Origin of the sequence: Streptomyces sp. NPDC050856 (genome assembly GCF_040653855.1) — a bacterium.
GTDB lineage: Bacteria > Actinomycetota > Actinomycetes > Streptomycetales > Streptomycetaceae > Streptomyces.
In genome coordinates this window covers 60,964-173,765 of record NZ_JBFAGV010000002.1, presented here as the reverse complement: position 1 = coordinate 173,765, position 112,802 = coordinate 60,964, and the positions used below count along the sequence as shown (strand labels likewise).

The following is a 112,802-nucleotide window of genomic DNA, read 5'->3' as shown; positions in this document are numbered from 1 at the left end:
CGCGGACCTGGCCCGGTCCGTGCTGGCCGCGGTGCAGCAGCCGTTCGACCTGGCCGGGCAGCGGCTCTCGGTGTCGGCCTCGATCGGCGTGGTGGAACGGGCCGCGGCCTCCACCACGGTGACCGGCCTGATGCAGGCCGCCGACACCACGCTGTACTGGGCCAAGGCCGACGGCAAGGCCCGCTGGACGCTGTTCGACCCCGAGCGCAACGCCCACCGGATGACCCGGCAGTCGCTGTCCTCGACGCTGCGCCCGGCGGTGGAACGCGGTGAGTTCGCGCTGGAGTACCAGCCGCTGGTGGGGATGGCGGACGGGGCGGTGCGCGGGGTGGAGGCGCTGGTGCGCTGGCACCACCCGCAGTTCGGCACCCTGGCGCCGAATCGGTTCATCGGGATCGCCGAGGAGGACGGTTCGATCGTCCAGCTCGGCCGGTGGGTGCTGCGCACCGCCTGCCGGCAGGCGGTGCGGTGGCAGCGGGACCACCCGGGCGGGCCGCCGCTGTTCGTCAGCGTCAATGTCGCCGTACGCCAGGTGTGGGACTCCGACCTGGTCACGGACGTGGCGGCGATCCTGGCCGAGACCGGGCTGGCGCCGCACCTGCTCCAGTTGGAGCTGACCGAGTCCGCGGTGATGGGCTCGGCGGGGCGTCCGCTCCAGGCCCTCCAGTCGCTCAGTGACATGGGCGTGCGGATCGCCATCGACGACTTCGGGACGGGTTACTCGAACCTGGCCTACCTGAGCCGGCTGCCCGTGTCCGTACTGAAGCTGGACGGTTCCTTCGTGCGCGGGTTCCAGGACGAGGAGCACCCCAACCCGGCCGACGAGGTGATCGTCGAGGCCCTGGTGCAGCTCGCGCACCGGCTGGGGCTGACCGTGACGGCGGAGTGCGTGGAGACCTCGGGGCAGGCGGCGCGGCTGCGGCGGATCGGCTGCGACACCGGGCAGGGCTGGCTGTACTCGCGGGCCGTCGCCCCGGACCGGATCACGGAACTGATCGGAACCGGTCCGCGGGCGGTGTGACGCCCGGCCGTCACCCGGCTCCGGGCAGGTCGTAGGCGTCCGCGATCAGTTCGTAGCTGCGCAGCCGGGCCTCGCCGCCGTGGGCGTTCGCGGTGATCATCAGCTCGTCCGCGCCGGTGCGCCCGCGCAGGCCGTCCAGGCCCGCGCGGACCGCCTCCGGGGTGCCGTACACGATGTTGGCCAGCCAGCTCTCGACGAACTCGCGCTCGGCGGGGGTGAAGGGATACGCCTCCGCCTCCTCCGGTGTGGGGATCAGGCCGGGCCGGCCGGTGCGCAGCCGGAGCATCGACAGGGCCCCGGTCAGCACCTGGCGGCGGGCCTCCTTCTCGTCGTCGGCGGCGAGCGCCGAGACGCCGATCACCGCGTACGGCTCGGCCAGCGCGGCCGACGGCCGGAAGGAGTCCCGGTACAGCTCCAGCGCCGGGAGGGTGTTGTGCGCCGAGAAGTGGTGGGCGAAGGCGAAGGGCAGCCCCAGGGTCCCGGCCAGCCGGGCGCTGAAGCCCGAGGAGCCCAGCAGCCACACCGGCGGCCGGCCGGTGGGCCCCTGCACGGGGCCCGGTACGGCGTGGATGCGGGCGTAGGGGTGGCCGTCGGGGAAGTCGTCGTCGAGGAACCGGGTCAGCTCGGCGAGCTGCTGGGGGAACTCGTCGGCGCCCTCGTGCGGCCGGTCCGTGCGGCGCAGGGCGGCGGCCGTGGCCCCGTCCGTGCCGGGCGCGCGGCCGAGACCGAGGTCGACCCGGCCGGGGGCCAGGGCCTCCAGTGTGCCGAACTGCTCGGCGATGACCAGCGGCGCGTGGTTGGGCAGCATGACACCGCCGGAGCCCAGGCGGATGCGCTCGGTGTGGGCGGCGAGGTGGGCGAGGATCACCGCCGGCGAGGAGGAGGCCACGCCGGGCATGGAGTGGTGCTCGGCGACCCAGTGGCGGTGGTAGCCGCGCCGCTCGGCGAGCCGGGCCAGGGCCACGCTGGTGCCCAGGGCCTGGGTGGCGGTGCGCCCGCTGCCGACCGTGACCAGGTCCAGTACGGACAGGGGTACGGGTGCGGTCCCGTTCGCCGTGCCTCGAATCGCGTCGCTCACCGGTGGGGTCCCTCCTGCGGGTGGTACGGGTACTCCACCATCAACAGGAGGGTGTCTCCGGTTATTCCGCGCGGCCGTCACCCGCTCGCCGGCGGCTCCGGCTGGTCCTTGCGGGCGAACAGGGTGCCCAGCTCCGTCGACCAGGCCCCCCTGCGCTCGGCAAGGCGCAGCCCCTCCCACACCGTCACCTGGGTGGCGGTGAGCACCGGCTTGCCGACCGCCGCCTCCAGCTCGGGCAGGTGGGCCACCGTGTGCAGGGCGGTGTCCGGGACGACGACGGCCTGCGCGGCCGGGTGGTCGGCCGCCCTCACCAGCTCCACCAACCCGCTCCCGGCATCCCCGTCGGCCCGGGCCGCGACCACCTCGACGCCGGCCGCCCGGAGGAACCGGACGAACGGGTCCGCCAGGTCCGGCGGGTAGGCGGCGGCCACGGCGATCCGCCCGGCCCCCACCGCGTCCAGGGCGCGGACGAAGGCGAGCGACGTACTGGAGGCGGGGAGCCCGGTCGTCACCGCGAGGGTGCGGACCTGTTCGTGCGCGGCCTCCCACCCCTGGCCGAACGAGCCACGGGTGGAGGCCCACACCACCGACTCGGCGCCCGCCAGCCGCAGCCGTTCGCCCAGGCCCGGCAGGCCGTCCGGCGGACCCCACTCCCGGCCGCCCCCGGTGCGTACGACCGGTACGCGGATGTCGGTGTTGAGCAGCAGCTCGATGCGGAGGTAGTCGTCCTCCGGGGAGAGCTCCGGGCAGAGCAGTCCGACGCTGGTCATGTCACGCCCCTCCTGATCATGTCGGCCGACTCGTACCCCTACCCCCGCACCGGCGCGAGTAGCCGCCCGCCCGCCGGAGGAACCCGTCCGGACGGCGCGGGAGCGGGCGCCGGGGCGCGGGAACCCGCCGAAGTAATCGGCCGGCATATGCCAACCCGCTGCGTCGCGGCGTGTCCCGCCCGGCCGCGCATCCCGCTTGTCAACCGGGCCCCCCGAACCGGCCCTTGGCGGCTATCGTGGTACGGAAGCTTGCGGTAACAACCTGCTAGGGGGAGACCGTGGCGCTGAAGCCCGAGCCGACCGCGCCGTTCCACTCGGTGCAGTACGCCCTGCGTGTCCTCGAAACGATCTCCAGGCACGGTGGCGGGGTCACCGACGTACAGATCGCCCGGGAGACGGGGCTGCCGACGGCCCACCTCACCCCGATGCTGCTCATGCTGCGCAGGGAGGGGTACGTCGAGCAGATCGCCGACGGCGCCTACGTGGTCGGCGACTCCCTGGTCCTGCTGGGCTCGGGAGCCACCCGCCGCGAGGCCCTGGAGGCCAAGCTCCAGGAGAACCTCACCGAGCTGCGCGACTCGGTGGGCGCCGCGGTCTACATCAGCCGGTACATCGACGGCGAGGTCAAGATCACCCAGATCGCCGACGGCCCGCACGCCCCCAAGGTCAACGAGTGGGTCGACTTCCGTTCCGCCGCCCACGCCAGCGCGGTGGGCAAGTGCCTGCTCACCCAGCTCGACGTCAACGGCCGCCGCGACCACCTCTCCCGCCACCGGATCGCCCGGCTCACCTCCCGGACGATCACCAGCGAGAGGGTCCTCTTCTCCAAGCTGGACAGCCAGCCGCCGACCGTCCCCGTGCTGGACCTCCAGGAGTACGCGGTGGGCACGGTCTGCGCGGCGGTGCCGCTGACGGCCGGGGCGGCGGTCGGCTGCCTGGCGCTCTCGCTCCCGATCGAGCACGCCCACCGGCTGCGCTCCGCCGCGGACGCGCTGAACCGCAGGGCGGCCCCGGTGGTGCTCTCGCTGGCCCTGTGACCGGCGCGGACCCCCTCCGGGCGGGTCCGGGGCCCGTACGGCGGGGCGTGGGACAGGGCGGGACAGGGGTGGTCGGGAGCACCCCCTGGGACCAGGTAGTATTAACTCTGTCAGCAGGCGCCGCTAGCTCAGTTGGTTAGAGCAGCTGACTCTTAATCAGCGGGTCCGGGGTTCGAGTCCCTGGCGGCGCACAGACGGAAAGCCCCTCGCGGAAGCGAGGGGCTTTTTTCGAGGTCCGGTGGCGGGGCGCCGGGGCCCGGCGCCCCGCCACCGGACATCTCGCACCGGCTCGCGCCGCCCGCTCAGTACTGGACGTCGGAGCAGGCGTAGAAGGCGTTGGCCGTGTCGGCGACGTTCCAGACGGCCAGGATGAGGTGCTTGCCGGTCTTGCCGGCCGGGATGGTGCCCTGGTGGGAGAGCGTCGAGGGCGGCTGCTGGCTGTTGTACGGGACGGTCAGGAAGGGCTGGGGGTCCAGCGCCGCCCGGGTCAGCGGCTTGGTGGGGTCCCAGCCGTTCCTGGTGATGTAGTACCTGAAGTCGGTGGTGCGGTGGCGGGCGGTGAACTGCCAGCGGAAGGTCTGGCTCTGGCCGCCGGTCACCCTGGTGGCCGGCCAGTTCCCGCCCCGGGGGTCGTCGAGCTGGGCGAACGGGCCGTTGCCGCCGGCGCAGATCCTGCCGTCGGCCGGTCCGCCGGCCGGGAAGCCCTTGGGCCCCTCGACCGACTGCGGCTCCCACTGGATGTTGCCGCAGCCGGTCACCGTGCCGTTGGCGCACAGCTTCTGACGGCTGATCGGCAGATCCGTGTACCCGTGGCTGCTGGCGCTGCCGGTGGCGATGAGGGAGACCCCGGCGACGCCGAGGGCCACCAGGGCGGTGGATATCTTCTTTCGCATGCTGTCGCTCCAGGAGAACGTGGGGGAGTGCGATGAGCCGTGCCGCACGCGCGCAGGGGGATGCGGCGGCGCGGTAGCGCCTGTTCCGGTCTAGACCAAGTCCCAATGTATGGATGAGGCTTGAACATGTCCATACCAATCACGGGCCTTCCGGCAGACCACCGCGACCCGTGTAGAAGGCGACCGTCAGGTCCTTCACCAGGGCCTTGCGGTCGTAGTCGTCCAGTTCGACCAGACCACGCGAGGTCAGCCGGTGGACCATGTCGTCCACCGCGTCCACCACCGAGCCCAGCACCGTGTCCCGGTGCTGGGCGTCGATCGCGGCGATCCGCCGCCGCCGCATCGCCGCCGCGATCTCCGGCGCGTACTCGATCCGCGTCGGCTGCGCCGAGAAGACCTCGATGCCGATGGGCGCGCACTCGGCGGACAGCATCCGGGTCAGCTCCTCCCCCACCGCCTCCGCGTCCCGCAGGGTCATCGGCGCGTCCTCGCGGACGGGGCTCCCGCCGCCGGGGACGGGCGGCGGGTCGGCGGGCAGCCGCGACAGCACCCGGGCCATCACCGCCTCCACCTGCTCGCGCAGGTACCGCTCGTGGTCCGCCACCCCCAGCGCCGCCCGCACGGTGTCCATGACCCGCCACACCACCAGCACCACCACCCGCAGCGCGGTGCCCTGCGCGTCGACCGCGGGCAGCGGCTCGCTGCGCCAGTGCCGCAGCCGTACGTCGACCCGCCGGCGCAGCAGCAGCGGGCTCACCCAGACCAGACCGGTGCGCCGCACCGTGCCCCGGTAGTCGCCGCAGAGGGTCAGCACCCAGGCGTGCCCGACCCGGCCGCGCACCAGCCCGCCGAACGCGAACAGCACCGCCAGCACCCCCAGTGCGAGCAGCGCCCACAGTCCGATCGGGATGCCCTGGTACGGGAAGGAGGGCAGCCGCAGCATGCGGGTGACCTCCCGGGGCACCGCGCCCGCCCACCACAGCAGTGCCGCGCAGCCGGCCAGCGCCGCCGTGCCGGCCGCCACCCCGGCCCAGCCGGGCAGCGCGGCGCCGGGCCGCTCGGCCAGAGCGGGGTCGGCCGGCGGCACCGGCCGGGCCGGGGCGGGCGACTGCGCCGGCACGGGGGCGGCCGGGCGCGCGGAGGGCCACTGCCGCACCGCGGGAACCGGCGCGCCCACCACCCCGATGCGGCCGATACCACCCGCCCCGTTGCCGCCCGCCCCGTTGCCGCCGCCGGGGGTGCCGCCGGTCCCGCCCGTGGCGCCCCCGTCGCCGTCGTCGCGGAACAGCAGGTGCACCGGGATGGGCCCGGTCGTGTCGTTGCCGATCACCGGGACGCGTCGTCCCGCGGCCCCGCCCTCCGGCGTCGCCGTCGTCATCACATGCTCCTTGTCCTCGGTCATCGGAACAGCCGGCGCCAGGTCTCCGGTCCGGGACGGCCGTCGGCCTCGCGGCCCCGCCACCCCTGGGCGCGCTGGAACGCCTCGACATTGCGCCGGTCCGCCTCGGTCCAGCGCGGCCCGGGCCCCGACCGGTAGTGCCGGCCGAAGCCCCGCTCGACCAGCCGGCGGCCGAGCAGGGCGACGTGTTCGTTGGACTGGCCCGGCCGGAAGTACCCGCGCCCCGGGAAGGGCGGCGTGGTCGCGCCGAGGCCCTGGCCGGCGCCCGGGATGTCCCGGCCCTGCCCCTTCACCAGCAGCCGCCAGGTGTGCGGCCCGGGCAGCCCGTCCGCCTCGCGCCCGGCCCAGCCCTGCGCCCGCTGGAACGCCCGGGTGGCCCTGCGGTCCGCGTCGGTCCACCGCGGCCCCGGCCGTGACCGGTAGAACTGCCCGCCGCCGCGCGCCACGAGCATCCGCCCGAGCCGGGTGACGTACCGGTTGTTCGCGCCGGGGCCGAAGGCCGCCGGGCCCGGGAAGGTCGCCGCCGGCCGGCCCGCGCCGCCGGAGCCGGCGGAACCGGAGGTCAGCCCCTTGTAGCGGTAGGCGACGTAGCCGCCGGAGTTGCTCCAGTACGCCATGGGCGTGGCCTGCTTGCGGGCGTACGGGCGGGCCTGTTCGTAGGCGAGGTAGTAGGTGTGCGTGTAGTCGGTCCAGCCGCCGAAGATCGTGACGTGCGAGCCGGCGTTGGGGTCGCCCGGGTTGTGGAAGAGCAGGATGTCGCCGGGCTGGAGGTCGGCGCGGCTCAGCCTGGTGCCGTACTGGGCCAGGGTGCCGGTCCACTCGTTGCCGGGCAGGTTCCAGGCCATCGAGACGAAGCCCGAGCAGTCCTGCCGGTAGCCGTCCGTCCAGTACCCGCCCATGGAGTACGGGACCTTGGCGGCGACCCAGCGCTTGGCCCGGTTGATGATCTCCGCCCGGGTGGATCCGCGCAGCGACTGCGCGGAGAGCCGGCCGTCCGTCGGTCCGGGGGTCGGGCGCCCGTACAGGGGCCCCTGGCTGCCCTGCGGGTGCGCGGCGCCCGGGTCGTCCGGATCGCCGGACAGGCCGGCCGGACCCGTGGGCGCGGCGGGGTGGAGGGGGCCGGCGGGCCGGGTGGGGGCGCCGGTGGCACCCGCGCCCCCGCCGCCGAGGACCACCCCGGCCGCGGTGACCAGGACCAGCGCGCGGCGGGCGCCGTGCGCGGCCGGGTGGCCGCCCGCCCGCACGGCCGGACGCAGGGCCAGTTCGCGCCGCCGGCGGGCGCACCCCGCGCAGGGGCAGTCGGCGGCGGGTTCGTACTCCTCGAAGACCGGGACGGTCATGCGGTTCCCCTCCACACTCATCAAGATCTTTCGGCGCTGCTGCACGGGCGCCAGTCTCGCAACTGTCCCGACAAAATGCATTTTGACGGAAGAAAGGGAAAAAACGGTCACCCGACAGGCCGGGGCGTCGCGACCACTCCCCGGTCTCGGGTAGAGTTACGCAGGTCAGCAGGCGCCGCTAGCTCAGTTGGTTAGAGCAGCTGACTCTTAATCAGCGGGTCCGGGGTTCGAGTCCCTGGCGGCGCACGCGAAGCCGAGGCCCCCTCACTCCACAGTGAGGGGGCCTCGGCCATTACCAGTCCCTCCCGGGCGCCGTCCGGCGAACCACCAAAGCCGCACAAAAGCCCGGTAAACAGTCGGTATCATCCTTGCGATCCAGATCTTGGGTCGTGAAACCTGTCCGAACCCATGTCCCGAGGCCAAGGACGCCCCCGGGGTGCGGGTTTCGCGGCGCCCGCGGGGCCGCGCGGCGGCCCGGGGCACGGGGGGCCGTTCACGCCGAGGACGCCGCGACAGGCATCATGCAACCAGAAGGCCGCCATTCCGCATCTCTCGGAGCGCGGAGCGCGGTGGCCCGCCACCGACGCGTCGGGACGCGCCGGCCGAGCCGGACCGCGCGGTCCGGACCAATGGAAACGACCGAACACGCACCCAGCAATGCGTGCGGGGGGATGACTCATGACGTCGACGCCGACAGGCGCCGGGCAGGACAACGACCCATCCCGGACCGCGCAGCTCCGGATACCTCCGCAGCTCCGGGCCGGAGGTTCCCGGCAGCGCCCCGCCAAGGCGCTGCCGCGCTACGACTACGAGCACTACAGCCGGCTCGCCGGGCCCCTGACCCAGCCCGACCCCGGCAAGCCCTACCGGGTGCGGTACCGGTCGCTGCTCTCCCAGGAACCGCACCGCGTCCGGGCCGCCCTGCTGCTGGGTGCCGCGCCGCTGGTCTCGCTCGGCCTGTTCGCCTGGCTGATGCAGCCTCAGCACTGGACCGACCGCGACCCCAACCTCGACAACGACACCCTCCTGGTCCTCGACATCGTCATGCTGGTCTCGATCGGCCTGATCGAGCTGTTCCGCACCATGAACGTGCTGTCGAACGCGCACGCCACGCTGGTCGCCCGCGATCCCGTACCCGTCGTCCCGGAGTCCGGCACCCGGGTCGCCTTCCTCACCTCCTTCGTCCCGGGCAAGGAGCCCCTGGAGATGGTGACGAAGACGCTGGAGGCCGCGGTGCGCATCCGGCACCGCGGGCTGATGCACGTCTGGCTCCTGGACGAGGGCGACGACCCCGAGGTGAAGAAGGTGTGCGAGCGCCTGGGCGTGCACCACTTCTCCCGCAAGGGCGTCGCCAAGTGGAACCAGCCGGCCGGCGCCCACCGCGCCAAGACCAAGCACGGCAACTACAACGCCTGGCTGGAGGCGCACGGCGGCGGCTACGACTTCTTCGCCTCCGTCGACACCGACCACGTCCCGCTGCCGAACTACCTGGAGCGGATGCTCGGCTACTTCCGCGACCCCGACGTCGGCTTCGTCATCGGACCGCAGGTGTACGGCAACTACGACACCTTCGTCACCAAGGCCGCCGAGTCCCAGCAGTTCCTCTTCCACGCCCTGATCCAGCGCGCGGGCAACCGCTACGGCGCCCCCATGTTCGTGGGCACCTCCAACGCCGTACGCATATCCGCCCTCAAGCAGATCGGCGGCCTGTACGACTCGATCACCGAGGACATGGCGACCGGGTTCGAGATGCACCGCCACCGCAACCCGGCCACCGGCAACAAGTGGCGCTCCGTCTACACCCCGGACGTGCTGGCCGTCGGTGAGGGCCCGACCGCCTGGACCGACTTCTTCACCCAGCAGCTGCGCTGGTCGCGCGGCACCTACGAGACGATCCTCAAGCAGTACTGGAAGGGCTTCGGCAGCCTGCCCGCAGGCAAGCTCTTCAACTACACGATGATGATCATCTTCTATCCGATGTCCGCCCTCAACTGGATCCTGGCGGCCCTGAGCTGCGCGCTGTTCCTGGGCATGGGCGCCTCGGGTGTCCAGATCGACCCGGCGATCTGGATGATGCTCTACGGCAACGCCTCCGCGCTCCAGATCGGCCTGTACATCTGGAACCGCCGCCACAACGTCTCGCCGCACGAGCCGGAGGGCTCCGGCGGCCTGGCCGGCATGGTGATGTCCGCGCTCTCCGCGCCGATCTACGCGCGCTCCCTGATGGACGCCGTGCTGCGCCGCAAGAGCTCCTTCGTGGTGACCCCCAAGGGCGACTCCTCCAGCCCGGACACCCTCTTCGGCACCTTCCGCATCCACCTCTTCTTCATCCTGGTCTTCGGCGGTTCGCTGGTCTCCTCGTTCTTCCTCGGGCACGACCACCCGGCGATGATCACCTGGGCCTCGCTGGCCCTGCTGATCACCGCGGCGCCGATCTTCGCCTGGCGGTACTCGGTGCGCGAGGAGAACAGGAAGCGCAAGGGCCGCCACGGCCGCGGCCGGCCCGCGTCCGGCGCCCGGCACGCACAGAACGACACCCTGCACACCGTCCTTGGGGGACACCAGAAATGAGCAGCCTGCCCGTCCGGCCGAACCACCGCAGGAACCGGGCCCGTCGGATACTGATAGGCACGGCGGTGGTCGCGGTGGTCGCCGGGTTCAACGGGCCGGCCCTGTACCGGTACGGCTCGGAGAAGTACCACGACTACACGATCAACAAGCCGGAGTACAAGGCCGCCAACGGCCACTGGGACTTCCTGGACGTGCCCTCCGACCACCGGATCAACTCCATCCACGCGGCCCTGCTGCACACCGGCAAGGTGCTGCTGATCGCTGGTTCGGGCAACAACCAGAAGAACTTCGACGCCAAGAAGTTCGAGTCGGTCCTGTGGGATCCGCGGACCGGCGAGTTCAAGAAGATTCCCACCCCCAAGGACATGTTCTGCGCCGGCCACACCCAGCTGCCCGACGGCAAGCTGCTGGTGGCGGGCGGCACCAAGCGGTACGAGAAGCTGGAGGGCGACGTCACCAAGGCCGGCGGCCTGATGATCGTCCACAACGAGGACCCGGACAAGCCGGTCACACTGCCCGCCGGCACGCGGTTCACCGGCAAGGCCAACGGCAAGACCTTCGTCTCCAAGGACCCGGTCCTGGTGGAGAAGGCGAAGAAGGTGTTCGACAAGAGGACCGGCCGCTTCCTGCGCACCGAGCCGGGCCTGGGCCGGATCTACGTCGAGGCCCAGGAGTCCGGGAAGAAGTACGAGACCGGCACCGAGGACAACTACAAGGTCGAGGGTCTGACCGGGTCCGACGTCCGCAATGTGTACGGCATGGCCCAGAAGCTGGCCCTGGACAAGAAGGACTTCCAGGGCATCAGGGATGCCTTCGAGTTCGATCCGGTGGCGGAACGTTACATCACCGTCGATCCGATGAACGAGGCCCGCTGGTATCCGACGCTGACCACCCTCAAGGACGGCAAGGTCCTGGCCCTGTCCGGCCTGGACGAGATCGGCCAGATCGTCCCCGGCAAGGACGAGATCTACGACCCGCGGACCAGGAAGTGGAAGTACACCGGGATCGAGCGGCGCTTCCCGACCTACCCGGCCATCTTCCTGCTGGACGACGGCAAGCTCTTCTACTCCGGCTCCAACGCCGGGTACGGGCCCGCCGACGTGGGCCGTGACCCGGGTGTCTGGGACCTCAGGACCAACAAGTTCCAGAAGGTCCCGGGCCTGAGCGACCCGGACAAGATGGAGACCTCCGCGACGGTCATGCTGCCGCCCGCCCAGGACCAGAGGTTCATGGTCATCGGCGGTGGCGGGGTCGGCGAGTCCGAGGAGTCCAGCGAGAAGTCCCGGCTGGTCGACCTCAAGGACCCCAGCCCCCGGTTCAGGGACGGCGCCTCGCTGGAGAAGGGCACCCGCTACCCGAGCGCCTCGCTGCTGCCGGACGACACCGTCCTGGTCACCGGCGGCTCGCAGGACTACCGGGGCCGCGGCGGCTCCAACATCCTCCAGGCCCGTACGTACGATCCCAAGAGCGGCCAGTACCGGCGCGTCGCCGACCCGCAGGTGGGCCGCAACTACCACTCGGGCTCGGTCCTGCTGCCCGACGGCCGGGTGATGATCTTCGGCTCGGACTCGCTCTTCGCGGACAAGGACAACACCCGGCCGGGCGTCTTCGAGCAGCGCGTCGAGATCTACACCCCGCCCTACCTCTACCGCGGCGACCGGCCCCGGGTCACCTCCGGGCCCCGGACGATCCGGCGCGGGCAGAGCGGGGTGTTCACGACGCCCCAGGCGGCGCGGATCACGACGGCGAAGCTGATGCGGCCCAGCGCCGTCACCCATGTCACCGACGTCGACCAGCGCTCGGTCGCGCTGGACGTGCGGCGGACCGCCGACGGGATCGAGGTCACCGTGCCGAAGAACCGCGCGCTGGTCCCGTCCGGCTGGTACATGCTCTTCGTCACCGACGACAGGGGCACGCCGTCCGAGGCGGTCTGGGTCGAGGTCCCGTAGGACACCCGGTACGGCGGCAAGGGGCGCCCCTCCCACGGGGGGGCGCCCCTCCGGCGCGCTACGCGCTGTTGCGGGCCAGGTCGAGCGCGTACTTCGGGAACCAGTCGCCCGCCTTCGGGCCGCCCTTGCAGTCGCCGTCCGACTCCCCCGGCCGCTTGACCCACAGGTACGCGTCGACCAGCGGGTCACCGGTCTTCGTCGTCGGCGTCTCGCCGAGCGCCCGGCCGGGCGGGTTGCACCAGTTGTCGGCCGGGTCGCCGGCGGTGTACGGGCCGTTGCCGTTGCGGCTGGTGTCGATGACGAACGGCTTGCCCCCGATCCCGGCGGAGACCTTCCTGCCGTACTCCTTGCTCGCCGCGGTGGTCTGGAAGTTGGAGACGTTCACCGCGAAGCCGTCGGCGGCGGCGACACCGGCCCGCTTCAGCGGCCCGACGATCTGCTCCGGCCTGCTCCAGCCGGCGTTGCCCGCGTCCAGGTACACCTTGGTGCCGGGCAGCCGCTTGAGCCGTTCGACGGCTCCCTTGAGCAGGTCGTACCGCTCCTCGTGGTACTGCCGCTGAGTGCAGCTGTCGACCATGTGCATCACGGCGTCCGGCTCCAGGATCACCGTGGCCCGCCGGTCGCCGATGCCCTTGGCGACCTTGTCCACCCAGGCCCGGTAGGAGTCGCCGTCCCCGGCGCCGCCCGCCGAGTGCTGGCCGCAGTCGCGGTGCGGGATGTTGTAGAGGACCAGCAGCGCGTCGCGGTCGGCCTTCCGCGCGGCCTGTGTGAACGCCCGCGCGTCCTGCTCGGGGGTGTCCGGGCTGATCCACTCGCCGGCCGGCTGGGCGGCGATCCGCTTGATCAGATCGGCGTTGGCCCGCTGGCCGTCCTTCAGGTACTCGGCCACCTGCCGGGCGGCCTTGCCGTCCGGGTTCACCCAGAACGGGTCGGTCGCCTTGGGCTGCTGGGCCACGACCGGAGAACCGCCCTCGCCGGAGTCGTCCGACGAGCCGCAGGCGGCCAGCAGCAGCACCGCGACCGCCCCCAGCGCGGCCCCGACCACCCGGGCGCCCCCGGTGCGACTGCTGTACATCCACTCCCCCTCGGGTGCCTGCGCACGGAGCCGCCCCGTGGGCATCCCCGCCCGGTCGAGGCCGGTCCCGTCCATCCTGGCACACCCGTACGGAAGGCCGACGGGCCGGCGTGGCGGCCCCGGGGGCCTGCCGGGCCGCCCCTGCGGGCGGCGACTTCGCGACATGCTGGCAATCTCCTCTGGCTGGACCTGTCCGCGTTCCGCCAGTGAACTCCGGCGGCCCAGGCCCCGGTTCCCGGGTACGGGCCGGACAACCCGGCCAAGGGACTTCCGGCGCCGGACGGCGGGGGACGCCGGGCGGACCGGCGCGGGAGCGGGAGCGGGCACGGGGGCCGGCGGCGCGAGACGCGGGCGGACAGGGCCGGGCGCGCGGGTGGCACGGCGGGCGCCGGGCGCGCGCGGGTGGCACGGCGGGCGGGCGCCGGGCGCGGGTGGCGCGTGGGCGCCGGGCGCGGGCCGTGCCGGCGAGCGCGGGGCGCGGGGCGCGGGGCGGCTACGAGCCGCCCGTGAGGTAGGCGGAGACCACCACGTTGGCCGTGTAGCCGCCGGACGCCCGGTCGAAGGTGCCGCCGCAGGTGATCAGGCGCAGTTCGGCGCGGCCCGGCTGCCGCTGGCCGTACACCTTGGCCGGGTCGAACTCCCGCAGGCTGAAGACCTGGACGTCCTCGATGGTGAACTCGGCGACCGAGCCGTCCGTCCGGGTCACCGCTATCCGTTCACCGGGGCGGGCGGAGCTCAGCCCGTAGAAGACGGCCGGCCGGGTGGCGGTGTCGACATGCCCGACGAACAGCGCGGCACCGTCCGTGCCCGGTTCGGCGCCGCCCCGGAACCAGCCCACGGTGTGCGGTGTCGCGTACGGCGGCGGGTCCACCGCCCCGGTGCTGTCCAGGCCTCGGGCCACGACCGGGGCGGCGATGCCTATGGACGGCACCTCCAGGCGCTCGGGCCGGGCGGACCCCATCGGCGCGCGGGCCGGCGGCAGCGGTACGCCGAGGGGGCGGCCGACCGCGGCCACGTCCCCGGTGGTGGGGGCGGACAGGCCGCCGGGGCCACCGGTGGCGTCCTTGCCCCAGAGCCACAGGCCCAGCAGGAGCAGGGCCCACGCCACGCCGGTGAGCAGGCGGCCGTTCCCGGCCGGGGGCTGCGCGGTCGACATGGTCAGTCCGCGCCGGTGTCCGTGCGGGCGGCGGCGTCCGTACGGCGGCGGCGGGCGCTGCGGAACGCCACGGCCACCGCGGCCGCCCCGGCCAGCACCAGGCCGATCACCGTGTGCGGGGTGCCGGGCCCCTGCTCGTCGGCGCCCGCGCCGGTCCCGGTGGCCAGTGTGGCGGCGCCTCCGCCGCCGGCCCGGACCGGGGCGACGGGCGAGAGCGAGGTCTCGGGCACGGGCTGCGGCTTGACGTGCGTGACGTGCACGTTTCCGGCGTCGTGGTGGGTGCGGCCGTCGCAGTGGACGGTGACCCCGTACGTACCGGAGGGCAGGCCGGACTTGACGGTGGTGTCACCGTGCAGCGGCCTGCCCTTGCCCTCGTGACCGGACAGCTCGGCCTCGGCGACGAACGCCTTGGACTTGGCCGTCCCGTGGACGCCCTTGCAGCCGGTCACCCGGATGTCCACATCGGACCCGGGTGCGGCGGTGGCCGGCATGACCATCGCCTTGACCAGCGGCTTGCCCTTGTCGGGCCCGGGCTCGTCGGGGTCTCCGGCGTAGGCGGCGCCGGCGGCCGGGCCGAGCAGCAGTACGGCGGCCGCGCCTGCGGCACGCACAGCGAGCAGTCCTGAACGCATCGTGAACCTCCTGGTACTCGAAGATTCACCCCTGACGCGGCCCCGCGCATCCGCAACGCGCGGCCCTCACTCCACCAAACGACGCTGACCTGGGGTGATGCCGACCAGATGGGGTCAGATGCGCTCCACCAGATCGGCGATGGAGTCCACGATCGTGGACGGCCGGAACGGGTAGCGGTCCACATCGGCCGGCGTGGTCAGGCCGGTGAGCACCAGGAAGGTCTCCATGCCCGCCTCCAGTCCGGCCAGCACGTCGGTGTCCATCCGGTCGCCGATCATGGCGCTGGTCTCGGAGTGCGCCCCGATGGCGTTCAGGCCGGTGCGCATCATCAGCGGGTTGGGCTTGCCCGCGAAGTACGGGTCCTTGCCGGTGGCCTTGGTGATCAGCGCGGCGACCGATCCGGTGGCGGGCAGCGGGCCCTCGGCGGACGGGCCGGTCTCGTCGGGGTTGGTGCAGATGAACCTGGCGCCCGCGTTGATCAGCCGGATCGCCTTGGTCAGGGCCTCGAAGCTGTAGGTGCGGGTCTCGCCGAGGACCACGTAGTCCGGGGCGTGGTCGGTCAGGACGTATCCGATGTCGTGCAGGGCGGTGGTCAGCCCCGCCTCGCCGATGACGTACGCGGTACCGCCGGGGCGCTGGTCGTCCAGGAACTGGGCGGTGGCCAGGGCGGAGGTCCAGATGTTCTCCACCGGCACGTCCAGGCCCATCCGGGCGAGCCGGGCGTGCAGGTCGCGGGCGGTGTAGATGGAGTTGTTGGTCAGGACCAGGAAGGGCCGGCCCGTCTCCCGCAACCTCTTGATGAAGGCGTCGGCGCCGGGGATGGGGACGCCCTCGTGGATGAGGACACCGTCCATGTCGGTGAGCCAGGATTCGATCGGCTTGCGCTCTGCCATGGGGCGGGACTCCTGCCGTACAGGTACAGACATGCCTGATGGATGCCGCGACAGCGCTGTGGCGGCGAGGCCCCCAGCGTAGTCAGGGTGCCCGGGCACCGGCCCCGCCGATCACCGGTGGAAACCCCTGCGGCGGGCGGGCGCGGCGGCTCAGCGCCTGCGGTCGCGCAGCCTGCCGGCCGCCGTCAGCGCTCCGGCGCCCAGCAGGAGAGCGGCGGTGGCGGCGCCGGCGACGAGCAGCGCGTCGCGGCCGGTCCTGGCGATCTCCTCGGGAAGCTGGGCGACACCGGGCGGCGGGGTGAAGGGCGCCTCGGGGGCGACGGTGAAGCGGTAACCGGCCGATTCGCCCACCCAGTCGCCGTCGTCGCCGCGCCGCTGCACCACCGCCGCCTTGACGATGACGTCGTCGGGCCGGGTGTCGGAGGTGAACGCGAGCCGGACCGGCACGGTGACGGTCGCGCGGGCCGGGACGGTGAAGCCGGGGAAACCGTCGTCGAGCACCCCGACGAGTTCCTTCTCCTCGGTCGTCTCGACGGCCACGGGCCGGTGGCCGGCGCCCTCGGCGCGGAACTCCAACTGCACCTGGGGCGGCGCCAGATCCTGGTCCCGGTCGGTGAGGACGATGACCGGGTGGATGTTGCGGCAGGGCTGGGCGGTGGTGTTGGTGAGCTCGACGTTCCAGCTCTGGAAGCCGCCGCCGGGGCGGTAGAGGGGCGGACCGCCGTGGATGCCGGTGCGGAGGGGGAAGGCCCGCGCCGCGGGGTCACCGCAGGTGGGTTCGCGCTCGGGGAGGGCGGCCTCGAAGCTCCGCTCCGCCACCGCCGCGCTGTCCGCGATCGTGCCGCCGTCCCGGGCCGTGCCGTCCCGGAGTGTGCCGTCCCGGAGCGTTCCGTCGGTGGCCGCGCCGTCGGTGGCCGTGCCTTCGGCGTGGGCCGGTGCCCCGCCGAGCGCGAGGGCGGCGGCGGTGATCGCGATGGCGAGGGCGTGGCGCAGTCGCATGGGGGCGGCCTTCGTCGGGGCGGGGACGCTCGTGCCCCGGGTATCTCCCACGCCGTCGCGGCGACGCACCGCCCGGGCGGTTCCGTCCCGTCGTACGGGGGGACCCGTCCGCCCGATCGGCGCAATGCCCGGTCGGCCACCGGCGGCCGGCGCCGGCTCCCGCGGCCGCCCTCCCCTACAGGCCGAACACCGGTGCCAGGATCAGCTGGGCCGCTCCCTCGGCCACCGGGTGGGGCGTCCCGTGCGCCAGGGCCACCGGGACGGGCCGCTCGCCGCCCCGCTCGGCGCGTTCGGCGAGGACGGCGCCCACACCCCGTAGGAAGGGTTCGGCCGCCGAGCCGATGACCCGCCCCCCGAGCAGGACGCGGTCGATGTCGAGCAGCCCGGCCAGGTTCGCGGCGCCGGCGCCCAGCACGCGGGCGGCCTCGGCCAGGTCGCCGCGCGCGACCGCGGCCAGGCACAGCGCCTCCAGGCAGCCGCGCCCGCCGCAGTCGCAGGGCGGGCCGTCGAGCTGGACGGTCTGGTGGCCGAACTCGCCCGCGCCCGTGCGCGCGCCCCGGTACAGCGCGCCTCCCAGGACGAGGCCCGCGCCCAGTCCCGTACCGAGGTGGAGGTACGCGAAGGAGTCACCGGCGCCGCCGCGCAGGGCCAGGCCGAGCGCCGCCGCGTTGGTGTCCTTGTCGAGCACCACGGGCAGGCCGAGCCGCCGGGCCAGGGTGTCGCGCAGCGGGAAGCCGTTCCACTCGGGGAAGCCCGTCACGCGGTGCGGCACGCCCGTGGCGTGGTCGAGCGGCCCGGGCATGGCGGCCCCGGCGCCCAGGACGCCGTCCACCCGCGCGGTGACGGCGACGACCTCCCGGGCCACGGCCGCCATGACCGACTCGGCGCCCGCCCCCAGGTCCAGGGGGGCGGTGCGGGCCGTGACCGGGGCGCCGGAGAGGTCGACCAGCACGGTGGTGAGCTCGTCCCGGTCCAGGTGCAGGCCCACGGCGTGTGCGGCGCCCGGCACCAGCCGCAGCAGGGTGCGCGGTTTGCCGCCGGTGGAGGCGCGGCGGCCCGCGTCGGCGGCGACGCCCTCGGCGCGCAGCCGCGCGGTGATCTTGCTGACCGCCTGCGGGGTGAGCCCGGTGCGTTCGGCGACCTCCAGCCTGCTGATGCCGGCCTCGCCGGCCGTGCGCAGCAGGCCGAGCACCAGAGCGGTGTTGTGGCTGCGCAGGGCCGGCAGGTTGATGCCCGTAGTGCTGTTCACGGCCCCATTGTCGCGTGCGCTTGCACTTTGGCAACAGCGTTGCTTAAGTGAAACCCATGACTGGCACCCTCCGCGTCGGACTCGTCGGCTACGGCCTGGCGGGTTCCGTCTTCCACGCCCCGCTGATCGCCGCCACCGAGGGCCTGGTCCTCGACACGGTCGTCACCTCGAACGCCGAACGCCGCGACCAGGCCCGGGCCGAGTTCCCGGACGTCCGTTTCGCGGCCTCGCCCGACGAGCTGTGGGAGCCCGCCCGGGCCGGGAGCCTCGACCTGATCGTGATCGCCTCCCCCAACAGGACCCACGTCCCGGTCGCGACCGCCGCCCTCAAGGCCGGCCTGCCCGTCGTGGTCGACAAGCCCGTCGCCGGCACGGCCGCCGAGGCACGCGGGCTCGCCGCCCTCGCCGAGGAGCGCGGCCTGCTCCTGTCCGTCTTCCAGAACCGGCGCTGGGACAACGACTTCCTGACCCTGCGTTCACTGGTCGAGCGGGGTGAGCTCGGCGACGTGCAGCGCTTCGAGTCCCGCTTCGAACGGTGGCGGCCCCGCCCCAAGGGCGGCTGGCGGGAGTCCGGCGCGCCCGAGGAGATCGGCGGCCTGCTGTACGACCTGGGCAGCCATGTCGTGGACCAGGCGCTGGTGCTGTTCGGCCCGGCCGTCCAGGTGTACGCCGAGTCGGACGTACGGCGGCCGGGAGCCGAGGCCGACGACGACACGTTCATCGCGGTGACCCACGCGGGCGGGGTGCGCTCGCACCTGTACGTCAGCGCCACCGCCGCCCAGTTGGGCCCCCGCTTCCGGGTGCTGGGCTCCCGGGCCGGGTACGTCAAGTACGGCCTCGATCCGCAGGAGGCCGCGCTGCGCGAGGGCCGGCGGCCGTCCGGGTCCGGCGAGTGGGGCGTGGAGGACGAGTCGTTGTGGGGCCGCGTCGGCGCGGGTGAGTCGCCGCTGACGGGCGGGGGGCGGCCGGTGCCGACCCTGCCGGGGGACTACCCGGCGTACTACGCGGGCGTCGTGTCCGCGCTGCGCGACGGTACGGCGCCGCCGGTCACCGCGCACGAGGCCGCGGCGGCGCTGGACGTGCTGGAGGCGGCGCGCCGCTCGGCCCGCGACGGCGTGACGGTGACGCTGTGACCCGGGGGACACGGGTGACGCCCGTGCACCCCGAGGACGGGCCGGGGACGGGTGCGGAGCCGGGTGCGGGTACGGGCCCGGGCGGGGGTCCGGGTGCGGGCGCGGGGGCCGAGGCGGCGTCCGGGTCGGCGGCCCCGGGATCGGGGACGGGACGCGCCCCGGGACCGGCGGGCCCGGGACCGGGGAGCGGATCGGGGACGGGATCGGCGGCTCCGGCGCCGGACATCGCCGAACTGGAGGCCCAGCAGGCCCGTCTGACGCTGGACCGCTTCACGCACGAGGACGCCTGGATGCTCGGCTCCATGCTCGTGGAGCTGGCCCGGGAACGGCGGGCCCCGGTGGCGATCGACATCCGGCGCGGGGCGCAGCGGCTCTTCCACTGCGCGCTGGCGGGTTCGAGCGCGGACAACGACGACTGGATCGAGCGCAAGCGCCGGGTGGTGGAGCGGTACGGCGAGAGCTCCCTGCTGGTCGGGGCCCGCTTCCGCGCCAAGGGAAAGACCTTCGAGGGGGACTCGCGCCTGGACCCGGGCCGGTACGCGGCACACGGCGGCTCGTTCCCGATCACCGTGCGGGGCGCGGGTGTGATCGGCGCGGTGACGGTGTCGGGGCTTCCCCAGGTGGAGGACCACGCGCTGGTGGTGGAGGCGCTGGAGCGGTTCACCACCTCGTAGTGGCCGGCGGCCGGTGCGGACGGGGACGGGGCCGTACGGCGACGGGCGGCCCGTCACCGTACGGCCCCGCTGGGCGACCGGGCCGCGCGGCGCCACTGGGCCGCCCCGGCGCGGAGCCCCGGACGAGGGGCCCCACGGGGGTGGCCCGCCTACGCGGCCTTGAACTCCTGGCGCTGGCGGCCCAGCCCCTCGATCTCCAGCTCCACCACGTCACCGGGCCGCAGGTACGGTTTGGGCTCGGGCTGCCCGAGCGCCACGCCCGCCGGCGTACCCGTACTGATGACGTCACCCGGGTACAGGGTCATGAACTGGCTGACGTAGCGGACCACTTCCCCGACCGGGAAGATCTGGTCGGCGGTGCTGCCGTGCTGTTTGAGCTCGCCGTTGACCCACAGCCGCAGGGTCAGCGCCTGCGGGTCGGGCACCTCGTCCGCCGTCACCAGCCACGGCCCCAGCGGGTTGAACGTCTCGCAGTTCTTGCCCTTGTCCCAGGTGCCGCCGCGCTCGATCTGGAACTCCCGCTCCGAGACGTCGTGCCCGACCGCGTACCCGGCGACATGCGCGAGCGCGCTCCGCGCCGACTCCAGGTAACGGGCGGTCCTGCCGATGACCACCGCCAGTTCGACCTCCCAGTCCGTCTTGCGGCTGCCGCGCGGTATGAGCACGGTGTCGTCCGGCCCGACGACCGTGTCCGCCGCCTTGAGGAACACCAGCGGCTCGGCGGGCGGCTCGGCGCCGATCTCCGCGGCGTGCCCGTAGTAGTTCAGCCCGACGCACACCACCTTGCCGATGCCCGCGACCGGCGGGCCGACCCGCAGCCCGGCCGGGTCCAGGGCGGGCAGCACACCGGCGCCGGCGGCGGCCCGTATCCGGTCCAGCGCGGAGGTGTCGGAGAGCAGGTCCCCGTCGATGTCCGCGACGAGCGCGGACAGGTCCCGCGCGATCCCGTCCCGGTCGAGCAGGGCGGGGCGCTCGGCACCCGCCGTTCCGACGCGCATCAGCTTCATGGTCTTCTCCCTGTGGTCGAGGTGAGCCCCGGCCGATGGGGTGCGGCCATCGGAGGATTGGTCGATCCTCCAAGACGCCCCACCGGCGGGCAAGACCCCGTTCACCAGCTGGACCTTTACGCGGCGGTAGCCGGCGCGCCGTCCCGGTACAGGTACGCGCGCTCGGCCGCGGTCCAGGCCGTGCTGGTCACCACGTACAGCGCGGCGGCGAGCGGTACGACGGCGACCGTGACGAGCGTGCCGAAGGAGAGCAGCGGCAGGAAGCGCGCCCCGGGCACCGGCACCTCCGCCAGACCGCCCCTCGTCTGCCGGTACGAGTACGTGGCGAGCGCGGTCACGACCAGGAACAGCCCCGCGTACACCAGCTCCTGGGGGCCGAGCGCCCCGCCGGCCGCCAGGGCGTCGCCGAGACGGCCGTCGAGCGGCGCGGCGAGAAGGGAGTGACCGGCCATGCGCCCGCTGGAGAACAGGTGGTACATCAGGACGAACGCGGGCAGCTGCAACAGACTCGGCAGGCAGCCGGCCAGCGGGGAGACCTTCTCCCTGGCGTGCAGCTCCAGCACCGCCCGCTGGAGCCGCTCGGGGTCCTCGCCGTGCTTGTCGCGCAGCTCGGCGACGCGCGGGGCGAGCCGGGCGCGGGCCCGCTGGCCGCGCGCGGCGGCCCGGGAGAGCGGGTGGAGGGCGAGCCGGACGAGCATGGTGAACAGGACGATGGCGGCGGCGGTGGCCGAGGTGGGGAACAGCGGCTGGAGAAGGCCGGCGAGCTGCTCGACCAATGCGGCGAAAAAGGACATGGGGAACCCTCCGAGGGGTCTCGTCGTGCCGGGAGATGTGCGCATCGGCATGACGGAACCGCGTGGGTGTCCCTGCGGAGAGCTTGCTGCGGGCTTGCTGTCGGGTTCCCTACGCGGCCGTCGGTACGGGGCGGCCGGGGGCCCGGGGCCGGCTGCGCCCCGCCGCGTCGGGGTCGCGCTGCGGCAGGAAGGCGGTGCGGCGTTCACGGTCCCGGATGGCGGTGCGCACCCGGGTCGGCGGTACGGAGGGAACACGGCGGGCGCTGAGGACGGCGCACGCGACGAGGGCGGCGCCGGCGGCCGCGGTCAGGGCGAGGGTCGCCGAGAGGGCGCCGCCGTCGGTCAGCACGAGATGGGCGAGCAGGACAAGGGGTAGCAGCAGCCCGGCCGCGCGTGCCTGCGGACGCGTCATGACTCCCCTCCCCTGTCCCTCGCACCGGGTCCAACGCGGGCACGTCCTCCTGGGTTCCCCCGCCGGGTGGAACCCTCACCGGGAGCCGTACCGGGAGACGGACGAGTGCGTGCGGGCGGGGCCACCACCTGGGCGGGCGCCCCGCCACCGATCGGCCACGTCACCCCCGGCACGGGCACGCGCCCCACGGGCCCACCCGGCACGGGCACGCACGGCCACTCCTACCGCACGGCCACTGGCACCCGCTCGCGCGCCCGGGCACCATAGGGGCTCGACCCGCAAGTGACCAGCCCCCCGTCCCCGCACAGCAGTACGGTATCCACCATGCGCCCCGACACGCCTGCTGACCACATCACCGAAGCCGAGCGCCTGCTGCGCACCGCGGCGCAGTATCCCGAAGACAACGAACCGCTGCTCCTCCGGGCCGCCGCCCACCTCGAACTGGCCGGCGAGCGGGCCCGTGCGACCACCCTGTACGACAAGCTGCTGTCCGGCGACGCGGAACCGGACAACCCGCACCTGATCAAGGCCCTGAAGGCCGCGAACCTGTGGGAGTACGGCCACGAGGCCGAGGCCCGCGTGATCATCGACGGGCTGCGCGCCTCGGTCCCGGCGGACGCCGCCGCCTGGGCGATCGTCGCGGAGACCCTGGAGACCCACGACGAGCTGGAGGCCTCGGAGGCCACCTTCTCCACCGCCGTGACCACCCTGCTCCCCTCGCCCGACGACGAGGTGCCCTACCCGGCGCAGTCGCTCCTGACGGGGCGCCACCGGGTCCGCCGCCTGCTGGGCATGCGGCACGACGACTGGGACGTCCTGGCCGACCGCCTCCACACCGGCACCGTCCCCCTCGACGAACTCCACGACCCCAAGCGCCTCTGGTCCCTCGGCTCGTCGGACCCCGCCGAGCTCCAGGCGGAGATCGCCCGCCTGCGCAGTGAGCTGGGCTCGTACCGCACGGCCCTGTCCCGTCCCTTCCCGGTCGCGGTCCTGCTCTGGCCGGCCGGTGAACTGGACGAGCTCCTGGCGGCCTATCCCGAGTTGGAGTCGGAGTACCCGACCCACGAGGCACACCTCACCGACATCGAGGCGTCCCTGCGCGAGCTGGCCGCGGCGGGTACCCCGAACCTGGGCATCGTCCAGGGCACGGTCCCCTCCTACGAGGCCTTCGCCGCCTCCGAGGCCACACCCCCGTCCAACGCGGCGCTGCTCCCCCAGTACGCCACCACCCTCGCCGCCCGCGGCCGGGCCACCCCCTGGCCCCCGCCCCGCACGGCGCCCTGCTGGTGCGGTTCGGGAACGGCGTACGGGGATTGCCACGGCGGAAAGCAGCCGTAGCCCGGTACGGCGGGTGCGGGATGCCGACGGGGCGGCCGGCCCGAGGGGTGCGTGCGGGCCGCCGCCCGCGGGCACCCCGTTTCCCGGAAAACCGCACATGTGCCTTCCGGTTGCAGTAGTTTCACGCTTAACCACTGCGGCCCGCCTGGCTCCATCCCCCCACACAGGCACTGCCGGCTGCCACTGTCCCGAGGGGGGATCATGACCAACCCGTACCACCCGCACACCCCGGCCCCCGCCCCGCCGGCCCCGCGACCGCGCCCGCTGCACCGCATGAAGCGGGTGTGGGCCGGAGGTCTGCTCCTGCTGCTGATCGGTACCGGCTGCGGCGCCCTGACCGGCGAGGAGAACACCAGGACGGCCGCCGAGCCGGGCCCCGCCCCCACCGTGACCGCCACGGCCACCGCCACCGCCACGGTCACCGCGCCCCCCTCAGCCGCCCCGGCACCGCCCGCGCCGACGGTCACAGCGACGGCCACCGTCACGGCGACCGCGACCGTCACGGTCACGCGCCGGGCGGACACCGGGACATCCGCCGACGACGACTCGGGCAACGGCACGGACGGCGGGGGCGGCACCGTCCACTACCGCAACTGCGACGCCGCCCGCGCGGCCGGCGCCGCCCCCGTCACCCGAGGTGAACCCGGCTACGGCCCCCATCTGGACCGGGACGACGACGGGGTCGGCTGCGACAACGGCTGACCGGCGCCTACTTCGCCAACCCCCACTCGACGGCGAGTCGTGACCCTCCCCAGCCGCCGGAACGCTCCCAGACAGACGTGATATCGAGTGTTTCCAGGTAGTCGGCGTAGTCACCTATGTCAGCCGTGAAGAGCGCGATCAGGTGTGGGGCGTGCTTCTTCCGCTTCTCGTAGTAGAAGTGCCGATACTCGTAAAGCTGGCCAACGGCTTCGCGAACGGCGAGGTACTCCTTCTCGGCCTTCACGGTCTTGCCTTCAACCAGCCAGTCCTGTCCGGGAACGTCACGGTGGCGCAGAACCACGTCTCGCGGGTGCATCCCCTGTGTGAGGGGGGTGTACCCGCACGCGACGGCATGGTGCGCGAACCTGAGAAGCAGCGCCTCATGCTCCTTCGTCCTTTCCTGCCTACCACCCTGGATGTCGACGTAGTAGCTGTCGCTGCTTTTCGCTCGAAACCCACTCAAGGGGTCGAAGGGGTCGTCCCCGTGGCGCGCTTCCACGGGAAGGTACTCGATGACAGGTTCATCGTCCTTCGGCGTCTTGAGCCAAAAACGATCCACCGCGGCGGCGTCTCGAAGGAGCTGCACCGCTTCATCCAGGTCTGCGGTGAGGCCCTCGTCGGACGGCAGGCGGTCGATCTCATAGCGGCGTGCCGCCACGTTGGCCTTCTCGTACGAGCGGGGGCGCCAGTGCTTGGGCTCAACGTGCAGCGTCAAGGCGTCCTGCCATCGCTCCGCCAACTTCGGCCGCAAGGCACCTCGCAACGTCTGCGACTGAGCGGTCAGGTAGCGATGGAGCCTGGCACCCTTCCCATAGGTGTCACTCAGGCTCGTGATGCCTTGTTGCAGAGTTAGCGTGACGGCGGTGCGAGCCGAGTTGAAGATGTAGGCGAGGTACAGACCGTCGTGTGGGTTTTCGTTGATGGTCCGGTCGAACACGCCGATCCAGGGCGTGAGGGTGGCCATCCCCTGGCCTCCGTAGCCCATGGCGAAGCACCCAGGCGGCCACGGGAGATCCGTTCGGTCCTTGACACCCCAGAGCAGAGCGTGGCCAGGGAGGTCCCTGGAGGCCTTCCCAGCCGACTCATAGGTCTCAGCTATCCGTATCAGCAGTTCGTGTAGCGGCACTGACAGAAGCTAACCCAACTCGATCATTTAGCGACAAGCTTTGGATCGCTTCGAGCCACAGAGTCCTGAAGAATCCATCTATGTGGCCAAGTTGAGGCCACGTTCCAACCCAGCGCCCCGGTCCCCCCGGCTCGAGCTGTCAGTGGTTCTTGGTAGAACACATCCAATGATCACGCGTGCGACGGGAGCGAGCCATGCCTCAGATCGGTAGCGATGCGGCACCCCTGTCCACGGGGCTGTACGAGCAGCTCATCACCGTGCGGCTTGAGCGGCAGCTAGCCGAGCTCTCTGATGACGGTTGGCATCAGATCAGCGACATCGTGGGTCCGGAGGCTGTTCCCCACCTCCTGGCCAGGCACATCGCCGAAACGGTACGTCGTGTCCTTCAGGCGCTACCTGCTGAAGAGCGCGTCCAGGCCGCGAACCGCATCCTGGAGTCCGTCAGCACACTGGAGGGGGCACGAGAATGGGTTGACCTGGTGGCCGACGGCCCGCGCGAACTGCTCGCGCTAGCCCGTCAGGAGGCGCCGGGTGTCTACGCGGTCCGCCCCGCCACTCCGCTCTCGGATACGGCGCTCATCACCAATGCGCCCGAGGACCCGAGCCTTGGCTTTGAGCTTCGGACGGAAATCGCCACGGCAGATCGGGTCGATCTCCTCTGCGCCTTCGTGAAGTGGCATGGATTGCGCGTTATCGAGCGGTCTTTGCGGGTCGCTGCTGAGCGCGGAGTGCCGATTCGAGTCATCACCACCACGTACATCGGCGCCACCGAGCGCCGTGCCCTCGACCGTCTCGTGCGGGACTTCAACGCTGAGGTCAAGGTCAACTACGAGACGCGCTCCACGCGCCTGCATGCCAAGGCGTGGCTGTTCGGGCGCGACACCGGGTACGACACCGCTTACGTCGGCAGCTCCAATCTCTCCAAGGCCGCGTTGCTCGATGGGCTTGAGGAACGTCCGACTGTCGTCCGTCGCCACGCCTGATGTGCTCCGCAAGTTCGAAGGAACCTTCGAGGCCTACTGGAGTGATCCCTCCTTCGAGACGTACGACCCCGAGCGGGACGGAAGCCGCCTCGAAGAGGCCCTCAACATCGCTGGTGGATCGACGTCATCCGCCCCGACCCGCATCACACTGTCGGGCCTAGAGGTACGGCCGTACCCACACCAAAGAGACATGCTTGAGCGCCTGGAGGTCGAGCGCGCCGTCCATGACCGGCACCGCAATCTCCTGGTTGCCGCGACCGGGACCGGTAAGACGGTGATGGCCGCCCTCGACTACAAGCGATTGCGCCAGCGGCATGGGCGGGACTTGCGGTTGCTCTTCGTAGCGCATCGCAGGGAAATCTTGCAGCAGTCGATGCGGACCTACCGGGACGTACTGGTGGACGCGAACTTCGGGGAACCGCTGCACAGCGGCGACATCCCGGAGCGCTGGACGCATGTCTTCGCCAGCGTGCAATCACTCAGCTCACGCACGCTGGATCGGCTGGCGCCTGACCACTTCGACGTCATTGTGATTGACGAGTTCCACCACGGCACGTCACCGACCTATCGAAAAGTCATCGATCACTTCCGCCCGATGGAACTTCTGGGCCTCACCGCGACCCCCGAGCGCATGGACGGCAAGAACGTCCAAGACGAGTTCTTCGACGGGCGGATCGCCGCCGAAATGCGCCTGTGGGAAGCGCTGGAAAACGACTTGCTCAGCCCTTTCCACTACTTCGGCATCAGCGACAACACCGACCTGAGCGCCGTGCGGTGGAAGCGTGGAGGCTATGACACTGCGGACTTGAGCAAGGTACTGACCGGGAACGTTGCTCGTGCGCGGTTGGTCGTAAGGTCGGTCAAGGAGAAGATCGCTGACCCCCACAGCATGCGTGCACTGGGCTTTTGCGTCACTGTCGCCCATGCGCACTTTATGGCGGAGTTCTTTCGCGCCGCTGGACTGAACGCCATTGCACTGTCTGGCGAAACTTCCGCCGAGCAACGCATGCAGGCCCTGGCTGACCTCAAGTCCGGCGCCCTCCAAGTCATCTTCTCGGTCGACCTCTTTAATGAGGGGCTCGATATACCCGACGTGGACACCTTGCTGCTCCTGCGCCCCACGTCCAGTGCCACTGTCTTCCTTCAGCAGCTTGGGCGCGGCCTACGGCGCAGCGAGAGCAAGGCCGTGCTGACTGTTCTGGACTTCATTGGCCAACACCGCAAGGAGTTCCGCTTCGAAAGCCAATTCCGAGCACTGACCAATCTCACCCGCAAACGACTGTTGGCCAACGTCGAGCACGACTTTCCCCAACTACCGTCCGGCTGCCAGATCATCCTAGAGGAGAAGGCAAAGAAAACGATCATTGCAAACATCAGGGACCAGATCGGTGTGAATGTCACCGCTTTGGCTCGCGAGGTAGCGGACTACGCCATTCCAGAGCTCAGCACCTATCTCGCGGAGAGCGGCCGCGAGCTCAAGGAGCTCTACCGAGGCAACGGCAACTCTTGGACGGGGCTCTTGCGCCGCGCCAGACTGCTCAAGGCCGACCCACCGGAGGGGGAAGCCGCGCTACTCAAACGCGTACCGGCTTTCCTGCACGTGGACGATCCGCTGCGCGTATCGGCGTACACCCGCCTCCTCCAAGATGACGCCCCGGCGTACAGCGAGCTTGACGAGCAGGGAAAGGCCTACGCCCGCATGCTGTTCTTCCAGCTGTGGCCACTGGGCGGCGTCACCCGAGAAGGCTTCGCAAGCTACGACGAAGGGTTCGCCACACTTCGCCCCCAGCACGCTTTCCGAGAAGAGCTTCGCCAGGTCCTTGCCTACAATCTGGCCCACACCGAGCACGTCCCGATCCCCCTGCTCGGGGAGCACGCCGGTCTACCCCTCACAGTGCACGCCTCGTACAGCCGTGAAGAGATCCTTCCTGCGCTCGACCAGTCCTTCATCGGTGGCTTCATGCCAGCTCATTTCCGCGAGGGCGTGAGGTGGTGCGCCTCCATTAAGACCGACGCCCTGCTCATCACTCTGGAAAAGGATGAGAAGGACTTCTCGCCTCAGACTCGCTACCACGACTACGCCCTGAACGAAAGCCGCTTCCACTGGGAGTCCCAGAACCAAACGTCCGCCACCTCTTCCACTGGCCTGCGCTACCAACGTCACGCCAGTGAAGGCAGCCACGTCCTGCTCTTCGTCCGCCGCTACAAGAGCAACGACATAGGCGGCGCCCAGCCGTGGATGCTGCTGGGTCCAGCCACCTATGTGGAGCACAAGGGCAGCAAGCCGATGGCCATTACATGGCAGCTCAAACACGAGATTCCGGCCGAGGTGTATACGTACTCGGCGATCGCGACCGGTTGAGACGGAACCAGGCACCCGTCGTCATCTCGATGAACCAGAGCCTCGTCACGGTGTGCGACAGGGGCAGCCACCTGCCGACACATGCCAGCGCGTTAGCCTCGAAGCCGAACAACCGAGCGTCGGAGAGGCAGGGCGGCATGGGCAGGAGGATCCCCGCAGCGGCGGTGGCCGCGGGTGGGCTCGTCGGGGGGTACGCCGTGGCGCGGTGGACCGGGAAGCGGCCACTGGGCGGGGTGGCGTTGGCCGCCGCGGGGGCCGTGGCGGCGCGGGAGTGGCGGGCGCGCAGCGGGGGGAAGGCCGCGGCCGGGCTCAGTGCCGCGTATGTGGCCGCCTTCGCCGGGTCCCACCCGCTCGCCAAGAAGGTGGGCGCCTGGCCGGCCGTGTTCTCGGTGGCCGGGGCCATGGCCGCCGCCTCCTGGGCGGTCGGTCGCCAGCGGGGCTGACCGCGGCGCCCGTGTCGTGGCGGGAGCGCCGCGAGCCGTGCCGCGCCCCGGGGCGTCGAGCGTGGCCGGGTGGCCGCCCGCTGCCCGCCCGGAAATTGGGGCACGAAGGGCTGAACGCCCGGCAGGTGCCGTCCGTACTACAGGGCACCTCCCCACAGTGGCTGGGCGGGCGGCCGTTCGGCAGGGTCCGGTCACCCGCCCAGCGCGTGGGAGACGGTGTAGATCAGCAGGCCGGCCAGCGCGCCCACCACCGTGCCGTTGATGCGGATGAACTGCAGGTCCCGGCCGATGTTGGCCTCGATCTTCCGCGACGTCTGGTCCGCGTCCCAGCCCGCCACGGTGTCGCTGATCAGTGAGGTGATCTCGGCACGGTAGGTCGTCACGACGTACACTGCCGCGTCCTCCACCCAGCCCTCCACCTTCGCCTGGAGCCGGGTGTCGGTGGCCAGCCGGTTGCCCAGGGAGATCAGCGAGGCCCGGGCGCGCAGGCGCAGTTCGCTGCGCTCGTCCTCCGCCGCGGAAATGATCATGCCGCGTACGGAGGCCCAGGCCGACGCGATGATGTCCTGCACCTCCGGGCGGGCCAGCAGGTCCGACTTCAGGCGTTCCACCCGCGCCCGGGTGTCCGTGTCGGCCTGGAGGTCCGCCGCGAAGTCCGCCAGGAACCGGTCGATCGCGCCGCGCGCCGGGTGTCCTGGCATGTCCCGCATCTCCGTGACGAACCGCAGCAGCTCCCGGTAGACCCGCTCCCCCACCTTCCGGTCCACGAACCGTGGCGTCCATCCGGGCGCCCCGCCCTGGACCGCGTCCAGTACGGAGTCGGCGTGCAGCACCAACCAGTCGTGCGCCCGCACGCAGATCAGGTCCACCGCCCGGTGGTGCGCGCCGTCCGCGACGATCCGGTGCAGGGTCTGACCGATCCCGGGCGCGATCTCCGCCGCGTCCGCCCGCCGGGTGATCGCCTCGCCCACCACGGCCTGGACGTCCGCGTCGCGCAGCACGGTCAGCGCGCCGCGCAGCGCCGTCGACAGCTCGGCCGTCACCCGGTCGGCGTGCGCGGGGTCGGCGAGCCAGCCGCCCAGGCGACCGCCGATGGCCAGCGCGTCCAGCCGGGCCCGCACCACCTCCGACGACAGGAAGTTCTCGCCGACGAACGCGCCGAGCGAGGCGCCCAACTGGTCCTTCTTGGTCGGGATGATCGCCGTGTGCGGAATGGGCAGGCCGAGCGGGCGCCGGAAGAGGGCGGTGACCGCGAACCAGTCCGCGAGCGCGCCCACCATGCCCGCCTCGGCCGCCGCCGCGACGTACCCGGGCCAGCCGTGCACGCCGGCGTTCCGCGCCCAGGTGGCCAGGACGTAGATGAGGGCGACCACCAGCAGCAGGCCGGTGGCCGTGAGCTTCATCCGGCGGACCCCGCGCTGCTTCTCCTCGTCCGCCGGCGTGTAGGCGAAGGCCACCAGGCCGCTCACCGGGTGTGGCGCGTCTTCGGTTTTCGTACGGTTCATCCGCTCCACCCGTCCGCGTACGCATGTACGTGTGTACGTTGTCCCTACCTCAGGTACTCCTCGGACGCACTCCGAGTTCCCAGGGGGCGCGTTCCCACGGACGGGCGGCTCACTGCTCCTGGGCACGCTCCGCGTACATCTTGGCGATCACCGCCTCGATGTCCGGCTCCCGCACCGACAGATCCACCAGCGGGTACTCCGCCGCCACCCGCGCCACCAGCGGCGCCGCCGAGCGGGCGGCCGGGAACGCCAGCCACTGCCGCGGGCCCTCGACCCGCACCACCCGCGCCCCTTCCAGGGTGATGGGCGGCAGCTCCCGCTCCAGGTCGACCACCAGGGTCCGCTCGCTCTCGCCCACTTCGTGCAGGCCGCCGAGCGGGCCGTCGTACATCAGGCGTCCGTGGTCGATGACCATCACCCGCTTGCACAACTGTTCGATGTCGGTGAGGTCGTGAGTGGTGAGCAGCACCGTGGTACCGCGTTCGGCGTTCAGGTCCCGCAGGAACTCCCGCACCCGCGCCTTGGAGACGACGTCCAGGCCGATCGTCGGCTCGTCCAGGTACAGCACCTCCGGGTCGTGCAGCAGGGCCGCCGCGATGTCGCCGCGCATCCGCTGGCCGAGGGAGAGCTGCCGGACGGGTACGTTGAGCAGCTCGCCCAGGTCGAGGAGTTCGACGCACCGGTCCAGGTTCTCGCGGAAGCGGGCGTCGGGGACGCGGTACATCCGGTGGACCAGGCGGTAGGAGTCGCGCAGCGGCAGGTCCCACCACAGCGTCGTGCGCTGCCCGAACACCACCCCGATCCGGCGCGCGAGACGCGTGCGCTCGCGCGAGGGGTCGACGCCCGCGACCCTCAGCCGGCCGCCGCTGGGGGTGAGGATGCCGGTCAGCATCTTGATGGTCGTCGACTTGCCCGCCCCGTTGGGCCCGATGTAGCCGACCATCTCACCGCGCGGCACCCGGAAGCTGATCCCGTCGACCGCTCTGACCTGCCGCTTCTCCCGGCGCAGGCGGCCCACTCGACGCCGTACGTCGAAGACCTTCTCCACGCCGTCCAGCTCGATGAAGTCCACGCCGCTCAGCTCCCTGTGCTCCGGTACGAACGAATGCCCACCCGCCAGGCCAGCCCGGCCAGTACGCAGCACACCGCCGCGACCGCCGGGGAGGCGAACGCCGCCCAGCCCGGCAGCCCGGCCGGCGCCTGACGCCCCAGCACGTACAGCGCCGGCACCCAGTTGACGAAGGCCAGCGGTACGACGTAGACCACTCCCCGCACCAGGTCGCCGGCGAAGATGGACGGCGGGTACTGGAGCAGCGTGTTGCCGCCGTAGGTGAAGGAATTGGTCACCTCCGAGCCGTCCTGGGCCCAGAACTGGAAGGCGGCGCCCGCCACCATCACCGAAGAGAAGATCACCCCGCCGGTCATCACCATCACCGGCACCAGGGCCACCTTCAGCGGTGTCCACGTCACGTCGAGGATCACCAGTGACCACACCAGCACCAGCAGTCCCTGTGTCACCCGGCCCAGCCGTCGCAGCGCGAACCGGTCGGCCGCCACCTGGGCCAGTACCGGTACCGGCCGGACCAGCAGGGTGTCGACCGTGCCGTCCCGCACCCGCTTGCCCAGCCGTCCCACCTGGCCCAGTGCCAGGTCGGCGAGGCCGAAGGCGGTGCTGGTCGTCCCGTACAGGAACGCCACCTCCGCGAAGGTGAAGCCGCCCAGGCCGCGGACATGACCGAACATCAGCAGGATGACGACGAAGTCGAAGAGGGTCGCGGTGAAGTTGGACAGCAGCGTCATGGCGAAGGAGAAGCGGTACGTCATGGTGGAGCGCACCCACATCGCGGCGATCAGCCCATAGGCGCGCAGCCCCTCGGCCAGGTGCGCCGCCCGGGCGCGGCGCGGCCCCATGGGGCGCTCGGGCGTGCCGCGCTCGGACACATGGTGCTCGGACACGTCGCGGTCGGACATGGGCCGCGCCCCCATGGGCCCCGGCACCATGTGCCCCGGCACCATGTGCCCCGGCCCCATGTACTCGTCCCGCTCGGCCGCCGGTCGTTCACCCACCCTGCACCACCACCCGCCGTGTCGCTGCCGCCTGCACCGCCCGGCCCGCCACCAGCAGTACCAGCGCCCAGCCGGCCTGGAAGGCGTAGGCCTCCAGCAGCCCCCATCCGGTCCGTTTCTCCAGGAACACGTCCGCCGGGACCTGGAGCATCGAGGCCCACGGCAGCACCCGCGCCACCTCGCCCAGCGCGCCCGGGAAGACCGTCAGCGGCAGCAGCGTCCCCGAGAAGAACAGTCCGGACAGCCACGCCACGTGCACCACCCCCGCACCGTCCATCAGCCAGAACGCGCTCAACGCCACCAGGAACCACACGGCGAAGCTCACCACCACGCCGAGGGCGACCGACAGCAGGAAGGCCGGCCAGGTGACCGGCTGCTCGGGCAGCGCGATGTCGAAGGCGAACGCGCCGATCGCCATCGGCACCACACCCCGCCCCAGCAACTGGAACGCCGCCCGCCCCAGGGTCCCCGAGAGCCACCACAGCTGGAGGTCGGCAGGCCGGTACAGGTCGACCGCGATGTCTCCTGTCTTGATGCGCTCGATGAGCTCGTCCTCGAAACCGCCGCCCATCAGTCCACAGGTCGCCAGCAGGGCCTGCCCGATCCACACATACGCGAGCGCCTCGGCCATGTCGTAGCCACCGAGCCCGGGCTTCTCCGCCCACAGGGCCATATAGGTGTAAGCCAGGATGAAACCGAAGACGGTGTTGGTGAACACCCCGGCGGCGGTCGCCACCCGATACGTCGCGTAGCGCCGGAACCCACCGGCAGCCACGGCCGCGTACAGCCGCACCTCAGCTCCCTCCGTCTCCCCCACGCGCCACCGCACGCGCCAAAGCCGTGGAGCCTAGCCCCGCACGATCGACGGCCGCGACTGCTTTTCGGCCGCCGATGCCGGGCATGCACAGATGTGCGGTGCACTATGAAGGCGCCGCACAAATCACCTCAAACATCACCAACGGGGCGGAGACCATGAGCGACGAGCCACCGCAGCAGGGCTGGCAGCCCCGTGACCCCACCCTCGCCGACGAGGGCCGGGTGGCGGAGAGGAGCCGCCCGGCCCGCCGCCGGCGCACCGGCTGGCGCCGAGCGCTGCCGACCTGGCGCATGGTGCTGGGCACGTTCCTCTTCCTGGCCCTGCTGCTCATCGGCGGGTTCTTCGCCGGCTACCGGCTCGTGGACATCCCGAAGGCCAACGCCGCCGCCACCGCCCAGACCAACGTCTACCTCTACAGCGACGGCGGCCAGATCGCCCGCGACGGCGAGATCAACCGGGAGAACGTGTCACTCGCGCAGGTCCCCCGGGCCGTGCAGCACGCGGTCCTGGCCGCCGAGGACCGGGACTTCTACACCGAGTCCGCGGTCGACCCCGAGGCGATGCTCCGCGCCGCCTGGAACACCGTCACCGGCAAGGGCACCCAGGGCGGTTCCACCATCACCCAGCAGTACGTCAAGAACTACTACCTGGGTCAGGAGCGCACCGTCACCCGCAAGGTGAAGGAGTTCTTCATCGCGATCAAGCTGGACCGCGAGAAGACCAAGGACGACATCTTCGAGGGCTACCTCAACACCAGCTACTACGGCCGCAACGCCTACGGTGTCCAGGCCGCCGCCCGCGCCTATTACGGCAAGGACGTCCAGGACCTCAGCGCCGCCGAGGGCGCGTACCTCGCCTCGCTGCTCAACGCCCCCAGCGTCTACGACGTCGCCACCCACCCGGAGAACGGGGCGCGGGCGGTCGGCCGCTGGAACTACGTCCTGGACGCCATGGTGAAGGAGCTGTGGCTCACCAACGCCGAGCGTGCCGCCCTGACCTTCCCGGTCCCGCACAAGGCCCGGCCCGCCACCGGGCTGGCGGGGCAGCGCGGCTACATCGTGCAGGCGGTCGAGGAGTACCTCACCAGTCACGGCATCCTCGACGAGAAGACCCTGGCCACCGGCGGCTACCGCATCACCACCACGCTGGAGAAGCGGAAGCAGGACGCCTTCGTCCGGGCGGTGGACGACCAGGTCATGGCGAAACTCGACCCGTCCGGCAACCCGACCGACCGCTACGTCCGGGTCGGAGGCGCCTCCATCGAACCGGCGACCGGCAAGGTCGTCGCCATGTACGGGGGCGTCGACTACACCCGGCAGTACGTCAACAACGCCACCCGCCGGGACTACCAGGTGGGCTCCACCTTCAAGCCGTTCGTCTTCGCCTCGGCCGTGGACAACGCCTCCACCACGCAGGACGGCGAGCGCATCACACCCGGCACGGTGTACGACGGCACCAACAAGCGGCCGGTCGAGGGGTGGAGCGGCCCGCCCTACGCCCCGGGCAACGAGGACGACGCGGACTACGGCCCGATCACCGTCCAGTCCGCCACCGACCAGTCGGTCAACGCCGTGTACGCACAGCTGGCCGTGGACGTCGGCCCGGCGAAGGTGGAGCAGATCGCCATCGACCTGGGCCTGCCCGCCACCACACCGGACCTCAACCCCTCCCCCTCCATCGCGCTGGGCCCCGCCACCGCCAGCGTCCTGGACATGGCCGAGGCGTACGCGACGCTCGCCAACCACGGCAGGCACGGCACGTACACGCTGATCCAGGAGGTGCGGAAGAACGGCGTCGAACTGGAACTGCCCGCCGCCCCGACCACCCAGGCGGTCAGCCGGGAGGCCGCCGACACCACCACGTCCATGCTGCGCGGTGTGGTCGAGAGCGGTACCGGGACCGCCGCCCAGGCCGCCGGGCGCCCGGCGGCCGGCAAGACCGGTACGGCCGAGGACGACAAGGCGGCCTGGTTCGCGGGCTACACCCCCGACCTGGCGACAGTGGTCGCGGTGATGGGCCAGGACCCCGCGACGGGCGCGCAGAGGCCGCTGTACGGGGCGATGGGGCTGGACCGGATCAACGGCGGCGGGGCACCGGCGGAGCTGTGGGCCCAGTTCACGCGGGCGGCGCTGGAGGGGACCGAGGCACAGGAGTTCGACCTGGTCCTGGAGGAGGGCGCGGAGTTCGAGGAGGAGCCGCCGCCGGAAGGGACCGGGGAGCCACGGGACAGCGGGGAGCCGCAGGAGACGGGAGGGACCGGGGAGACGGAGGACACGGGAGGCACCGGCGACACCACCGGTGCGGGCGACACGGGCGGCACCGGCGCGTCGGGGGACACCGGGGCCGGGGCCGACGCCACCGGGGCGACCGCCCCGACCGGCGGGACCGACGCGACCGGGGGCACGGACGCGACCGGCGGGGCCGCCCCGACCGTGCCCGGCAACCCGGCCGCGCCCGGCTACCCTGCCGCGCCCGCGCCGCCGCAGCCCTGGAGCCGGAACGCCGCACGGTGACCCCCCGCGCGCCGCGCCACCCCGCGCCCGCGCCCCGCGTGCCCTTCCGCACCCGCCGCCCGGGCTCGCCCGTACCCTTGCGGGCGCGCCCGCAACGCAGTCGTCCGCGCTCGTCGCGGCCTCTCAGTGCCCGGACGTCGCCTTCAGCCCGACCACCGCGACCAGCAGCAGACAGACGAAGAAGATGCGGGCGGCGGTGACCGGCTCGCCCAGAACCACCATGCCGACCACTGCCGCGCCGGCCGCGCCGATACCGACCCACACGCCGTAGGCGGTGCCGATCGGCAGGGTCCTGGCGGCCTGCGACAGCAGCACCATGCTGGCGACGATCCCGGCGACCGTGAACAGGCTCGGCCACAGCCGGGTGAATCCGTCGGTGTACTTCATCCCGATCGACCAGCCCACCTCGAGCAGACCGGCGACGACAAGCAGAACCCACGCCATGGGGACGGCACCTCTCGAAACGCGGAAACGAGTCACGGGGTGCGTCGTCTTTGCCTTCACCCGGTACGGCGCGTCTCGTCGGGGTGTCTCAAAGGTAGCAAAGGGGCATACGAAAAGGCCTGGTGACCTCCGCCACCAGGCCCCTTCGCCAGGGTTCGGCTACAGGTACAGCCCGGTGGAGTCCTCCGACTCCTCGAACCGGTCCGCCGCGACGGCGTGCAGGTCGCGCTCGCGCATCAGCACGTACGCGACGCCCCGCACCTCGACCTCGGCACGGTCCTCGGGGTCGTACAGCACCCGGTCGCCGGGTTCCACGGTCCGTACGTTCTGACCGACCGCGACCACCTCGGCCCAGGCCAGGCGGCGGCCGACGGCGGCGGTCGCCGGAATCAGGATGCCGCCGCCCGATCGCCGCTCCCCCTCGGGGGTGTCGTTGCGGACCAGGACCCGGTCGTGCAGCATCCGGATGGGCAGCTTGTCGTGGGTGTTCTCGCTCACGCCATGAACCTACCTGCCCGGGCGCGCCACGCACCCCGGAGGGTCACCCCGGTCCCACCGGTCCCACCGGTCAGGCCACCCGCTCCGGCTCCCCCGTCAGTCCCGGCGCTTGCGGACGGACACGGCGAGCAGCCCGATCACGCCGACCGCCACCAGCGCCACCGGCACCAGGCGTTCCAGCCTGGGCGAGCCGTCCTCGGCCACGAACCGGGCCCTGACGTCCGAGACGGCGCGGTTGACGGCCACGAAGGCGCGTCCGGCCGTCTCGTCGACCGTCGACGCGACCTTGGCCTTCGCGTCCCCGACGATCGTCCTGGGGTGCATGCGTACGCCGATCTCGTCGAGAGTGACGGCGAGCTGCTCGCGCCGGCGGACGATGTCCGCCTCGATCTGCGCAGGGGTCCTGGCATCCGACACCGCGCTGCCTCCGTGATCTGGTCCGTATGGTCCGTATCGTCGGTCAATCCGTGGTGGACAGTCTGTCAGTTCACCGGCCCACCGGCTGTCCCCGACCCCCATTAGGCTCTGTCACGCGTACGTCCACCCCCTCCCAGGAGAGCCGAGAGCCATGAGCGAGCGACTGCAGCCCGGTGACACCGCCCCCGCCTTCACCCTGCCCGACGCGGACGGCAAAGACGTCTCACTCGCCGACTACCAGGGCCGCAAGGTCATCGTCTACTTCTACCCCGCCGCCCTCACCCCCGGCTGCACCAAGCAGGCCTGCGACTTCACCGACAACCTGGAGCTGCTGGCGGGCGCGGGGTACGACGTGGTCGGCGTCTCGCCGGACAAGCCGGAGAAGCTGGCGAAGTTCCGCGAGAAGGAGGACCTGAGGGTCACGCTGGTGGGCGACCCGTCGAAGGAGACCCTGACCGCGTACGGCGCCTTCGGCGAGAAGAAGCTGTACGGGAAGACGGTGACGGGCGTGATCCGCTCCACGGTCGTGGTGGACGAGGAGGGCAAGGTCGAGCGCGCGCTGTACAACGTGAAGGCGACCGGCCACGTCGCGAAGATCATCAAGGATCTCGGTATCTGAGTTGTGCTCTTCCTGTGACTGAGGTCCCACTCCTGTGGGACTTCGGTTTGCAGCCGCCACGGCCGAGCAGGTGTTGCCCTTGAATCACGGCAGCCCAGGAAAGGAACCAGGTCATGGCGGCCACCGGCCAGGATCAGCACGACGATCCCGCGGCGGTCAGACGCCACCCCATCCTCTTCCGGGCCGTCAAGCGGCGGAAGAACCCGAGGCTCCGCCGGTCCGATGTCACGGTCACCGATCGGGCGGAGGTCAGGAGGGCGGTGAAGGCGGCCTCCCTGGGCAACGCCATGGAGTGGTTCGACTTCGGCATCTACAGCTATCTGGCAGTCACTCTCGGCCATGTCTTCTTCCCGTCCGGGAACGAGACGGCCCAGCTCCTGTCCTCCTTCGCCACCTTCGCGGTCGCCTTCCTGGTACGGCCGCTGGGCGGGATGGTCTTCGGCCCGATGGGCGACCGGATCGGCCGCAAGAAGGTCCTCGCCCTCACCATGATCATGATGGCGGCCGGCACCTTCGCGATCGGGCTGATCCCGTCCTACGACTCCATCGGCTTCTGGGCCCCGGCGCTGCTGATCCTGTTCCGCCTGGTCCAGGGCTTCTCCACGGGCGGCGAGTACGGTGGCGCCTCCACCTTCATAGCCGAGTACGCACCCGACAAGCGGCGCGGTTTCTACGGCAGTTTCCTGGAGTCGGGCACGCTGGCCGGGTACATCGGCGCGGCCGGCCTGGTCACCGCCCTGACCGCCTGGCTCGGCAGCTCCACCATGGAGGACTGGGGCTGGCGCCTGCCCTTCCTGGTGGCCGGGCCGCTGGGGCTGGTCGGCCTCTACCTGCGGCTCCGGCTGGACGAGACCCCCGCCTTCCAGAAGCTGGCGGCACAGGGTGCCTCGGCCGGCGCGTCGCCGGCGGGCGCCGCGGACAGCGCGGTGAAGGGCGGCCTCGGCACCATCTTCCGCCGGCACTGGCCCGCGCTGATCCTGTGCGTCGCGCTGGTGGCCGCGTACAACATCACCGACTACATGGTGCTGTCGTACCTGCCGACGTACCTCTCCGACGAGCTCGGCTACAGCGCCACTCACGGCCTGCTGATCCTGCTCGGTGTGATGGTCCTGCTGTTGCTGATCGTCAACAAGGTGGGTGACCTCAGTGACCGCTTCGGCCGCAAGCCCCTGCTGATGACGGGCATGCTGGGCTTCCTGCTCCTGTCCGCGCCCGCGTTCTGGCTGATCGGCCGGGACGGGGTGCTCGCCGTCACGGCCGGCATGCTGATGCTGGGCCTGTCCCTGGTGTGCCTGCTGGGCACCATGTCGGCGGCGCTTCCCGCGCTCTTCCCGACCCAGGTCCGCTACGGCTCCCTGTCGGTCGGCTACAACGTCTCGACCTCGCTGTTCGGCGGCACCACGCCCCTGGTCATCACCGCGCTGATCAGTGTCACCGGCAGCACTATGATGCCGGCGTACTACGCGATGGCGGCGGCGCTGGTGGGTGTGATCGCGGTCGCCTGCATGAAGGAGACCGCCCGCCGGCCGCTCGCCGGCTCGCCGCCGTCGGTCTGCACCGAGGAGGAGGCGGCCGAACTGGTACTGGCCCGGGCCCCGGAGCCGAAGTTCTGACCGGGCCGGACCGAGGGCCGTGGCCGCCCACTACGATGGGGGCGCGCGCGGCCGTGGTGGAACTGGCAGTCACGCTGGGTTTAGGTCCCAGTGGGGTAACACCCGTGAGGGTTCGAGTCCCTCCGGCCGCACAACGGTGAAGGGCCGCCCCCGCGGGCGGCCCTTCGGTCTGCTCGTGGCCCCGGATCCGGCTCAGTCGCCGAGCAGTTCGCGGATGACCGGGACCAGGGCGCGGAAGGCCTGGCCGCGGTGGCTGATGGCGTTCTTCTCCTGGGGGGTCAGTTCGGCGCAGGTGCGCGATTCGCCGTCCGGCTGGAGGACCGGGTCGTAGCCGAAGCCGTTGGTGCCGGACGGGGCGTGGCGCAGGGTGCCGCGCAGGCGGCCCTCCACCACGCGTTCGGTGCCGTCGGGCAGGGCCAGGGCCGCCGCGCAGGCGAAGTGGGCGGCGCGGTGTTCCGGGGCGATGTCGGCGAGTTGGGCCAGGAGCAGGTCAAGGTTGGCCCGGTCGTCGCCGTGGCGTCCGGCCCAGCGCGCGGAGAAGATGCCGGGGGCGCCGCCGAGGACGTCCACGCACAGGCCTGAGTCGTCGGCGATCGCGGGCAGGCCGGTGGCCCGGGCGAGGGCGTGCGCCTTGAGGAGGGCGTTCTCGGCGAAGGTGACGCCGGTTTCCTTGACGTCGGGCACGCCGGGGTAGGCGTCGGCGCCGACGAGTTCGTGGGGCAGGCCGGCGTCGGCCAGGATCGCGTGGAGTTCGGTGATCTTCCCGGCGTTGCGGGTGGCGAGGATCAGGCGGGTCATGCACCCAGTATCTACGGGGTGCAGACCTTGCCGATCTCGGCGGCGGCGCCGGTGACCGGGGTGATGTCGGGGGTGTTGTCGCCGTTCCTGACGGAGGTGCGGACGGTGTCGACGCCCTTGGTGAGGTCGTCGACGGCCTTGGACAGGTCGGCGTCGCCGGTCTTGTCCTTGAGGTCGGCCAGTTCCCGGTCGATGGCGTCGAGGGACTCGTTGAGCTGGGTGGGGTCGTCCGTCGCGGTGGACACGGCCCGGGTGAGCCGGTCCGCGCTGGTGGCGATGGCGTCCGCGGCCCGCGCGCAGTCCGTGAGCTTCTCCACGGCGCCGCAGCCGGCGACCGCGGTGAGGGTGAGCACCGCGGCGGCGGTGGCGAGTGCGGTGGCGCGGCGACGGTGGCTGCGGGTGCGGCTGCGGCCCATGGACGTGTCCTCTCGTGATGCGGACGGGCGTACGGTTTCGGGCCGTACGCCCGTGTCCGGAAGGACGCCGGACACGGCGTCCACGGTTGCCCGCCGGCGCGGGCCCTGCCTAGAGGGTGCCGTCGAGCGCCTCGCGCTGGAGGGCGGCGAGGTCGGCGCAGCCCCCGGTGGCGAGGTCGAGGAGGGCGTTGAGCTCCTTGCGGTCGAAGGGCTCGGCCTCGGCGGTGCCCTGGACCTCCACGAAGCGGCCGTCGCCGGTGCAGACGACGTTCATGTCGGTCTCGGCGCGGACGTCCTCCTCGTAGCAGAGGTCGAGCAGCGGGGTGCCGTCGACGATGCCGACGGAGACGGCGGAGACGGTGCCGGTGAGCGGCTTGCGGCCGGCCTTGACGAGCTTCTTGGCCTGGGCCCAGGCGACGGCGTCGGCGAGGGCGACGTAGGCGCCGGTGATGGCGGCGGTGCGGGTGCCGCCGTCGGCCTGGAGGACGTCGCAGTCCAGGACGATGGTGTTCTCGCCGAGCGCCTTGTAGTCGATGACCGCGCGCAGGGAGCGGCCGATGAGGCGGGAGATCTCGTGGGTGCGGCCGCCGATCTTGCCGCGCACGGACTCGCGGTCGCCGCGGGTGTTGGTGGCGCGGGGCAGCATCGAGTACTCGCCGGTGACCCAGCCTTCGCCGCTGCCCTTGCGCCAGCGCGGGACGCCCTCGGTGACGGAGGCGGTGCAGAAGACCTTGGTGTCGCCGAAGGAGATGAGGACGGAGCCCTCGGCGTGCTTGCTCCATCCGCGTTCGATGGTGACCGGGCGGAGCTGTTCGGGAGTGCGGCCGTCGATTCGAGACATGGCACGAGCCTAGTCGTCCCGACGGGAGGGGCCCGTTCCGGTACCGGAACGGGCCCCTGACGAGTGAGCGGGAGGTCAGCTCACATCATGTCCTCGATCTCGGCGGCGATCGGGTCGGCGTCGGTGCCGATGACGACCTGGATCGCGCTGCCCATCTTCACGACGCCGTGGGCGCCGGCGGCCTTGAGGGCGGCCTCGTCGACCAGGGCGGGGTCGGCGACCTCGGTGCGCAGCCGGGTGATGCAGCCTTCGACCTCTTCGATGTTGTCGATACCGCCGAGCCCGGCGACGATCTTCTCAGCCTTGCTGGCCATGTGTTTCTCCTTTGGTCCTCTGGTCCTCGAAGAGGGAAGTCGGGGCGCACCCTGGGTCCGCGTTGTCACGGTAACTCACGGTTGGCCCATCTACGCGGGCGAGGTCGGACGGGGTATCGAATGATGACGGTCACCGGCGTCTCGCCCGCGGCGGGGCTCCGGGAGCCTATCGCAACTGGTCTACACCAGCTTGTCCGGGAGGACGCCGATGAGCACCCAAAGCGCCCCCGCGCCCAGGAAGTCGAGGTGGAGCGGGCTCTTCCAGGGACTGCAGAAGGTGGGGCGGAGCCTCCAGCTCCCGGTGGCGGTACTGCCGGCGGCCGGTCTGCTGGTGAGTCTGGGGAACCTCTTCGCGGCGTACCTGCACGGCGGGTTCTGGGACAAGACCTCCCGGGTGCTGACGCAGGGCGGCACGGCCATCCTGGACGGCTCGTTCGGTCTGCCGCTGCTGTTCTGCATCGGGGTGGCGATCGGCTTCGCCAAGAAGGCGGACGGCTCGACGGCGCTCGCCGCGGTGGTCGGTTTCCTCGTCTACCACAACGTGCTGGCGGCGTTCCCGCGCGAGGGAACGGTGACGGCGGAGGCCCCGGAGGGGGTGCCGCAGAACCCGGGCGTGCTCGGCGGCATCCTGATCGGCCTGCTCACGGCGGTGGTCTGGCAGCGCTACCACCGCACCAGGCTGGTGGACTGGCTGGGGTTCTTCAACGGCCGCCGGCTGGTCCCCATCCTGATGGCGTTCATCTGCGTGGTGCTGGGGGTGCTGTTCGGGCTGCTGTGGGAGCCGGTCGGCGACGCGCTGACGTGGTTCGGCAAGCAGCTGATCGGGCTGGGCGCGTGGGGCGCGGGCATCTTCGGGCTGGCGAACCGGCTGCTGATCCCCATCGGCATGCACCAGTTCCTGAACACCTTCTTCTGGTTCCAGGCCGGCGAGTACACCAAGCCGGACGGCACCGTGGTGCAGGGCGACCTGACGCGGTTCTTCGCCCAGGACCCGACCGCGGGGCAGTTCATGTCGGGCTTCTTCCCGATCATGATGTTCGGGCTCCCGGCGGCGGCGCTGGCCATCGCGCACTGCGCCCGGCCCGAACGCCGCAAGGAGGTGACGGGCCTGATGGTCTCGGTGGCGCTCACCTCGTTCGTCACCGGGGTGACCGAGCCGCTGGAGTTCTCCTTCATGTTCGCCGCGCCCCTGCTCTACGGGCTGCACGCGCTGCTGACCGGCGCGTCGATGGTGATCACCTGGGCGCTGGGGGCGCACGCCGGCTTCAGCTTCTCGGCCGGCCTGATCGACTACGTCGTCAACTGGCACCTGGGCACCAAGCCGTGGCTGATCATCCCGATCGGGCTGGGCTTCGCCGTCGTGTACTACGCGGTGTTCCGCTTCGTGATCACCAGGTTCGACGTCCCCACGCCCGGGCGCGAGCCGCCGGAGGCCGGGGAGGAAGCGGACCGGGAGGCGACCAGGCCGTAACGGCGGCCCGCGTCCGCGCCGGCGAAGGGCCCTGGACCGAGCGGTCCGAGGGCCTTCCGGCCTGCCCGCGCGGCGGGCCCGGGGCCGGTACGGCGCGTAGGGACCGTGTCACTATTTTGCAGGTTCCTTATCCATACCCGACCATGCTAAAACTGGTCTACACCAGTATTGGTGTAGACCACGCGGCGCCGCCGCGGTTCCCGAGACGCCGCCGTCCCCCCTTTCTTCATGCCTGGGCGGCGCCTTGCCCACTGGAGGAAGTTGATGTCCACGGCCAGCGCCGCCCCCGCGGCGGAGAAGAAGAAGGGCGCGGGCGTGATGGCTGTCATGCAGCGCATCGGCCGCAGCCTCATGCTGCCGGTCGCCGTGCTGCCCGCCGCCGCGCTCCTGGTCCGGCTCGGCAACAGCGACATGCTGGGCCGGGAGTCGTTCCCGGCGTTCATCACCAAGATCGCGAGCTTCATGGCCGCGGGCGGCAACGCCATTCTCGACAACATGGCGCTGCTGTTCGCCGTGGGCATCGCCATCGGCTTCGCGAAGAAGTCGGACGGCTCCACCGCGCTGGCGGCCGTCACCGGCTACCTGGTCTTCAAGAACGTGCTCGCCACGTTCACCGACGCAAACCTGCCCAAGGTGGCCAAGGTCGTCGACGGCAAGATAGTCATGGCCGACGCCCCGGTGGACGCCAAGGTCCTCGGCGGCGTGGTCATGGGCATCGTGGTCGCCCTGCTCTACCAGCGCTTCTACCGCACCAAGCTGCCGGACTGGGCTGGCTTCTTCGGCGGGCGGCGCCTCGTCCCGATCCTGTCGGCCTTCGCGGGTCTGGCCATGGGTATCGTCTTCGGCCTGATCTGGCCGGTCCTGGGCACCGGGCTGCACAACTTCGGTGAGTGGCTGGTGGGTTCGGGCGCCGTCGGCGCGGGCATCTTCGGCGTCGCCAACCGGGCGCTCATCCCGGTGGGCATGCACCACCTGCTGAACTCCTTCCCGTGGCTGCAGGCCGGCTCCTACGAGGGCAAGAGCGGCGACATCGCCCGCTTCCTCGCCGGTGACCCGACCGCCGGACAGTTCATGACCGGCTTCTTCCCGATCATGATGTTCGCCCTCCCGGCGGCCTGCCTGGCCATCGTCCACTGCGCCCGCCCCGAGCGCCGCAAGGTCGTCGGCGGCATGATGTTCTCCCTCGCGCTCACCTCGTTCGTCACCGGCGTGACCGAGCCGATCGAGTTCACCTTCATGTTCATCGCCCCGGTGCTGTACGCGGTCCACGCCGTGCTGACCGGTGTCTCGATGGCACTGACCTGGGCGCTGGGCATGAAGGACGGCTTCGGCTTCTCGGCCGGTGCGATCGACTTCGTGCTCAACCTCGGCATCGCCTCCAAGCCGTGGGGCCTGGTCGTGGTCGGTCTGTGCTTCGCGGCGGTCTACTACGTGGTCTTCCGCTTCGCGATCACCAAGTTCAACCTGCCGACGCCGGGCCGCGAGTCCGACGAGGAGCTCGCCGAGCTCCAGAAGGCAGAGGCCAAGTAGCCCACGGGCGCGAGCCGCGGCGAAGGGCCCGGAACCGGTGACGGTTCCGGGCCCTTCGTCCTGCCCCCGGGCCTCTAGAGCTGGTAGACCGCGCCGGGCCGGGCCAGTTCCGCCGGGCCCGGGTAGACCGCGCGGGCGTCGGCGAGGTTGCGCTCGCCGTCCGTCCACGGCGGGATGTGCGTGAGCACCAGCCGTCCCGCGTCCGCCCGGGCCGCGTGCGCCCCGGCCTCGCGGCCGTTGAGGTGCAGGCCGGGGATGTCCTCCTTGCCGTGGGTGAAGGACGCCTCGCACAGGAAGAGGTCGGTCCCGGCGGCCAGCACGTCGACCGCGTCGCAGACCCCGGTGTCACCGGAGTAGGTGAGCGACTTCCCACCGTGCTCAAGCCGGATGCCGTACGCCTCGACCGGGTGTTCCACCCGCTCCGTGCGGACCTGGAAGGGGCCCAGGGTGAAGGAGCCGGGCTCCAGCGTGTGGAAGTCGAACACCTCGCTCATCGACTTGTCGGACGGGGTGTCCGCGTACGCCGTGGTCAGGCGCTGCTCGGCACCGTCGGGCGCGTACACCGGGATGGCCGGGCAGCGGCCGCCCTCGTGGCGGTAGTAGCGCGCGACGAAGTACCCGCACATGTCGATGCAGTGATCGGCGTGCAGATGGCTGAGGAAGATCGCGTCCAGGTCGTACAGACCGATGTGGCGCTGCAGCTCGCCCAGGGCGCCGTTGCCCATGTCGAGGAGCAGCCGGAAGCCGTCGGCCTCTACGAGGTAGCTCGAACAGGCCGAATCCGCGGACGGGAACGACCCTGAGCAGCCGACGACGGTGAGCTTCATGGAGCGTGAACCTCCGTGGACGGGAGCGGGGCAGGCGCTGACGGGGGAGGTCGTGCGGTGCGTCGAGCGTAAGGCGCGGCGGGGCCGGTCGCTCCTTCGCGGCGGCCCGTTGTGGGGGAACTCACCTGTGCTGTCACCGGTTCGGATGGTGGGCGCGGTGGACACCGTCCTTGTAACGTCCTGGGGTATGGACACGTCCTGGTGGCTGGCGCTCGGCGCCGTCGTGGTGATCGCTCTGGTGGCGGCGGTGACCGACGGCCTCGGCCGGTCCGCGCGGCCCGGTACCCGCCGTCCGGGTGGCCGCCGCCCCGCCGGCCGCACCCGTCCGGCCGGGCGGCCCCCGGCCGAGCGGCGCGAACGGCCCGCCGGGCCGGCCCGGGCGGTGTGGCACCGGCCGGAGCCGGGCGAGATCTGGTGGGCCGACGTGCCCTACGAGGACGGCCCCGGTTCCAAGGACCGGCCGTGCCTGGTGCTGGCGGTACGGGGTGACTGCGTGCTCGTCGCGAAGATCACCAGCAAGAACCACGGCGACCGGCCGGGGGTGATCGTGCTGCGGCCGGGCTCGGTGGGCGACGGCCAGGGCCGGCCCAGCTACCTCGAGACCGATGAACTGCGGGAGGTCCCGGTCGGGGAGTTCCGCCGCCGGGCGGGGACGGTGGACCCCCTGGTGTGGGACCGGGTGCGCCACCTCGCGGACCGCGCCTGACCGGCGCCGGGCCGGTGGTGCCGCCCCGCGCCGGCCGGCGCGGGGCGCGCCGTCAGGCCGTCAGGCCCAGAGCTGGCCCTGGAGGGCTTCGATGGCCTCTTCGGTGGTCGCCGCGGTGTAGACACCGGTCGACAGGTACTTCCAGCCGCCGTCGGCGACGACGAACACGATGTCGGCGGACTCCCCCGCCTTCAGGGCCTTCCTGCCGACACCGATCGCGGCGTGCAGCGCCGCGCCCGTCGAGACGCCCGCGAAGATGCCCTCCTGCTGGAGCAGTTCGCGGGTGCGGGTCACCGCGTCGGCCGAGCCGACCGAGAAGCGGGTGGTGAGGACGGAGGCGTCGTAGAGCTCCGGCACGAAGCCCTCGTCGAGGTTGCGCAGGCCGTACACCAGGTCGTCGTAGCGGGGCTCGGCGGCGACGATTCTGACGTCGGGCTTGTGCTCGCGCAGGTAGCGCCCGACACCCATGAGCGTGCCGGTGGTGCCCAGGCCCGCCACGAAGTGCGTGACGGACGGCAGGTCGGCGAGGATCTCGGGGCCGGTGGTGGCGTAGTGCGCGCCCGCGTTGTCCGGGTTGCCGTACTGGTAGAGCATCACCCAGGAGGGGTTCTCGGCGGAGAGCTCCTTGGCCACCCGTACGGCGGTGTTGGAGCCGCCCGCCGCCGGGGAGGGGATGATCTCGGCGCCCCACATGGCGAGCAGCTCGCGGCGCTCCTGGGAGGTGTTCTCGGGCATCACGCACACGATGCGGTAGCCCTTGAGCCTGGCCGCCATGGCGAGGGAGATGCCCGTGTTGCCGCTGGTCGGTTCCAGGATGGTGCAGCCGGGTGTGAGGCGGCCGTCCTTCTCCGCCTGCTCGATCATGTGCAGGGCCGGCCGGTCCTTGACGGAGCCGGTCGGGTTGCGGTCCTCCAGCTTGGCCCAGATGCGGACGTCCGCCGAGGGGGACAGTCGCGGCAGGCGGACCAGCGGGGTGTTGCCGACGGCGGCGAGGGGGCTGTCGTAACGCATCAGACCATGCCGCCGGCCACGGCCGGGAGGATCGTGACGTTGTCGCCGTCGGACAGCTTGGTGGAGATGCCGTCCAGGAAGCGGACGTCCTCGTCGTTCAGGTACACGTTCACGAAACGGCGCAGCTGGCCGCCGTCGACGATGCGGTCCTGGATGCCCGTGTGCCGGGTCTCGAGGTCGGCGAAGAGGTCGGCGAGGGTGTCCCCGCTGCCCTCCACGGCCTTGGCGCCGTCGGTGTAGGTGCGGAGGATGGTCGGGATGCGGACCTCGATGGCCATGGCGTGGGCTCCTGTCGAAAGGCGGGAGTGCGGGACTGCGTGGCTGCGTACTGCGTGGCTCGTGCTGGGGCAGTGCGGTGGAGCGGACGTGCCGGGCGGTGCGGACGCGCGGGGCGCGTGGCGGTGCTGGGGACGTGCCGGGTGGTGCCGGGGTGGTGCGCGGTGGCCGCTGGTCAGGCGGCGCGGCGCGGGGTACACATGGCGCTCGCGAGGCGGCACAGGTCGACGTGCAGTCGGGCGACGAGCAGCGTGGAGCTCGGCGTCTTTTCGCTCACGTCGGTGGGAACCATGCGGTCATCGTATCGATTCCTGGTACCGGAACCCGAGTGTGATTTCGAATGCCGGACGCTGAGTGCTCATCATGCGGACGCGCTCCACCCCGGCTCCCCGTTCACCAGTCAGTAGGCCTCGACGACCCGGACCTCTTCCTCGGTGATCTCACCGTCCACGATGCGGAACGAGCGGAACTGGAAGGGGCCGGCGTCGTCGGTGTCGGCTGTGGACACCAGGACGTAGTGGGCACCCGGCTCATTGGCGTAGGAGACGTCGGTACGGGAGGGGTAGGCCTCGGTCGCGGTGTGCGAGTGGTAGATGATCACCGGCTCCTCGTCCCGGTCGTCCATCTCCCGGTACAGCTTCAGCAGGTCACCGGAGTCGAACTCGTAGAACGTGGGGGAGCGCGCGGCGTTGAGCATGGGGACGAACCGCTCGGGGCGGCCCGAGCCGGCCGGTCCGGCGACCACGCCGCAGGCCTCGTCCGGGTGGTCCTCGCGTGCGTGCGCGACGATCTGGTCGTACAGAACCCGTGTGATGGTCAGCATGGGCATCAGGATAGACAGACGGGCCCGTCCGTACCGAGGGTCGGTACGGACGGGCCCACATGGTGGACGGAGCCCAGGTGGCGGGCCCTTCCGGGTCAGCGCTTGAAGGCGGCGTTCTCCGGGTTGCGGGACTTCAGCACCAGGTAGGAGACGCCCAGGACCAGGGCCCACAGCGGCGCGCAGTACAGCGAGACGCGGGCGTCCTTGTCGACGCCCATCATCACGATCACCATGCCGATGAACAGCAGGGCGAACCAGCTCGTCCACGGGGCGCCGGGCGCCTTGAACGGCGACTGCGGCAGCTCGCCCCGGTCGGCCCGCGCGCGGTAGCGGATCTGGCTGACCAGGATCATGATCCAGGCCCACATGCCGGAGATCGTGGCGAAGGAGACGACGTAGTTGAAGGCGTCGCCCGGCCACTGGTAGTTGATCCAGACGCCGACCAGCATCAGGGCGGCGGAGAAGGCGGTGCCGGCCAGCGGGATGCCGCTCTTGGTGAGCTTGGTGAAGGCCCGCGGACCCTGCCCGTTGAGCGCCAGGTCGCGCAGCATGCGGCCGGTGGAGTACATGCCCGAGTTGCAGGACGAGAGCGCCGCGGTGAGGACCACGAAGTTCACGATCGCGGCGCCGATGCCCAGGCCCATCTTCTCGAAGGCGGCGACGAACGGCGAGACACCGGGCTGGAAGTGCGTCCACGGCACCACCGAGAGGATCATGATCAGCGCGCCGACGTAGAAGACGGCGATACGCCACGGCACGGTGTTGATGGCCTTGGGGAGGGTCTTCTCCGGGTCCTTGGACTCACCGGCGGTGACGCCGACCAGCTCGACCGCGAGGAAGGCGAACATCACGAGCTGCAGGGTCATCAGCGTGCCGCCGATGCCCTTGGGGAAGAAGCCGCCGTCGGCCCACAGGTGCGTCACGGACGCGGTGTCACCGGCGTCGGAGAACCCGATCGTGAGCACACCGGCGCAGATCAGGATCATGCCGATGATGGCCGTCACCTTGACCATGGAGAACCAGAACTCCAGCTCGCCGAAGAGCTTCACGGAGATCAGGTTCGCGCCGAACAGGATGATGGTGAAGACCAGCGCGGAGATCCACTGCGGGATGTCCCACCAGTACGTCATGTACGTGGCTGCCGCGGTGACCTCGGTGATGCCGGTGACGACCCAGAAGAGCCAGTACGTCCAGCCGGTGACGAACCCCGCGAAGGGGCCGACGAACTCACGCGCGTACTCGGAGAAGGATCCCGAGACCGGGCGGTACATGAGCAGCTCGCCCAGTGCCCGCATGATGAAGAAGATCACGAGCCCGGCGATGGCGTACGCCAGGATGAGGCTGGGCCCGGCCTTGGAGATGCCCTTGCCCGCGCCCAGGAAGAGCCCGGTGCCGATGGCTCCGCCGATCGCGATCATCTGGATCTGACGGGCTCCGAGGCCCCGCTGGTAGCCCTCGCCGGAAGCGGACTCCGCGGCCTCACTGCCGTCGTGTTCTTTGCCGACCTGCACTGAGGTCATGGTTGGTGCGCCTTTCTCCACGCCGACCCGCGTCACTCGCACTGGACTGCGCGCGACCCGGATCAGGTCCTGATCCCCCCGGATATGGATGGAGTGCCACCGGCGGTCCGCCGGCCGAAGCGCACCCGGGTACATGGGTGGCGTCCCCGGGCGATCGTGCAGATTTATCACGTCCGCAACAATGATCGACACGGGGAAGTGTGACGTACCACACATCCGAAAGTGGACAAGCAGGACTCAGCCGGGCATACCGGGGCGTCCTGGTAATCTGATCGTTATACGGATTTGAGTGTCCGTTGAGCGAACACCGTTCACCGCGTCAGCGTGTCGACCAAGGTCTCCTGGAGCACGCCCAGCCACAGGTACGCCATCACCATCGGCTTGCGCGGATCGGAGTCCGGCAGCCGGTAGAGCGCCTCGCTCTCGTCCTCGTCGGTGACCTCCAGCCGGGTGCCGATGGTCAGCCGCAGGTCGTTGAGGGTGCGCAGCCAGTGGCGCGACTCCTCCGCGGCCAGCCGCAGCACGGCGCCGCCCTCCCCGGCCGCCCGGCCCGACAGGGCGTCCAGGGTCCGTACGACGGTGAGGGCGTCCTCGCGCTTGCGGGCGCGCAGGTCGTTCTCGGTGTAGCGGCGGAAGTCGGCCGACGCGGCGCGCAGCTCCTCGTCCTCGTCGCCGTAGGCGTTCGGGAACAGCCGGGCCAGCGCCGGGTCGGCCGGCGGCTCGCTGGGGCCCTCGCGGAACAGCGCGGCCAGCGGGTCCTCGCCCTTGGGCGGCGTCTCGCCGGGCCCGATGAGCTCCAGGAGCTGGACGGCCAGGGAGCGCAGGATGGAGATCTCGACCTCGTCCAGCGGGACGGCCGCGCCGCCGTCGGGCAGCGCCTCGAAGTGGCCGCTCATCAGCCGCGGTCCTGGGAGAGGGTCGCCCACAGCCCGTATTCGTGCATCGCCTGCACGTCCCGCTCCATCTCCTCGCGGGTGCCGCTGGAGACCACGGCCCGGCCCTTGTGGTGCACGTCGAGCATCAGCTTGTGCGCCTTGTCCTTGGAGTAGCCGAAGTACGTCTGGAAGACGTAGGTGACATAGCTCATGAGGTTGACCGGGTCGTTGTGGACGATCGTCACCCAGGGCACGTCGGGCTCGACCACGGCGAAGCTGTCCTCCGCCGGCTGGGTACGTTCGATCTCTGCAGGAGCAACACTCACCTGGCCCATGCTGCCACTGCGCATGGGTAGCCGCACAAACGGCACCCGGCCGGCGGCGGGCGCCGCCCGGCCACGGACCTAGAAATCGTCACTCTGACGAGTATTCGGGGGTAGCATCCTGCTCATGAATGCTGCGGATCTCGGGCTGCCGGTGGACGTGCCGTCCACGGCGCTCTTCACGGACCAGTACGAGCTCACCATGCTCCAGGCCGCGCTGCGCGGCGGGACGGCCGACCGGCGATCGGTCTTCGAGGTGTTCACCCGGCGGCTGCCGGAGGGGCGGCGCTACGGCGTCGTGGCCGGCACCGGCCGGGTCCTGGACGCCGTGGAGAACTTCCGCTTCGACGCGGGCGTCCTGGCCTTCCTGCGCGAGCGGGGCATCGTCGACGAGCCGACCCTGGCGTGGCTGGCGGACTACCGCTTCCGCGGGGACGTCTGGGGGTACCCCGAGGGCGAGGTGTACTTCCCCGGCTCCCCCATCCTGCGCGTCGAGGGCTCCTTCGCCGAGTGCGTGCTGCTGGAGACCGTGATCCTGTCGATCCTCAACCACGACTCGGCGATCGCGGCCGCCGCCTCCCGCATGGCGGTGGCGGCCCGCGGCCGGCGGCTGATCGAGATGGGCGCCCGGCGCACCCACGAGCTGTCGGCGGTCGCCTCGGCCCGCGCCGCGTACGTCGGCGGCTTCGACTCCACCTCCGACCTGGCGGCCGGCTTCCGCTACGGCATCCCCACGGTGGGCACCTCCGCGCACGCCTTCACACTCCTGCACGACACCGAGCGCGACGCCTTCCGGGCGCAGGTGGACTCGCTGGGCAGCGGGACGACGCTGCTGGTCGACACCTACGACGTGACCGAGGCGGTGCGCACCGCCGTGGCGGTGGCCGGAACCGGCCTCGGCGCGGTCCGGATCGACTCCGGCGACCTGCTGCTGGTCGCGCACCGGGTGCGCCAGCAGCTCGACGAGCTCGGGGCGCGGGACACGAAGATCGTGGTCACCTCCGACCTGGACGAGTACGCCATCGCCTCCCTGGCGGCGGCGCCGGTCGACGCGTACGGCGTGGGCACCCAGCTCGTCACCGGCAGCGGTCACCCGACGGGCTCGATGGTCTACAAGCTCGTCGCGCGCGCCGAGTCGGCGGACCCGAAGGCTCCGCTGCACCCGGTGGCGAAGAAGTCGCAGGGCGGCAAGAGCTCGGTCGGCGGCCGGAAGTGGGCCGCGCGCCGCCCGGACACGGACGGCATCGCCGAGGCGGAGGTCGTCGGCACCGGGCCGGTCCCGGCCGAGCTCGCCGGCCGGCAACTGCTGGTGGAGCTGGTCAAGGGCGGTGAGATCGTGGCCCGTGAGCCGCTGGAGGCGGCGCGTGAGCGGCACATCGCGGCGCGTGCGGGCCTGCCGATGTCGGCGACGCAGCTCTCGCGGGGCGAGGCCGTCATTCCGACGGAGTACGTCTGAGGGGACCGGCGCCCCGCTCCCGCCCACGGGCCCCCTCCCGCCGGGCCGGCGGAGTCTCTAGGCTCGATCCCATCCCCTCGACCGGCCCACCGACCACCGACCGCCCCCCACCGAAGGAACCGCCATGCACCGCGCACTGATCGTCGTGGACGTCCAGAATGACTTCTGCGAGGGCGGCAGCCTCGCGGTGGCGGGTGGCGCGGACGTCGCCGCCGCCATCACGGACCTGGTCGGCGAGGCCGCCGGGGCCGTCTACCGGCATGTGGTGGCCACCCGGGACCACCACATCGACCCGGGCGACCACTTCGCCGCGCAGCCGGACTACGTCCGCTCCTGGCCGCCCCACTGCGTGGCGGGCACCGAGGGGGTGGGTTTCCACCCGAACTTCGCGCCAGCCGTCGCGTCGGGCGCGATCGACACGGTGTTCGACAAGGGTGCCTACTCGGCGGCGTACAGCGGCTTCGAGGGCAGCGACGAGAACGATGTGCCGCTGGCCCGGTGGCTGCGGGAGCGCGAGGTGACGGAGGTGGACGTGGTCGGTATCGCGACCGACCACTGTGTGCGCGCCACCGCGCTGGACGCGGTCCGCGAGGGCTTCCGGACCCAGGTGCTGCTGGACCTGACCGCGGGTGTGGCCGAGGAGACGACGCTCGCCGCCCTGGAGGAGCTGCGCGGGGCGGGCGTGGAACTGACGGGCAAGCCGGTCGTCTGACGGCCCCGCCCCCTGCCGGGCGCGCCCTGCGCGGGGCTCGCGCATCGGGGTCCGCGCGGGCCGGGGCGGGGTCCGCGCGCCGGCTCGCGCGGTCGGACGGTGGCGCCGGCGGTGGCGGGGCCGGAGGCGGTACTAGACGTGGTCCTCGTGGGGCCGGCCGTGGGCGGCGGGCCGGGGCTGGGGGCGCAGCAGGGCGCGTATCGGGTGCCAGAGCTCGAAGTCGCGGCCCGGGTGGGTGCGCCAGAGCAGCCCCTCCGGGTGGTGGAGCACGGCCGTGATCTCGTCCGGGGTCGGCGGATGGGTGTTGCCGCGCAGGTAGACGGCGCGCAGGCCCAGGTTCCGCAGCCGGGTCAGGGCGCGGGCGCGGTTGACGGCGTGCACCAGGACACGGACGGTGGCGCCCTCGCCGTACCGGTGGGCCTCGCCGCCCTCGCCGGCCGGGCTGGGCAGGCTCAGCGCGACGACCACGCTGCCGCCGGGCAACTTGCAGAAACCTCCGCCGGGCATGTGGGACCACTCCCCCGTGAGATGGCGTGTCCATAAGGTCGGTCAGGAGGCACTCAAACACGATCGGCCGCCGCCCGCCAGGGGGCGACGGCCGATCATGTTTCGACCTGCGGTGATGCTGTTACTTGGCCGACGGTCCGACCTGGACGGTGATCGTCTGGCCGTTCCTCGGCTGCTTGACGATCGCGATCCTGGTGTTGGTGTCGGTCACCTTGACACCCGCCCGCGGGTTCTCGGCGTACCAGTAGACGCCCTTGCGGTCGTCGAAGACCGGGTTGCCGGCCTGCGACCGGATCCGCAGCGGCTCGCCCGCCTTGTGCAGCGTGAAGCTGTCCGTGGCGTACCGGCTGAAGGGCGAGTCGAAGGCCTGGACGCGGTTGCGCGGCAGGGTGCCGTCGGACCACTTCAGCGGCTTGGCGTGGGCGTCCACCGGAAGGATCAGGCCCTCGCCCGGGTGGACGGCGGTGTTGTTGTCCTTCTGGGAGGTGTCCCACTGCCAGACCAGCAGACCGGTCTGGTACGGGTAGTGCTCCACCCAGCTGTCCATCGGCGCCGGGAAACCGAAGTTGTACGGGCCGACCTTGAGGGTGGCGTCGTACGAGACGTACTGGCGGTTCTCCGCCAGGTAGTACTGCTCGTACTCGTTGGTGAAGGACTCGCCGATGCGCGAGAAGCCCTTGGCGGTCCAGCCGGCGTCGTCGCCCTCGGCGTTGTCGGAGAAGACCGTCGCGCCGTCCGCCGTGAGCGTGATGGCGTCGGCCGCGAAGCCCTTGCCGCCCGCGCCGCCGTCGGTCTGGTAGCGGAAGCGGAGGTCGAACTTCTGGCCGGCGTAGGCGTCGAGCGGGTACACCAGCTTCTGGTACGAGCCGGAGACGTCGGTCAGCGCCGGGGCGCCGCTCGCGTCGGCGGGGATGGCCTTGCCGTTGGCCGTGCCGGCCAGGGCGGTCCACTGCTTGCCGCCGTCCGTGGACACCTCGGCGTAGAGGTAGTCGTAGTCCTTCTCGATGTCCCACCAGCCGTCCAGGGCCAGCTCGGCCTTGGCCTTGCCGGTCAGGTCGACGGAGCGGGTCAGGGTGTTCTTGAGGTCGTCACCCATGTTGCTCCACCACTGCTTGGAGCCCTCGGCCGGCTTGACGACCGAGGTGGTGACCTTCTTCTTCGGCAGCTCGACGACCAGCGCCTGGGGGTTCTTGGTGTTGTACTCCGCGACGCCCAGCGTGTGCTTGGACGTGGTCGCCGCCTTGGCCTTCTCGTAGTTGAGCCAGCCGAGCTGGAGCTTGTCCCAGGCGGTCATGTCACCGGGCATGTCGCCGATGCTGTCCTTGCCCAGGCCGAGCCAGGAGCCCGACGACATCAGCGACCAGAAGCCGGTGGAGTTCTCGGCGCCCGCCTTGCCGGAGGTGTCGTACAGGTCGGGCAGGCCCAGGTCGTGGCCGTACTCGTGGGCGAAGACGCCCAGGCCGCCGTTCTCGGGCTGCATCGTGTAGTCGCCGACCCAGATGCCGGTGGAGCCGATCTGGGTACCGCCCGCCTTGTTGTGCGCGGGGCCGGTCTTGCCGGCGTCGGTGCCGTACGCGTACCAGCGGTGGGCCCACAGGGCGTTGGTGCCCTCGGCACCGCCGCCCGCCGACTCGTCCTCACCGGCGTGGACGATCTGGAAGTGGTCGATGTAGCCGTCGGCCTCGTTGAAGTTGCCGTCGTTGTCGAAGTCGTAGCGGTCCCACTGGTCGTACTGCGCCAGCTGCGCCTTGATCTCGGCGTCCGACGTGCCCTTGGCCTTCTGGTCGGCGGTCCAGGCGGTGACACCGTCGCGGACCGCGTCCCACACGTTGGCGCAGTTGGTGCTGCCGCAGTAGTTGGAGCCGTAGCGGGCCTCGTTGTAGTCGACCTTGACCCAGTCGGAGACCGTGCCGTCGACCGAGTACCGGCCGGAGGAGGTCTTCTCGTAGTAGGTCTTCAGGGAGTGCTTCTGCTTGCCGGTCTTCTTGTCCTTGCCGGTGCCGAAGTACAGGTCCTGGAAGTGCTGCTGGTTGTAGTCCGCCTGCCAGGCCGTCGAGTTGTCCTTCGAACGGTCCGGCTGGGCTATCCGGTTGTGCAGCGGGCCGGGCTTGCCGCCGTACTTGGGGGCCGGGGGCTGGGGTCCTTCGGCGCCGTCCGGGTCGTGCATCGTGGTGCTGTCGACCTTGTCGCCGAACTCCACCAGGATGGTGAAGATCTTGTCGGTCCGCTCCCGGCCCAGCTCGACGTACTTCTTGTCGTCGAGCTTGACGACCTTGGAGGAGCCACGGCGCTCCACCTTGACGTCACCGGACAGCACCTGCTCCAGCGCGGCCTTGCGCTGCTGCTCCTGCTGCTTGCTGTAGGGGCCTTCGAGGTCGTGGTCGACCTCGGCGGCGTGGTCGTGTCCGGGAGCCCCGTGCGCGCCCGGTGCCGGGTCATGGCGCTCGATTCCGGTGGTGGAGCGGTCGTCGGCCTGGGCCGGGCTGAGGGCCGTGGCGGTCGCGGCGGTGGCGGCCAGCGCCACAATCACCGCGGACGCGCTGAACGCCCGTCGTCTGCTGGTCACTTGATCTTGTCCTCCCCGCGCCCGCGTACCGCGGATGGGGGGTTGAAGAGATATCCGCGTGCGGAGTCGCGCCACAAGTGACGACATTCGACCGGAAGTACGCGAGAAAAGACAGATCTTGACTTGAACAAGCCAACGCTCTATGTGAACATCCCGCCCCGCATTGCGGACGGCCCCCCGGACCGCGACGGGGCTGGTCAGTCGCCCGGCGCCACATCCCGGCCGCCGGGACCCCGCGGAGCCCGACCGGCCGGGGTGGTACGGGCGCGGGGCCGCCCGGTCCGCATCCTGCCGTACCGGACCTCCCCCGGCCCCGTCCACGCGTCAACCAGCGTGGGGTTCCGGCCACTTGGCACGGACCGTGATTCCGTGCGCCCCCGGTGCACCGGTACCGTGGGTGAGGTGGTGCTTACTGCTGGTTCCTCTCGGGCATCCACCGTCGTAGGGTCGTTCGACAGTGCGACCGATCCACGAGGCCCCCTACCGATGCTCCGAGGACGGATACCGTCATGCCGCGTCCGAATGTCGCACAGCTCGCCTACGGTTCGGCCACCGTCGTCCTGTCGACCGTCGCCATGCTCCTGCTGTCCCGTGCCACCGGCGGCCTCGGCATCGCGCTGATCGGACTCGCCGCGCTCCTCCTCGGCCTGCTGGTGGCCCTCTCCGTACCCGCGTCCGGCCGCCGGGCCCAGCCGGCACGGGCGGCCCTCCGGAGCCCGACGGACCGCGCGGAAACCGGCCCGTCCGTACGGGTGCCGCGTCCCCGGGCGCGCACCGGGGAGCACTCACTGCGCCGCTGACACCACGACCGTTTTCGCCGCCTTGTCGTGCAGGCCCTGCTTGTACGGCTTGTCGACCAGGATCAGGATCAGCAGCAACAGCGGCCACAGACAGGCGCAGCAGATCAGCGCGGGAAGCCACAGCACCATCGCCCGGGTCAGCGCGGCGCTGGTGGACGGGACACTGCCGTCGTTGAGCATCGCCACCCGCATGCCCATCAGCCGCTTGCCGAGGGTCTGCCCGTTCTTCTTCGTCATCAGGGTGTCGTAGCCGACGTACGCCACGATCGTCAGGAGCTGGAAGGCCCACTGCCCGCCGGAGTTCCCCTCGCCCCACATGTCCGCGATGTCGGAGTCGTCGGTCATCCGGGTGTAGATGTCGAACGGGATGCCGAGGAGGGCCAGCGGTACGGCGATGATGAACCAGTCGATCAGCCGCGCCAGGACGCGTCGGCCGGAGTCGGCGAGCGGCGGCATCCCGGCGAGCGGATCGGTACCGCCGTAGCCGGCCCCACCGGAGCCGTACGGGCCACCGGCACCGCCGGGACCGCCGCCGTACGGGCCACCGGCACCGCCGGGGCCTCCGCCGTACGGGCCACCGCCGCCGTACGGGCCGCCGCCGCCCGGCGGAGGGGGCGGCGGCGTACCGCCCCCGTCCTGCGGCTTCTTGCGGAACGGGTCGTCCTCGGGGGGCTGTCCGGGCGGCGGCGGTTCATTGCTCATGGAGGAAGTCCAACCCGCCCGGCGGGCCCCCGCAACGGCTCACCCGCCGTTCGGGGGACGGCTCAGCCGGCCACGAAGGTGTGCGCCGCCTTGTCGTGCCAGCACTGCCGCCACGGGCGGTCGAACAGGCACCACACCACATTGACCACACCGATCACCAGCACGCCCAGCACCGAGTAGACCAGCCAGCGGCGCAGCGCGGCACCGAAGCCCGGCGGCTCGTGCGCCTCGATGTCCCGCACCTGGAGGCCGCACAGCTTCTTGCCGAGCGTACGGCCCCACTTGGCGGTGGGCAGCGCCTCGTACAGCACCCCGAGCACCAGCAGCGCGGCGAGCGCGATGCCGAAGTACATGGACGTGGTGCCGTCCAGCAGCCACACGGTGACCGTCTCACCCGACTGCTTGGCCTGCTGGATCTTGCCGTCGATGTGGTCGAGCGCCTTGCGGACGAACGGTACGGCGACGGCGCCGGCGGCCGCGCCCAGGACCACGGTGTCGATCAGCCGGGCCACCAGCCGCTTGCCCAGCGCGGCCGGACGGGCGGCCGCCTGGGCCCGGGCGGCCCGCAGGAACGGATCGTCGACCGGGGGCTTCCAGGGCACGACCGGCTGCGGGCCCTCGGGCTGGGCGGCGGGCCCCGGGGTGGCGGGACCGGCGGCCCGCGGCTGGGCGAGCTGCTGCACCTGCTGCGCCCAGGAGGCCGCACCGCCACCGGGGCCGTGGGTGACGGGAGCGGCCGGGGCGGCAGCCGGGGTCGACGCGGGGGCGGAGTCGGGGCCGGGCGCGGACGCGGGCGGCGCCACCGGATCGGGCCGGCCCGGCTGCGCGGACGGGAGCGGCCGCGCGGACGGGAAGGGCTGCGCGGACGGGAGCGGCTGCGCGGGAACGGCCGGAGAGGCGGGCGGCGCGTGGGTCGGGGTGGCCCTGATGGTCACCGTCCCCTCGGCCGGCGGTCTCGGCCCGCCCGGTCCGGGCTCCACGTTCCGTACCCCCGGCAGCGCGCCGCCCGTCGGGTCGGCCGCCGGGGCGCGGGGCGCGGCGAGACGCGGGTCCACCGGCTGGGGCGGCTCCGGGCCCTCGGTGCCCCAGGAGATCCGGCGGTCGCGGTCGCCGCCGAAGCCGGTCTGCCGCGCGGTGTCGGCCTGCCAGACGGACGCGGGCTCGGGCTCCGGACGCTCCGGGGCGGAGGGGACATGGGTCTCGGAGACCGGCCCCTCCTCGTCGAAGAAGACGGGTCCGGTCTCCTCGACGGCGGGTGCGGACGCCGGGGCCGGCGCGCCGGCCGGGGCCGGAGGCTGGGGCATCGCCTCGCCGTCCCTGGGCGCCGGGCGGCTGGTCCCCGGCACCCAGGCGGCACCGTTCCAGTACCGGATGTATCCGGGGATGGACGGATCGGGGTAGTAACCAGGCGTGGGGCTGCCGTCGCCGGTTGCCGGGGTTGGGGCGCTCATCACCGTGGTCCCGTATCTCCTCGAGGGCCTCAATTCAAGGCACCACATCTATCAGACCGCCGACCGCCCCCGGGTCCGTCCGACCGCAACAGCCACCATCGGGTCACGGTCGTGCCACGGAAAGTAACAGGGATTCGACGGGAAAAGTCGCGTCATGACGGGGGGAATTCCCGCTCTCCATCGGTACGGGCCCGCTTCGGGGTCCGTACCGGGCGGAAGAAGGAGCGGTCCCATGCAGTACACCGTGGTGGAACGCGAGCTGGAACTCAGGATGGTGCTGTCGTCCGAGCGCAGTGTGCCGGTGCCGGCGCGGCTGACGTATCGCACGGATGATCCGTACGCCGTGCACATCGCCTTCCACATCGGCTCCGAGCAGCCGGTGTACTGGACGTTCGCCCGGGAGCTGCTGGTCGAGGGGGTCTTCCGGCCGTGCGGCCACGGCGATGTGCGGGTGTGGCCGTCCACCCGGGACGGGCGGGGTGTGGTGCTGATGGCGCTGTCCTCACCGGACGGCGACGCGCTGCTGGAGGCTCCGGCCGAACAGGTGTCGGCGTGGCTGGAGCGGACGCTGCGGGCGGTGGCGCCGGGTGCGGAGGGCGAGCAGCTCGGCATCGACGACGGGCTGGCCGAGCTGCTCGCGTAGGGGGCGGTCCGTGCCGTCGGACCGTGGCGTCAGTCGGTCACATACGTGTGCGTGAGGAATTCGATCGAGTGGCCGTCGGGGTCGTCGATGTACACCCCGCGGCCCTTGTGGAGGTGGTTGATCTCCTGCGGCTGGTGGTGGTGCGGGTCGGCCCAGTACGGCAGTCCGCGCTCCTCGATCCGGCCGAGGATCTGGTCGAACTCCTCCTCGGACACGAGGAAGGCCAGGTGCTGGGAGGCGATCTCGGGCGACGGGTCGTCGATGTAGTCGAGGGTGACCCCGCCTTCGAGGGGCACACTGGCGAACGGGCCGAAGGGCTTCGGTTCGGGCGCCGCCATCAGCTCGGTGAGGAAGCGGGCGCCGGCGAAGCGGTCCCGGCTGCGGACGATGGTGTGGTCAAGACGTGCGGGCACGGCTCTCCTCCTTGCGTCGGTGCCCTCACGCTATGTGGACGCGTGCGTCCGGACCATCGGCAATCCGCCCTAGGGCTGGGGACTCAGAAGAGCTTGCCGGGGTTGAGGATGCCCAGCGGGTCGAAGGTCCGCTTGATACCGCGCTGCAACTCCACTCCCACCGGTCCCAGTTCGCGGGCCAGCCACTCCTTCTTCAGGACGCCGACGCCGTGTTCCCCGGTGATGGTGCCGCCCAGTTCCAGGCCGAGCGCCATGATGTCGTCGAACGACTCGCGGGCGCGCCGGGACTCGTCGGGGTCGGTGTGGTCGAAGCAGACGACCGGGTGGGTGTTGCCGTCGCCGGCGTGGGCGCAGACACCGATGGTCAGGCCGTACCGGGCGGCGACGGCGGCCGTGCCGTCGAGCATCGCGGCCAGCCGGGAACGGGGTACGCACACATCGTCGATCATCGTCGCGGTGGAGACGGTCTCCAGGGCGGTGAGCGCCAGCCGCCGCGCCTTGAGCAGCAGTTCGGACTCGGCGGCGTCGTCGGCGGGGACGACCTGGGTGGCGCCGGCGGCCGTGCACAGCTCGCCGACCGCCGCCAGGTCGGCGGCCGGGTCGGGGGTGTCGAAGGCGGCGAGCAGCAGGGCCTCGGTGGAGTCGGGCAGCCCCATCCGCGCCAGCCGGTTGACGGCCCGGACCGTCGTACGGTCCATCAGCTCCAGCAGCGAGGGCGTGTGGCCGCGCTCCATCACGGCGCACACGGCGTCGCAGGCGGCGGCCACCGACGGGAACTCGGCCGCCAGCACCAGCTGCCGGGGCGGGCGCGGCTTGAGCGCCAGCACGGCTCGTACGACGATGCCGAGGCTGCCCTCGGAGCCGACGAAGAGCCGCGTCAGGTCGTACCCGGCGACGCCCTTGGCGGTGCGGCGGCCGGTGGACAGCAGCCGGCCGTCGGCGAGGACGACGTCCAGGCCGAGCACGTACTCGGCGGTCACGCCGTACTTGACGCAGCACAGGCCGCCCGAAGCGGTGCCGATGTTGCCGCCGATGGTGCACATCTCCCAGCTGGAGGGGTCCGGCGGGTAGTACAGGCCGTGTTCGGCGACGGCACGGGCGAGGTCGGCGTTGACGACGCCCGGCTCCACGACGGCGATCCGGTCGACCGGGCTGATCTCCAGGATCCGGTCCATTCTGGTCAGTGAGAGCACGACGCAGCCGTCGGACGCGTTGGCGGCGCCGGACAGACCGGTGCGCGCGCCCTGCGGGACGACCGGGACGCGCAGCTCGGTCGCGGTGCGCATCACGTGCTGGACCTGCTCGACGGTGCGTGGCAGGGCCACCACGGCGGGCGTGCCCGCCTCGCAGAAGCTCGCCATGTCATGGGCGTAGGAGGCGGTGATGTCCGGGTCGGTGAGCAGGGCTTCGGCCGGGAGACCCGCGCGGAGCCGTGCCAGGAGGTCGTCGGGAGCGTCCATGATCCCAGCCTGGCACCCGGGGCCATCGGTGTGAACCCGTCGGGTGTTCGACTCCGGGACGCCGAGCGCGCTCGGCCCGCTGACGCACAGTGAGCGGCATGAAGAGGCAACGGCTCACACAGACGGTCCTGGTCACGGGGGCGGCCGCGGTGCTGGCCGGCGCGGCCCTGCTGTTCGTCCCCGGTGGGCCGGGCGCCCTGGGCGGTCTCGGCGGGCCGGGCGGCCCGGGCGGGGACGGCCCGCCGCCGGCGCCGGGCTCGGCCGCGCGGGCCGTGTCGGCGGTGAACACGGGCGCCCAGGTGTCCCTGCCGGACCTGACCGCCCTCATCGCGGACCGGGAGAAGTGGGTGCGCGCGCACCCCCGGGACGACGCCTCGTGGGCCCTGCTGGGCACCGCGTACGTGGAGCGGGCGGCCCGGGTGGGCGAGACGGCGCACTACGCGCGGGCCGAGCAGGCGCTGAAGCGTTCGCTGGCCGCGCTGCCCGCCGCCCGGGGCAACGTCGACGCGCTGCTGGGACTGGGGGCGCTGGCCAACGCCCGGGGCGACTTCGGCGCGGCCCGGCGGTGGGGCGAGACGGCACGCGACCAGCGGCCGCGGCGCTGGCAGTCGTACGCCGTGCTCATCGACGCGTACAGCGGGCTGGGCGACATCACATCGGCGGGCCGGGCACTGGACCGGCTGCTGGCGTTGCACCGGGGCGCGTCGGCGTCCGCCCGCGCCGCCCAGCTCAACCGGGACCGGGGCTGGCGGGAGGACGCGGCGGCCCGGGCGGCGGAGGCGGTGGCGCTGGCGGCCACGCCGGTCGAGAAGACGGCCGGTCTGGCGCGGCTGGGCGACCTGGCGTGGGAGCGGGGTGAGCCGGCGGAGGCGATCAGGGCCTACGACGCCGCCCTGGGGCTGGTCCGGGACCACGCGCCGTCCCTTGCGGGCCGGGCGCGGGCGCTGGCGGCCCTGGGCCGCACGGACGAGGCGGTCCGGGACTACGGGGCGGCGATCACGGCGCTGCCGCTGCCGGAGTACGCGCTGGAGGCGGGTGAGCTGTACGAGTCGCTGGAGCTGGACGGGGACGCCCGTACCCAGTACGAGGCCGTGCGGACGCGGGTGGCGGAGGCGCGGACGCACGGTGTCGACGGGACGCTGGTGCTGGCGCGCCTGGAGACCGACCACGGTGATCCGGCCGCCGCGGTCACCGGGCTGACCGAGCGCTGGGCCCGCAAGCACCGCTCGGCGCCCATGGCGGACGCGCTCGGGTGGGCGCTGTACCGGGCGGGCAGGCCGCAGGAGGCGCTGCGGTACGCCGAGCGGGCGACCGACCAGGGCCCGCGCAGCGCTCTGTTCATGTACCACCGCGGGGAGATCGAGCGCGGGCTGGGGCGGTACGGGGCGGCTCGCCGCCACATCGAGGAGGCGCTGCGGATCAACCCGCACTTCTCGCCGCTGCTGGCCCCGAAGGCACGCCAGGCGCTGGCCACGCTGGGCGAGCCGCCGGCGGGCGGCCCGGCGGACGTGTACGGGGACAAGCGGGGCCGGTCGCAGCGCACCGGCGAGGACGGCGGGACGGGCGCGGGGTCGGGATCCGGCCCGGGGTCGGAGTCCGGGTCCGGCTCGGGGTCCGGGTCCGGCTCAGGGTCCGGTTCGGGGTCCGGGTCCGGCTCGGGTTCCGGGGGGTGAGCCATCGGCACGCCCCACCGGTCCGTCACCGGCCGCGGTCACCGGCCGCCCCGGCCTCCCGGGGCCCTGGCGTACCGCGCCGGCACCGCGACCCGGCCGGAAAGGGCCGGGACAGGAAGCGGCCGGAACAGGACCGGGCCGGGGCGGGACCCCGGCTCCGGCCCCGGCCGCGCGGTCAGAGGTTGCCGCGCTTGGCCTGCTCGCGCTCGATCGCCTCGAACAGCGCCTTGAAGTTGCCCTTGCCGAAGCCCATCGACCCGTGCCGCTCGATCAGCTCGAAGAAGACGGTCGGGCGGTCCTGCACCGGCTTGGTGAAGATCTGCAGCAGGTAGCCGTCCTCGTCCCGGTCGACCAGGATCTTCAGCTCGCGCAGCGTCTCCACGGGAACCCGGGTCTCACCGGCCCACTCGCCGAGCGTGTCGTAGTACGAGTCGGGCGTGTCGAGGAACTGCACACCGGCCGCGCGCATGGTGCGGACGGTGGCGACGATGTCGTTGGTGGCCAGCGCGATGTGCTGGACGCCCGCGCCGCCGTAGAACTCCAGGTACTCGTCGATCTGCGACTTCTTCTTCGCGATCGCCGGCTCGTTGATCGGGAACTTGACCTTCAGCGTGCCGTCGGCGACGACCTTCGACATCAGGGCGGAGTACTCGGTGGCGATGTCGTCGCCGACGAACTCCTTCATGTTGGTGAAGCCCATGACCTTGTTGTAGAAGGCCACCCACTCGTTCATCCTGCCGAGCTCGACATTGCCGACGCAGTGGTCGATGGCCTGGAAGGTGCGCTTGGCCGGCGGTTCCACGATCGGGGCGGCGGCGACGAAGCCGGGCAGGTAGGGGCCGCTGTAGCCGGAGCGCTCGACCAGGGTGTGGCGGGTCTTGCCGTACGTGGCGATGGCGGCCAGCACGACCGTGCCGTTCTCGTCCTTCAGCTCGTACGGCTCGGTGATGCCGGTGGCACCGTGCTCGACGGCGTACGCGTACGCCTTGCGGGCGTCCGGCACCTCGATCGCGAGGTCGACGACGCCGTCGCCGTGCTCGGCGACATGCTCGGCGAGGAAGCGGCCCCGGTCGGTGGACGCCTTGATCACGGAGGTGAGCACGAAACGGGCGGAGCCGTTCGTCAGGACGTAACTGGCGGTCTCGCGACTGCCGTTCTCGGGTCCGGAGTAGGCGACGAGCTTCATGCCGAAGGCCGTGGAGTAGTAGTGCGCGGCCTGCTTGGCGTTGCCGACGGCGAACACGACCGCGTCCATTCCCTTCACCGGGAAGGGGTCGGCCTGCCGGGCGGTGTCGGGCGTGTGGGAGATGGTCTCAGTCATGGCCGCAGACTCTCTCCGTTCCACAAGCTGCGCAATAGTTCGCGCATCCTCTGGGCAAACTGCACAGCGACCGGCCAGTATGAGCGGGCGATCTGTACAGGATGACCATCGGGAGACCGTCATGGCGATCGATCATCTGGACGGCCGGCTCATCGTGCTGCTGGCACGTGAACCGCGTATCGGGGTGCTGGAGGCGTCACGCCGTCTGGGCGTCGCCCGGGGCACCGTCCAGGCGCGTCTGGACCGGCTCCAGTCGAACGGGGTCATCCGCGGCTTCGGTCCGGACGTCGACCCGGTGGCGCTGGGCTATCCGGTCACGGCGTTCGCGACACTGGAGATCCAGCAGGGCCAGGGAGCCGATGTACGGGCGCACCTGGCGGGCGTGCCGGAGGTGCTGGAACTGCACACCACCACCGGCCACGGTGACATGCTGTGCCGGCTGGTGGCCCGGTCCAACGCCGATCTCCAGCGGGTGATCGACCGGGTGGTCGGGTTCGGCGGCATCGTGCGGGCCTCCACGGCGATCGTCATGGAGAACCCGGTGCCCCTGCGGATCATCCCGCTGGTGGAGCAGGCCGCGACGGACGGCTGAGAGCGGCCCCGGCCGGCCGGGTACGCCCGGATCGGAGCCCGGACGCGCGCCGCGCCCTCGCCGTCAGCAACTCGGGACGGCGCTCCCGCGGTTGAGGGCCCGCAGCGCGGAGACGGCGTCCTTCAGGGTGGTGACCGGGACCAGCCGCAGCCCGGCGGGGAGCTCGGCCCGCGCCCCGGAGCACTCCGCCTTCGGTACGAGGAAGACGGTGGCGCCGTCGCGGCGGGCCGCCTGGGTCTTGAGGGACACCCCGCCCACGGCACCGACCTCGCCGTCGGGGGAGATCGTGCCCGTACCGGCGATGATCCGCCCGCCGGTGAGGTCGCCGCCCGCGCCGTCGCCGTCGAGCTTGTCGACGATGCCGAGCGCGAAGAACAGCCCGGCGCTGGGCCCGCCGACGCGGGCGAGGCTGAGGTCGACCTTCACGTCCCCGGGCTTCTTGCCCAGGTACCCGAGGGCGGCCCGCACGGCGGTGTGCTGCGACTGCGCCATCTGGGCGAGGTTGTGCTTGGTGACCTCGGCGTCGGACTTGCCGGGCGGGTAGACCGAGTCGTGCGGCAGCACGGCCCGGTCGGTACGGAACCAGGCGTCCACGACGTCACCGGCGCCGATGTCGGTACCGGGCCCGGTCGCCACGATGGTCGTCATCAGCAGCTTGCCCTTGGTCGCGCGGACGGGCGCGCCGGAGACGCTGATCACCTGCCGCCCCTTGTCGGCGCCGAGCACGTCCGCGGTCGACCCGGGCTGCGCGATGGTGAACGGCAGCGGCGCGAACCCGGCGACGCCGAGCAGCGCGAGGACGGGCAGGGCGCACAGGGCGAGAGCACGGGGACGCGTGAGGCTGGTGAACACCACGCCAATGTATCGGCCCGGCAGGGCACGCCCACGACCTGCCCGCCTCGCCCGCACCGGTGCGCGGGGCTCGCCTCGCCCGCGCCGGTGTTCTCGGGGCTCGCCTCGTCCGCCCCGGTTTCTCGGAGCCCACACCGCCGCTCCGGGCCGGCCGCCCACCGCCGGCACCGCGGTCAGCGCAGGGCGTCCGCCACCTCGCGGGCCGCGTCCAGCACGCGGGGGCCCACCCGGTCGGGAATGACGTCGGCCAGCAGTACCACGCCCACGCTGCCCTCGATGCCGGTCACGCCGAGCAGCGGGGCGGCCGCTCCGCTCGCGCCCGCCTCCAGTTCGCCGTGGGTCAGGGTGTACCCGGGGTCGGGCAGGGCGCCCTGGCGGGCGGCGAGGATGGCGCGGCCCGCGGCGCCCCGGTCGAGCGGGTGGCGGAAACCGGCGCGGTAGGCCACGTGGTAGTCCGTCCAGGTCGGTTCCACGACCGCGACGGCCAGTGCCTCGGCCCCGTCGACCAGGGTGAGGTGCGCGGTCGCCCCGATGTCCTCGGCCAGCGCGCGCAGGGCGGGCATCGCGGCCTCGCGGACCAGCGGGTGGACCTGACGGCCCAGCCGCAGCACGCCGAGTCCGACCCGGGCGCGACCGCCCAGGTCCCGGCGGACGAGGGCGTGCTGTTCGAGGGTGGCCAGCAGTCGGTAGACGACCGTGCGGTTGACGCCGAGCTTGTTGGACAACTCGGTGACGGTCAGCCCGTGGTCGGTGTCGGCGAGCAGCTTGAGGACGCGCAGTCCCCGGTCGAGCGTCTGGGAGGTCTCCGCGGTCACGACGCCCTCTCCTTCGGAGTGAGTGACGGCGGACACTCTCGACAGCGGTGCGGCACCGGTCCCGTGGGCGACGCACGTCAGAGGCCGCCGGCAGGCCATGGCACACCGGCTGCGCTCCGCGGCGGCGCTGCCACGGGGCGTTTGCATGTGCCCGGGACAGTAGCGACGGACTCCGCTCAGCGGAAGACCTCGTCCACAATCCGGGCGTACCGCGGCCTGCGACGACGCACCGCCCGAGCGCCCGGCGGGCGCGCTCGGCGCGCGGCGGTCACGGCGTGCGCCGGGCGGTCGTCGCGGGCCCGGGGCAGCCGTGGCGAGCGCCGGGTGGAGAGCCCGGGGCGGGCCCAGGACGGCCGGGGCGGGGCGGGCGGGGCCAACCCCCCGCAGGCGCGGCCGGGCGCCGGGCGCGCGTCGCCGGGCCGTTGCCGGGTGCGCGTCAGCGCATCCGCGTGGCCCACTCCTGGACCTTCTTGATCCGCTCCCGGATCTGCCCGGCCGTCGCCTCCGCGCTCGGCGGCCCGCCGCACACCCGCCGCAGCTCGGTGTGGATGACCCCGTGCGGCTTGCCGCTCTGGTGGACGTACGCGCTGACCATGGTGTTGAGCTGTTTCCTGAGCTCCAGCAGCTCCTTGTGCGAGACGACCGGACGCCGCTCGGCGGGCAGCTCCAGCAGGTCGGCGTCCTCGGCCGGCCTTTGCCTGCTGTGGGCGATCTGCCGGGCCTGCCGCTTGCGCAGCAGCAGCTGCACCTGGTCCGGCTCCAGCAGGCCGGGGATGCCGAGGTAGTCCTGCTCCTCCTCGCTGCCCGGGTGCGCCTGCATGCCGAACTCGGCACCGTCGTACAGCACCCGGTCGAAGACCGCGTCGGACTCCAGCGCCTCGAAGGGCAGCGCCTCCTGCTCGCCGGTGTCCTCGTCCTGCTCCTTGTTCGCCTCGTCCATCTCCTTCTCGGACTCGGCGTAGGGGTCCTCCTCCCCCTCCTTCTTGGGCTTGTCGAGGGCGTGGTCGCGCTCGACCTCCATCTCGTTGGCGAAGGTGAGGAGGTTGGGGATGGTCGGCAGGAACACGGAAGCGGTCTCGCCGCGCCTGCGGGACCGTACGAAACGGCCCACGGCCTGCGCGAAGAACAGCGGTGTGGAGATGGTGGTGGCGTAGACGCCGACCGCCAGGCGCGGTACGTCGACGCCCTCGGACACCATGCGGACCGCCACCATCCAGCGGTCGTCGCCCTCGCTGAACTCGTCGATCCGCTTGGAGGCGCCGGCGTCGTCGGAGAGCACCACGGTCGCCCTCGTGCCGGTGATCTCGCGGATCAGCTTGGCGTAGGCGCGGGCCGAGTCCTGGTCGGAGGCGATGACGAGGCCGCCGGCGTCGGGGATGCTCTTGCGGACCTCGGTGAGCCGCTGGTCGGCGGCACGCAGCACATTGGGCATCCAGTCGCCGCGCGGGTCGAGCGCGGTGCGCCAGGCCTGCGAGACGGCGTCCTTGGTCATCGGCTCACCGAGCCGCGCGGCGACCTCGTCACCGGCCTTGGTGCGCCAGCGCATGTTGCCGCTGTAGCTGAGGAAGATCACCGGCCGGACGACCCCGTCGGTCAGGGCGTTGCCGTAGCCGTACGTGTAGTCCGCGGACGACCGCCGGATGCCGTCGTTGCCCTCCTCGTAGGTGACGAAGGGGATGGGGTTGGTGTCCGACCGGAACGGCGTACCGGTCAGCGCGAGCCTGCGGGTGGCGGGCTCGAACGCCTCCAGGCACGCCTCGCCCCAGGACTTGGAGTCACCGGCGTGGTGGATCTCGTCGAGGATGACCAGCGTCTTGCGCTGCTCGCTGCGGTTGCGGTGCAGCATGGGGCGGACGCCGACACCGGCGTAGGTGACCGCGACCCCGTGGTACTCCTTGCTGAGCGGTCCCGCGCTGTAGTCCGGGTCCAGCTTGATGCCTATCCGCGCGGCGGCGGCGGCCCACTGCTTCTTCAGGTGCTCGGTGGGCGCGACCACGGTGACCTGCTGGACGACATGGTGGTGCAGCAGCCAGGACGCGAGGGTCAGCGCGAAGGTGGTCTTACCGGCACCGGGGGTCGCCACCGCGAGGAAGTCGCGGGGCTGCTCCTGGATGTACTTCTCCATGGCGCCCTGCTGCCAGGCGCGCAGCTTGTTGGCGGTGCCCCAGGGGGCGCGGCCGGGAAAGGCGGGTGAGAGGTGGTGGGAGGCGGTAGTGGTCACGGTCTCCGATCCAGGCCCTCGGTCACGTTACGTACGACAACCGGGCCACCCTACCGGTGGCGCGCACGGCCCCCGGCCGGACCGGGCCGTGGTGGGTGGAGTGCGACATGGTTCACATCCGGCCGTCGGACCGGCGTCGGCGGGGGGCGGGGCGGCAGCGGCCCGGTCCCCCCGTGGTGGGCCGGCCGGACCGGGGCGGGGAGTGGCGGGGGCGCGCCGCGCACCTGGGTCCGTGCGGGCGCGGCACGGACCCCGGGCCGGCACCGGCCCGCCGCGAGCGGGACGCGGTGCGCCACGGGCGCGGCACGGACGCGGGTCCCGCGAGCGGGGTCGAGCGGGGTGGAGCGGGACACGGATGCGGGTGCCGCGTTCCCGCCCGGCCGGGCGGTGGCCGGCCGGGCGCCGGTCAGGCGGGCGCGCGGTCCACGTGTGCGGCCGGGGCCTTCACCCGGGTCCGGGTGGCCACCCAGGCACCCGCCAGCGCCACCACCGCCATCGGCAGGAACACCGCCGCGAACGCCGCCGAGTGCGAGGAGCCGCCGGTGCCGCCCGCCGAGGCGTGGCCCGCGACGGCTCCGGCGGCGCCGCCGCCCAGGGCCGCGAAGGCCGCGCCGCCCCGGCGAGGAGCACGACATTCGCCAGGGCGTCCGAGATCTGCAGCGAGGCCGAGTTGGCACCCGCCTCACCGGGCGCCGACAGCTTCAGCAGTTGCACGCTGGTCGCCGCGATGACCATGCCCATGCCGAGGCAGCCGAAGCCCCAGGCCACGGCCACCGTCCACACCGGGACGGACGGGATCAGCACGCTCGGCGCGGCCGCGATGGCCGCCGCGACCAGCACCATGCCCAGCACCATCAGCCGCTCGCGGTACGGTTCCACGCGCGGCCGGGCCTGGACGTACGAGCCGAGCGCCCAGGTCGCGCCGCCCACCGCCAGCGACAGCCCGGCCAGCGTCGGGCTCAGTCCCCGCTGGGTGACCAGCATCAGCGGCACGAAGGAGTCGGCCGCGATGAACGACCCCGCGGCGAGGCCCCGCAGCAGGACCACCGACGGCAGGCCGCGCGCCGCCCGGTAGGTACCGCGCGGCAGCAGGCCCAGCACGGCGGGCACCAGCAGCGCCGCGCCGGCCAGTGCGGGGAGCACGGACAGCGCCCGCAGGTCCTGCCCCGCGTACTGGAGCAGTCCGGCACCCAGCGAGATCCCGAGCGCGAGCCGGACCCGTCGCCGGTCGAACCCGGCCCCGGCCGCCCGCGGGTCGGCGGGCCCGGCGGCCCGGCTCCGTATCGCGGGCAGGGCGAGCGCCAGCGGCAGCACGACCAGTACGGGGATGCCGATGAACACCCAGCGCCAGCCGAGCCGTTCGGTGACCGTCCCGGAGACCAGGGGCCCGACCACCGAGGGGATGACCCAGCTCGCCGCGAAGGCGGCCATGATCGCGGGCCGCAGCCGTTCCTCGTACGCGCGGCTGACCACCACGTACAGCGCGACGATCACCAGCCCGCCGCCGAGCCCCTGCACCGCGCGGCCGACGATGAACAGCCACATGGCGCTCGCCGTGCCGGACAGCAGCAGCCCGGCCGCGAAGGCGGACATACCGGTGGTGAGCGGCGCGAGCGGCCCGGAGCGGTCGGACCACTGTCCGGAGAGGACCATGGCGAAGAGGCTGGTGGTGAAGTAGGCGGAGAACGCGTACGCGTACAGCGGCACGCCGTGCAACTCCCGTGCGGCCACCGGCATCGCCGTACCGACCGCGGTCGCCTCGAAGGCGATGAGCAGGACGACGGAGACGATCCCCACACTGAGCGCCCGGTGGTCCCGGTCCAGGACCCCACCGGGCTCCGGCGGGTGGGCGGCGGCGGTCTCGTCGGGGTGCTCCACAGCGGTCATGCGCCCCACAGTAAGGGTCGTTCCTGCGGTTGGCCCCTGTCCTGTGACCGGCTCGGCCTGGTCCCTTCGTCGTACGACCATGAACGGCGCGTGGCAGTCGTGTTGCGGCCCGGCCGCCACCGTTCCGCGGCCCCCGCCTCTGGCCTACGGTCGTACCGAAGCACCGCACGGCCGTGTGCCCGAGTGGCTGAGGGGCTCGCCTGCAAAGCGAGTTACGCGGGTTCGATTCCCGCCACGGCCTCCACATCCGACCGTCCGGCCACCGCCGCCGCGACTCCCCTGGCCCACCGCGCCCACCGCCGGCCGCGGTTGAGCCGGCAGGGCCCGTGGCCGGCACCGGGATGACGTCCACGGCCGCCCACAGGGCGACGACCGGGCCGACACCGATCACGGTCCCGCGCCGCCCGCCTCCTGGCACAGCCTGGCCGCGCCGCCCGTCAGTCCCTCGCGGGACCGTTCACCACCGGACGCCGTACCGGCACGAGGACCGCCGGGCCCACACCGGGGCGCACTCGGGCGTACCGGCCACAGCGGGCCCCTGCCCTGACACCCACCCCGACAACCGGGCGCCCTGGTCCATGACCGGAGCGGGCAACCGGGTCTTCCCGGTGAGCCGTGGCGAGCTGACGGCCGTGCCGGTGTTCTGACCCGGCGGGCCCTGTCGCCCCCGGCCGCCGACATCCGTGACGGCCGCCCGGCTGTCCGGTCGCCCGGCTGATGTCGGCGCACCGGCGGGGCCGCCGCCACGGTGGCGCTACCGGCGGCGTGCCCGAAGGACCGGGACGGCGACGGCCGCACCGAGAACGGCCGCTGCCGCCACGCCCAGTCCGATCCAGAGGCCGGTACCGGGGCCCCCGGCGTCCGCCACGGGAGCCGCGGCGACCGGCTTCCCCTCTTCCCCGGCCGCGCCTCCGCCGGCGGCCTTGGACGCCGCGGGCGACGGCCGCCCGGCCGCCGCGGCCGCCAGGTCCGGAAGCGGGTACTCGTGCGCCGGACCCGGGTCGCCGGGGCTCTTCAGCGCGAGACGGGGACGGATGGTGCCGTAGCCGATGTAGTCGGTGCGGGTGGCACCGTTCTTCGGCTTGCCGGCCGTGTTGAGCATGACCCGGAGCACCTGGTTGTTGGTCCACTCCGGGTGCTTGGACCAGAGAAGGGCCGCGAAGGCGGAGGTCAGTGCGGTGGCACCACTCGTACCGCTCCCCTCACACAGCTGTGTGCCACCGGAGCAGGCGTTGGTGATGTCGACAGCGGGCGCAGCGAGATCCACTTGGGGTCCCGTCTCGGACTTGGCCCACCACGCTGCTTTTCGATCCACTCCGCCGACGCCGACGACGCCAGGGGTAGCAGCCGGATACTGTGCTTCATTTCCGGCATCAGCGTTGTTCCCGACGGCGGCGAAGATCAGCTTGTTCTTGCCCAAGGCATACTTGACGGCCTCGGCAAGCTCAGGTCCGCTCTTGGAGTGCCCGCCGGAGACATTGATGATTTTGGCGTCTGAATCAGCCGCGAAACGAATGGCCTTGGCGACGCTCTGCGCGTAAGTCTCCTTGACTCTGTTCTTCTGCTGCCATCGCTCCTGGTTGTACGGAATCCGTACAGGGAGGATCTTGGCGCCAGGAGCCAACCCGTAAGAGCCCTGCGCCGGCCCCCGCGCGCCCGTAGCCGCGATCAAGGCGGCCATGCCCGTGCCGTGGTTGTCGATGTCGTTGTTCTCGTCACCTGACAGCAGCGAGAAGTCGGCGCCCTTGACGACCTGACCTCGCAGGTCGGCCACGGTGTCATCGACCCCCGAGTCAAGCACCGCCACGGTCACGCCGCGCCCGGTGCTGATTTTCCAGGCTTCGTCCGCCTTCATGGCGTCGAGGTGCCATTGCTGGTCCCTGACGCTCTCGGCGTGTGCCGGAGTCGCTGCGACGCCCAGCAGGGCCAAGCCCAAAGCTGCTGCCAAGGCGGACGAGTTGACGGCTCGGGCCCTGCTGGTGCGCATCTGTTCTTTCCTTCTGCCAGTCGTCTTCGTACGGGGTCAGTCGATGACCGGCGGGACCACCCGGCGGCTTCCCTGCTGCCAGGTCTCTTCGTCCTCTGACAGGTAGTCCGGGCGCTCCCCGTTCCGCTGGTCTCGACCAGCGCCCGCGTTGCGTGCGGTCGGGACGTGAGGCGCACCGGTACGACCCTGGATGCCGACCGGCCCACTCCCCGTGTTCCCGCCCCGGACCAGGCCGGATCCGCCAGGAGTGAAGGGGCGGGCACCTGTCTGGCCCTGCACGTAGGGGCGTCCGCCCACGACGCCGCCCGTCTCCGTCGCCAGTCGACGTCCACCCGCGAAACCGCTCTGTCCTGCCCCACCGGTTCCATGGGCACTCGCCGAACCTCCGGGCATCGCCCCTCTGCCGTAGGGGCCCTCGGCACCGGCGACGGTGCCGCGAGGGATCCCGCCGGCGGGTCGTCCCGCACTCGGCGGCACGGGCCGACCACCGACAATCCCGTTCTCACGCGGGAGGCGGGAGGCGGGAGCGACTGATCCCGTGCCGGGAGGAACCGAACCACGGGAGGCGGCAGTGTAGCCCTTACCTCCCCCGGTGATGGACTGTGCGGGGTTGCCGCCGGTCAGCGTGGGCGGAACCATTGCCAGGCCCGGGAACGCGGTTCCGTCCGGCTTGCCGGGCGGGACGGTGCCGGTACTCGGAAACCCCCCGGAGGGCGTGGTGGGAGGCGTCGGCAGAGTGGCCAATCCGTCGATCTCCATGGCCACCGGTCGCTCGGTGACAGCCCTTTCCGAGCCTCCGGGGTAAACGGCCTGCGAGGAGACAGTCCCACCTTCGAACCCGGCTCCTCCGCCGGCAACCCCACCGCCGCCGTTCGGCGCGTGAGCAATACTGCCCCCACTGGCTGAGGACCTACCGCTGGCGTGGCTCTCAGGCGGCACGGCCTTGTAACCCTGGGGTGCGGACCATGAATCACCCAAGTGACCCGCCGGCGGCGGGAACTTCGGGCGCTCCAGCCTGTTCATCTGGTCGCCCGACTGGGTGTAGGTCTGGCCGAGCTTGCGCAGCTTCATCATGGCGGCGACGCGCGTCGCCTCACGCATGGCCGCTGCCGTGGCCACGTCCGCCGCGGCGGTCGCGGCGGCCTTCCCGTCCTTGCCGGAGCCGGAGTCGCTCCTCGCCTCTTCGAGCGAGCCCTGCGCGGCGGCGTGGTCCTTCTTCGCCGCCGTGCTCGCCTTGGCGATCTCGTCGAGGCCGCTGTGCGCCTCGGCGATCGCCTGGGCGACCTCCGACATCCACTTGCCGGCTTCCTTGGCGTACGCGCCCAGTCGCAGCGTGGCGTTCCCGGTGGCCCCGGTCCAGTCCCGGAACGCCTCGGCGCCCTCGCCGTCCCAGTGCAGCAGACCGGCACGCAACTTGAGGTCGTCCCCGATACCGGTGATCACCTCGGCCGCGGAGGTGAGCTTCTGCGCCAGGTGCTCCGCCGTGGCCTTGTTGGCGGGCTGGAGCATCGCGAGGAGCTCCTCGTTCGACATGGACTCGACGGGGGTCTTGCCCGCCTGCGGCTTCTTCCCGGTCTCACTCATCGTCGAAGCCTCCCTGGCCACCCGCGCCGGCTTCGGAGGGCTGCTGCGCCTTCGGCCCGGCGTTGCTCTTGTCGTCCTCGTTCTGCATCGCGACAATCTGGGCGTTCAGTGCCTTCATGCGGTCACGGACGTCGTCGTCGATGTTCTGGTAGCCCTTCTCGGACGCGTGGATGGCGAGCTTCATGCTCTCCATCTGCAGGCCGAGCACCTTGGAGAAGTTCTCGAGTTCCTCCCGCACGATGTTGTACGAGGCGTACAGGTACTCGGCCTCCTTGAAGCCGGCGCCCCCCAGGCTCGCCTGCTGAAGCCATCCGTCGCTGATTTTGGTCGGTGCGGCCTGGGACTCGTTGAAGTCCCGCAGCAGCTCGTCCACCCGGCTCTTCAGGTTGCCGATCTCACCCAGGTCGTAGGCGAGCTTCTTGACCCTCGCTGCCGCCGCACTCACGGCACCGGCGAGCGGGAGGCCGCTGAACGCGGCCAATCCACCCAACCCGTTGTCCTCCGCCATCAACGCCTCCCCGTTCAACACAAAGTCCGGGGCTCACTGTAGTCAGCGGCGCTGACAGTCGCATCTTCCGATTGCCGAAGCAACGGGGATCACACCATTACGAATTGGGCGTCACCACGGCCGCCTGGGGGCGGATCGGAAGGCGGTTGACGGGGCGTCCGGTGGCGGCGCGGACCGCGGAGGCCACCGCGGCGGGGGCGGTGACCACCGGGACGGCGCTGGCGGCCTTCGCGCCGAAGGGGGCCACCACGTCGCGTTCCTCGACGAGCTTCACGATGCGGATGTCCGGGGCGTCCAGCGCGGTGGGGAGGGCGTAGCCCGTCAGGTCGGGGTGGCGGACCAGGCCGCGGGGGGTGCGGAGGTTCTCGGTGAGGGCGGCGCCGACGCCCTGGGTGACCCCGGCTTCGATGCGGGTGGCCAGTTGGGCGGGGTTCAGGACGCGGCCCACGTCCTGGGCGACCGCCATCTCGACCACGCGGATCGCGCCGAGTTCGATGTCGACGTCCACGACCGCGCGGATGGCGCAGAAGGCCAGGCCGACGAAGGCGTCGCCCTGGCCGGCGTCGTCCAGGGGTTCGGTGGGGTGGGGGCGGCACTGGGCGGTGGCCCACAGTTCCTTGCCGTCCAGGGCCTCGGTCACGGTGGTGGACAGGACGCCGTCGTACGACGTGATCCTGCCGTCCGTGATCTGGAGCAGTTCGGTGGACATGCCGAACTTGTGGGCCAGCGGCTGGAGCAGCTGGGTCCTGACCATCTTGGCGGCGCGCTCCACGGCTCCGCCCGACACCCAGGTGTGGCGGCCGTGCGTCGCCGGGCCGGCCGGGGGCTGGTCGGTGTCGACGGAGGCGACGTGGACCTGCTCGATGCCCAGCGTCTCCTGCACGATCTGGCGGGCCAGGGTGGTGAAGCCCTGGCCGGTCTCGACGGCGGCGCAGATGACCGTGGCGACCCCGTCGTGGACCTTCACCGTGGCGGTGGACACCTCGTCGGTGCCCTCGGCGCCCAGCATGTGCACCATGCCCAGCCCGTAGCCGACGCCGCGGCGTACCGCGCCCGGCTCGCCCGCGCCCTCCGGGCCGCCGGGCAGCAGCCAGCCGTCCTCCGGGGAGTCCATGGGCAGGGCGGGCAGCGGGAAGTCCCGTACCGCCTGGAGGAGTTCCGCGACGGGCGCGGGGCAGGTGACCGTCTGGCTGGTGGGCAGGATGTCGCCGGTGGCCAGGGCGTTGCGCAGGCGCAGTTCGGCGGGGTCCATGCCCAGCCGGGCGGCGAGCTTGTCCATCTGGGCCTCGTAGGCGGCGCACACCTGCATGGCGCCCTCACCCCGGACGTGGCCCGAGGGCGGGTTGTTGGTGCGGACCGCCCAGCCCTCCACGAAGGCGTGCGGTACGACGTACGGGCCGCAGGCGAAGGCGACCGCGGCGGCCAGGGACTCGGACGAGGCGTCGGCGTAGGCGCCCGCGTCGAGGAGGATCTGCGCCTCCACCTTCACCAGCCGGCCCTCGGTGTCCGCGTGGTGGCGGTAGCGCAGCAGGGTGGGGTGGCGGTGGGCGTGGCCGAGGAAGGACTCCTCGCGGGTGGCGGCCAGTTTGACGGGGCAGCCGGTGCGCAGGGCGAGCAGGCCGAGCGGGATCTGGAATCCGGGGTCCTCGCGATCCCCCATGGCGCCCGGGACGCCGGTGACGACCACCTTGACCTGGTCCCGTGACAGCCCGAAGCAGGCGGCGGCCAGGTCGCGGTCGGTGTGCGGGTCGGTGGAGGCGGTGTAGATCTCCACCCCGCCGTCCGGGCGCGGTACGGCGAGTCCGGCTTCGGCGCCGATCGGTGCCGGGTCCTGGCGGCCGATGCGGTACAGGCCCTCGACCACGATCTCCCCGGCCGCCTCCGGGTTGCCGTAGCGCAGCGGGATGTGGCGGATGAGGTTGCCGTCGGGGTGGAGGGGCGGGGCCTCGAACGCCTTCTCCGGGTCGGTGACCGGTTCGAGGACCTCGTACTCGACGGCGATGGCGGCGGCGGCCAGTCGTGCGGTGTCCGGGTGGTCGGCGGCGACCGCGGCGATGGCCTCGCCGTGGTGGCGCACGACGTCGGAGGCGAAGACCGGGCGGTCGGCGACCTTCCGCCCGTAGGCGGGGTCGCCGGGCACGTCGGCGTGGGTCACCACGGCCCGTACGCCCGGCATCGCCGCGGCGGCCGAGGTGTCGATGGAGACGATCCGCGCGTGCGGGTGCGGGGAGCGCAGGAGCGCCGCCCACAGCAGGCCCTCGGCCCAGAGGTCGGCGGCGTACGGGAAGGTGCCCTCGGTCTTGGCCCGGGTGCCGGTGGGCGGCAGCGAGGCGCCGATGCCGCGCGTGGGCGTCTCCTGCGGGGAGCCTTCGAGGGGACCGTCGACCGCCGGGATGGCGGTGGCCGCGTCGTTGCTCACGCCGTGCCTCCGTCGTGCGGGTGGGGAACCTGGTGCCGGATGCGGACCTCTCCGACGGCTTCCGCCGCGGTCGCCGCGGTGGCGGCCGCGGAAGCCGCGGCGGCCGCCGCGTCGCGTTCGGCGACCACTTCCCGTACGGCGTCGAGGACGCCGCGGTAGCCGGTGCAGCGGCAGAGGTTGCCGCAGAGCGCCTGGCGGGTCTCCAGTTCGCTGGGGGCGTGGTTGCCCTCCAGGAGGTCGTGCACGGTCATGGCCATGCCCGGGATGCAGAAGCCGCACTGGACGGCTCCGCACTTGGCGAGGGCGCGCTGCACGTCGGAGGGTTCGCCGTCCACGGCGAGTCCTTCGACGGTACGGACCTCGCTGCCGGCCGCGGTGGCGGCGGGTACCAGGCAGGAGGCGACCAGCCGGCCGTCGACCTGGACGTTGCAGGCGCCGCACTCGCCCTGGGAGCAGCCGTCCTTGGCGCCGGCCAGACCGAGCCGCTCGCGCAGCACGTACAGCAGCGACTCGCCGATCCAGGCGTCGGTGACGGGCCGGTCGGTGCCGTTGACGCGCAGCACGTACGAGACGTGGGGGTGCTCGTCGCCGTCCGCGGCGGCCTGCGGCGCGTGCGCCCCGGCGGCGGGGTCCTGGGCAGCAGGCCCTTCGGCACCCTGCTCCCGTGGCTCCGGGCCCTCGGTGGCCGGCTCGCGGGTGTCCGGGCCCTCGGCGGCCGGCCCCTCGCCATCCGGCTGGCCGGACCCCGGGGGGGCCGGGAGGGGCTGTTCCGGGTGCGCCGGTGGCTCCCGGTGGTCCGGCTCCCGGTGGGCCTGATCCTCGTGGGCCTGATCCTGGTGGGCGGGCTCCTGGTGGGCGGGCTCCTGGTGGGCGGATTCGGCGAAGACCCGGTCCTGAACGGCCGGTTCGTCGTAGGGCGCCTCCCCGTGGGGCGCCTCGCCGTAGGCCGGTGCCTCCGCGGCCAGCCCGCCGGGAACGGGCTCCGCGGGAACGTCCGCCCGGTCGTGGTCCGGGACCGGCTCCGGCTCCGGCTCCGGGGCGGGGGGTGTCGCCCAGGGCGCCGCCGCGCCGCCCGGCAGGGTCGCCGGCGGGTTGCCGCCGGTCCACTGGGCGGCGAGCGCGGAGTGGTGGTACTCGCCGGACTCCTCCGGGAGGTCCCCCTCCGCCACCGGCACCGTCCACTGGCCGGTCAGGTCGGACGCGGCCTGCGCGACCGCCGCCTCCTGGTAGTCCCAGGGGGCGGTGGGGTGCGCGTCCGCTGCCGGGTCGTGCGGGTGCGGCCACGCCTCCTGCGGTACGTAACCGTGGCCCGGCGCGGCCAGCGGCACGGCGTCCAGCGACATGTCCGGCGGGAGCTGGACGAAGGCGGTGGCGTCGCCGTCGTACTCGCCCTGGGGCGTCGGCTGCCAGCCGCCCGGCCCCCGCGGGCTCTCGTGCTCGTCGGTGCTCACGACAGCGCCCTCCCCAGAGCTCGTCGGGCCAGCGCGGCGACCGTGCGCCGCAGGTGCAGTACGGCGGGCGGCAGCGGCCGGCCGTCCGGCTGGTCCGGGACACAGGCCGCCGCCACGTACTCGCCGAACGCCGTCAGCGCCTCGGGGGCCAGGCCGCGGTCGCCGTCCCAGTCGATCAGCGACGCGATCCACTGCTCGGCCTCCATCGGGCGCAGCGGCATCGGCGCGATGGCCCCGATGGCGCAGCGCACACCGCGCCGCGCCGGGTCCAGGACGACCGCGACGGAGGCGGTGGCCCGGCCGGGTCCGGTGCGGTTGGTGGCCTTCAGGAAGACCTGCGGGGCGTGCAGCAGCGGGACCCGGACGAATCCGACCAGCTCGCCCGGCGCCAGCAGTTCCCGGCCGGCCAGCAGGTGCGAGACCGGGATCTCCCGGGTGCCGCCGGGTCCGGCGACGACGAGGTCCGCCTCCAGGGCGGCCAGCACGGGCAGGGAGTCGCCGGTGGGCGCGGCGGTGACGATGTTGCCGCCGAGGGTGCCGGCGTTGCGGATCTGCGGCGGTCCGGCCGCGCGGGCGGCCGCCGCGAGCGCGGGGATGAGCGCCGCGAAGTCGGGGCGGCCCATCCGGGCGTGGGTGAGGCCGGCGCCGAGCAGGGCGTGTCCGTCCTGGTACTGCCAGCCGCGGATCTCGTTGACCCGGCCGAGGCCGACGAGGCCGGCGGGGCGCAGCCGGCCCTGGTTGACCGCGGCCATCAGATCGGTGCCGCCCGCCACGGGCACGGCGGCGGGCATGGCGGTGAGCGCCGCCACGGCCGCGTCGAGCGTGGCCGGCAGCGTCACGGACTGCGCCGCCTGCGGTGCGTGCGTGGTCAACCCAGCTGCCCCTTCCCGGTGTCCCCGGCCGTACCGGATGTCCCGCCTGTGTTGCCGTACCGTACGTGCTCCCAGTCCCGACGTGGCAACTCTGGCACATCTTCCGGGGCGGTCGGCGCGAGGGTCCGCGAAGGGCACATCCGCCCCGGACGTCCCATGACCTGCGGCATGGTCCGGTTTGCCACATCATGGGCGGCGCGGGGGGATTGACACTTCCCGGGGACCTTGTACGACTTATACCGGGCGGGGCTCCACGGTGGCAGGCGGCGGACGGCGGCGGGCGCCTTCCGGCCGGGGTCACACGTTCGGGGGCGGCCCGTCGATCGGGCGTCCGAGCACGCCGGGCCGCAGGTGCCGGGGCAACGGGCCGGTGGGTGGCCGGTAGTCGACGCCGAGCGCGTCAAGACGCCGGTAGTGGGCGGCCATTCGGCGTTCGAATCCCGCGAAGTCCCGTTCGGCGGGGGCGGGCAGTTCGGACCAGGCGACCTCGGCGAAGGCGGCCAGGCGCGGGAAGACCTGGTAGTCGACGCGGGAGCGGCTGTCCATGGCCTCGGTCCAGACGTTGGCCTGGGTGCCGAGGACGCGGGCGGCGGCCCCGGGGGTGAGCCCGGGCGGCACGGGGTCGAACCGGTAGACGTCCTCCAGGGTGCGCACGTAGCCGATGGGCACCGGTTCGCTCCCGTCGCCGGCCTGCCGGTGGTCCAGGTAGACGTGCTGTTCCGGACACATGACGACGTCGTGGCCGGCCTCGGCGGCGGCGATGCCGCCGGCGTACCCGCGCCAGGAGGAGACGGCGGCCCCCGGCGGCAGGTCCGGTCCCGCCGGGCCGCCTTCCAGGATCTCGTCCCAGCCGATCAGGCGGCGGCCCCGGTCGGCGAGCCAGTGCCCGAAGTGGCGGACGAACCAGCCCCGGAGCTGGTGCTCGCCGGCCAGTCCCAGCTCCCTGACGCGGGCCCGGGCGCGGGGGGACGCCCGCCACTGGTCGGTGGGGCACTCGTCGCCGCCGAGGTGGACGAAGGTGCCGGGGAAGAGGTCGAGCACCTCTTCGAGGACGCCCTCGTAGAAGCGGAGGGTGGCGTCGGTGGGCGCGAGTACGTTCGGGTTGACACCCCAGGTGTCCCAGACGGTGAGGGCCGTCGTGTCGACGACGTCGGTGTTGCCGAGTTCCGGGTACGCGGCGATGGCCGCCTGCGAGTGTCCGGGGATGTCGATCTCGGGCACGACGGTGATGTGCCGTTCGGCCGCGTAGGCGACGATCTCGCGGATGTCGTCCCGCGTGTAGTAGCCGCCGTGCGGTGCCTCGGTCCACAGCGGTGAGGCCCGGTGGCCGTGTTTGGTGCGGGAGCGCCAGGCGCCGGTCGCGGTGAGCCGGGGGTGCCGCTCGACCTCCAGACGCCAGCCCTGGTCGTCGGTGAGGTGCAGGTGCAGGACGTTGAGCTTGTGGGCGGCGAGCAGGTCGAGGTAGCGCAGGACGTCGTCCTTGGGCAGGAAGTGGCGTGCCACGTCCAGCAGCAGGCCCCGCCAGCCGAAGCGGGGCCGGTCCGTCACGGTCCGGGCGGGCACGGCCGGTGCGGCCCGGCGGACGGGGGCCCTGCGGTGGGCGTCGGGGCCCAGCAGCTGGCGCAGGGTCTGCGCGCCCCAGAACACGCCGGCCGCGTCGCCGCCCGTGATCCGCACGCCGCCCTCGGCCGGCACGGTGAGCCGGTACGCCTCGGGGGGCAGGGTGCCGTCCACCCGCAGGACGACCGTGCCGCCCGGTCCGTCCGCCGGCCCGGGGCGCAGCGGCACGCCGAACGCCGCACCGAGCGTGGCGCGAAGCCACCGTTCGGCGGTCCCCGTGCCCGGGCCCGCGTCCATGGTGGTACCGGCGTCCAGGACGAAACCGCCCTCGTGGGGGCCCTCGACGGCGGCCGGGGCGGGGATGAGGTCCATGGCGTCAGTCCTTCACCGCGCCGCCGAGCCCGGAGACCAGGCGGCGCTGTACGAGTACGAAGAAGACCAGCACCGGCACGGTCATCACGGTCGAGGCGGCCATGATGCCGCCCCAGTCGTTCTCGTCCGGCTTGAAGAAGACCAGCAGGGCCATCGGCAGGGTGGACTGCGAGGTGTCGCTGATGAGGAACGACTTGGCGAACAGGAAGTCGTTCCAGGTGGAGATGAAGGAGAACACGCTGGTCGCCACCAGCCCGGGGAAGACCAGCGGGAAGAGGATCTGCCACAGGAAGCGGGCGCGGCTCGCGCCGTCGAGGTACGCGGCCTCCTCCAGGGCCTCGGGGACCGCCCTGACGAAACCGCGCAGCATCCAGATCGCGAAGGGCAGCGAGAAGGCGATGTGCGGCAGGATCAGCGAGCCGAGGGTGTTGAGCTGGCCGAAGTCCCGCATCAGGAAGAACAGCGGGATGGTCAGCGCCTCGATCGGCACCATCTGCGCGACGAGGAACATCACCAGCAGCGTGGTGCGCAGCCGGAACCGGAAGCGGGTGACCGCCGTCGCCGCCAGGAAGGCGATCAGGGCGGAGGCGACGACCACGGCGGTGGCGACCAGCAGGCTGTTGAGGAAGTAACGGGCGAAGTCCTGCTGTGCGAAGACGCGGTGGAAGGAGTCGAGGGACGGCGCCAGGGTCCAGGGGCGGGGGTTCGCGGACTGGATCTCGCCCGCGGGTTTCAGGGCGGACAGGACCATCCAGTACAGGGGGAAGGCGACGACGGCGGCGACGAGGAGGGCGGCGGCCTCGGCGGCGGCGCGCCAGGGGCGGTTGACGCGGAAGGGGTTCACAGCTCTTCTCCCTGGCGTCGCAGGAGGCGGAGGTGGACCAGCGTGACCGTGAGCAGGATCAGCAGCATGACGACGCCGATCGCCGAGCCGAGGCTGTACTGGGAGGACGCGAAGGCCTTCTGGTAGGCGTACACGTTCAGGACGAGGTTCTGGCCCGCGATGCCGCCGCCGTTCGTCATCACGTAGATCTGGGTGAAGACCTTGAAGTCCCAGATCACCGACTGGATGGTGACGACCACCAGGATGGGTCGCAGCAGCGGGGCGGTGACGGAACGCCAGATCCGCCACTGCGAGGCGCCGTCGAGCGCGGCGGCCTCCAGGACCTCGGACGGGATCGCCCTGATGCCCGCGTAGACGGTGACCATCACGAACGGGAACGAGCACCACACGACCTCGAAGAGGACCAGCGCGAAGGCGCTGTAGCGCCCGTAGGTCCAGGAGAAGTCACCCAGGCCCAGGACCTTGTTGACGGGGCCGAAGTCCGGGTCGAAGAGGAAGACCCAGACGGTCGATCCGGTGATCGCGGGGGTCGCCCAGGCGCCCAGCGCGGCCAGCATGAGGGCGAGCCGGGGCAGGGCGCGGACGCGGGTCAGCAGGACGGCGAGGGCGCAGCCCACCGTGAGGGTGGCGGTGACGCAGGCGGCGGCGAACAGGACGGTGGCGAGGAGGACCTGCCAGAACTGGCTGTCGCCGAAGAGGGCGGTGTAGTTGCCGAAGCCCCGGAAGGAGGTCGGCTCGCCACCGCTGACCTGGGCCTGGGTGTACTCCAGGAAGGAGATCAGGCCGAGTTGGTAGATGGGGTAGACGAGGAGCGCGCCCAGCACGACCAGCGCGGGCGCGAGGTAGAGCCACGGGGTCCAGCCCCCGTGGCCGCCGGGGCCGGTGCGCCCGGCCCGTCCGGGTCTCCGCTCCCCGGGCGTCCCCTTCGCCCCCGGCGCGGCGCGGCGGGGGCCGCCCGCGCCGCCGCCGGGGCGGGGCGCGGGCACACCGGCCCGGGACGGCGGCGCGGAGCCGTTCTGACCAGTGCCGTGGGCCATGGGCCGGTCGGTGCGGTGGGTCATGGGCGTCAGCCCGCCGACGCGAACGCCGCGTCCATCTTCTTCGCCGCGTCGTCCGAGGCCGTGGCCACGTCCTTACGGCCGCTGACGATCTCCTGGAACATGGTCGGCAGCACCTGTGACGCGTCGATCGCGCCCCAGCCCGCCGAGGCCGGCACGGACTTGGTGCCCGCGCCCAGTGTGTCGATGAAGGGCTTCACGAACGGCTGCTCGCGTGCGGCCCGCGCCCGTACGTCCCGGTACGTGGGCAGGAAGCCCATCGCGTCGAACAGCCTGCCCTGGGTCTCCTTCCCGGCCAGCGACTTCATCAGTTCCACCGCGAGCGTGCGGTGCGACGTGCTCTTCAGGACGCCGATGTTGTTGCCGCCGGCGAAGGCGGGGGCCACCGATCCCGGGGTGACACCCGGCAGCGGCACCACCGCGTAGGCGCCCTTCACCCGGCCCGCCTCGACCGCCGCGTGGCTGAAGTCGCCGCCGATGGCCATCGCCGCCTTGCCCGAGGCGAACGCCGTGACGGTCGCGTTGCCGCCCATGGCGGCGCACTTGGCGGCCGGGCAGTTGTCGTCGCCGAAGAGCGAGGTGTACGCCCTGATGCCGGCGCGCGCCGCCTCGCTGTTGACGGCCGCCCGATGGGCAGCGCCCTCCCGGGTCGCCAGTTCACCGCCGTGCGCCCAGATGAAGGGCAGCGCGCCGTACGTGTACGCGCCGCCGACGGCGATCCCGTACAGATCCGGCCTGGCCCCGCGGATCTTCTTCGCGGTAGTGATCAGTTCGGCCTGGGTCCTGGGCACGGCCAGCCCCAGGTCCTCGAAGACGTCCGTGCGGTAGTAGAGCGCGCGTACGCCGACGAAGAGCGGCACGCCGTACACCTTGCCGTCCACCGTGACGGAGGCCCGGGCGGTGGCGTCGAGGTCCTTGGTCTCCGGCCACGCCGCGAACTCCGCGCCGATGTCGGCGAGTCCGCCGTCCTTGACGTATCCGGCGGTGTCGGTGTTTCCGTACTCGATGAGGTCCGGCGCGCTCCCGGGGTCGTTGAAGGCGGCCTTGACGCGCTGGGCCCGGGTGTCGACGGGGATGTACTCGACCTCCACCTCGGCGTCCTGGTGCCGCTTGCGGAAGGCGGCGACGGCCGCGTCGACCACCCGCTCCTTCGGCTTGTTGTTGACCTCCTGGAAGAGCCAGACGCGCAGGGTGCCGCTCCGGTCGTCGCGGGTGGCGCCGTTGCCGGAGGTGCCGGGCGCGCAGGCGGTGGCGGTCAGGCCGGCGGCCAGTACCAGGGCCGCGGCGCGGGCGGCGGTGCGGGCAGAAAGCTTCATACGGGGCTCCCACCAGTAGCGTTGCAGCACGCGCAACGGTCGTTTCGTGCTGCACAACAGGCAGGAGGTTAGAGCGGCCCCCGGAGCCGCCACAAGAGGTCTCGACCACTCCGTGATCAACCGGCGCACCCCGCGCAACGCGAAGGCCCCCGGAGCGCGTCGCGGGAACGCGCTCCGGGGGCCTTCGGGCCGTCCGGCGGGGCCGGGCCGGTTACTTCTTGTCCTTGCCGCCCTTGTCCTTGTCGCCACCGGCGCCCATGGACTCGTAGATCTCCTTGCACATCGGGCAGACCGGGTACTTCTTGGGGTCACGACCCGGCACCCAGACCTTGCCGCACAGCGCCACCACGGGAGTGCCGTCGAGGGCGCTCGCCATGATCTTGTCCTTCTGGACGTAGTGGGCGTAGCGCTCGTGGTCGCCGTCGCCGTGCGACACCTGTGGCGTCGGCTCTACGAGGGTCCCCGTACCTGCCCCGCGCTCGGGCTCAAGAGTGCTCATGAGCTCCAAGGGTACCCCCGGCGGGCCGGGTGGCCCCGGTGGGCCGCACGTGTCAGTTGAGCGACGGATCGTCCGGGTACGTCGCGATCATCGCCAGCTCGCTGCGCTGCCGGCGCAACACATCCCGCCACAGGCTCTCCGGCCGCGGCGAGGACACGTCACCGGGCTCGGACTCGACGACGAACCAGGCGCCCTCGGCCAGCTCGTCCTCCAGCTGGCCCGGCCCCCACCCCGCGTACCCCGCGAAGATCCGAAGCGAACCGAGCGCGGCGGCGAGCAGTTCCGGCGGGGTCTCCAGGTCGACCAGGCCGATCGCGCCGTACACGCGCCGCCAGCCCAGCGGCCCCTCGTCGCCCGGGATCACGGCGATGCCGAGCGCCGCGTCGAGGGAGACCGGACCGCCCTGGAAGACGACTCCGGGCTCACCCGCCAGCGGGGCCCAGGGCTCCAGGATGTCGCCGACGCCGACCGGCGTGGGGCGGTTGAGGACCACGCCGAGCGAGCCCTCGTCGTCGTGATCGAGCAGCAGGACCACCGCGCGGTCGAAATTGGGATCCGCCAGCGCGGGTGTGGCCACGAGCAGCCGTCCGGTGAGCGAGGACACCTCGGTCATGCCAGACATGATCCCGCATCTTGCGCCTCCGCGGGGAACGGAGGGCCGGACGGGTCCTCGGCCGCGCGTCCGCGAGCCATCTGGCCGGAACCGGACGGTAACCGTCCGCAAGGTGCGGCGAACGGAGGGTGTTGTGCCCAATTCATTACCTCCGCATGCCCCCCTCGCCCTTACGGGACACGGGTGCGGGCCCCTTACCCTTTTCTCTGGCCACCTGCCCGACATCCTCCCGGCTCCGCCGGGGGGACCCCCTCCGGAACGCGAGATTCATGACCGGCACAGACGATGTACTGCTTGTCCACGGCGGAACCCCGCTGGAGGGCGAGATCCGCGTCCGCGGCGCGAAGAACCTCGTGCCCAAGGCGATGGTCGCCGCCCTGCTCGGCAGCGAGCCGAGCCGGCTGCGCAATGTGCCCGACATCCGTGATGTCCGGGTCGTACGAGGACTGCTCCAGCTGCACGGCGTGACCGTCCGCCCGGGCGAGGAACCGGGCGAGCTGGTCCTGGACCCCACGCACGTGGAGTCGGCCAACGTCGCCGACATCGACGCCCACGCGGGGTCGTCGCGCATTCCGATCCTCTTCTGCGGCCCGCTGCTGCACCGTCTGGGCCACGCCTTCATCCCCGGCCTGGGCGGCTGCGACATCGGCGGCCGGCCGATCGACTTCCACTTCGACGTGCTGCGCCAGTTCGGCGCGACGATCGAGAAGCGGGCGGACGGCCAGTACCTGGAGGCCCCGCAGCGGCTGCGCGGCACCAAGATCCGCCTGCCGTACCCCTCGGTGGGCTCCACCGAGCAGGTGCTGCTGACGGCGGTGCTGGCGGAGGGCGTCACGGAGCTCTCCAACGCGGCGGTGGAGCCGGAGATCGAGGACCTCATCTGCGTGCTGCAGAAGATGGGCGCGATCATCTCCATGGACACCGACCGCACCATCCGGATCACCGGTGTCGACAAGCTCGGCGGCTACACCCACCGGGCGCTCCCGGACCGCCTGGAGGCGGCCTCCTGGGCTTCGGCGGCGCTGGCGACCGAGGGCAACATCTACGTGCACGGCGCGCAGCAGCGCTCGATGATGACGTTCCTCAACACCTACCGGAAGGTGGGTGGCGCCTTCCAGATCGACGACGAGGGCATCCGCTTCTGGCACCCGGGCGGCTCGCTCAACGCGATCGCGCTGGAGACGGACGTGCACCCCGGCTTCCAGACGGACTGGCAGCAGCCGCTCGTGGTGGCGCTGACGCAGGCCTCGGGCCTGTCGATCGTCCACGAGACGGTCTACGAGTCCCGGCTGGGCTTCACCTCGGCGCTGAACCAGATGGGCGCGCACATCCAGCTCTACCGGGAGTGCCTTGGCGGCTCGGACTGCCGCTTCGGCCAGCGCAACTTCCTGCACTCGGCGGTCGTGTCGGGCCCGACGAAGCTCCAGGGCGCGGACCTGGTCATCCCGGACCTGCGCGGCGGTTTCTCGTACCTGATCGCGGCCCTGGCCGCGCAGGGCACGTCGCGGGTCCACGGCATCGACCTGATCAACCGCGGCTACGAGAACTTCATGGAGAAGCTGGTGAGCCTGGGCGCGAAGGTCGAACTCCCGGCCCGCGCCGCCGTCTGACGGCCCGCCGGACCCTCGCCGACGGCCCCCGCGGTGCGCGGGGGCCGTCGGCGTTTGCAACGGCAGACACGCCCGCCCCGCCCCGTCCACCGGCCGCGGGCGGACAGGCGGACCGTGGGCGGGCGAACGGAAGGGCGGCCACCCCCTGACGGGGTGGCCGCCCTTCTGTGGTTCCCAGGGGGCTTACTTGCCCTTGGCGGCTTCCTTGAGCTTGGAGCCCGCGGAGACCTTCACGCTGTAGCCGGCCGGGATGTTGATCGGGTCGCCGGTCTGCGGGTTACGAGCGGTGCGAGCGGCACGGTGGGTGCGCTCGAAGGTCAGGAAGCCGGGGATGGTGACCTTCTCGTCGCCCTTGGCGACGACCTCACCGACGGTCTCGGCGAGCGCGGCCAGCACGGCGTCGGCGTCCTTGCGGGTCACCTCGGCGCGGTCGGCCAGGGCGGCCACCAGCTCACTGCGGTTCATGTTGTTACTCCCGTGTTCTTCTTGCCTGTGAGGCGTGAGATCGAAGCCGATGCTGCCAGGGCCCTTGGACAGTCCCCGGACCCGGGTCTGCTGTCAGACCCTCGCGCCCGAATACGCATCCTGCCCCCACCAGCGGCGGGAAAGCCAATCCGGCACCCTTCGGAGTCACACGAAAAGCGCCACGGCACCGTCGTGGTGACGTTCGGTCGACTCGTCCGCGACTCTCCGAGACCCTCGGGGGCCCACCGGGACGTCCCGGAGCCGAACCGCCACCCTAAAGGCGGGTTTACGGCCCCGGCTCCCGCGACGCGCCGGAGGTCAGACGGACGTGGGCGCCGTCACAGTGGCGCCCGCCGCCCTGGCGGCCTCGCGGACGGCCCCGGCCACCGCCCCGGCCACCTTGTCGTTGAAGACCGAGGGGACGATGTAGTTCGCGTTGAGCTCGTCGTCGGTGACCACCTCGGCGAGGGCGCTCGCCGCCGCGAGCATCATCTCGGTGTTGACCGTCCGCGACTGGGCGTCCAGCAGGCCGCGGAAGACGCCCGGGAAGACCAGCACGTTGTTGATCTGGTTGGGGAAGTCGGAGCGGCCGGTGGCCACAACCGCCGCCGTCTGACGGGCGATTGCCGGGTCCACCTCGGGGTCGGGGTTCGCGAGCGCGAACACGATCGCGTCGTCCGCCATACCCGCCACGTCGTCGCCGTTCAGCACGTTGGGCGCGGAGACGCCGATGAAGACGTCGGCGCCGTGGACGGCTTCCTTGAGGGTGCCGGTGACGCCCTCGGGGTTGGTGTTGTCGGCGATCCAGCGCAGTGCCGACTCGGGGGCGGCGTCCACCAGGTCCGCACGGCCCGCGTGCACGACGCCGTGGATGTCGGCGACCACGGCGTGCTTGACGCCCGCCGCGATGAGCAGCTTGAGGATCGCGGTACCGGCCGCGCCGGCGCCCGACATGACCACCCGTACGTCCCCGACGGCCTTGCCCACCACGCGCAGCGCGTTGGTGAGGGCGGCGAGCACGACGATCGCGGTGCCGTGCTGGTCGTCGTGGAAGACCGGGATGTCCAGGGCCTCGCGCAGCCGGGCCTCGATCTCGAAGCAGCGGGGCGCGGAGATGTCCTCCAGGTTGATGCCGGCGAAGCCGGGGGCGATGGCCTTGACGATCTCCACGATGGCGTCGGTGTCCTGGGTGTCCAGGCAGATCGGCCAGGCGTCGATGCCGGCGAACCGCTTGAACAGGGCCGCCTTGCCCTCCATGACCGGAAGCGCGGCCATGGGGCCGATGTTGCCGAGGCCGAGCACGGCGGAGCCGTCCGTCACGACTGCGACGGAGTTGCGCTTGATGGTGAGGCGGCGGGCGTCCTCGGGGTTCTCGGCGATCGCCATGCACACCCGGGCCACGCCCGGGGTGTAGACCATGGACAGGTCGTCACGGTTGCGGATGGGGTGCTTGGACGCCATCTCGATCTTGCCGCCGAGGTGCATCAGGAAGGTGCGGTCGGAGACCTTGCCCAGGACGACACCCTCGATGCCGCGCAGCTTCTCGACGATCTCGTCGGCGTGCGCGGTGGACGTGGCGGCGATCGTGACGTCGATCCGCAGCTTCTCGTGGCCGGAAGCGGTCACATCGAGGCCGGTGACCGAGCCACCGGAGGATTCCACAGCCGTGGTGAGCTGGGAGACCGCTGTTCCGCTCGCGGGCACCTCCAGCCGGACCGTCATCGAGTACGAGACGCTGGGCGCCGTTGCCATGGCCGAGTTCCTCTGCTTTCCCTAGCTTCATTGCTACCGCCACGCCGGTGGGTGAACCGGGTGGGGCCCTCCGATGGTCGCACCTACCAGCGAGTAGCAGGTAATGCGGTCTTTTTGTTTTCGGAAAGCATTTTCCACCATACGAGAGATGGCGGCCGGAGGGGAAGCCGGGGCCACGGACGCCAGCAGGTCCGTGCCATCGGACAACGGCACGGACCTGCTGGACTACCCGTATGTACGTCTGCGGACGTGTATGAGCTGTATGAGATGGCACCGGCCCGCCATGCTCGCCTCGCGGCAAGTGGTCGCTCTCGGCGACGAAGGTTGGGCCCGGGGGCTTGGATCGAGCCGGTGCCACCACCCAGGCTAACAAACCGTCCGGGAAAGCGGTCCCTCTTCGGCCGCTCAGTCCCTGAGCAGGTCCGGCACCCCGTTCCCGTCCGGCTCGTCGCGCCGCCCCGACACCACGGTGAGCTGCTGGGTCGCCCGGGTCAGCGCCACGTAGAGCACCCGCAGGCCCGCCGGGGACTCGTCGGCGATCTCGGCCGGCGAGACGACCACCGTCGCGTCGTACTCCAGGCCCTTCGCCTCCAGGCTGCCCAGGGCCACCACCCGGTCGCCCAGGTCGGCCAGCCAGCCCGCCGCCTGCTCCCGCCGGTTCATCGCCACGACGACACCCACCGTGCCGTCCACGTGCTCCAGCAGCCGCCGCGCCTCCTCCCGCACCGTTCCGGCCAGGTCGCCGTCGCCCACCGCCCGGAAGCGGGGTTCGACGCCGGTGGAGCGCACCGCGCGCGGAGCCCGCATGCCCGGCATGGCCAGCGCCAGCACCTTGGCGGCGAGCTCGGCGATCTCGGCCGGGTTGCGGTAGTTCACGGTCAGCTCGAAGCGGCGGCGCGGCCTGCTGCCCAGCGCCTCGTCGCGCGCCGCGGCCGCCTCCTCCGGCACCGACCAGGACGACTGGGCCGGGTCGCCCACCACCGTCCAGGTGGCGTGCCGTCCCCGGCGCCCGACCATCCGCCACTGCATGGGCGTGAGGTCCTGCGCCTCGTCCACGATGACGTGGGCGTACTCGGTGCGCTCCCGGGCGAGCCGCTCGGCGCGCTCGCGCTGCGACTCCTCCCGTACCGGCATCAGCTCCTCCAGGCCGGTCAGCTGGTCCAGCGGGTCCAGCTCCCGCTTCCTGCGGGGGCGGGCCGGGGTGCCGAGGAGCGTGTGGAGCTCGTCGAGCAGCGCCACATCGTGGACGGACAGCTCCTCGCGGCGCAGCGAGCGGGCCAGCCGGCGCACCTCCCCCGGGTTGAGCTCCCGGCGCGCCCAGCGGCCCAGCCGCTTCTCGTCGGCCATGGCCTCCAGCACCCCGCGCGGGGTGAGCTCGGGCCACCAGGCGTCGAGGAAGGCGAGGAAGCTGTCCTCGGTGGACACGTCCTCGTCGAAGGAGGAGCGAAGCTCGGCGGCGAGCTCGGGGTCCGTGTGGCGCCGGCCGGCGCCGGACTTGGCGTACAGGGCGTCCAGCAGCAGCTTGCGCGCCCGCGGGCGCAGCAGGTTGACCGGGGCGGTGCCGCTCAGGGCGTTGTGGCGGATCCGGGTCAGCTCGTCCGTCTCCAGCTCGACGCGCCGGCCGAAGGCGACCACCCGCAGCCGGTCGGGGGCGCCGCCCCGCTCCAGGGCGCCCCGGGCGGCCTTGCGCAGCACCTTCAGCATCCGCGAGGAGCCCTTGACGCGGGCCACGGCCGGATCGTCGTACGCCGTGGCCTCCACGCCGTCCACCAGGCTGCCGACCGCGCGGATGGCCACCTGGCCCTCCTCGCCCAGGGAGGGCAGGACGCCCTCGGTGTAGGCCACCAGCAGCGGGGTGGGGGAGACGATCAGGATGCCGCCCGCGTACCGGCGCCGGTCCTGGTAGAGCAGGTAGGCGGCGCGGTGCAGCGCCACGGCGGTCTTGCCGGTGCCGGGGCCGCCCTCGACGTACGTCACGGAGGCGGCGGGCGCCCTGATGACCAGGTCCTGCTCGGCCTGGATGGAGGAGACGATGTCGCGCATCGAGTGGGTCCGGGCCTGGCCGAGCGCGGCCATCAGCGCGCCGTCGCCGATCACCGGGAGCTCGGCGCCGTCCAGCGTGGCGGTCACCTCCGGGCGCATCAGGTCGTCCTCGACGCCGAGGACCCTGCGGCCCTTGGAACGGATGACCCGGCGGCGCACCACCCGGCCCGGCTCCACCGGGGTGGACCGGTAGAAGGGCGCGGCGGCCGGCGCGCGCCAGTCGATGACCAGCGGCGCGTAGTCGGAGTCGAGGACGCCCATGCGGCCGATGTGCAGGGTCTCGGCGATCTCGGCCGTGCTGTCCGGGCCCACCGCGTCCTCGGCCGGTTCGACCGAGGTGTACGCGCCGTCGGGGCCCTTCTTGCCGTCCTTGCCGCGCAGCAGGTCGATGCGGCCGAAGAGGAAGTCCTCGTACTCGTTGTTGAGGCGGTTGAGGTGGATACCGGCCCGGAACACCTGGGCGTCCCGCTCCGCCAGGGCGCCGGGCGTGCCGACCTGGCCGCGCTGGGCGGCGTCGTTCATGAGGAACTCCGCCTCGTGGATCTTCTCCTCGAGGCGGCGGTACACCTGGTCCAGATGGTCCTGCTCGACAGCGATCTCTCGGTCCCGGATCGTATCGACCACACCGACGGCTTCCTGCGCGGCCACCGAGGCCCCCTTCTGACGTGCTTGGGCAGCCGTCGAGCGTACGCCACGGGGAGCCGTTGTGTCAGGCCTTGACCTCCACCAGACGCTCCCCGTCGAAGGTGCGCACCTCGAAGTGGTCGATGTCGTCGCGGTCCATCGCGGCGCCGCCGTGCACGTACAGCGGGTTCCTGGCGGTCTCATTCGGGCTGTCGGGGATGCCGTACCCCCACTTGGGGACGGCCCAGGAGGTGACGACCTCCTTCTGCCCGGTCTTGGAGACGGCGATCAGATTGCACTTGAGCGGGCCCTTGACGTTCTTCAGCTCCAGCACCGCGTGGGTGCCCCACGCCTTCGGTTCCACGCCGACGGTCGCCCGGACCCGGGTGGACGCGTCGGTCGCCGACGTCTTCTCCTTCATGTGGTTGAAGAAGGCGTCCTCGGCGGGGCTGGTGGGGTGCGGCTCGATCGCCTGGTTGCTCCGGCCGTCGCCGCCGGAGGTGGCCACGACCGCGACGGCCGGGCCGCCGATGATCAGCGCGGCGGCGGCCGCGACCAGGAAGCGGGTACGGCGGCGGCGCTGGGCGCGCTTGGCGGCGACCTCGTCCACCAGCCGGTCCAGCATCGGGGCGGGATCGCCGGCGCCGCCACCGGGACGGCGGGGCGGGGTCCGCTCGGGCATGGGCAGGACGACCGGCCGCTGGGCCGGGCCCGGCGCCTCGGCCAGCATGGCCAGCATCGGCTCCATCCCGGAGAACTCCTCCAGGTGCGCGGCGCACAGGTGGCAGCCGGCCAGGTGCGCCTCGAAGGCGGTGGCCTCGGCGTCGTCCAGGATGCCGAGCACATACGCGCCGACGGCGTCGTGCACCGACTCGCTGCCGTGCGATGCGGATGACGTCATGCCGAGATCCCCCTCTCCTCCAGAGCGAGCTTCATCGAACGCAGTGCGTAGAACACCCGGGACCGGACGGTCCCGCTGGGTATGCCGAGTGTCTCGGCAGCCTCGTTGACCGTACGCCCCTTGAAATAGGTCTCGACCAAGACTTCCCGATGGGCCGGGGTCAAATCGTCGAGCGCATCTGAGAGCGTCATCAGCCACAACGCCTTGTCGATCTCGTCCTCCGCGGGCATGACCTCGAGCGGCGACGGATCGACCTCCTGCGGCCGGGCCTGCCGGCTGCGGTGGCCGTCGATGACGATGCGCCGGGCGACCGTCACCAGCCAGGGTCTGACAGAGCCGGTCGCCCGATTGAGCTGACCGGCGTTCTTCCAGGCACGGATGAGCGTCTCCTGTACGACGTCCTCGGCGCGCTGGCGGTCGCCGGCGACGAGGCGGAGTACGTAGGCGAGCAGGGGACCGGCGTGTTCCCGGTAGAGGGCCCGCATCAACTCCTCGTCCGGGACGACGGTGTTGCCGCGGGACGGCTCAGCGCGATGCCGGGCCCGACGCACCCCCCGACGGTCATCGGCCACGGCGGCATCCTTGCGCACCTGAACCTCCCGGTCGAGAGCCTGCTTTGACTCGCTGTCCCCCATCACTACGGGGAGGGCCGGGAGATCGACTCAACACCCGCGGGATTTTCTCGGAATCTTTTTCCCGGGGTCCTCGGAGAACTCCTCGTTCCTGGGCCCGCGCTGGGAAAACCGGGCCCGGTGGCGGGCCACGCGTTCCCGGTTGCCGCACCTCTCGCTGGAGCACCAGCGGCGGCGCCGGCCCCGCGATGTGTCGAGGAACACACGGTCGCAGGCGTCGCCCTGGCACTCGCGCAGCCGGGTCCGGGCGGCCGGGTCGGTCAGCAGCTCCACGGTGTCGCGGGCGACGGCGGCCAGCAGGGCGGCGCAGTCGGGCGGGTGGCACAGGGACCGTACGAGACGTCCCTCGGCCCCGGGCACGGCGCGGGGCGCGGGGGGCGCGGCGGCGGCGAGCGCGTTGAGCCGGGCGAGCGCGGCCGGGTCGTACCGGCCACGGCCGTCCAGTTCGCCCCGCACCAACGCGCCGATGTCGTCGGCGAGTCCGGTGAACCGTTTCGCCCAGTGGGCGTCCGGCGGGGCGCCGAGCCGCGCGCCGGGCGGGACGAGCCCGGCCGCCGGGAGCCACTGGGCCAGCCACCGGGTGTCGACGGGACGGTGCGCCATCAGGTCCAGGCACGGACGTCCGGAGTCGAACCCGCACCGCCACTCGTACGAGTCCTCGCCCCTGCCGGCCGCCGCCATGGGTCCAGAGTGCCCGTACCGCCCCGTCCCGGGAACCCCGCCCGTCCCGGCCCGGCGGGAACCGCTCCGGGACCCCGGCGCACGAGCGGCGCCGGCGCACCGGGCGCCGCGGGGCCGCCGCCCGGGCCGCCGCCCGGGCCGCCGGGGCCTACCCGTCGGCGTACTTGGCGTCGGCCGCCGGGTCCAGGGCGAGGCGGTAACCGCGTTTGACCACCGTCTGGATCAGCTTGGGCGCGCCCAGGGCCGAGCGCAGGCGGGCCATCGCGGTCTCCACCGCGTGCTCGTCACGGCCCGCGCCCGGCAGGGCGCGCAGCAGGTCGGCGCGGGAGACGACCCAGCCGGGGCGGCGGGCCAGGGCGTGCAGCAGCGACATGCCGGCCGGCGGGACGGGGCGCAGCTCGCCGTCGACCAGGACCGCGTGGCCCCGGATCTCCACCCGGCGTCCGGCCACCGGCAGGGTCCGCGACCGGCCGGGCAGCTCCTGGCAGAGCAGTTGCACCAGGGGCCCCAGCCGGAACCGGGCGGGCTGGACGGTGTCGATGCCGTGCGCCTGGAGCGGCAGCGCGGTGACCGGCCCGACGCAGGCGGCGAGTACGTCGTGGCGCAGCGCGCCGAGCAGTTCGGGCAGCAGCCCCCGGTCCTCGGCGCGGGCGAGCAGCGAGGCGGCGGCGGGCGCGCTGGTGAAGGTGACGGCGTCCAGGGAGCGGGCGAGCGCCGCGTCCAGGAGCCGGTCCAGCGGCGCCAGGTCCTCGGGCGGCATCCACCGGTAGACCGGTACGCCGACGACGTCGGCGCCGCCCTCGCGCAGCGCCTCGATGAAGCCGGGCAGCGGCTCGCCGTGGAGCTGGAGGGCGATACGGCGTCCGGTGACGCCCTGCTCCAGGAGCCGGTCCAGTACCTCGGCCATGGAGTCCATGGCGGGCGACCACTCCTCGGTCAGCCCGGCGGCCCGTACCGCGCCCTTGACCTTGGGGCCCCGGGCGAGGACCTGGGTGCCGCGCAGGCAGGTGAGCAGGTCCTCCCCGTACCCCCAGCCGTCGGCCGCCTCCAGCCAGCCCCGGAAGCCGATCGCCGTGGTGGCGACGACGATGTCCGGGGCGTGGCCGATCAGGTCCTTGGTGGCGGCGAGGAGTTCCGCGTCGTCGGCGAGCGGCACGATGCGCAGGGCCGGGGCGTGCAACACCGCCGCGCCACGGCGCTGCAGCAGCGCGCCCAGCTCGTCGGCGCGGCGGGCCGCGGTGACGCCGACCGTGAAGCCCGCGAGGGGGCCGTGCTGTTGCTGGTGCATGACATCAGAGACTGACAAGGATCCGTGACGGTACGGGTTCGCCGGTATTTCCCCCCCGTTACGTACCACGCCCGGTCACACCTCGGAGTAGCTGAGCTGCCGCGTCGCGGGCACCCCGGCCGGCCGGCGAAGGTATACCGCCCGGGTCACGGTCAGGCACACCGCGTAGTAGACGAGGAAGGCGACGAAGGCGGCGGTGCCGGTGCCGGCCGTCTGGAAGGACTGGCGGAAGGCCAGGTTGATGCCCAGGCCGCCGACCGCGCCGACCGCGCCGATCAGCCCCATCGCGGCGCCCGAGAGCCGCCGTCCGTACGCCTCGGCCGCCTCGCCCTCCAGACCGGAGGCGTACGCCTTGCTGCGGAAGATGGCCGGGATCATCTTGTAGGTGGAGCCGTTGCCCAGCCCGCTCAGGACGAACAGGGAGGTGAAGCCGACGAGGAAGACGGCGAGCGACTCGGTGACCGAGGCGTAGACGACGACGCTCGTCGCCGCGGCCATGGCGGCGAAGTTCCACAGGGTGATCCGGGCCCCGCCGTACCGGTCGGCGAGCGATCCGCCGACGGGCCGGATCAGGGAGCCGAGCAACGGTCCGATGAAGGTGAGCGAGGCGGCCTGGAGCGGGGTGCGGCCGAACTGGGTCTGCAGGACGAGGCCGAAGGCGAAGCTGTAGCCGATGAACGAACCGAAGGTCCCGATGTAGAGGCAGGCCATGATCCAGGTGTGCGCGTCCCGCACGGCCTCCTTGGCGGCGCCGGTGTCGTTCCTGACCGGCGCCAGGTTGTCCATGAACAGCGCCGCGCAGACGGCGGCGAGGACGATCAGCGGGATGTACACGCCGAGCACGATCCTGGGGTGGGCGGCACCGGCGGTACCGATGACCAGCAGCCCGACGAGCTGCACCACGGGCACGCCGATGTTGCCGCCGCCCGCGTTGAGGCCGAGCGCCCAGCCCTTCTTGTGGAGCGGGAAGAAGGCGTTGATGTTGGTCATGGACGAGGCGAAGTTGCCGCCGCCGACGCCGGTGAGCGCGGCGACCAGCAGGAAGGTCGAGTACGACGTGCCCGGCTCCATCACCGCGTACGCCGCACCGGTCGGCACCAGCAGCGCCATCGCGCTCAGGACGGTCCAGTTGCGGCCGCCGAACCGGGCGACGGCGAAGGTGTACGGCACCCGGATCACCGCGCCGACCAGCGTGGCGACGGCGATCAGGGCGAATTTCCCGGCCGGGTCGATGCCGTACTCGGGCCCCATGAACAGAACCATCACCGACCACAGGGTCCAGATGGAGAACCCGATGTGCTCGGAGAGCACCGAGAAGAGCAGGTTGCGCCGGGCGATCCGCTCCCCCGTCTCCCGCCAGAAGGTCTCGTTCTCCGGGTCCCACCGCTCGATCCACCGGCCGCGCATGGCGTACCTCCGCTGCTGTCAGGGTCCGTCAACCTCGTCGGCCCCCACGCTAGGAAGGTCGCGTTTCAGCCCGGTCATGTGAGGTGACCGGGCTGAAACCTTGCTCTCACACCCGGGTGGACCAGCGGGTGAGGGGAGCGGCCGGGCGGTGGGCACGGCCGCCGCTCAGGACAGCCGCTGTCCCGCCTGCCGGGCGAGGACCTCCTCGACCCGGGACCGCACGGCCTGCAGCACCTCCCAGGTGTCGACGCCGTTGATCCTGGCGCGCCACCGGTTCCTGGGCGTCGCGGTGATCCGGACGGTGAAGTCCCGTTCCCGCATGGTGAAGTCGGCCTCGACCAGGACGACCACGTCCGCCCGGCCGAGGCAGCTGTAGGTGTGCGGGCCGCCGGCGAGCTTCGCCCGTTCCCTCAGGCCGGCGGTGAACCGGTCGGCGAGATCCCCGGGGGTCAGACCGTACGGGTTGGTCCCGGTCTCCTCGAAGGACTGCCGGCCGTCGGCCATGCCGGGCTCCATGGGCCGGCCCGCCCGGCGGGCGGCGAGCCGGGCGGACACCAGCCGGGCCGTGGCCAGCGGCACCGGGATCAGCACGAGCGCGCTGCCGGCGATGAGCCCGAAGGCGCCGAGGGCGTCCCCCGCGCCGGTGTCCGGGTCGGCCGCCAGGGCGGCCGCGAGGACCGCGCCGCCCGGAACTCCGACGGCCACCGCCAGGACCAGGGCGGCGCGCAGCCCGCCCAGCCATACCGCCAGGGCGGTACCGCGCTTCGTCACGGCGAACACCTCTCTCTCGGGAACGTGAGGTCCCCGGGCGGGACCGTCGAAGGCCCCGCCCGGGGACGGGATGCCGGCCCGCCGCTCGTGCGACGGGCCGGCCCGGCACTATCTCAGTGCCTTGGCGAACTTGTCCCATGCCTTGATGGAGGCCCGGTCCCCGTAACCCCGGAAGACCTTTCCGCCGATCTTCAGCAGGGCCTTGGTGACGCCCGACCCGAAGGCCGACAGTCCCGCACCGACGAGGGCCGCCTTGACGGCTCCGCGAGCGGTGAAGCACCGGTCCCAGCACTGGTAGGCGTACCGGGCGAGGCCGCCGATGGCACCGACCACGGCGCCGCAGATGAAGGCGCCGACGCCGGAGAGCGCGGCACAGGCCACGGCCGCGAGGCCCTGCACGCCGTTCACCAGCACGCTGCACCAGAAGCCGCAGGACCTCGGCTTCTTCTTCTTCTTGTGACCGTCGAGGTCGTACGCGTTCACCGGGTCGGCCGGGTAGGTGTACGCGTTGTCGTTGCCACCGTAGACCGGGTCGGTGCTCAGGAAGCGCCCAGTGGCGGTGTTGTACAGACGGGCACCCATCAGGGTCAGCCCGGTCACCGTCTCCGAGGAGCGCAGCTTGGCGCCGAGCCAGTCGTAGCGCTCGGCCGAGCGGCCGGCCCGGGCGTTGCCGTACTCGTCGCTGTCGAGCACCTGCGGGGCCTCGGCCTGGTCCAGCGGGAGCCGGAGGGCCACGTCACCGTGGATGTTGGTGAGCTGCAGGGCCGTCTCACCGGTCTTGCCGGTGGTGGCGCCCAGGTCGCCGCCGACACCGACCACGTTGCGGGTCAGCGCGCCGGTGGTGGTGTCCTCCACGATCCAGCGGGGGCTGTCGCCGTCGCCGTCGTAGTGGTTGAGCTTGGACCCGGTCTGCGTCCAGGTGCCTCCGTTGTTGGTCTCCGTCTTCCACGAGCGGAAGCGCATGGCCGAGTCGAGCTGCCAGGTCTGGCGCTCGGCGCCGGAGGTGAGCTGGTGGGCGCGGTCGTTGGCGTAGTAGCCGACCGTGCTGCCCGGCAGGGCCGTGGTGCGGCCGAAGGCGTCGTAGGTGTACCCGGCGTCGACCAGGCGGTCGGCGCTGTCGTACGTGTGGGTCGTGGTGGTGCCCCCACTGGTCGGGCAGTCACCGCTCGCCGAGCCCGTCGCGGTGGTCAGCGACGTGCGGTTGGAGCGCTTGTCGAACCCGTACGCGCGGCGCGTGCACACGTTCTCACTGCTGTCGTTCACGGTGACCAGGCGGCCGGCGCGGTCGTACTGGTAGGTCTGGTCGGACCAGCCCGAGTGCTTCACGACCTGGTCGTGGACCGACTTCGACACCGTGTCGGACATGACGCTGGTGCCGTCGCTGTCGCGCTTGTAGACCCGGCCCACCACGGCGCCCGCGGTGTCCACGTCCTGGGTGAGGGTGTAGCCACCGGGGAGCTTCTCGGTCCGTACGCCGCCGTCGGCGTCGTAGGTGACCGAGAAGGTGCCGGCCACCGAGTCGGTGGTGGCGACCGGCAGGCCACGGGGCTCGGCCGCGCTGTCGTAGGTGTAGGTGACGGAGGACGGCACGGAGTCGGAGACCTTGGCGGAACGGTCCAGGAGGTCGTACTCGCGCTTGGTCACACCTCCGTCGGCGTCGGTGTAGGAGATGAGGCGGCCGAGCCTGTCGTACGCCTTGGTGATCGTGCCGCCCGTCGTCGAGCTGTTCTTCGCGACCAGGCCGGTGGCCGGGTCGTACTCGACGGTGGACTCGGGCACGGCCTGGCCGGGACCGGTCACGGTGCTCTTGACCACGCGTCCGGCGTTGTCGTACGTGGTGGTCGTGGTGCGGGTGGCGCCGTTGGCGGTCTCGGTCCGCTTGGTCGGCTGACCGTGGAAGCCGTACTCGTGGATGGTGTCGGGCAGCTTCACCGGCTGCGAGCCGCCACCGGTGATGTCACCGGCCGGGCCGGTCCAGCAGACCGCGTCCGCCCACTCGGGACGGCCCTCGCACCAGCCGGTGCCGGTCGCCGACCAGTAGACGGTGACCCGCGTGGCGGCGTCGTTGCCGGTGCTGCCGGGGAGGTTCTGGTCGGTGACCCGGCCCTGGGCGTCGTAGGCGGTGCCCGTGGTCAGGTTCAGGCCGCCGGAGTCCTGGATGGCCAGCTTGGGCAGGCCCTTGGCCCAGTCGTACTGGGTCTCGTTGACGCGCTTCTCGCCCATGACCGAGTCGTAGCCGCGCACCCGGACGCCGGTGACCGCGATGGTCACCTGGTCCTTGACGACCGCGGTGCCGTCGGTCGGACGGCCCTCGTCGTACTCGGTGACGGTCCACTCGCGGCCCGGGACGGAGGAACCGGCGGCGACCAGGACGGTGGTGCCGTCCTTGAAGTCCTCGGTGAGCTCCACGCGGTGCAGCGGGCCGAAGCCCTCCACCTCGCGCGCGCCGTCGGCGCTGAAGAAGGAGACGGTGGACAGCTCCTCGGCGCGCTCGGCGGTCGAGAGGGACTCGATGCCCAGGTCACGCAGGGTCTGCACGGCGTCCGGCGCGGTGCCCAGGGCGACCTCGCGGTTGCCGGCGGTCAGCGTGCGGACGGTGTTGCCGAAGCGGTCGAACTCCTGGGTGGTGATGTGCCCGCCCGGCTCGGCCGCGTTGACCTCGCGACCGGAGACGCCCAGGTAGTGGACGTCGGCGCGCTTGTAGTCGGCGGCGCCGAGCGCGGATCCGGAGTGGGAGGGGGGCACGGCGTCACCGGGGAAGACCGCGGTGGCGTCGGTGGGGGCGTCCGTCTGGCCCCACGCCTTCACGTCCGCGGCACCCATGCGGTACGGGGCGGCGGTACCGGTGAGCGGCACGTCGTAGACGACGCCGGTGGTGTTGCTGCCGGCGACGACGTCGGCCGTGCCCTGCTGCAGGGCCGAGCGGGAGACCTTGAGCAGCATGCCCTCACCGGCGGTGTCGGCGTTGCCGGCCTTGCCGTAGGTGAAGGTCCACGGGAGCTGGCCGGGCGGGGTGAGCTGGGTGACCCGGCCGGTGCTGTCGTAGGCGTACTCGGTCTTCAGCGCCGGGGCGATCTGCGGGTTCCACGCCTGGCGCAGACGGCCGGTGCCGTCGTAGGCGTAGGTCTGCACGGCCCTGGCGGTCGCGGCGGTGGCACCGGGCTCGGTGGACCACAGGCGGACCTCCTTCACCTGGCCGCTGAAGTCACCGAGGGCGGTGGCGGTGGCGGTGGTGGCGGTCGCGTAGACGAACTCCAGGGAGCGGCAGCCGCGCGTGGCGGGTGTGGCGGCGCACGTCGCGGCGGTCGCCGCGGAGGTGGGCGCCACGATCCGCTTGGGACGGGCCACGACCTTGCCGCCCACGGTCACCGTCTCGGAGACGACGTCGGTGGTGCTGGAGGTCAGGCCGTTGAGCTTGGACTGGTCGACGACCCAGGTGGTCGCGGCCGGGTCGGGCTTGGCGAAGAGGGTCTCGGTGCCCTCGGTGTCGGTGAGGGTGAAGGTGCCCGCGAAGGAGCCCTTCAGCGTCAGCTCCTCGGCGCCCGGCTCCGGGATCCAGCCGGTCCTGGCCGCGTTGGCGGTGAAGGCGACCGTCTTGCGGTCCTCCTGCACGACCGACAGCGCGGTGTCGGAGACCTTCAGGATCTGGACGTAGTCCGAGCCCGTGGTCTCGGCGACGGTGCCGCTGGTCCACTCCTTGCCGAAGATCGGGGCCTGGCCCTCCTCCTGGGCGTTGGGCGTACGGGAGGACGCGGTACGGCTGACGGACATCCCGAAGTAGGAGGCGTCGGCCGAGGAGAGCCCGTAGTCACCGGTGAGCAGGTTGACCGAGCCGGGGCCGATCTCCTGCGTGGCGGCGCCGGACCCGTTGCGGTCGACGACGACGGTGAGCGGCTGCGTGCTGCCGGCGGCGCTGCTGGGGCCTGTGAAGTCGGCCTTGAGCTGCACCGTGCCGTCGGGGTTGACGGTGTTGGTGGTGTTCCACACCAGCGGCGCGTTCCTGCCGTTGGTCAGGGGCACCGGCCAGGCCGCCAGCGCGGTGCCGCCGCTGGTGACATCGGCGGCGGGGATCCGCACCCACGGGTCGGCCTCGGAGCGGCGCCAGGAGAACGACACCGCGTTGTACTTGGCGGCGTCCACGTCGACGGCGAGCGGCAGGCGGCGCGCGGTGCGCTCGCCCTGGGCCGGCTGGAGGAAGCCGCCGGGCCCGGCGTGGAAGGTGTGGCTCAGCGCCTCGGACCTGTTGTCGGCCCTGTCGACCGAGCGCACCTGGAGGGTGTGGGTGCCGTCCTTCGGCGGGGTGACCGAGATGGCCTTGTCGCCGGCCGCGCCACCGGTGTGGACCTTGGTCCAGGAGACACCGTCCAGGGACCACTCCAGCCAGTTGTGGTCGGCGGCGGGCGGGGTGACGGTGAAGGTGCCGGCCTGGCCGGCGCCCTTGACCCAGGCGCCCGACGGGTAGTCGGTGGAGGCGATCTTCGCCGGGGCGGAGGGGGCGGTGGCGTCGACCGTGAAGGTCTTCCACGCCGACCAGCCGAGGTTGTAGTGGGTGCCGTCGTAGGGAGACGTGCGGAACTTGTACGTCTTGCCGTTGGTCAGCAGACCGGCCGGGACCGTCACGGCGGCGGGCTGGCCCGACGGTACGCGCTTGGACACCAGGACGTCGCCGAGCTGGGTGTTGGTGGCGTTGTCGTAGAGCTGGAAGGTGCCGACGACCTGGTCGCCGTCACCGTCGACGAAGGTGTCGCGCAGCGTGGGCGTGGCCGAGTTGACCACGTACGTGCCGCCGTAGGAGAAGTACGGCTGCCCGGCCTCCTGCTTGGTGCCGGTACGCGGACGGAAGTTGTAGTTCACCACCAGCTTGGGCGGGTTGGCCGCCGCGTTGGCGGAGTTGACCCTCTTCCACTGGGCGGTGACCGCCTCGTCGGTGGCGCGCAGGCCCATGTGGCCGCGGGCCGTCTTCGCCGAGGCCCACTCCTGGGCCAGGGCGGTGACGTCGGCGTTGATCCAGCCGTCCGGGGCCTCGGCGCAGCCCGGGTTGCCCTTGGTCTCGGTGGAGGTGGCCTTCTTCGCCGTCCAGGCCGGCTGCGAGGTCCAGCGCGAGGAGGTCGAGGCGGCCCCCGTGGACCACACCTCCCACGGGTGGGCCTTGCAGTCGGTGTTGCCGGAGTGGAAGTCGTACAGGCTCAGCTTGGCGCTGGAGATCAGCGCGTCCTGGATCGGCGTGGTGTCCCAGGAGATGAACGAGCGCGCCGTGCGGGCCGTGCCGTCCGCGTTCTTGGTACCGGGGTTGCCCAGGTCCAGCTCGGTGTCGGCCGACCAGTCGACGCTCTCGCCCTGCTGGACGTAGGTGTCGAAGACATTGGACAGCGCCGAGGTGGAGGGGTCCACCGTGACCGGGTACGTGGTGGCGGGGTCGGCCAGGAACTTCGCGTCCGGGGTGATGACGAGGTCCACACCGTCCTTGGTCGGGACGGCCTTCAGCCCGACCCCGGCGCGGCGGGTGTGCTCGCCGGACACCTTGTCGACGGAGGCGTCCCACATCACCGGAGCGGGCATGACGGCCCGCTTCTTGCTCTTCTTGTCGGTGAAGAGCAGGCTGCCGTCCGCCAGCCGGCTGACCTTCAGGCCCTTGGTCCGCAGCGGGAGGGTGTACGAGTAGCCCCCGGTGGCCGGGCGCTTCTTGATCTCGACGAACTGCTCGAAGCCGGTACGCGTGGCCTCGACCACCACATCGGCCCCGGGCACCGCCTCGGGGTACACCGCGCGGGTGCCGTCCAGCCGGGGAGCCGGCAGGCCACCCTTCCACTGGAGGGTGATCTGCTCGTCGCCGGAGCCGAGCGTCACCAGGTCGGTGGCCGGGGACTGCTGCGCGCTGCGCAGCGACGCGGCCCGCTTGCCGGTGCCGCCCGCCAGCCGCAGCCCCCGCGGGTGGGCCTTGGGCCGGACCGAACCGTCGGCGTCCGCCTGGAGGTTGACGTCGACCGGGACCCATGTCCCGCCCCGCTTGAAGCGGACCGGCCCGGCGGCCAGCTCGGTGGTCAGGCTGCCGTCCTTGTTGGCCCAGGTCGTCGAGGTCTCGGTGCGCTCGGAGAGCGCCTCGACCCGCTTGCCCGAGAGCCGCGCGGCGACCCGGGCGGACGCGATGTCCGCCGCGGTGGTCGCGGGTGCGGCGGCCGGCTTGCCGGCCGCCGGCTTCACGGACGGTGTGGCGGCGAGCGCCGACTCCGTGCCGTAGAGCACCGACATCGCGAGGACGACGGCGAGGCCGCCGGATATCTCGCGCATACCGGCCCTGCCGGCCGGCCGGACACGCCCTGCCCTCCCGGGCCGGGACGCATGTCTGAATTTCTTCACTTTACCCCTCGAAAGTCCGCACTTCATGCGGGTTCTGTGATGCGCCTCACGCATCTTGATCGAAAACTAACCAGGGGCAAAAGACGGGGCAACGGGACAAACTTCCGACGCTTGAGGCTTACTTGAGCTGAGGAATGTGAGAACCGCCACGGTTGCCCATGAGAAGGCAAAGAAAGATCAAATTTCCCCTGAGGTGAGGGTGGGGCAATTGTGGACACCCTGTGATGCTGCGGTGGCAACCGCGATCATTCGGCGATCAACGGCATCTGTCGACACATCGATTGATGGTCCGCCTCGGGCAGCCAGCTCCCCGGCGGGACCGCCAGCCACGCCCCTCCGTCCGCCGCGCTCAGCCGCCCCGCCGCGTCCCGCAGCGCCGCCACACCCGGGTGCCGCAGCCCCCGCCGCCACACCATCGACACGGGTGACAGGGGGACCGGCCCGGTCAGTGGCCGGACGACCATGCCCGGGACCGCGATGAACTCCGTGCTCGCCAGCACCGACCAGCCCTGCTTCCGCACCACCCGGACGAACTCGTCCACACCCGCGATCTCGGGGAACGGGGCGGCCATGGCGATGCCCCGGCCGGCGAAGAGCCGGGCCGCCAGGTCGGTCCATTCCGCGGTGGCCGCGTTGCCCGCGCCGGCGTACAGGGTCTCCCCCCGCAGGGCGCCCAGCGGGATCTCGGACAGCGCGGCGAGCGGGTGGTCGTCGCGGAGCAGGACCGCCATCCGTTCGTGGCGCACCGGCTGGTGGGCCAGTCCGGCGCGGACGGCGGGGGCGAGTCCGGCGACCCGGCCGAAGGAGACGTCCAGCCGGCCCGCCAGGATGTCGGCAGCGGCGCCTGTCAGGCCGCTGACGTAGCGGGCGACGAACTCCAGCTCCGGGGCCGCCCGGCGGGTCTCCTCCAGCACCAGGTGCCCGGTGCCGACCGGCGCGCCGACGTCCACCAGCAGAGGCCGCCCCCCGGCCGCGAAGGCCGCTCTCAGCTCGTCGTGCGCGGCCAGTACCCGCCGCGCGTACGGCAGCAGGCGCTCCCCGTCCGCCGTCAGGGCGACCTGCCGGGTGGTGCGCACGAACAGCTCCGCGCCCAACTCCCGCTCCAGGCGGCGGATGTCCCGGCTCAGCGCCTGCTGGGCGAGGTAGAGCCGGGCGGCGGCCCGGGTGAAGTGCAGTTCCTCGGCGACGGCCACGAAGGCGCGCAGCAACCGGGGGTCGGAGTCACGAAGCATCCGACGAACTTACAACGGGAGTGCGTCAATCGGCTTCCGGCAGGTGTTGGACGGCCGCCGCGTCCCGCCGGGAGGGTGGGGGCATGCCGCACCCGACGAAGGCCCCCCTGCTGGGGCTGACCCCCGACACCCTGGTCCTGGTCCCACGCCACCCGGAGCCCGGCCCGCCCCACCGGTCCGGCCCGCCGCGCCGGTCACGTCCGCCGCACCGCGACCCGTACCTCCGGCTGTTCGAGGCGCCCGGCGCCCGTGCCTTCACCGCCGGCAATCTGATCGCCCGGCTCCCCATGGGGATGTTCAGCGTGAGCGCGGTCATCATGATCGCCGGTGCGTACGGCTCCTACGCCCTCGCCGGCGCCGTCACCGCCACCGGGCTCGCCGCCACCGCCCTGGTCGCCCCCTTCACCGCGCGGCTGGTCGACCGGTACGGCCAGGCCAGGGTCGCCGTGCCCGCCACCGCGGTGGCCGTGCTCGGCTCCCTCGCCCTGCTGCTGTGCGTGCGGCACCAGGCGCCCGCCTGGACGCTGTTCGCCGCCTACGCGGCCACCGCGACCACGCCCAACACCGGCGGCATGTCCCGGGCCCGCTGGGCCCATCTGTACCGCGACGACCCCGCCGCCGTGCACACGGCCAACGCCTTCGAGCAGGCCGCCGACGAGTTGTGCTTCATGCTGGGGCCGGTGCTCGCCGCGTTCCTGTGCGCGGCGCTGTTCCCGCAGGCGGGGACCCTGGTGGGCGCGGCCTTGCTGCTGACCGGCGTCCTGCTCTTCGCGGCGCAGCGCGCCACCGAGCCGCCCGTCCGGCCCCGCGCCGGCCGGGGGGCGCGCGCCCCCCTGCGCTCCCCCGGCATGCCCGCCCTGCTGGCGGTCTTCCTGGCCACCGGAGCGGTCTTCGGGTCGATGGAGGTCGTCACGCTCGCGTTCGTGGACGGCCCGGCGGCCGGCGCGGTGCTGGCCCTCCAGGCCGCGGGCTCGTGCGTGGCCGGCCTGGTGTACGGGCGGACCGGGCGCACCGCGCGGCTGCGGACCTGCCTGGCCGCGATGACCGCCCTGATGGCCCTGCCGCTGCTCGCCGCGACCGGCACCGGCTCGCCGCTCCCGCTGGCCGGCGCCCTGCTAGTGGCCGGCATGGCGACGGCGCCGACCATGGTGACGGGCATGACGCTGGTGCAGCGCCTGACGCCGGACGGCCGGCTGAACGAGGGCATGACGCTCGCGGTCACCGCCCTGCTGGGCGGCATCGCGGCGGGGGCGGCGAGCGGCGGCTGGACGGTGGAGCACCTGAGCGCCGGCGCGGGTTACGCCGTACCGGTCACCGCCGCCGCGGTGGCCCTCTGCCTGGCGGCGGTCACGACGGCCGGGCGTACGGCCGGGGACACGACGAAGGCCCGGCTGTCGTGATCGACAACCGGGCCTCCGCCTCACATGGGATGACGGGTCTGGGGGACGGGCCCCCAGGAACTCCGCTGGTGGAGATGGCGGGAATCGAACCCGCGTCCAACGGTGCGGAAACAGGGCTTCTCCGTGTGCAGTCCGCTGCGATTTTCTCGGCCCCGGAGATCACGCGGACAAGTCTCCGACGGGCTCAGTCACTGTTTGATTTCCCTCTCGACCCCGTGACCGGGCCTAGAGGTTTAGTTCCCTAGCTGATGCCAGGATCCGGGTCGGGAACAGCCCCGGGCTGACACTTCGCAAGCTCGCTACTTAGGCAGCGAGGGCGAAGGAATCGCGCTTGGTGTTGGCGATTATTTTTTGCGACATATGGTTTACGAGATCATTGCCGCTTCCTCGACACGCTTCCCCTGCTTCGACATCCGCTGTCGAAACCGATCATCCCCATGTTGATTTTTCAAAGCCGCCCCTCGCGGGGCGCGCCCCCGCCGTGGGGGGCAGGTGCCATCGTACGTGACCGACGCCCGACGAGGCCAGCGCATTCCGCCGCCGACGGCGCGTCCTACGCCCGCTCGCGGCGCTTGACCGCCGAGACCACCCGCTCCGCCTCGCGGCGGTCCTGCTTCTCCCGCAGCGTCTGCCGCTTGTCGTACTCCTTCTTGCCCTTCGCCAGCGCGATCTCGACCTTGGCCCGGCCGTCCTTGAAGTACAGCGACAGGGGCACGATCGTGTGACCGGTCTCCTGGGACTTGGCCTCCAGCTTGTCGATCTCGACCCGGTGCATCAGCAGCTTCCGCTTGCGCCGGGCGCTGTGGTTGGTCCAGGTCCCCTGGGCGTACTCCGGTACGTGCACGTTGTGCAGCCACGCCTCGTGGCCGTCGATCTGCACGAACCCGTCCACCAGCGAGGCCCGCCCCTGACGCAGCGACTTCACCTCGGTGCCGGTCAGCACCAGACCGCACTCGTACGTGTCGATGATGGCGTAGTCGTGCCGCGCCTTCTTGTTCTGCGCGATCAGCTTGCGCCCGGTGTTCTTTTCCTTAGCCATAGTGCGGCCATTTTCGCACTACGAACCGTCCCCGAGGCCACTCAATACCGTCCGGGCCCGCTTCTCGGCCTCCTCGCCCGCGGCCAGGTCCGGGGTGATGCCGCGCCCGTCCACGGTGTGCCCGGCCGGGGTGCGGTAGTGGCCGACGGTCAGCTCGGCGACCGAGCCGCCGGGCAGCCGGCTCGGCATCTGCACCGAACCCTTGCCGAAGGTGCGCGCGCCCACCGTCACGGCCCGGCCGCGGTCCTTCAGCGCCCCGGCGAGCAGCTCGGCGGCGCTCATGGTGCCCCCGTCCAGGAGCGCGACCAGGGGCCTGTCGGTGTCGCCGCCCGGCTCGGCGTACAGGGCCTTCTCCTCGCCGTGCACGTCGTACGTGGCGACCAGGCCGCCGTCCAGGAAGGCGGAGGCCGCCGCGACCGCCTCGGTGACCAGGCCGCCGCTGTTGCCCCGCAGGTCCAGCAGGACGCCGGCGCCCTCGGGGGCGCGGCGCACCGCGTCGCGCACCCGCTCGCCGGAGCCCTTGGTGAACGCCGCGACCCTGATCCTGACGGCTTCCGCGTCCAGCCGCTCGACGGTGACGTCCTCGGTGGTCAGCCGGGCCCGGCACAGCGTCCCGGTCCAGCCGTGCCCGCCGCGCCGCACGTCCAGGACGACCCGGGAGCCGGCCGGCGCGCCCGTGCCGCCGCCTCCCTCGCCGTCGCCGCGCAGCAGCGCGACGACCTCGGAGACGGAACGCCCGCGGACCGGGCGGCCGTCGACGGCGTGCAGCCGGTCGCCGGGCCGCAGCCCCGCCCGGTCGGCGGGACCTCCGGGGAGGACGCGGGCGATCTCGATCCGGCCGGCGGAGTCGCGGCGGGCCGACAGGCCCACGCCGGTGTACCGGCCGTCCAGGGCCTGCTCGAACTCCTCGAACTCGTCCCGCGCGTACACCGCGCCCCACCGGTCACCACTGCGGCTGACGACCTCCTCGGCCGCCTTGGTACCGGACTTGCCGTCCGCCACGGCCGCGGCCGCAGCCCGGGCGACCTCGTCGCGGTCGACGGTGGCCGGCACGGTGCGCGCCAGGCGCCGCACGGGCGCGCTCCGCTCGTCGCGGGGCAGCGAGTCGGTGGCGACGGCGCCGGTGAGGACGGTGACGAAGACGAATGTCAGGGCCGCCCCGCGGCGGACGGCGCCGCGGGGCCGGATACAGAACTCGGGGCCCGGCATGTCGCCCACTCTAGGACAAGCGAAAGGCGCCGTACGGTCGTTGACCGCACGGCGCCGGGGGGCGCTTCTCACACCTTGAGGTACTTGCGCAGGGCGACCGCGGCGGCCAGCGAGGGCATCAGCAGGCCGATGACCAGGACCAGCGGGAGCACCGCTATCACCGCGTCCCAGCCGATGAAGTTGACCAGCGGCATGCTCTCGGCGAGCCGCAGTCCGCCGTCGATCAGGAAGTACCGGCCCACCAGCAGCATGCCGCAGGCCAGCACACCGCCCAGCAGCCCCGCGAAGGCGGCCTCCATGATGAACGGCATCTGGATGTAGAAGCTGGACGCGCCGACCAGCCGCATGATGCCCGTCTCCCGGCGCCTGCTGAACGCCGACACCCGCACGGTGTTGACGATCAGCATCAGCGCGATGACCAGCATCAGCGCCATGATGAACAGGGCGGCGACGTTCATGCCCTTCATCATGTTGAAGAGGTTCTCCAGGATGCCGCGCTGGTCCTGCACGGAGTGCACGCCGGCCCGCCCGGCGAACGCCGTCGCGACCACCTTGTACTTCTCCGGGTCCTTCAGCTTGACCCGGAACGACTCCTGCATCTGGTCGGGCGTGATGATGCTGGCGATGGCGGTGTCGCCGTACTGGTCCCGGTAGTGCTTGTACGCCTGGTCGGCCGTCTCGTAGTGGACGGACTCCACGATGTCGAGCTTCTTGAGGTCGCCCTCGATCTCCTGCTTCTGCTGGGCGGTGACCGCCCCCTTGGCGCAGGTGTCGGCGGTCTCCGCGTCGTTCTTGTTGCAGAGGAAGATCGAGACGTTGACCTTGTCGTACCAGAAGTCCTTCATCACGCTGACCTGCTCACGCATGAGCAGCGCGCCGCCGAAGAGCGCGAGCGACAGGGCCACGGAGACGATGACGGCGAAGGTCATCGTGAGATTGCGACGGAGACCGACACCGATCTCCGACAGTACGAACTGGGCGCGCATCGCGTGCGTTCAGCCTTTCCTTGCTGCTCTGCTCAGTGCTGGTAGCCGTAGACGCCGCGCGCCTGGTCACGTACGAGACGACCCTTTTCGAGCTCGATGACGCGCTTGCGCATCTGGTCGACGATGTTCTGGTCGTGGGTCGCCATGACCACGGTGGTGCCGGTGCGGTTGATCCGGTCCAGCAGCTTCATGATGCCGACGGAGGTCTGGGGGTCCAGGTTTCCGGTCGGCTCGTCGGCGATCAGCAGCATCGGCCGGTTGACGAACGCGCGGGCGATGGCCACCCGCTGCTGCTCGCCGCCGGACAGTTCGCCCGGCATCCGGTCCTCCTTGCCGCCGAGCCCGACCAGGTCGAGGACCTGCGGGACGGCCTTGCGGATCTCGCCGCGCGGCTTGCCGATGACCTCCTGCGCGAACGCCACGTTCTGCGCGACGGTCTTGTTGGGCAGGAGGCGGAAGTCCTGGAAGACGGTGCCGAGCTGACGGCGCATGTGCGGCACCTTCCACTTGGACAGCCGCGCCAGGTCCTTGCCCAGGACGTGCACCGTGCCGTGGGAGGCGCGCTCCTCGCGAAGGAGCAGGCGCAGGAAGGTGGACTTTCCGGAGCCGGACGACCCCACCAGGAAGACGAACTCGCCCTTCTCGATTTCGAGGGAGACGTCCCGGAGGGCGGGGTGGCTCTGCTTCGGATAGGTCTTGGAGACGTTGTCGAATCGGATCACGGATGCACCACGGTCGGCAGGGAGTAGGTGAGCGTGACCATACGCGACTGGCGATGCCCCGCGCAGTCGCCGTCCGGCCTTGCGCCTTTTGTCCCTGTGTGCTGTCGGGCCGGGCGCCGGGGGGCCGCCGGGGCGCGCCTAAACTCGCGGGAGCTGGCACAGTGGTAAGGGGAACGGTCGCGTTTCCCTGAGCGTTGTGTGGAGAGAACCGTTGCACAGTCCGCGTTTGTGCACGTCCGCGTCTGCGGCTCCGCCGCGCGGGAGGAGGAGAGCGCATGACCTATGACCGATTGGTGTGCGCCAACTGCGCGGCGCCCGTCACCGAGGGACGGTGCCCTGTCTGCCGGGCGAACCGGCAGCGGCTGCAGCACGAAGGTCCGCTGGGCGGCATGAGCCCGGCGGCTCTGATGTTGCTGCTGGCGGTGCTGGTGGCGGCGGTGGCCCTGCTGGCCCACCAGACCGCCTAGCAGCGGACGCGGGCCGGGCCGTACGGGGTGAGGGCCCGGGAGAGGCACTGAGTGCCTCTCCCGGGCCCTCACTCGTGTCCGTCCGGATCAGGCGGCCGTACGGCCACCGGCCACCAGGCGCGGCAGCATCCGGAAGCCGATACCACCGGCGATCATGGTCGCGGCGCCGATGAGCAGGAACGAGGTCTCGGCGGCGCCCGTCGCGGCGAGCTCCTCCTTGGCCTTGCCCTGCTCGACCGGCTTGGAGCCGGCGTTGTTCGGGCCCGGGTTGTTGTCGGCGCACTCGGCGCCGTCGAGGTCGACGGTGCAGGTGCCGACGTCACCGGTGGCGGAGCCGCCGGTGGAGACCGAACCGCCGGTCGCGGCCGAACCGCCGGTGGCGGCGGAGCCGCCCGTGGCGGAGCCGCCGGTCGCGGAGGTGCCGCCCTGGTCGCCACCGCCGGAGACCGAGGAACCGCCGGTGGAGGAGCCACCGGTCGCCGAGGTGCCGCCCTGGTCGCCACCGCCGGAGACCGAGGAACCGCCGGTGGAGGAGCCACCGGTCGCCGAGGTGCCGCCCTGGTCACCGCCGCCGGAGACCGAGGAACCGCCGGTGGAGGAGCCGCCCGTGGCGGAGGAGCCACCGGTGGAGGAGCCACCGGAGTCCGAGGAACCGCCCTGGTCACCGCCGCCGGAGACGGAGGAACCGCCCGTGACGGAGGAACCGCCGGAGTCCGAGGAACCGCCCTGGTCACCGCCGCCGGAGACGGAGGAACCGCCCGTGACGGAGGAACCGCCGGAGTCCGAGGAACCGCCCTGGTC

At 72.2% G+C, this 112,802-nt stretch carries 96 protein-coding genes, 4 tRNA genes, 1 other RNA gene, 2 pseudogenes and 1 riboswitch (1 of these 104 running past the window's edge); of the genes and pseudogenes, 29 read left to right on the top strand and 74 right to left on the bottom strand.

What is annotated here, in order from left to right; all coding sequences use genetic code 11:
• A protein-coding gene (locus tag AB0H53_RS02680; RefSeq protein ID WP_362106419.1) for an EAL domain-containing protein crosses the window boundary here: on the top strand, positions 1-1,021 show its 3' portion. Its footprint begins 656 nt before the window's first position; 1,021 of the gene's 1,677 nt are visible here — the last part of the coding sequence; its start codon lies beyond the left edge, outside the window; its stop codon occupies positions 1,019-1,021.
• Positions 1,022-1,031: 10 nt separating this feature from the next.
• Here AB0H53_RS02680 and AB0H53_RS02675 read toward each other — a convergent pair whose 3' ends face one another.
• Positions 1,032-2,099, bottom strand: coding sequence for an LLM class flavin-dependent oxidoreductase (locus tag AB0H53_RS02675; protein WP_362106041.1), 1,068 nt, complete (start codon positions 2,097-2,099; stop codon positions 1,032-1,034).
• 77 nt (positions 2,100-2,176) lie between these two features.
• The gene (locus AB0H53_RS02670; RefSeq protein ID WP_362106038.1) at positions 2,177-2,869 is read right to left on the bottom strand and encodes a decarboxylase; all 693 of its coding nucleotides are present in this window, start codon (positions 2,867-2,869) and stop codon (positions 2,177-2,179) included.
• A gap of 278 nt (positions 2,870-3,147) precedes the next feature.
• Here AB0H53_RS02670 and AB0H53_RS02665 point away from each other — a divergent pair, with 278 nt between their 5' ends.
• Both AB0H53_RS02665 and AB0H53_RS02660 read left to right on the top strand, forming a co-directional pair.
• On the top strand, positions 3,148-3,906 hold the full coding sequence (locus AB0H53_RS02665) for an IclR family transcriptional regulator C-terminal domain-containing protein (RefSeq protein WP_362106035.1): 759 nt from the start codon (positions 3,148-3,150) through the stop codon (positions 3,904-3,906).
• 117 nt (positions 3,907-4,023) lie between these two features.
• A tRNA-Lys gene (locus AB0H53_RS02660) sits at positions 4,024-4,097 on the top strand.
• Positions 4,098-4,208: 111 nt separating this feature from the next.
• On the opposite strand, the gene AB0H53_RS02655 is transcribed toward AB0H53_RS02660, so the two are convergent.
• The 3 genes from AB0H53_RS02655 to AB0H53_RS02645 all read right to left on the bottom strand — a co-directional run bounded on the left by AB0H53_RS02655 (position 4,209) and on the right by AB0H53_RS02645 (position 7,538).
• Entirely contained in the window at positions 4,209-4,799 is a 591-nt protein-coding gene (locus AB0H53_RS02655) for a lytic polysaccharide monooxygenase (RefSeq protein ID WP_362106032.1), read from the bottom strand.
• Between the two features lie 139 nt (positions 4,800-4,938).
• On the bottom strand, positions 4,939-6,177 hold the full coding sequence (locus AB0H53_RS02650) for an SPFH domain-containing protein (protein WP_362106029.1): 1,239 nt from the start codon (positions 6,175-6,177) through the stop codon (positions 4,939-4,941).
• Between the two features lie 20 nt (positions 6,178-6,197).
• A complete protein-coding gene (locus tag AB0H53_RS02645) occupies positions 6,198-7,538 on the bottom strand; it encodes a peptidoglycan-binding protein (RefSeq protein WP_362106416.1) in 1,341 nt (446 codons plus the stop codon).
• Positions 7,539-7,710: 172 nt separating this feature from the next.
• Between AB0H53_RS02645 and AB0H53_RS02640 the strand changes: the two genes are divergently transcribed.
• The 3 genes from AB0H53_RS02640 to AB0H53_RS02630 all read left to right on the top strand — a co-directional run bounded on the left by AB0H53_RS02640 (position 7,711) and on the right by AB0H53_RS02630 (position 12,058).
• Positions 7,711-7,784, top strand: a tRNA-Lys gene (locus AB0H53_RS02640).
• Between the two features lie 432 nt (positions 7,785-8,216).
• Positions 8,217-10,109 (top strand): cellulose synthase catalytic subunit, encoded by a 1,893-nt coding sequence (locus AB0H53_RS02635; protein WP_362106026.1) that lies wholly within the window; start codon positions 8,217-8,219, stop codon positions 10,107-10,109.
• Complete coding sequence (locus AB0H53_RS02630; protein WP_362106023.1) at positions 10,106-12,058, top strand: galactose oxidase-like domain-containing protein; 1,953 nt, start codon at positions 10,106-10,108, stop codon at positions 12,056-12,058. The genes AB0H53_RS02635 and AB0H53_RS02630 overlap by 4 nt, the downstream gene beginning before the upstream one ends.
• 58 nt (positions 12,059-12,116) lie before the next feature.
• Here the strand turns inward: AB0H53_RS02630 and AB0H53_RS02625 are convergent, their stop codons facing one another.
• From AB0H53_RS02625 to AB0H53_RS02600, 6 genes are all read right to left on the bottom strand, one after another.
• Complete coding sequence (locus AB0H53_RS02625; protein WP_362106020.1) at positions 12,117-13,133, bottom strand: glycoside hydrolase family 6 protein; 1,017 nt, start codon at positions 13,131-13,133, stop codon at positions 12,117-12,119.
• Between the two features lie 493 nt (positions 13,134-13,626).
• Complete coding sequence (locus AB0H53_RS02620) at positions 13,627-14,289, bottom strand: class F sortase (RefSeq protein WP_362106017.1); 663 nt, start codon at positions 14,287-14,289, stop codon at positions 13,627-13,629.
• A gap of 2 nt (positions 14,290-14,291) precedes the next feature.
• On the bottom strand, positions 14,292-14,921 hold the full coding sequence (locus AB0H53_RS02615) for a hypothetical protein (RefSeq protein ID WP_362106014.1): 630 nt from the start codon (positions 14,919-14,921) through the stop codon (positions 14,292-14,294).
• Positions 14,922-15,035: 114 nt separating this feature from the next.
• Positions 15,036-15,815 carry an HAD-IIA family hydrolase gene (locus AB0H53_RS02610; RefSeq protein ID WP_362106011.1) on the bottom strand — a complete coding sequence of 260 codons (780 nt, stop codon included), beginning with the start codon at positions 15,813-15,815 and terminating at the stop codon, positions 15,036-15,038.
• 150 nt (positions 15,816-15,965) lie between these two features.
• A complete protein-coding gene (locus AB0H53_RS02605) occupies positions 15,966-16,814 on the bottom strand; it encodes a hypothetical protein (RefSeq protein ID WP_362106009.1) in 849 nt (282 codons plus the stop codon).
• A gap of 175 nt (positions 16,815-16,989) precedes the next feature.
• Positions 16,990-18,063: an ROK family transcriptional regulator gene (locus AB0H53_RS02600; protein WP_362106006.1), complete on the bottom strand. Its 1,074-nt coding sequence runs from the start codon at positions 18,061-18,063 to the stop codon at positions 16,990-16,992.
• A gap of 56 nt (positions 18,064-18,119) precedes the next feature.
• On the opposite strand from AB0H53_RS02600, the gene AB0H53_RS02595 reads away from it, so the two are divergent.
• Complete coding sequence (locus AB0H53_RS02595) at positions 18,120-19,196, top strand: Gfo/Idh/MocA family oxidoreductase (protein ID WP_362106003.1); 1,077 nt, start codon at positions 18,120-18,122, stop codon at positions 19,194-19,196.
• A gap of 224 nt (positions 19,197-19,420) precedes the next feature.
• The gene (locus AB0H53_RS02590; RefSeq protein WP_362106413.1) at positions 19,421-19,870 is read left to right on the top strand and encodes a heme-degrading domain-containing protein; all 450 of its coding nucleotides are present in this window, start codon (positions 19,421-19,423) and stop codon (positions 19,868-19,870) included.
• 149 nt (positions 19,871-20,019) lie between these two features.
• Here the strand turns inward: AB0H53_RS02590 and AB0H53_RS02585 are convergent, their stop codons facing one another.
• The 3 genes from AB0H53_RS02585 to AB0H53_RS02575 all read right to left on the bottom strand — a co-directional run bounded on the left by AB0H53_RS02585 (position 20,020) and on the right by AB0H53_RS02575 (position 22,083).
• Complete coding sequence (locus AB0H53_RS02585) at positions 20,020-20,877, bottom strand: fumarylacetoacetate hydrolase family protein (protein ID WP_362106000.1); 858 nt, start codon at positions 20,875-20,877, stop codon at positions 20,020-20,022.
• A gap of 116 nt (positions 20,878-20,993) precedes the next feature.
• Positions 20,994-21,671: a membrane protein insertase YidC gene (gene yidC, locus AB0H53_RS02580; RefSeq protein WP_362105997.1), complete on the bottom strand. Its 678-nt coding sequence runs from the start codon at positions 21,669-21,671 to the stop codon at positions 20,994-20,996.
• Between the two features lie 109 nt (positions 21,672-21,780).
• The gene (locus tag AB0H53_RS02575; RefSeq protein WP_362105994.1) at positions 21,781-22,083 is read right to left on the bottom strand and encodes a DUF6412 domain-containing protein; all 303 of its coding nucleotides are present in this window, start codon (positions 22,081-22,083) and stop codon (positions 21,781-21,783) included.
• A gap of 324 nt (positions 22,084-22,407) precedes the next feature.
• Here AB0H53_RS02575 and AB0H53_RS02570 point away from each other — a divergent pair, with 324 nt between their 5' ends.
• Positions 22,408-23,421 (top strand): SEC-C domain-containing protein, encoded by a 1,014-nt coding sequence (locus AB0H53_RS02570; RefSeq protein WP_362105991.1) that lies wholly within the window; start codon positions 22,408-22,410, stop codon positions 23,419-23,421.
• 201 nt (positions 23,422-23,622) lie between these two features.
• Positions 23,623-24,123 (top strand): excalibur calcium-binding domain-containing protein, encoded by a 501-nt coding sequence (locus tag AB0H53_RS02565; protein ID WP_362105988.1) that lies wholly within the window; start codon positions 23,623-23,625, stop codon positions 24,121-24,123.
• Between the two features lie 7 nt (positions 24,124-24,130).
• On the opposite strand, the gene AB0H53_RS02560 is transcribed toward AB0H53_RS02565, so the two are convergent.
• Positions 24,131-25,108 (bottom strand): DUF3578 domain-containing protein, encoded by a 978-nt coding sequence (locus AB0H53_RS02560; RefSeq protein WP_362106410.1) that lies wholly within the window; start codon positions 25,106-25,108, stop codon positions 24,131-24,133.
• Positions 25,109-25,443: 335 nt separating this feature from the next.
• Between AB0H53_RS02560 and AB0H53_RS02555 the strand changes: the two are divergent.
• Together AB0H53_RS02555 and AB0H53_RS02550 are read left to right on the top strand one after the other, a co-directional pair.
• Positions 25,444-28,594, top strand: a pseudogene (locus AB0H53_RS02555) (DUF3427 domain-containing protein).
• 137 nt (positions 28,595-28,731) lie between these two features.
• A complete protein-coding gene (locus tag AB0H53_RS02550) occupies positions 28,732-29,037 on the top strand; it encodes a hypothetical protein (RefSeq protein WP_362105985.1) in 306 nt (101 codons plus the stop codon).
• Positions 29,038-29,228: 191 nt separating this feature from the next.
• On the opposite strand, the gene AB0H53_RS02545 is transcribed toward AB0H53_RS02550, so the two are convergent.
• From AB0H53_RS02545 to AB0H53_RS02530, 4 genes are all read right to left on the bottom strand, one after another.
• Entirely contained in the window at positions 29,229-30,542 is a 1,314-nt protein-coding gene (locus tag AB0H53_RS02545) for a DUF445 domain-containing protein (RefSeq protein ID WP_362105982.1), read from the bottom strand.
• Positions 30,543-30,651: 109 nt separating this feature from the next.
• A complete protein-coding gene (locus tag AB0H53_RS02540; RefSeq protein WP_362106407.1) occupies positions 30,652-31,623 on the bottom strand; it encodes an ATP-binding cassette domain-containing protein in 972 nt (323 codons plus the stop codon).
• Positions 31,620-32,453, bottom strand: coding sequence for an ABC transporter permease (locus AB0H53_RS02535; RefSeq protein ID WP_362106404.1), 834 nt, complete (start codon positions 32,451-32,453; stop codon positions 31,620-31,622). Before AB0H53_RS02535 ends, AB0H53_RS02540 begins: the two co-directional genes overlap by 4 nt.
• Before the next feature lie 148 nt (positions 32,454-32,601).
• On the bottom strand, positions 32,602-33,402 hold the full coding sequence (locus AB0H53_RS02530) for an ABC-2 family transporter protein (RefSeq protein WP_362105979.1): 801 nt from the start codon (positions 33,400-33,402) through the stop codon (positions 32,602-32,604).
• Between the two features lie 179 nt (positions 33,403-33,581).
• Here AB0H53_RS02530 and AB0H53_RS02525 point away from each other — a divergent pair, with 179 nt between their 5' ends.
• Positions 33,582-35,939, top strand: a complete 2,358-nt coding sequence (locus AB0H53_RS02525) for a transglycosylase domain-containing protein (protein WP_362105976.1) — start codon at positions 33,582-33,584, stop codon at positions 35,937-35,939.
• A 123-nt stretch (positions 35,940-36,062) separates the two neighbouring features.
• Here AB0H53_RS02525 and AB0H53_RS02520 read toward each other — a convergent pair whose 3' ends face one another.
• From AB0H53_RS02520 to AB0H53_RS02510, 3 genes are all read right to left on the bottom strand, one after another.
• Positions 36,063-36,383, bottom strand: a complete 321-nt coding sequence (locus AB0H53_RS02520) for a multidrug efflux SMR transporter (protein WP_362105973.1) — start codon at positions 36,381-36,383, stop codon at positions 36,063-36,065.
• 38 nt (positions 36,384-36,421) lie between these two features.
• A riboswitch (guanidine-III (ykkC-III) riboswitch) is annotated at positions 36,422-36,487 on the bottom strand.
• A gap of 55 nt (positions 36,488-36,542) precedes the next feature.
• Positions 36,543-36,881, bottom strand: a complete 339-nt coding sequence (locus AB0H53_RS02515; RefSeq protein ID WP_362105970.1) for a co-chaperone GroES — start codon at positions 36,879-36,881, stop codon at positions 36,543-36,545.
• 96 nt (positions 36,882-36,977) lie between these two features.
• Positions 36,978-37,298 (bottom strand): DUF3618 domain-containing protein, encoded by a 321-nt coding sequence (locus tag AB0H53_RS02510; protein ID WP_362105967.1) that lies wholly within the window; start codon positions 37,296-37,298, stop codon positions 36,978-36,980.
• A 151-nt stretch (positions 37,299-37,449) separates the two neighbouring features.
• On the opposite strand from AB0H53_RS02510, the gene bcp reads away from it, so the two are divergent.
• The 3 genes from bcp (at position 37,450) to AB0H53_RS02495 (ending at position 39,661) form a co-directional block, all read left to right on the top strand.
• Entirely contained in the window at positions 37,450-37,917 is a 468-nt protein-coding gene (bcp, locus tag AB0H53_RS02505) for a thioredoxin-dependent thiol peroxidase (RefSeq protein ID WP_362105965.1), read from the top strand.
• Positions 37,918-38,030: 113 nt separating this feature from the next.
• Positions 38,031-39,530, top strand: coding sequence for an MFS transporter (locus tag AB0H53_RS02500; RefSeq protein ID WP_362105962.1), 1,500 nt, complete (start codon positions 38,031-38,033; stop codon positions 39,528-39,530).
• Between the two features lie 47 nt (positions 39,531-39,577).
• Positions 39,578-39,661: transfer RNA gene (locus tag AB0H53_RS02495), tRNA-Leu, on the top strand.
• Positions 39,662-39,722: 61 nt separating this feature from the next.
• Here AB0H53_RS02495 and rdgB read toward each other — a convergent pair.
• The 4 genes from rdgB to AB0H53_RS02475 form a co-directional block, all read right to left on the bottom strand.
• Positions 39,723-40,328, bottom strand: a complete 606-nt coding sequence (rdgB, locus tag AB0H53_RS02490; RefSeq protein WP_362105959.1) for an RdgB/HAM1 family non-canonical purine NTP pyrophosphatase — start codon at positions 40,326-40,328, stop codon at positions 39,723-39,725.
• 11 nt (positions 40,329-40,339) lie between these two features.
• Positions 40,340-40,744: a hypothetical protein gene (locus AB0H53_RS02485; protein WP_362105956.1), complete on the bottom strand. Its 405-nt coding sequence runs from the start codon at positions 40,742-40,744 to the stop codon at positions 40,340-40,342.
• 109 nt (positions 40,745-40,853) lie between these two features.
• Positions 40,854-41,585 carry a ribonuclease PH gene (rph, locus tag AB0H53_RS02480; protein ID WP_362105953.1) on the bottom strand — a complete coding sequence of 244 codons (732 nt, stop codon included), beginning with the start codon at positions 41,583-41,585 and terminating at the stop codon, positions 40,854-40,856.
• Between the two features lie 80 nt (positions 41,586-41,665).
• Positions 41,666-41,899 (bottom strand): PTS glucose/sucrose transporter subunit IIB, encoded by a 234-nt coding sequence (locus tag AB0H53_RS02475; RefSeq protein ID WP_031076305.1) that lies wholly within the window; start codon positions 41,897-41,899, stop codon positions 41,666-41,668.
• A gap of 208 nt (positions 41,900-42,107) precedes the next feature.
• Here AB0H53_RS02475 and AB0H53_RS02470 point away from each other — a divergent pair, with 208 nt between their 5' ends.
• Together AB0H53_RS02470 and AB0H53_RS02465 are read left to right on the top strand one after the other, a co-directional pair.
• Positions 42,108-43,370, top strand: coding sequence for a PTS transporter subunit EIIC (locus AB0H53_RS02470; protein WP_362105949.1), 1,263 nt, complete (start codon positions 42,108-42,110; stop codon positions 43,368-43,370).
• Positions 43,371-43,634: 264 nt separating this feature from the next.
• Entirely contained in the window at positions 43,635-44,900 is a 1,266-nt protein-coding gene (locus AB0H53_RS02465; RefSeq protein ID WP_362105946.1) for a PTS transporter subunit EIIC, read from the top strand.
• 74 nt (positions 44,901-44,974) lie between these two features.
• Here AB0H53_RS02465 and AB0H53_RS02460 read toward each other — a convergent pair whose 3' ends face one another.
• Complete coding sequence (locus tag AB0H53_RS02460; protein ID WP_362105943.1) at positions 44,975-45,727, bottom strand: MBL fold metallo-hydrolase; 753 nt, start codon at positions 45,725-45,727, stop codon at positions 44,975-44,977.
• A gap of 187 nt (positions 45,728-45,914) precedes the next feature.
• On the opposite strand from AB0H53_RS02460, the gene AB0H53_RS02455 reads away from it, so the two are divergent.
• A complete protein-coding gene (locus tag AB0H53_RS02455; protein WP_362105940.1) occupies positions 45,915-46,433 on the top strand; it encodes a type II toxin-antitoxin system PemK/MazF family toxin in 519 nt (172 codons plus the stop codon).
• 60 nt (positions 46,434-46,493) lie between these two features.
• On the opposite strand, the gene AB0H53_RS02450 is transcribed toward AB0H53_RS02455, so the two are convergent.
• The 7 genes from AB0H53_RS02450 to clpS all read right to left on the bottom strand — a co-directional run bounded on the left by AB0H53_RS02450 (position 46,494) and on the right by clpS (position 51,273).
• Positions 46,494-47,444: a cysteine synthase gene (locus tag AB0H53_RS02450; RefSeq protein ID WP_362105937.1), complete on the bottom strand. Its 951-nt coding sequence runs from the start codon at positions 47,442-47,444 to the stop codon at positions 46,494-46,496.
• Positions 47,444-47,722, bottom strand: coding sequence for a MoaD/ThiS family protein (locus tag AB0H53_RS02445; RefSeq protein WP_362105935.1), 279 nt, complete (start codon positions 47,720-47,722; stop codon positions 47,444-47,446). Before AB0H53_RS02445 ends, AB0H53_RS02450 begins: the two co-directional genes overlap by 1 nt.
• 173 nt (positions 47,723-47,895) lie before the next feature.
• Positions 47,896-48,012 carry a putative leader peptide gene (locus AB0H53_RS02440; protein WP_362105932.1) on the bottom strand — a complete coding sequence of 39 codons (117 nt, stop codon included), beginning with the start codon at positions 48,010-48,012 and terminating at the stop codon, positions 47,896-47,898.
• A gap of 108 nt (positions 48,013-48,120) precedes the next feature.
• On the bottom strand, positions 48,121-48,543 hold the full coding sequence (locus AB0H53_RS02435; protein WP_362105929.1) for a M67 family metallopeptidase: 423 nt from the start codon (positions 48,541-48,543) through the stop codon (positions 48,121-48,123).
• Between the two features lie 95 nt (positions 48,544-48,638).
• Positions 48,639-50,063 carry an amino acid permease gene (locus AB0H53_RS02430; protein ID WP_362105926.1) on the bottom strand — a complete coding sequence of 475 codons (1,425 nt, stop codon included), beginning with the start codon at positions 50,061-50,063 and terminating at the stop codon, positions 48,639-48,641.
• A gap of 311 nt (positions 50,064-50,374) precedes the next feature.
• Positions 50,375-50,959 carry a DUF2017 domain-containing protein gene (locus AB0H53_RS02425; protein ID WP_362105923.1) on the bottom strand — a complete coding sequence of 195 codons (585 nt, stop codon included), beginning with the start codon at positions 50,957-50,959 and terminating at the stop codon, positions 50,375-50,377.
• Positions 50,959-51,273, bottom strand: coding sequence for an ATP-dependent Clp protease adapter ClpS (gene clpS / locus AB0H53_RS02420; protein ID WP_362106401.1), 315 nt, complete (start codon positions 51,271-51,273; stop codon positions 50,959-50,961). Before clpS ends, AB0H53_RS02425 begins: the two co-directional genes overlap by 1 nt.
• Before the next feature lie 115 nt (positions 51,274-51,388).
• On the opposite strand from clpS, the gene AB0H53_RS02415 reads away from it, so the two are divergent.
• Entirely contained in the window at positions 51,389-52,717 is a 1,329-nt protein-coding gene (locus tag AB0H53_RS02415; protein ID WP_362105920.1) for a nicotinate phosphoribosyltransferase, read from the top strand.
• 124 nt (positions 52,718-52,841) lie between these two features.
• Positions 52,842-53,429 (top strand): isochorismatase family protein, encoded by a 588-nt coding sequence (locus AB0H53_RS02410; RefSeq protein ID WP_362105917.1) that lies wholly within the window; start codon positions 52,842-52,844, stop codon positions 53,427-53,429.
• Positions 53,430-53,561: 132 nt separating this feature from the next.
• Here the strand turns inward: AB0H53_RS02410 and AB0H53_RS02405 are convergent, their stop codons facing one another.
• Together AB0H53_RS02405 and AB0H53_RS02400 are read right to left on the bottom strand one after the other, a co-directional pair.
• A complete protein-coding gene (locus AB0H53_RS02405) occupies positions 53,562-53,936 on the bottom strand; it encodes a hypothetical protein (protein WP_362105914.1) in 375 nt (124 codons plus the stop codon).
• A 121-nt stretch (positions 53,937-54,057) separates the two neighbouring features.
• The gene (locus AB0H53_RS02400; RefSeq protein WP_362105911.1) at positions 54,058-56,502 is read right to left on the bottom strand and encodes an immune inhibitor A domain-containing protein; all 2,445 of its coding nucleotides are present in this window, start codon (positions 56,500-56,502) and stop codon (positions 54,058-54,060) included.
• Positions 56,503-57,011: 509 nt separating this feature from the next.
• Between AB0H53_RS02400 and AB0H53_RS02395 the strand changes: the two genes are divergently transcribed.
• Complete coding sequence (locus AB0H53_RS02395) at positions 57,012-57,302, top strand: hypothetical protein (RefSeq protein ID WP_362105908.1); 291 nt, start codon at positions 57,012-57,014, stop codon at positions 57,300-57,302.
• Here AB0H53_RS02395 and AB0H53_RS02390 read toward each other — a convergent pair.
• Both AB0H53_RS02390 and AB0H53_RS02385 read right to left on the bottom strand, forming a co-directional pair.
• Positions 57,288-58,004 (bottom strand): RDD family protein, encoded by a 717-nt coding sequence (locus AB0H53_RS02390; protein ID WP_362105905.1) that lies wholly within the window; start codon positions 58,002-58,004, stop codon positions 57,288-57,290. The two genes, AB0H53_RS02395 and AB0H53_RS02390, sit on opposite strands and share 15 nt — an antisense overlap.
• 62 nt (positions 58,005-58,066) lie before the next feature.
• Entirely contained in the window at positions 58,067-59,455 is a 1,389-nt protein-coding gene (locus AB0H53_RS02385; protein WP_362105902.1) for an RDD family protein, read from the bottom strand.
• Between the two features lie 232 nt (positions 59,456-59,687).
• On the opposite strand from AB0H53_RS02385, the gene AB0H53_RS02380 reads away from it, so the two are divergent.
• A complete protein-coding gene (locus tag AB0H53_RS02380) occupies positions 59,688-60,098 on the top strand; it encodes an SsgA family sporulation/cell division regulator (RefSeq protein ID WP_362105899.1) in 411 nt (136 codons plus the stop codon).
• A gap of 29 nt (positions 60,099-60,127) precedes the next feature.
• Here AB0H53_RS02380 and AB0H53_RS02375 read toward each other — a convergent pair whose 3' ends face one another.
• On the bottom strand, positions 60,128-60,511 hold the full coding sequence (locus tag AB0H53_RS02375) for a VOC family protein (RefSeq protein ID WP_362105896.1): 384 nt from the start codon (positions 60,509-60,511) through the stop codon (positions 60,128-60,130).
• A gap of 83 nt (positions 60,512-60,594) precedes the next feature.
• Positions 60,595-61,971, bottom strand: a complete 1,377-nt coding sequence (locus AB0H53_RS02370) for an FAD-linked oxidase C-terminal domain-containing protein (RefSeq protein WP_362105893.1) — start codon at positions 61,969-61,971, stop codon at positions 60,595-60,597.
• Positions 61,972-62,069: 98 nt separating this feature from the next.
• Between AB0H53_RS02370 and AB0H53_RS02365 the strand changes: the two genes are divergently transcribed.
• Positions 62,070-63,644 (top strand): tetratricopeptide repeat protein, encoded by a 1,575-nt coding sequence (locus AB0H53_RS02365; protein WP_362105890.1) that lies wholly within the window; start codon positions 62,070-62,072, stop codon positions 63,642-63,644.
• A gap of 175 nt (positions 63,645-63,819) precedes the next feature.
• Here AB0H53_RS02365 and hppD read toward each other — a convergent pair whose 3' ends face one another.
• Entirely contained in the window at positions 63,820-64,965 is a 1,146-nt protein-coding gene (gene hppD, locus AB0H53_RS02360) for a 4-hydroxyphenylpyruvate dioxygenase (RefSeq protein ID WP_362105887.1), read from the bottom strand.
• A gap of 121 nt (positions 64,966-65,086) precedes the next feature.
• Here hppD and AB0H53_RS02355 point away from each other — a divergent pair, with 121 nt between their 5' ends.
• Entirely contained in the window at positions 65,087-65,557 is a 471-nt protein-coding gene (locus AB0H53_RS02355; RefSeq protein WP_362105884.1) for an Lrp/AsnC family transcriptional regulator, read from the top strand.
• A gap of 63 nt (positions 65,558-65,620) precedes the next feature.
• Here AB0H53_RS02355 and AB0H53_RS02350 read toward each other — a convergent pair whose 3' ends face one another.
• The 4 genes and pseudogenes from AB0H53_RS02350 to AB0H53_RS02335 all read right to left on the bottom strand — a co-directional run bounded on the left by AB0H53_RS02350 (position 65,621) and on the right by AB0H53_RS02335 (position 71,332).
• Entirely contained in the window at positions 65,621-66,409 is a 789-nt protein-coding gene (locus tag AB0H53_RS02350) for a S16 family serine protease (protein WP_362105880.1), read from the bottom strand.
• 173 nt (positions 66,410-66,582) lie between these two features.
• Positions 66,583-67,224: a helix-turn-helix domain-containing protein gene (locus tag AB0H53_RS02345; protein WP_362105877.1), complete on the bottom strand. Its 642-nt coding sequence runs from the start codon at positions 67,222-67,224 to the stop codon at positions 66,583-66,585.
• Positions 67,225-67,660: 436 nt separating this feature from the next.
• Positions 67,661-69,445: a DEAD/DEAH box helicase gene (locus AB0H53_RS02340; RefSeq protein ID WP_362105874.1), complete on the bottom strand. Its 1,785-nt coding sequence runs from the start codon at positions 69,443-69,445 to the stop codon at positions 67,661-67,663.
• 406 nt (positions 69,446-69,851) lie between these two features.
• A pseudogene (locus AB0H53_RS02335) lies at positions 69,852-71,332 on the bottom strand (MFS transporter).
• A 169-nt stretch (positions 71,333-71,501) separates the two neighbouring features.
• Here AB0H53_RS02335 and AB0H53_RS02330 point away from each other — a divergent pair.
• A tRNA-Cys gene (locus AB0H53_RS02330) sits at positions 71,502-71,576 on the top strand.
• Positions 71,577-72,086: 510 nt separating this feature from the next.
• Here AB0H53_RS02330 and mycP read toward each other — a convergent pair.
• The 12 genes from mycP to AB0H53_RS02270 form a co-directional block, all read right to left on the bottom strand.
• Positions 72,087-73,319: a type VII secretion-associated serine protease mycosin gene (gene mycP, locus AB0H53_RS02325; RefSeq protein ID WP_362105871.1), complete on the bottom strand. Its 1,233-nt coding sequence runs from the start codon at positions 73,317-73,319 to the stop codon at positions 72,087-72,089.
• A 36-nt stretch (positions 73,320-73,355) separates the two neighbouring features.
• On the bottom strand, positions 73,356-74,903 hold the full coding sequence (locus tag AB0H53_RS02320) for a hypothetical protein (protein ID WP_362105868.1): 1,548 nt from the start codon (positions 74,901-74,903) through the stop codon (positions 73,356-73,358).
• Positions 74,896-75,393: a hypothetical protein gene (locus tag AB0H53_RS02315; RefSeq protein WP_362105865.1), complete on the bottom strand. Its 498-nt coding sequence runs from the start codon at positions 75,391-75,393 to the stop codon at positions 74,896-74,898. The genes AB0H53_RS02320 and AB0H53_RS02315 overlap by 8 nt, the downstream gene beginning before the upstream one ends.
• 115 nt (positions 75,394-75,508) lie before the next feature.
• Positions 75,509-77,830 carry a molybdopterin cofactor-binding domain-containing protein gene (locus AB0H53_RS02310; protein WP_362105862.1) on the bottom strand — a complete coding sequence of 774 codons (2,322 nt, stop codon included), beginning with the start codon at positions 77,828-77,830 and terminating at the stop codon, positions 75,509-75,511.
• On the bottom strand, positions 77,827-79,281 hold the full coding sequence (locus AB0H53_RS02305; protein ID WP_362105859.1) for a 2Fe-2S iron-sulfur cluster-binding protein: 1,455 nt from the start codon (positions 79,279-79,281) through the stop codon (positions 77,827-77,829). The genes AB0H53_RS02310 and AB0H53_RS02305 overlap by 4 nt, the downstream gene beginning before the upstream one ends.
• The gene (locus AB0H53_RS02300; RefSeq protein WP_362105856.1) at positions 79,278-80,153 is read right to left on the bottom strand and encodes an FAD binding domain-containing protein; all 876 of its coding nucleotides are present in this window, start codon (positions 80,151-80,153) and stop codon (positions 79,278-79,280) included. The genes AB0H53_RS02305 and AB0H53_RS02300 overlap by 4 nt, the downstream gene beginning before the upstream one ends.
• A gap of 297 nt (positions 80,154-80,450) precedes the next feature.
• On the bottom strand, positions 80,451-82,085 hold the full coding sequence (locus AB0H53_RS02295; protein WP_362105853.1) for a beta-N-acetylhexosaminidase: 1,635 nt from the start codon (positions 82,083-82,085) through the stop codon (positions 80,451-80,453).
• Between the two features lie 4 nt (positions 82,086-82,089).
• Positions 82,090-82,929, bottom strand: a complete 840-nt coding sequence (locus AB0H53_RS02290; protein WP_362105850.1) for a carbohydrate ABC transporter permease — start codon at positions 82,927-82,929, stop codon at positions 82,090-82,092.
• Complete coding sequence (locus tag AB0H53_RS02285) at positions 82,926-83,966, bottom strand: sugar ABC transporter permease (protein ID WP_362106398.1); 1,041 nt, start codon at positions 83,964-83,966, stop codon at positions 82,926-82,928. Before AB0H53_RS02285 ends, AB0H53_RS02290 begins: the two co-directional genes overlap by 4 nt.
• Positions 83,967-83,995: 29 nt before the next feature.
• Entirely contained in the window at positions 83,996-85,303 is a 1,308-nt protein-coding gene (locus AB0H53_RS02280) for an extracellular solute-binding protein (protein ID WP_362105848.1), read from the bottom strand.
• A 211-nt stretch (positions 85,304-85,514) separates the two neighbouring features.
• Positions 85,515-85,802, bottom strand: a complete 288-nt coding sequence (locus tag AB0H53_RS02275) for a DUF3039 domain-containing protein (protein ID WP_023588437.1) — start codon at positions 85,800-85,802, stop codon at positions 85,515-85,517.
• A 52-nt stretch (positions 85,803-85,854) separates the two neighbouring features.
• Positions 85,855-86,415: a YqgE/AlgH family protein gene (locus AB0H53_RS02270; RefSeq protein WP_362106395.1), complete on the bottom strand. Its 561-nt coding sequence runs from the start codon at positions 86,413-86,415 to the stop codon at positions 85,855-85,857.
• A 269-nt stretch (positions 86,416-86,684) separates the two neighbouring features.
• Between AB0H53_RS02270 and murA the strand changes: the two genes are divergently transcribed.
• Entirely contained in the window at positions 86,685-88,025 is a 1,341-nt protein-coding gene (murA, locus tag AB0H53_RS02265; protein ID WP_362105845.1) for a UDP-N-acetylglucosamine 1-carboxyvinyltransferase, read from the top strand.
• A 183-nt stretch (positions 88,026-88,208) separates the two neighbouring features.
• Here murA and AB0H53_RS02260 read toward each other — a convergent pair whose 3' ends face one another.
• From AB0H53_RS02260 to AB0H53_RS02210, 11 genes are all read right to left on the bottom strand, one after another.
• Positions 88,209-88,490, bottom strand: coding sequence for an HU family DNA-binding protein (locus AB0H53_RS02260; protein WP_017237029.1), 282 nt, complete (start codon positions 88,488-88,490; stop codon positions 88,209-88,211).
• A 318-nt stretch (positions 88,491-88,808) separates the two neighbouring features.
• Positions 88,809-90,242 carry an NAD-dependent malic enzyme gene (locus AB0H53_RS02255; protein WP_362105842.1) on the bottom strand — a complete coding sequence of 478 codons (1,434 nt, stop codon included), beginning with the start codon at positions 90,240-90,242 and terminating at the stop codon, positions 88,809-88,811.
• Positions 90,243-90,647: 405 nt separating this feature from the next.
• Positions 90,648-92,933 carry a UvrD-helicase domain-containing protein gene (locus tag AB0H53_RS02250; RefSeq protein ID WP_362105839.1) on the bottom strand — a complete coding sequence of 762 codons (2,286 nt, stop codon included), beginning with the start codon at positions 92,931-92,933 and terminating at the stop codon, positions 90,648-90,650.
• 61 nt (positions 92,934-92,994) lie between these two features.
• Positions 92,995-93,810 carry a zf-HC2 domain-containing protein gene (locus tag AB0H53_RS02245; RefSeq protein ID WP_362105836.1) on the bottom strand — a complete coding sequence of 272 codons (816 nt, stop codon included), beginning with the start codon at positions 93,808-93,810 and terminating at the stop codon, positions 92,995-92,997.
• Positions 93,807-94,445, bottom strand: coding sequence for a sigma-70 family RNA polymerase sigma factor (locus AB0H53_RS02240; protein ID WP_362105833.1), 639 nt, complete (start codon positions 94,443-94,445; stop codon positions 93,807-93,809). Before AB0H53_RS02240 ends, AB0H53_RS02245 begins: the two co-directional genes overlap by 4 nt.
• 27 nt (positions 94,446-94,472) lie before the next feature.
• Positions 94,473-95,123, bottom strand: a complete 651-nt coding sequence (locus AB0H53_RS02235) for a CGNR zinc finger domain-containing protein (RefSeq protein WP_362105830.1) — start codon at positions 95,121-95,123, stop codon at positions 94,473-94,475.
• 148 nt (positions 95,124-95,271) lie between these two features.
• Positions 95,272-96,411 carry a uroporphyrinogen-III synthase gene (locus AB0H53_RS02230; protein ID WP_362105827.1) on the bottom strand — a complete coding sequence of 380 codons (1,140 nt, stop codon included), beginning with the start codon at positions 96,409-96,411 and terminating at the stop codon, positions 95,272-95,274.
• Positions 96,412-96,486: 75 nt separating this feature from the next.
• Positions 96,487-97,818, bottom strand: coding sequence for a nitrate/nitrite transporter (locus tag AB0H53_RS02225; RefSeq protein ID WP_362105824.1), 1,332 nt, complete (start codon positions 97,816-97,818; stop codon positions 96,487-96,489).
• A 165-nt stretch (positions 97,819-97,983) separates the two neighbouring features.
• Positions 97,984-98,589, bottom strand: a complete 606-nt coding sequence (locus AB0H53_RS02220) for a hypothetical protein (protein ID WP_362105821.1) — start codon at positions 98,587-98,589, stop codon at positions 97,984-97,986.
• Positions 98,590-98,697: 108 nt separating this feature from the next.
• Entirely contained in the window at positions 98,698-104,877 is a 6,180-nt protein-coding gene (locus tag AB0H53_RS02215) for a DNRLRE domain-containing protein (protein WP_362105818.1), read from the bottom strand.
• Between the two features lie 314 nt (positions 104,878-105,191).
• Positions 105,192-106,178: a LysR family transcriptional regulator gene (locus AB0H53_RS02210; protein WP_362105815.1), complete on the bottom strand. Its 987-nt coding sequence runs from the start codon at positions 106,176-106,178 to the stop codon at positions 105,192-105,194.
• An 83-nt stretch (positions 106,179-106,261) separates the two neighbouring features.
• Here AB0H53_RS02210 and AB0H53_RS02205 point away from each other — a divergent pair, with 83 nt between their 5' ends.
• Positions 106,262-107,578 (top strand): MFS transporter, encoded by a 1,317-nt coding sequence (locus tag AB0H53_RS02205; protein ID WP_362105812.1) that lies wholly within the window; start codon positions 106,262-106,264, stop codon positions 107,576-107,578.
• Positions 107,579-107,644: 66 nt separating this feature from the next.
• On the opposite strand, the gene ssrA is transcribed toward AB0H53_RS02205, so the two are convergent.
• From ssrA to ftsE, 5 genes are all read right to left on the bottom strand, one after another.
• Positions 107,645-108,015, bottom strand: a transfer-messenger RNA (tmRNA) gene (ssrA, locus tag AB0H53_RS02200).
• A gap of 116 nt (positions 108,016-108,131) precedes the next feature.
• Positions 108,132-108,617, bottom strand: coding sequence for an SsrA-binding protein SmpB (gene smpB, locus AB0H53_RS02195; RefSeq protein WP_362105809.1), 486 nt, complete (start codon positions 108,615-108,617; stop codon positions 108,132-108,134).
• An 18-nt stretch (positions 108,618-108,635) separates the two neighbouring features.
• Positions 108,636-109,826, bottom strand: a complete 1,191-nt coding sequence (locus AB0H53_RS02190; RefSeq protein WP_362105806.1) for a S41 family peptidase — start codon at positions 109,824-109,826, stop codon at positions 108,636-108,638.
• A 68-nt stretch (positions 109,827-109,894) separates the two neighbouring features.
• Positions 109,895-110,812, bottom strand: a complete 918-nt coding sequence (ftsX, locus tag AB0H53_RS02185; protein WP_362105803.1) for a permease-like cell division protein FtsX — start codon at positions 110,810-110,812, stop codon at positions 109,895-109,897.
• Positions 110,813-110,844: 32 nt separating this feature from the next.
• Entirely contained in the window at positions 110,845-111,534 is a 690-nt protein-coding gene (ftsE, locus tag AB0H53_RS02180; RefSeq protein WP_362105800.1) for a cell division ATP-binding protein FtsE, read from the bottom strand.
• A gap of 275 nt (positions 111,535-111,809) precedes the next feature.
• Between ftsE and AB0H53_RS02175 the strand changes: the two genes are divergently transcribed.
• A complete protein-coding gene (locus AB0H53_RS02175; RefSeq protein ID WP_362105797.1) occupies positions 111,810-112,001 on the top strand; it encodes a hypothetical protein in 192 nt (63 codons plus the stop codon).
• A gap of 87 nt (positions 112,002-112,088) precedes the next feature.
• Here the strand turns inward: AB0H53_RS02175 and AB0H53_RS02170 are convergent.
• A partial coding sequence (locus AB0H53_RS02170) for a hypothetical protein (RefSeq protein WP_362105794.1) occupies positions 112,089-112,802 on the bottom strand: 714 nt, incomplete at its 5' end.

Excerpts from the sequence above, each read along its gene's own strand:
- AB0H53_RS02670 (WP_362106038.1), bottom strand. The coding sequence starts at position 2,869 with ATGACCAGCGTCGGACTGCTCTGCCCGGAGCTCTCCCCGGAGGACGAC.
- AB0H53_RS02655 (WP_362106032.1), bottom strand. The coding sequence starts at position 4,799 with ATGCGAAAGAAGATATCCACCGCCCTGGTGGCCCTCGGCGTCGCCGGG.
- AB0H53_RS02650 (WP_362106029.1), bottom strand. The coding sequence starts at position 6,177 with ATGACGACGGCGACGCCGGAGGGCGGGGCCGCGGGACGACGCGTCCCG.
- AB0H53_RS02645 (WP_362106416.1), bottom strand. The coding sequence starts at position 7,538 with ATGACCGTCCCGGTCTTCGAGGAGTACGAACCCGCCGCCGACTGCCCC.
- AB0H53_RS02635 (WP_362106026.1), top strand. The coding sequence starts at position 8,217 with ATGACGTCGACGCCGACAGGCGCCGGGCAGGACAACGACCCATCCCGG.
- AB0H53_RS02630 (WP_362106023.1), top strand. The coding sequence starts at position 10,106 with ATGAGCAGCCTGCCCGTCCGGCCGAACCACCGCAGGAACCGGGCCCGT.
- AB0H53_RS02625 (WP_362106020.1), bottom strand. The coding sequence starts at position 13,133 with ATGTACAGCAGTCGCACCGGGGGCGCCCGGGTGGTCGGGGCCGCGCTG.
- AB0H53_RS02620 (WP_362106017.1), bottom strand. The coding sequence starts at position 14,289 with ATGTCGACCGCGCAGCCCCCGGCCGGGAACGGCCGCCTGCTCACCGGC.
- AB0H53_RS02615 (WP_362106014.1), bottom strand. The coding sequence starts at position 14,921 with ATGCGTTCAGGACTGCTCGCTGTGCGTGCCGCAGGCGCGGCCGCCGTA.
- AB0H53_RS02610 (WP_362106011.1), bottom strand. The coding sequence starts at position 15,815 with ATGGCAGAGCGCAAGCCGATCGAATCCTGGCTCACCGACATGGACGGT.
- AB0H53_RS02605 (WP_362106009.1), bottom strand. The coding sequence starts at position 16,814 with ATGCGACTGCGCCACGCCCTCGCCATCGCGATCACCGCCGCCGCCCTC.
- AB0H53_RS02595 (WP_362106003.1), top strand. The coding sequence starts at position 18,120 with ATGACTGGCACCCTCCGCGTCGGACTCGTCGGCTACGGCCTGGCGGGT.
- AB0H53_RS02585 (WP_362106000.1), bottom strand. The coding sequence starts at position 20,877 with ATGAAGCTGATGCGCGTCGGAACGGCGGGTGCCGAGCGCCCCGCCCTG.
- yidC (WP_362105997.1), bottom strand. The coding sequence starts at position 21,671 with ATGTCCTTTTTCGCCGCATTGGTCGAGCAGCTCGCCGGCCTTCTCCAG.
- AB0H53_RS02575 (WP_362105994.1), bottom strand. The coding sequence starts at position 22,083 with ATGACGCGTCCGCAGGCACGCGCGGCCGGGCTGCTGCTACCCCTTGTC.
- AB0H53_RS02570 (WP_362105991.1), top strand. The coding sequence starts at position 22,408 with ATGCGCCCCGACACGCCTGCTGACCACATCACCGAAGCCGAGCGCCTG.
- AB0H53_RS02565 (WP_362105988.1), top strand. The coding sequence starts at position 23,623 with ATGACCAACCCGTACCACCCGCACACCCCGGCCCCCGCCCCGCCGGCC.
- AB0H53_RS02560 (WP_362106410.1), bottom strand. The coding sequence starts at position 25,108 with ATGGGCTACGGAGGCCAGGGGATGGCCACCCTCACGCCCTGGATCGGC.
- AB0H53_RS02550 (WP_362105985.1), top strand. The coding sequence starts at position 28,732 with ATGGGCAGGAGGATCCCCGCAGCGGCGGTGGCCGCGGGTGGGCTCGTC.
- AB0H53_RS02545 (WP_362105982.1), bottom strand. The coding sequence starts at position 30,542 with ATGAACCGTACGAAAACCGAAGACGCGCCACACCCGGTGAGCGGCCTG.
- AB0H53_RS02535 (WP_362106404.1), bottom strand. The coding sequence starts at position 32,453 with ATGGGGCCGCGCCGCGCCCGGGCGGCGCACCTGGCCGAGGGGCTGCGC.
- AB0H53_RS02525 (WP_362105976.1), top strand. The coding sequence starts at position 33,582 with ATGAGCGACGAGCCACCGCAGCAGGGCTGGCAGCCCCGTGACCCCACC.
- AB0H53_RS02520 (WP_362105973.1), bottom strand. The coding sequence starts at position 36,383 with ATGGCGTGGGTTCTGCTTGTCGTCGCCGGTCTGCTCGAGGTGGGCTGG.
- bcp (WP_362105965.1), top strand. The coding sequence starts at position 37,450 with ATGAGCGAGCGACTGCAGCCCGGTGACACCGCCCCCGCCTTCACCCTG.
- AB0H53_RS02500 (WP_362105962.1), top strand. The coding sequence starts at position 38,031 with ATGGCGGCCACCGGCCAGGATCAGCACGACGATCCCGCGGCGGTCAGA.
- rdgB (WP_362105959.1), bottom strand. The coding sequence starts at position 40,328 with ATGACCCGCCTGATCCTCGCCACCCGCAACGCCGGGAAGATCACCGAA.
- AB0H53_RS02485 (WP_362105956.1), bottom strand. The coding sequence starts at position 40,744 with ATGGGCCGCAGCCGCACCCGCAGCCACCGTCGCCGCGCCACCGCACTC.
- rph (WP_362105953.1), bottom strand. The coding sequence starts at position 41,585 with ATGTCTCGAATCGACGGCCGCACTCCCGAACAGCTCCGCCCGGTCACC.
- AB0H53_RS02475 (WP_031076305.1), bottom strand. The coding sequence starts at position 41,899 with ATGGCCAGCAAGGCTGAGAAGATCGTCGCCGGGCTCGGCGGTATCGAC.
- AB0H53_RS02470 (WP_362105949.1), top strand. The coding sequence starts at position 42,108 with ATGAGCACCCAAAGCGCCCCCGCGCCCAGGAAGTCGAGGTGGAGCGGG.
- AB0H53_RS02465 (WP_362105946.1), top strand. The coding sequence starts at position 43,635 with ATGTCCACGGCCAGCGCCGCCCCCGCGGCGGAGAAGAAGAAGGGCGCG.
- AB0H53_RS02460 (WP_362105943.1), bottom strand. The coding sequence starts at position 45,727 with ATGAAGCTCACCGTCGTCGGCTGCTCAGGGTCGTTCCCGTCCGCGGAT.
- AB0H53_RS02455 (WP_362105940.1), top strand. The coding sequence starts at position 45,915 with ATGGACACGTCCTGGTGGCTGGCGCTCGGCGCCGTCGTGGTGATCGCT.
- AB0H53_RS02450 (WP_362105937.1), bottom strand. The coding sequence starts at position 47,444 with ATGCGTTACGACAGCCCCCTCGCCGCCGTCGGCAACACCCCGCTGGTC.
- AB0H53_RS02445 (WP_362105935.1), bottom strand. The coding sequence starts at position 47,722 with ATGGCCATCGAGGTCCGCATCCCGACCATCCTCCGCACCTACACCGAC.
- AB0H53_RS02440 (WP_362105932.1), bottom strand. The coding sequence starts at position 48,012 with ATGGTTCCCACCGACGTGAGCGAAAAGACGCCGAGCTCCACGCTGCTC.
- AB0H53_RS02435 (WP_362105929.1), bottom strand. The coding sequence starts at position 48,543 with ATGCTGACCATCACACGGGTTCTGTACGACCAGATCGTCGCGCACGCA.
- AB0H53_RS02430 (WP_362105926.1), bottom strand. The coding sequence starts at position 50,063 with ATGACCTCAGTGCAGGTCGGCAAAGAACACGACGGCAGTGAGGCCGCG.
- AB0H53_RS02425 (WP_362105923.1), bottom strand. The coding sequence starts at position 50,959 with ATGAGCGGCCACTTCGAGGCGCTGCCCGACGGCGGCGCGGCCGTCCCG.
- clpS (WP_362106401.1), bottom strand. The coding sequence starts at position 51,273 with ATGGGCCAGGTGAGTGTTGCTCCTGCAGAGATCGAACGTACCCAGCCG.
- AB0H53_RS02415 (WP_362105920.1), top strand. The coding sequence starts at position 51,389 with ATGAATGCTGCGGATCTCGGGCTGCCGGTGGACGTGCCGTCCACGGCG.
- AB0H53_RS02410 (WP_362105917.1), top strand. The coding sequence starts at position 52,842 with ATGCACCGCGCACTGATCGTCGTGGACGTCCAGAATGACTTCTGCGAG.
- AB0H53_RS02405 (WP_362105914.1), bottom strand. The coding sequence starts at position 53,936 with ATGCCCGGCGGAGGTTTCTGCAAGTTGCCCGGCGGCAGCGTGGTCGTC.
- AB0H53_RS02395 (WP_362105908.1), top strand. The coding sequence starts at position 57,012 with ATGCCGCGTCCGAATGTCGCACAGCTCGCCTACGGTTCGGCCACCGTC.
- AB0H53_RS02390 (WP_362105905.1), bottom strand. The coding sequence starts at position 58,004 with ATGAGCAATGAACCGCCGCCGCCCGGACAGCCCCCCGAGGACGACCCG.
- AB0H53_RS02385 (WP_362105902.1), bottom strand. The coding sequence starts at position 59,455 with ATGAGCGCCCCAACCCCGGCAACCGGCGACGGCAGCCCCACGCCTGGT.
- AB0H53_RS02380 (WP_362105899.1), top strand. The coding sequence starts at position 59,688 with ATGCAGTACACCGTGGTGGAACGCGAGCTGGAACTCAGGATGGTGCTG.
- AB0H53_RS02370 (WP_362105893.1), bottom strand. The coding sequence starts at position 61,971 with ATGGACGCTCCCGACGACCTCCTGGCACGGCTCCGCGCGGGTCTCCCG.
- AB0H53_RS02365 (WP_362105890.1), top strand. The coding sequence starts at position 62,070 with ATGAAGAGGCAACGGCTCACACAGACGGTCCTGGTCACGGGGGCGGCC.
- hppD (WP_362105887.1), bottom strand. The coding sequence starts at position 64,965 with ATGACTGAGACCATCTCCCACACGCCCGACACCGCCCGGCAGGCCGAC.
- AB0H53_RS02355 (WP_362105884.1), top strand. The coding sequence starts at position 65,087 with ATGGCGATCGATCATCTGGACGGCCGGCTCATCGTGCTGCTGGCACGT.
- mycP (WP_362105871.1), bottom strand. The coding sequence starts at position 73,319 with ATGCGCACCAGCAGGGCCCGAGCCGTCAACTCGTCCGCCTTGGCAGCA.
- AB0H53_RS02320 (WP_362105868.1), bottom strand. The coding sequence starts at position 74,903 with ATGAGTGAGACCGGGAAGAAGCCGCAGGCGGGCAAGACCCCCGTCGAG.
- AB0H53_RS02295 (WP_362105853.1), bottom strand. The coding sequence starts at position 82,085 with ATGGACCTCATCCCCGCCCCGGCCGCCGTCGAGGGCCCCCACGAGGGC.
- AB0H53_RS02285 (WP_362106398.1), bottom strand. The coding sequence starts at position 83,966 with ATGGCCCACGGCACTGGTCAGAACGGCTCCGCGCCGCCGTCCCGGGCC.
- AB0H53_RS02280 (WP_362105848.1), bottom strand. The coding sequence starts at position 85,303 with ATGAAGCTTTCTGCCCGCACCGCCGCCCGCGCCGCGGCCCTGGTACTG.
- AB0H53_RS02275 (WP_023588437.1), bottom strand. The coding sequence starts at position 85,802 with ATGAGCACTCTTGAGCCCGAGCGCGGGGCAGGTACGGGGACCCTCGTA.
- AB0H53_RS02270 (WP_362106395.1), bottom strand. The coding sequence starts at position 86,415 with ATGACCGAGGTGTCCTCGCTCACCGGACGGCTGCTCGTGGCCACACCC.
- murA (WP_362105845.1), top strand. The coding sequence starts at position 86,685 with ATGACCGGCACAGACGATGTACTGCTTGTCCACGGCGGAACCCCGCTG.
- AB0H53_RS02260 (WP_017237029.1), bottom strand. The coding sequence starts at position 88,490 with ATGAACCGCAGTGAGCTGGTGGCCGCCCTGGCCGACCGCGCCGAGGTG.
- AB0H53_RS02255 (WP_362105842.1), bottom strand. The coding sequence starts at position 90,242 with ATGGCAACGGCGCCCAGCGTCTCGTACTCGATGACGGTCCGGCTGGAG.
- AB0H53_RS02245 (WP_362105836.1), bottom strand. The coding sequence starts at position 93,810 with ATGACGTCATCCGCATCGCACGGCAGCGAGTCGGTGCACGACGCCGTC.
- AB0H53_RS02240 (WP_362105833.1), bottom strand. The coding sequence starts at position 94,445 with ATGGGGGACAGCGAGTCAAAGCAGGCTCTCGACCGGGAGGTTCAGGTG.
- AB0H53_RS02235 (WP_362105830.1), bottom strand. The coding sequence starts at position 95,123 with ATGGCGGCGGCCGGCAGGGGCGAGGACTCGTACGAGTGGCGGTGCGGG.
- AB0H53_RS02230 (WP_362105827.1), bottom strand. The coding sequence starts at position 96,411 with ATGCACCAGCAACAGCACGGCCCCCTCGCGGGCTTCACGGTCGGCGTC.
- AB0H53_RS02225 (WP_362105824.1), bottom strand. The coding sequence starts at position 97,818 with ATGCGCGGCCGGTGGATCGAGCGGTGGGACCCGGAGAACGAGACCTTC.
- AB0H53_RS02215 (WP_362105818.1), bottom strand. The coding sequence starts at position 104,877 with ATGCGCGAGATATCCGGCGGCCTCGCCGTCGTCCTCGCGATGTCGGTG.
- AB0H53_RS02210 (WP_362105815.1), bottom strand. The coding sequence starts at position 106,178 with ATGCTTCGTGACTCCGACCCCCGGTTGCTGCGCGCCTTCGTGGCCGTC.
- AB0H53_RS02205 (WP_362105812.1), top strand. The coding sequence starts at position 106,262 with ATGCCGCACCCGACGAAGGCCCCCCTGCTGGGGCTGACCCCCGACACC.
- smpB (WP_362105809.1), bottom strand. The coding sequence starts at position 108,617 with ATGGCTAAGGAAAAGAACACCGGGCGCAAGCTGATCGCGCAGAACAAG.
- AB0H53_RS02190 (WP_362105806.1), bottom strand. The coding sequence starts at position 109,826 with ATGCCGGGCCCCGAGTTCTGTATCCGGCCCCGCGGCGCCGTCCGCCGC.
- ftsX (WP_362105803.1), bottom strand. The coding sequence starts at position 110,812 with ATGCGCGCCCAGTTCGTACTGTCGGAGATCGGTGTCGGTCTCCGTCGC.
- AB0H53_RS02175 (WP_362105797.1), top strand. The coding sequence starts at position 111,810 with ATGACCTATGACCGATTGGTGTGCGCCAACTGCGCGGCGCCCGTCACC.